Here is an 87,672-nt window from a genome sequence, read left to right as displayed (position 1 = left end):
ACAACCGATCCTACCGGCCATCATAGTCGCCGCTCAACCGGCCATCGTAGTTGTCGCCGCGCACAAGGCCGAACTGAAGGAACGAATCGCTCGATCGGGCCGAAATCCCAAGGCATTCGACACGGCATTTAGAACCGCCATGACGTTCCTCGCAAACCCTTATAAAATATGGGTTTCCGGCACCTTCGAGCAGAAGCGGAGGGTCTTGAAACTGGCCTTTGCGGACAGGCTGCAATATCTGCGAAATAGCGGGTTTAGAACCGCGCTAACCTCCTCACCTTTCACGCTTTTATCCAGCGCGGCGGGGGGAGGTGAGGGAATGGTGCGCCCGACAGGATTCGAACCTGTGGCCCCCAGATTAGGAATCTGATGCTCTATCCTGCTGAGCTACGGGCGCACTCGGATCGCGTCTTACGGGGCGGGGCGGCGGTTGGCAATCGGTTCGCCCTGCCCGCACCTGTTCAATTGGCCTTGTCGGGCGGTGTCACCGGGAACGGCAGCGGCGCGATGGGGATGCCTTCCTCGATCAGGTCGCGCGCTTCCTCGATCGTGGTCTGGCCGTGGATGCTTTCGGCATCGCACTCGCCATAATGCATCGCGCGCGCGTCCTCGGCGAAATTCTCGCCCACGTAGCGCGACTGTTTGAGCGCTTCGGCCTGCATCCGGGCGAGCTTGTGCATCATCGCCACCGCTTCGGGCGGCAGCGGGCTGTTGGCGACCGGGCTGCTCGCCGCCGGGACAGGCAGGTCAGGCCGCTTGCCGGGCGCGGCCGGGGCGGGCAACTGGTTGCCCTTGCGCGCGACGCGCGGGGCCATCACCGCCTTGCCGACATCGGGCGAGCCGCATTGCGGGCAGACCACCAGCCCGCGCTCCTGCTGGCGCGCGAAATCCTGCGAGGAGCCGAACCAGCCTTCGAAACGGTGGCCACCGCCGTGACATTCGAGATCGAATACAATCATGACATTGGCCTAGTTGGGAATTTCGCGGCGATTGGCAAGGCTGGGCAATTGCCCGCGAACTTCGGCGATGCGCGCAGGATCGATCTCGGCAAAGCCCAACCCCGGCCGCTCGCCTCCCATGTCGAGCAGCACTTCGCCCCAGGGATCGACCGCCAGGCTGTGGCCATAAGTCTCGCGCCCGTCCTCGTGCCGGCCGACTTGCGCGGCGGCCAGCACATAGGCGCTCGCTTCCACCGCCCGCGCGCGCTGGAGCAAGTGCCAGTGCGCCTGCCCGGTGGGCACGGTGAAGGCGGCGGGAATGGCGATCACATCGCAGCGCGCGGCGCCCAGCGCCTCGAACAGCGCGGGGAAGCGAATGTCATAGCAGATCGTCAGGCCCAGCCGGCCAAGCGGGGTCTCCACCGTCACCGCCTGGTCGCCGGCGGCATAGGCGCCGGATTCGCGCCAGCTCTCGCCCGTCGCCAGATCGACGTCGAACATGTGGATCTTGTCGTATCGCGCGGCGATTGCGCCCGCCGGGTCGATCACGAAGGCACGGTTGGCCCAGCGGCCATCCTCGCGTTCCACCGCGAGCGAACCCAGCGCGACCCATAGCCCGGCTTTCGCCGCCGCCTCGCGCACCGCCGCCAGCACGCGGTCCTGCCCCTCAGGCACGATGTTTTGCGCGGCGCGCGGGCGCTTGCGATCGAGCAGGCCGGACATTTCGGGCGTGAACAGCATCGCCGCCCCGCCCGCGCGCGCCTCGCCGACCGCCGCGACCAGCGCGGCGGCATTGGCCCGCGGGTCGATCCCGGCGGTCATCTGGAACAGCGCGGCGCGCGGCATCGCTCAGAGCCCCAGGATCGGATCGAGCCTGCCTTCATGGTCGAGCGCGCTGATATCGTCGAAGCCGCCCAGCGCCCGGTCATCCACCAGCACTTGCGGCACGGTGCGCGCGCCGGGCACGCGCCGCAGCATCTCCTCGCGCCTGGGCCCGCCCATGGTGATATCGTATTCGCTGAAGGCCACGCCCTTCTTTTCCAGCAGCGATTTTGCCGCCACGCAATAGGGACATCCCCACTTGGTATAGATCTCGACCCTGGGTGCGGTCATGTCCGACAGTCTCCGAAGCACTTGAAAGCGTGGGGCGCTACCATATCTAACCTGATGTGTCATGGCCCGCTCGGGGATGGCACATCGCGTGGAGCGCCGGATCGCCGGGCTTCAACCAAACGAAGATTGCTCATTGGAGGATTTTTGTCATGAACCGTTTCGATTTCTCCCCCTATCGCCGGTCGATGGTCGGTTTTGACCGTCTGTTCGATATCCTGGAAAACCAGGGTCGGGCCCAGTCCGGCGACAAGTATCCCCCCTTCAACATCGAGAAGCGCGGCAACGATGCTTATCGCATCACGCTGGCCGTCGCCGGCTTCAAGCCGTCGGACATCGACATCACCGCGCAGGCCAACCTGCTGGTGGTCAAGGGCAGCAAGGGCGAAGAGACGACCGATGGGCAGTTCCTGCACGTCGGCATCGCCCAGCGCGGCTTCGAGCGCCGTTTCGAACTCGCCGACTATGTGCGGGTCGACAGCGCTGAGCTTGAGGACGGGCTTCTCGTGATCGACCTCGTGCGTGAAGTGCCCGAGGCGATGAAGCCGAAGAAGATCGCGATCGGCGGCAACCGCCTGACCGTGGTCGAAGGTGGCGAGACCGAAGCGAGCGCCGCCGCGTAAGCTTTGTCCCGCCAGGGTTGATGGAACGTGGGGCGGTCCGGGCATACCGGGCCGCCCTTTTTGCCGGGCTTTCGACCCTTGGGGGTGAGCCGCGGACGGCCCACCCCCGCGACGCATAGGCGCCGCCTGCCTCCCATGCGATCGTCCGGGTCGCTTACGACGATCGCGTTCGGCGAGCTCTCTTGTCCTGTGTCGCGGTATGCCTGCCGAATGGTCGGCTTAGGGCGACGCTTTCCGAAGTGTCGATAATGATTCGCAACAACATCAGTAGCTAAGCGCAGTGTTGCTGCGAATACAAGTGAAGTTTGCGCCGCAAGCCAGTTCAATCCGGCGGGAAATCGCGTTTTTGCGCGCCCTGCCCGCCTTTGCGGGCCATCGCGCTCGGAACAGGCGCGCTCAGAACAGGCGCGCTTGCCGCACGGCCGCTTCGATAAACCCGGCGAACAGCGGATGCGGATCGAACGGCTTGCTCTTCAGCTCGGGATGGAACTGGACGCCGACGAACCAGGGATGATCGGGCCGCTCGACGATTTCGGGCAGCAGCCCGTCGGGCGACATGCCGGAAAAGATCAGCCCGTTGCCTTCCAGCGCCTCGCGGTACGAGGCGTTGACTTCATAGCGGTGACGGTGGCGCTCCGAAATGCGGGTGTCGCCATAGATCGCGGCGACATGGCTGTTGCTGGACAGCACCGCCGGATAGGCGCCCAGCCGCATGGTGCCGCCCAGATCGCCGCCTTCGGCGCGCTTCTGCAAGCCGTCCTTGCTCATCCATTCGGTGATGATGCCGACCACCGGCTCGCTGGTCTCGCCGAATTCGGTGGAGGATGCATTCTCGATGCCGGCGGCGCGCGCGCCTTCGATGCAGGCCATCTGCATCCCCAGGCAAATGCCGAAGAAGGGCACCGCGCGTTCGCGCGCGAAGCGCACGCTGGCGATCTTGCCCTCGGTCCCCCGCTCGCCGAAGCCGCCGGGGACGAGGATGCCGTGCATCGGTTCGAGCAGCGCGGCGATCTCGCCCGCCTCGCGCTCGAAGATCTCGGCGTCGATCCAGTTGATGTTGACCTTGACGCGGTTGGCCATGCCGCCGTGGACCAGCGCCTCGTTCAGCGACTTGTAGGCATCGGGCAGGCCGACATACTTGCCGACCACGCCGATCGTCACTTCACCTTCGGGGTTCTGGTAGCGATCGACAATGTCGTTCCAGCGCGAAAGCTCGGGCGCGGGCGAGGACAGGCGGAAGTGGTGCAGCACTTCGGCATCGAGCCCTTCGGCATGGTATTGCAGCGGCACCGCATAGATGTTGGGCGCATCAAGCGCGGGGATCACCGCCTCGCGCCGCACGTTGCAGAACAGCGCGATCTTGGCGCGCTCGCCCTCGGGCAGCGGCCGGTCGCAGCGGCACAGCAGGATGTCGGGCTGGATGCCCAGCCCGGTCAGCTCGCGCACCGAGTGCTGCGTCGGCTTGGTCTTCAGTTCGCCTGCGGCGGCGATATAGGGCACCAGCGTGACGTGGACGAAGCAGGACTGCTCGCGGCCCAGTTCGTTCCTGAGCTGGCGCATGGCCTCAACAAACGGCAGGCCCTCGATATCGCCGACGGTGCCGCCGATCTCGCACAGGACGAAATCGAGATCCTCGGTATCGGCCATGGCGAACTGCTTGATCGCGTCGGTCACGTGCGGGATCACCTGCACCGTGGCGCCCAGGTAATCGCCGCGTCGTTCGCGCGTGATGATGTCGCGATAGATCCGGCCCGAGGTGATGTTGTCGGACTGGCGGGCGGACACGCCGGTGAAGCGCTCGTAATGGCCCAGGTCCAGGTCGGTCTCGGCGCCGTCGTCGGTAACGTAGACCTCGCCGTGCTGGTAAGGGCTCATCGTCCCCGGATCGACGTTGAGATAGGGGTCGAACTTGCGGATGCGCACCTTGAACCCGCGCGCCTGCAACAGCGCCGCGAGACTGGCCGCCATGAGACCCTTGCCGAGCGAGGACACCACGCCGCCGGTTATGAAAATATGCCGCGCCATGGGAGTGGAGCCTTAGAATGAACGGAGCCCACAGGGCAAGCGCCCTGGCGGGGAATCCACAGGTCGAATGTGCGGTTTTTCGGGGCTGCCGTCAGGCGGCGGTCACGCCCCGGTCAAGCTATTGCCTGGCAGCACCCGCGAGCGGATCGTCGGCGGGCGCGGGCGCCGCCGGAGCACCAGGAGCGCCTTGCGCCGGAGCGGGCTGATTCGCCGCGCCGGCCAGCGGATCGGCCGGCGGCTGCGGCAGCGCCGCCGGAGCGTTGCGCTGGAGCGAGGTGTCGATCTCGCGCCCGGTCGTCACGTCGACCGCCAAGGCCGCCAGGATGATGCTGAGAACCACGAAGAGCGTTGCCAGAACCGCGGTCGACCGGGTGAGGAAATCCGCCGCGCCGCGTGCCGACATCAGCCCCGAAGGGCTGCCGCCGACGCCCAGGCCGCCGCCTTCGGACTTCTGCATGAGGATCACGCCGACCAGCATCGCTGCGACCAGCGCCTGGACCACGGTGAGGAAAATGAAGAGCGACATCCCGTTCTCGGTCTCTGCAAGGGCCTTGCGGCCCTGGTAATGTTCAAACCGCGCAGATAGGCGCTCGCGGCCCGGTGCGCAACCCGCCCGGTTCGTGCGCGAGCGCGCGTTCCGGCGGCCTCAGCCCGCTTCGAGCGCCGCCGCAGCGCCGACGATGGCCAGGAAGCTTTCCGCCGTCAGGCTGGCCCCGCCGACCAGCGCGCCGCCCACGTTCGCGACCGCGAGCAACTCGGCGGCGTTCTCGGCCTTGACCGAGCCGCCGTAGAGAATACGCACGCCCGCGCCATCCGCGCCATAGATCGCGATCAGCTGCTCGCGGATTGCCGCGTGCATCGCGGCGACATCCTCGATCGAAGGGACGCGCCCGGTGCCAATCGCCCAGACCGGCTCGTAAGCGACCGAGACTTTCTCGACCACGCCATCGCCGCGCGGCAGCGAGCCTTCGATCTGGCCGGAAACCACCGCCACGGCCTGGCCCGCGTCACGCTCCGCCTCGGTCTCGCCGACGCAGACGATCACCGCGAGGCCGGCGGCCAGCGCCGCCTGGGCCTTCGCCTGGACCACACCGTCGGTCTCGCCGTGCATCGCGCGCCGTTCCGAATGGCCGACGATGGTGAAATCGGCGCCCGCGTCCTTGAGCATCACCGCCGAGATGTCGCCGGTATAGGCGCCGCTTTCCTGGGTGTGGCAATCCTGCCCGCCGACGCCGATCAGCTCGGCCGCTTCGCGCGTGCGATAGATCAGCGTCGCGGGCGGAGCGACCGCCACCTGCACCTTGGGAAAACGCGCTGCCGCCCGATCGATCGCGCGCGCTTCGGGAAGCATCGCGCGCGTCCCGTTCATTTTCCAGTTGCCGACAATGTAAGGCAGACTTGCCATTTCCATCCCTGCTTAAAAACGGCCGAATCCCCGCCCGGCCTCTTCGCGGCGCAGCTAGGCCACCCTCGCCCCGCTTGTCAAAGCGCAGTGGCCGGCGTGCCATAACTTGGCGGCTTGCCATTGCAGGAAACGGCTTAGCCTCCTAAAGCCTCGCCGCGTCAACGCGGAAACCCGGTTTCCGACAGAAAACTCGCTGATTGGCCGGTCCATGCTTCAATTTTTCCGTTCCATGCTCAAATCCAAGATCGGCGCCGGCGTTGCCGTCGCGCTGCTCGTGCTGATCGCGCTGGCCTTCGCCAGTAGTGACGTCGCCAACAACGGGGGCTTCGGCGGGATCGGCGGCGGCACCAGCGTCGCCACCGTGGGCGGCGAGAAGATCGACAACGCGATGCTGAGCGAATCGGCGAGCGCGGCGCTGGAACGGTTCAAGCAGGACCAGCCGACCATGTCGATGAAGGCCTTCGTCAGCGCGGGCGGGCTGGAAAAGGTGCTGGAAGACCTGATCGACCGCACCGCGATGGCCGTGTTCGGCAAGGACAACGGCGTGGTCGCCGGCGATCGCCTGATCGACAGCGAGATCGCCGGGATGCAGGCGTTCCAGGGGCCTGACGGCAAGTTCAACGAAGTCACCTTCCGCCAGGCGATCCAGCAGCGCGGCGTTTCCGAGGCGCTGCTGCGCAACGATCTGCGCCAGGGCCTGATCGCGCGCCAGCTGCTGGTTCCGGCCAGCTTCGGCGCGATCATGCCGCGCGATCTGGCCACGCGCTATGCCGCCTTGCTGACGGAGCGGCGCGAAGGCTCGGTCGTGGTGCTGCCCTCGCTGTTGTTCGCGCCGCAGAAGGAGCCTTCCGATGCCGAGCTGCGGGCCTTCTACAAGGCGCACGCCAGCGAATTCATCCGCCCCGAACGCCGTGTGATCCGCTACGCCCAGTTCGGCGACGACGTGGTCAGGAACGTGCCCGCCCCCAGCGATGCCGAGATCGCCGCGCGCTACAAGGCCAGCAAGGCGCAGTATGCAGCGCAGGAAAAGCGCCGCATCACCCAGCTCATCGTGCCGACCGAGCCGGCCGCCAAGGCGGTGATCGCCGAAGTCGCGAAGGGCAAGACGCTGGAAGTGGTGGCGCGCGAAAAGGGCCTGAGCGCCGCGCCGCTCGATTTCTTCACGAAAGAGCAGCTTTCCAGCCAGTTCTCGCCCGCGATCGCCAATGCCGTGTTCGCCGCGCCCGCCGGCAAGCTGACGGCGCCGGCGCGCAGCCCGCTGGGCTGGCACATCATCCGCGTGGAGCAGATCGACGACCGTCCGGCCCGCACGCTGGACCAGGTGAAGCCCGAGATCGCCACCATCATCGCCGCCGAAAAGCGCCGGGCCGCGCTCACCTCCATGCTGGAAAACGTCGAAAGCGAATTCGATCAGGGCTCCAGCCTGGTGGACGTGGCCGGCAAGCTCGGCCTCAAGGTGGAAACCACCCCGCCGCTGCTGGCCGATGGCAATGTCTATCTCAAGCCGGGCGAGACGATGCCGCCGCAACTGCGCCCGGTGCTGGCGACCGCCTTCGCCATGGAGCAGGAAGACCCGCAAGTCGCCGAAGTGGAACGCGGCAAGACGTTCGTGATCTATGACGTTCCCGAGATCGCCGCTTCCGCGCCTGCGCCTTATGACCAGATCAAGCCGGACGTGAAGCTGTCCTACGCGATCACCAAGGGCTACGAGGCGGCCAGGGCGGCCGCGATCAAGGTGCAGCAGGCGCTGCGCAAGGGCGTGCCGCTGGAACAGGCGATGGCCGGGTCCGGCCGGCAATTGCCGCCGGTGCAGCAGATCGCCATGTCCCGGCCCGACCTGTCGCGCGCGCAGCAGGCCGGCAAGGAGATCCCGCCGCCGGTGAAGCTGATCTTCGGCATGGCCAAGGGCACGATCAAGGTGCAGGCCGCGCCGCAGAAGCGGGGCTGGTTCGTGGTTTCGCTGCGCGAGATCGTGCCGGGCAAGGTGGAAGGCAACAATCCGCTGATCCCTTCCGCCCAGCGCGAGCTGGGTCAGGTTGCCGGCAACGAATATGCCGCGGCGCTGCGCAAGGCGATCGTCAAGGAAGTGGGGAGCACGCGCCACGAAACCGGCATCCGCGCGGTTCGTGACCAGCTCACCGGCGCCGGCAGCGCCGGCAACTGAGCGGCGCGCATGACGGCGGGTGAAACAGCGGCGAATCGCGCCGAGGCACTGGGCCTGCTCGGCCAGGGCAAGCCGGCGCTGCTATGGCGCCGGCTGGTGGCCGATACCGAAACGCCGGTGGCCGCCGCGCTGAAGCTGTTCGAGCCGGGCCGGGGCGATTTCGTGCTCGAATCGGTGGAAGGCGGCGAAACCCGCGCGCGGTACAGCCTGCTCGGGCTCGATCCCGATCTGGTGTTCCGCGCGCGCGGCGATGCCTGCGAGATCAACCGCCACTGGTGCGCCGAGCGCGAGGCGTTCGCGCCGCTGCCCGGCGGCAGCCTGGCCGAGCTGCGCGCGCTGGTGGAAGCCTGCCGCATCGATGTGCCGCCCGAACTGCCGCGCGCGCTGGCCTGCCTGGTCGGCTATTTCGGCTATGAGACGATCGGCCTGGTTGAAAAGCTGCCGCGCGCGCCGGAAAGCCCGCTCGACCTGCCCGACATGCTGTTCGTGCGCCCTTCGCTGATCCTGGTGTTCGACCGGCTGGGCGACGAACTGTTCTGCGTCGCGCCGCTCTGGCCGTCCGAAGCCGCGCCCGAGCAGGCGGTCGAGGCCGCGCGTGAGCGGATCGACGAGGCGATGCGCCGCCTCGCGCAGCCGATCGCCCTGCCCGATCCCGTCACCGACCTGCCCGAGCCCGCGCTCACGCCGACGATGCCGGCCGCCGATTACACGTCCATGGTGCTGCGCGCCAAGGACTACATCGAGGCGGGCGACATCTTCCAGGTGGTGCTGGCGCAGCGCTTCACCTCGCCCTTCACGCTGCCGCCGATCGCGCTTTACCGCGCGTTGCGCCGCGTGAATCCCTCGCCGTTCCTCTATTTCCTCGATCTCCCCGGCTTCGCGCTGATCGGATCGAGCCCCGAGATCCTGGTGCGCGTGCGCGATGGCGAAGTGACGATCCGGCCGATCGCCGGCACCCGCCCGCGTGGCAGGACGCCAGCCGAGGACAAGGCCAACGAGGCAAGCCTGCTGGCCGATCCCAAGGAACGCGCCGAGCACCTCATGCTGCTCGACCTTGGCCGCAACGATGTCGGCCGGGTGGCGCGCGCGGGCACCGTCGAAGTGACCGACAGCTACACGATCGAACGCTACAGCCATGTCATGCACATCGTCTCGAACGTGGTCGGCCGGCTCGATACGGCAAAGCACGATGCCATCGACGCGGTTTTCGCCGGCTTTCCGGCCGGCACGGTCAGTGGCGCGCCCAAGGTGCGCGCTTGCCAGGTGATCGCCGAACTGGAGCCGGAAACGCGCGGCGCCTATGCGGGCGGGGTCGGCTATTTCGCGCCTGATGGATCGGTCGATTCCTGCATCGTCCTGCGCACCGCGGTGGTGAAGGACGGGGTGATGCACGTGCAGGCCGGCGCGGGCATCGTCGCCGATTCCGATCCGGCCTATGAACAGCGCGAGTGCGAGGCGAAGGCGGGCGCGCTTTTCGCCGCTGCGCGCGAAGCGGTGAGGATTGCGGGCGAGCCGGGCTTTGGCCAGTGAAATGGCCGCTCGCGGCGCTGGGCGCGCTGGCGCTCGCGGCCTGCGGAGACAGCGGCGATGCCGCCTCGCGGGAGACCGCCGCCGCTCCGGCCCCGCCCCCGCCGCCTTGCGAAAGCGCCAGCTTCGAAGGCGTGCCGCTGACCCATTGCATCGCCGATCCGGCGCGGCACCGGATCACCCTGGTGCTCGGGCCCAGGGGCGGCGCGCCTTATCGCAGCTTGTCCGAACTCGCGGTCGGCCGTCCGAGCGGGGCGCCGCCCGTTGCTTTCGCGATGAACGGCGGCATGTTCGACGAGGCGGGCCAGCCGATCGGCTATTACGTCGAGAACGGCAAGCGGCTGCACAAGCTCAACCGCAATGAAGGCGCGGGCAATTTCCATTTGCTGCCCAACGGCGTGTTCTATGGCACCGGCGGCCAATGGGCCGTGCGCACGGCCGGGGATTTCGCCGCGCATGTCTTCAGGCGGCCCGAATTCGGCACCCAGTCCGGCCCGATGCTGGTGATCGCCGGCAAGCTGCATCCGAAGATCGACCCGGACGGCGCCTCGCTCAAGCTGCGCAATGGCGTGGGCGTGGACCGGCAGGGCCGCGCCCACTTCGTCATCAGCGATGCGCCGGTCTCGTTCGGCAAGCTCGCCCGCTATTTCCGTGACGAGCTGAAAACACCCAACGCGCTGTTCCTCGATGGCAGCGTCTCCTCGCTGTGGAACCCCGAACTGGGCCGGATCGACGGCGGCCCCCCGCTCGGCCCCTTGATCGTCGTGGAGAAACGGGCGAAGGGCGCTGCAGCAAAGGACGCGCCATGATCCTCGTCATCGACAATTACGACAGCTTTACCTGGAACCTCGTCCACTATCTGATGGAACTGGGCGCCGAAGTGGAAGTGGTGCGCAACGATGCGCTTTCGGCCGGGCAGGCGATTTCGAGCGGGGCGCAGGGCTTCCTCATCTCGCCCGGTCCCTGCACGCCCAACGAAGCGGGGATCAGCCTTGATCTGGTGGGCGCCGCCGCCGATGCCGGCAAGCCGTTGCTGGGCGTGTGCCTGGGCCACCAGTCGATCGGCCAGTATTTCGGCGGCAAGGTGGTGCGCGGCGGGCTGATGCACGGCAAGACCTCGCCCGTCACGCATGACGGCACCGGCGTGTTCGCCGGCCTGCCCTCGCCTTTCATCGCCACGCGCTATCACTCGCTGGTGGTGGAGGACATTCCCGAGGTGCTGGCGGTCAACGCGACGTCGGACGACACCCATGTCATGGGCTTTCGCCATCGCCACCTGCCGATCCACGGCGTGCAGTTCCATCCCGAATCGATCGCCACCGAACACGGCCACGCGCTGCTGGCGAACTTCCTCGGGTTTTGCGGGATCGAGACCCGCCTGCCGGCATGAGCGTGCTGCCTCCTGTCGCCACGCCGCTGGACGAAGCCGAGGCCGAGGCCGCGTTCGGCGCGATCCTCGATGGCGCGGCGCCCGACGATGAGATCGCCCGCTTCCTCATCGCCCTGTCCGACCGGGGGGAGACGGCCAGCGAGATCGCCGGCGCCGCGCGCGCGATGCGCCAGCGGATGATCCGGGTGAAAGCGCCGGCCAATGCCATCGACGTGTGCGGCACGGGCGGCGACGGGCACCACACGCTCAACGTCTCGACCGCCGTCGCGCTGGTGGTCGCGGCCGCCGGGGTGCCGGTGGCCAAGCACGGCAACCGCGCCGCCTCGTCGAAGGCGGGCGCGGCCGACACGCTCGAAGCGCTGGGCCTCGATCTCGACCGCGCGATGGAAACGGCCGAGGATACGCTGGCCGACCTTGGCATCTGCTTCCTCTTCGCCGCGCGCCACCATCCGGCGATGGGCCGGATCATGCCGATCCGCAAGGCGATCGGCCGGCGCACGATCTTCAACCTGATGGGCCCGCTCGCCAACCCGGCCATGGTCACGCGCCAGCTCGTCGGCATTGCCCGCCCGGCCTATGTGCCGATCTATGCCGAAGCGCTGGCGCGCCTGGGCACGGCGGGCGCGATGGTGGTCTCGGGCGACGAGGGGCTGGACGAGCTGAGCCTGGCTGGCGGCAACGAACTGGCCCGCGTGGGCCCCGAAGGCGTGCGCATGGGCCGCGTCGGCCCGGCCGATGCCGGGTTGCCGGCAGCGCCGGTGAGCGCGCTCCACGGCGGTGATGCGCGCTACAACGCCGCCGCGCTCAAGCGCCTGCTCGAAGGCGAGCACGGGCCCTATCGCGACGCGGTGCTGTTCAACGCCGCCGCCGCGCTGATGCTCGCGGGTGCCGCTGGCGACTGGCGCGACGGCGTGGAGGAAGCCGCCGAAGTGATCGACAAGGGGCTGGCCAAAGGCTTGCTCGATTGCTGGATCGCGACGACTTCGGGTTAGGCGTTTCGCGCGGTAGCGCGCGGGCGCCGGCGCACAATCCATCTCGACTTTCCCCCATCCCTGCCGTTAAGGCCCGCGCCATGTCCGACAAGCTTGCCGAGATCTGCGCCACCAAGCGCGAGGAAGTCGCCGATCGCAAGACGCTGGCGACGCTGGACGATCTTGACGCGCTCGCCGCCGGGCAGAGCGCGCCGCGCGGCTTTCGCCGGGCGCTGGAGGCCAGGGTCGCCACCGGCTTCGCGCTGATCGCCGAGATCAAGAAAGCCTCGCCCTCCAAGGGCCTGATTCGTGCCGATTTCCGTCCGGCCGAACACGCCGTGGCTTACCAGCACGGCGGGGCCGCCTGCCTTTCGGTGCTGACCGACCAGCCCTATTTCCAGGGCCATGAGGATTTCCTGATCGAAGCGCGCGCGGCGTGCGCCTTGCCGGTGCTGCGCAAGGATTTCACGGTCGATCCCTGGCAAGTGGCCGAAGCGCGCGCGATCGGCGCCGATGCGATCCTGATCATCGTCGCCGCGCTGGACGACGGGCAGATGGCCGAGATCGAGGCGGCGGCGCGCGAACGCGGCATGGACGTGCTGGTCGAAGTGCATGACGCGGCCGAGATGGAACGCGCCGCGCGGCTGCATTCGCGGCTGATCGGCGTCAACAATCGCGATCTCAAGCGTTTCGTCACCGACATCGCGATCACCGAGCGGCTCGCCCCGCTCGCGCCCGAAGGCACCTTGCTGGTGAGCGAAAGCGGGATCGAGACCCATGCCGATCTCGTGCGCCTGTCCGCTTGCGGCGCGCGCGCCTTCCTGGTCGGCGAGAGCCTGATGCGCCAGCCCGATGTCGAGGCGGCGACGCGCGCGCTGCTGGGCTGAGCGGGTTTCGCGTGGCCGGAAACTCTGCCATGCGGTGGCCATGATCGTGTTCCGCCATCCCGCTTCGGGTCCCTCCGCATGAGCAAGAGCCTCACCCACATCGATGCCGAAGGCACCGCGCGCATGGTCGATGTCGGCGCCAAGGCGCAGACGCAGCGCCTGGCCGTCGCCTCGGGCCGCATCCGCATGAGCGCCGGGGCGCTGGCGGCGATCCGCGCGGGCAACGCACCCAAGGGTGACGTGCTTGGCACCGCGCGCATCGCCGGGATCATGGCTGCGAAGAAGACCGCCGATCTCATCCCGATGTGCCACCCGCTCGCGCTCGATGCGGTGAACGTTGATTTCGCCTTCGAGGAGGATGCCGTGCGCGCCACCGCGACGGCTTCGCTCACCGGCAGGACCGGGGTGGAAATGGAAGCGGTCACGGCGGTGTCGATCGCGCTGCTCACGGTCTATGACATGGCCAAGGCGCTCGACAAGGCGATGGTCATCGAGGACGTGCGGCTGATCGAGAAGCGCGGCGGCAAATCGGGCCACTGGCGCGCGCCGGACCTTTCGGCATGAGCAAGCCCGTGCCGATCCCGCTGGAAGACGCGCAGGCGCGCCTGCTCCAGCTTGCCGGGCCGCTGCCGGTCGAACGCGTCGATGTCGAAGGCGCGATCGGGCGCTACCTGGCCGAGCCGATTGCCGCGCGGCGCACCCAGCCCGCCGCCGATCTTTCGGCGATGGATGGCTATGCCGTGGCGGCGGACGATCTGGCCGGGCCGTGGCAAGTGGTCGGCGAAAGCGCGGCCGGGCATCCCTTTGGCGGCCGGCTGGCGGCGGGACAGGCGGTGCGGATCGCCACCGGGGCGATCGTGCCGGCCGATGCCCAGGCCATCATCCTTCAGGAAGACATCGCGCGCCAGGGTGACAGCCTGCGCCTCACGGGCGATCCGCCCGTGCCGCCGCACAAGCACATCCGCCCGATGGGCGTCGATTTCGCGGTCGGCGGCCAGGTGCTGGCGGCCGGCGTGAAGCTGGGTCCGGCGCAAGGCGCGCTGGCGATCTCGGCCGGCCACAAGCACGTGCCGGTGCGGGCCATGCCCAAAGTGGCGGTGATCGACAGCGGTGACGAACTGGCGGCCGAGCCCGACTGCTGCGCGCCGCACCAGATCCCCGCCAGCAATGGCGCGATGCTGGCGGCGATGGCCCGCACCCTGCCTTGCCGGGTGACGCGGATCGGCCCCGTCGCCGATACGATGGAGGCGCTCGCCGCCGCGCTGGACGCCGCACGCGATGCCGACGTGGTCGTCACCAGCGGCGGTGCCTCGGTCGGCGATCATGACCTGATCAAGCCGGCGCTGGCCGCATGGGGGGCCGAGATCGATTTCTGGCGCGTGGCGATCAAGCCGGGCAAGCCGATCCTGGTCGCGACGCGCGAGCAAGCGGGGCGGCGGCAGATCGTCCTGGGCCTGCCCGGCAATCCGGTTTCCAGCCACGTCACCGCCTATTTCTTCATGCTGCCGCTGCTGCGCACGCTGCTGGGTGCGGCGCGCCCGCTGCCGCTGCGCTTTCGCGTCCGGCTTGCCGCGCCGATCAAGGCGAACGGCGCGCGGCGTGAGTTTCCGCGCGGGACATGGGACGGCGAAGCGGTGCTGCCGCACAGCCTGCAGGACAGCGCCGCGCTGGCGGCGCTTTCGGCCAGCAATGTGCTGATCGATCGCCCGGCCCACGCCCCCCGCGCCGAGGCTGGCGAGGAGGTTCACGCCTTCCTGTTGGAAAATGGTGGTCTTGCTTGACGTTATGAAATTTGTTGCTTAATTGTTCCTCAATTGTTCACGAATGGAACGCCCCGCCGGGGCACCCGATACGTAGAGGACATGAGGCGGCGAAGATGTTGACGCGCAAACAGCACGAACTGCTCCGGTTCATCCAGGCCCGGCTTGAGCAAACCGGCATTTCGCCGAGCTTCGAGGAAATGAAGGAAGCGCTCGATCTCAAATCGAAGTCGGGCGTGCACCGCCTGATTTCGGCGCTGGAGGAACGCGGCTTCATCCGTCGCCTGCCCAACCGGGCCCGCGCGCTCGAAGTGCTGCGCCAGCCCGAGGACGCGACGCCGGCGCTCGCCGCGCGGCCCGCCGCGAACGCCAGCGACCTCGCGCTCCAGATGCCGAGTGCGGCGACCCGGCCGCCAATGGCCGCCCCGCCGGTGGCCGCCAACGACGTGATCGAGATCCCGCTGCATGGCCGGATCGCGGCCGGTGTGCCGATCGAGGCGCTGGAAGGGCAGAGCACCCTGCCCGTGCCCGCCGCCCTGCTGGGCGCGGGCGAGCACTATGCGCTGGAGGTCTCGGGCGATTCGATGATCGAGGCCGGCATTCTCGATGGCGATTTCGCGCTGGTGAAACGCACCGAGACCGCGCGCGATGGCGAAATCGTCGTGGCGCTGGTGCGTGGCGAGGAAGCGACGCTCAAGTACTTGCGGCGCGAGAACGGGCGCATCCGGCTCGATCCGGCGAACGCGGCTTACGAGCCGCAGATCTACGATCCGCGCGAAGTGGTGGTGCAGGGCAAGCTTGCCGGGCTGCTGCGCCGCTACAACTGAGGTTCACCGGCCCTCGCGCCACCAGCCATGCTGGCCCTGCGTCCGGGCGACGGTGGCGATCTCGCCATCGGCCAGGTCGATCGCCAGGCCGCCCGTGCGCGCCAGCAGGGCTCGATCGGCCTTGAGCCAGCGCGGCCGGCAACTGCGCGGCAAGCGCCGGTCGGCGATGACGATATCGGCCAGCGCGCAAGCCGCCGCAAGCGAGCGCTCGGGCACCGCGTCTTGGCCCAGCGCGATCAGCAAGTGCCACTCACGGCCGCCGCGCGGCAGGGAAACGCTGCAGAAATCGCGATTGCAGCGTGCGCCGGGCCAGGTCGAAAGCTGGCGGACGGTACCGTCCATGCCGGCCATCTCGGTCATGTTCTCGCGAACGAAATCGCTGCGGCTTTCGCGCAGGACCAGCAATTCGCCTTCCGCTACGCCGGTGATACCGACATGGCGCCCATCGCCCGAAACGAAGATGTCGGGTGGGCGCAGCGTGGCGAGGCTCAACGCGCCGATCGCGGCGGGGATCAGGCCGAGCAGCCGGACCCGTCCGCTCCACAGCGCCAGCCAGAGCCCGCCGGCGATGAACAGCGCGAAGCTGCCTCCGCTCATCCCCGGCATCACCGTGACCGCGCCGGGCCGGCTCGCCACCCAGTGCGCCAGGCCGAGCAGCACGGTCAGCGCCTTGCCGGCCAGCCACCAGGCCGGCGCCCCCGCGCCGCCCAGATCGAGCAGCAGCGCCAGCGCTTCCAGCGGCATCACCACCAGCGTGGTCAGCGGAATGGCGATGACATTGGCCAGCGCGCCATAAGCGCCAGCGCGGTGGAAATGGTATAGCCCGATCGGCATCAGCGCGATCTCGATCACCACGCCGGTCAGCAGCAGCATCGCCAGATGACGCGTGAGACGCGCCGCCCAGCCCTCCTCGCGCGGGGCCAGGAAGCGCCGCACGGGCGCCGCGCCGCTCAGCGCGATGATCGCCAGAACGGCGGTGAAGCTCAGCTGGAAGCTCGGGCCAACGATCGATTCTGGCCAGAACAGCAGGACGATGAACGCCGCCGCCGCGAGCATCCGCAGCGACAGGGCCTCGCGCCCCAATGCCAGCGCCAGCAGCACCAGCAGCGCGCCGACGCACGAGCGGACCGTCGGCACTTCGGCGCCGGTCAGCACGGTATAGCCGATTCCCGCCAGCGCGCCCGCCGCCGCCGCCAGGATCGGCAAGCGCACGCGCAGCGCCAGCCACGGGAACAGCGCCAGCAGGCGCAAGGCCAGCAGATAGGCCGCGCCGATCACCGCGCTGACATGCAGGCCGCTGATCGAAAGCAGATGGGCCAGCCCCGAATCGCGCATCGCCTGCGCGTCGCTTTCGGGAATGCCGCCGCGGTCTCCCGAAGCGAAGGCCGCGGCGATGCCGCCTTCGGCCCCGCCCAGTTGCGCGCGCACGTGATTGCCCAGCCACGCGCGGAAGGCAGCAAGCCGGCCGCCGCCGTCGCCCGCGTCCAGCACTTCGACCGGGCCGATCGCGCTGCCGGTGGCGGCAAGGCCGGAAAACCATGCGGTGCGCGCGAAGTCGTAAGCGCCCGGCAGCATCGGCTGCGCGGGCGGCATGAGTCGCGCTTTCAGGCGTATCCGCGCGCCGGGCGCGATCATCGGCGCGTCCGATGCTTGCGGCAGGTTGATCCGCGCCCGGATTGCCCGGCCCGTTGCCGGATCGCGCGTCGCCACGACGAGTCGGACGCGTTCGCGCGCCGGCTGCTCCTCGCGGACCAGCACGCGCGCGGCGATCATCGCGACTTGCGGCCGCGCGATTGGCGGCGCGCCGGTGAGGGCGGATTTGGCCCAGATCGTCACGCATCCCGCCCCGGCGATCAGCGGCACGACCACCAGCGCGCGCCGCAGGAACGGCCATGCTCCGTCAACCGGCAGCAGGGCCCATGCGGCCAGCGCGATCCCCAGGCACAGCGCCAGGAAAGCCGTCCAGTCCCATGCCGTAGGCAGCGCGAACCAGGCCGCGATCCCGCCGCCGAAAGCCACGGCAAGCCAGGGCGCGCGGGCGAAGCCGGCACTGCCAAGAAATTGCTCGATCGCGGCCAAAACCCTCGACAAGTTGCGCTTGCTGTTCCATGGCCGATGTTGCAGTGCAGCGCCCCCCGCTTCACCCGGTGGCGGCGCTTCAGTGTGCGTGGCTGGGCTGGCCATGCACGTTATTGGACAGGATGGGACAGGTAATGGCAAGTGGCAGCGCAATGGGCGGTTCGACGGACGGAAAGACCGTCGTCACGCGCTTTGCCCCCTCGCCCACGGGATTTCTCCACATCGGCGGCGCACGCACCGCGCTGTTCAACTGGCTGTTCGCGCGCCACCATGGCGGCCGCTACCTGCTGCGGATCGAGGATACCGATCGCGCGCGGTCGACCGAGGCGGCGATCGGCGCGATCTTCGATGGCCTGTCGTGGCTGGGGCTTGAGGGCGACGAGGAAGCGGTGTTCCAGTTCGCCCGGTCCGATCGTCATGCCGAAGTGGCGCGCACGCTGCTCGATGCCGGCCATGCCTATCGCTGCTACCTCACGCCCGAGGAACTGGCCGAGCGCCGCCAGAAAGCGCAGGATGAGCGTCGCCCGTTCCGCATCGAAAGCGAATGGCGCGATGCCGATCCCGCCACGGCGCCGGCCGGCCAGCCCTTCGTGGTGCGGATCAAGGCCCCGCGCGAAGGCGAGACGGTGATCGACGATCTGGTGCAGGGCCGCGTGACCGTGCGCAACGAGGAGATCGACGATTTCGTCCTCCTGCGGTCCGACGGTACGCCCACTTACATGCTCGCGGTTGTCGTGGACGATCATGACATGGGCGTGACGCACGTGATCCGGGGCGACGACCACCTCAACAACGCCTTCCGCCAGCTCGCGATTATCCAGGGCATGGGCTGGGACGAGCCGGCCTATGGCCATGTGCCGCTGATCCACGGGCCGGACGGCGCCAAGCTGTCCAAGCGGCACGGCGCGCTCGGCGTCGATGCCTATCGCGACGAGCTGGGCATCCTGCCCGAAGCGCTGTTCAACTATCTGCTGCGCCTGGGCTGGGGCCACGGCGACGAGGAGATCATCTCGCGCGAGCAGGCGGTCGCCTGGTTCGATATCGCGGGGGTCGGAAAATCGCCGTCGCGCTTCGATCTGGCCAAGCTGCACAGCCTCAACGGGCATTATCTGCGCGAGGCGGACGATGCCCGGCTCGCCAGCCTGGTGGCGCAGCGCATGGGCGGCGTCGCCAATCTCGATCTGCTGGCGCGGGCGATGCCGGTGCTGAAAGTGCGGGCCAAGGATCTTGACGAGCTGGCCGATGGCGCGGCGTTCCTTTTCGCCGTCCGCCCCCTCGAAATGAGCGATAAGGCGCAGGCCCTCTTGACGGAGGAAGCGCGCGATCGTCTCGCTGCGATACAACACCGCCTGGCCGATGAATCCGACTGGACTTTGGAAAATCTCGAAGCCAGTCTGAAAGCAATGGCCGAGGATCAGGGGGTGGGCCTTGGCAAGCTCGCGCAGCCCTTGCGGGCGGCCCTGACGGGTCAAACGACTTCGCCGGGAATTTTCGATGTATTGGTCTTGCTCGGACGGGACGAGAGCCTTGCGCGCATCGCGGCACAGGCCGGGGCTCCCGCCGGGTCACAAGCATAGGAGTGAATGCAGGTGGGTGACGTAGCGAAGCTGAGCGCCGCAGGCGCCGATTACGATTTCCCTGTCCTGAAGGGCAGCGTTGGACCGGACGTCGTCGATATCCGCAAGCTTTACGGCCAGACGGGCCTGTTCACGTTCGATCCGGGCTTCACGTCCACCGCCAGCTGCGAAAGCGCGCTGACCTATATCGATGGCGATGAAGGCGTGCTGCTCCATCGCGGCTATCCGATCGGCCAGCTTGCCGAACATTCCAGCTTCATGGAAGTGTGCTACCTGCTGCTCAACGGCGAGCTGCCGGGCGCGGACGAGCTGACCAAGTTCTCGACCACGATCAGCCGCCACACCATGCTGCACGAACAGCTCAATTCGTTCTACAGCGGCTTCCGGCGCGATGCCCATCCGATGGCGATCATGTGCGGCGTGGTCGGCGCGCTTTCGGCCTTCTACCACGATTCCACCGACATTTCCGATCCGAACCACCGCAAGATCTCGTCGCACCGGCTGATCGCCAAGATGCCGACGATCGCGGCGGCGGCGTACAAGTATTCGGTCGGCCAGCCCTTCATGTACCCGGACAACACCCTGTCCTACACCGGCAACTTCCTGCGCATGACCTTCGGTGTCCCGGCCGAGGAATACGAAGTGATCCCGGCGGTGGAAAAGGCGATGGACCGCATTTTCATCTTGCACGCCGATCACGAGCAGAACGCCTCGACCTCGACCGTGCGGCTTGCCGGTTCCTCGGGCGCCAATCCCTTCGCGTGCATCGCGGCCGGCATCGCCTGCCTGTGGGGCCCGGCGCATGGCGGCGCCAACGAAGCGGCGCTCAACATGCTCAAGGAAATCGGCACGCCCGACAAGATCCCGCACTATATCGAGCGCGCCAAGGACAAGAACGATCCGTTCCGCCTGATGGGCTTCGGCCATCGCGTCTACAAGAACTACGATCCGCGCGCGACCGTGATGCAGAAGACCGTGCGCGAAGTGTTCGACGCGCTGAAGGTTACGGACCCGCTGTTCGAAACCGCGCTGCGACTTGAGGAGATCGCGCTTTCGGACCCTTACTTCGTCGAGAAGAAGCTGTTCCCGAACGTCGATTTCTATTCGGGCATCATCCTTTCGGCCATCGGCTTCCCGACGACGATGTTCACCGTCCTCTTCGCGCTGGCCCGCACCGTGGGCTGGGTGGCGCAGTGGAACGAGATGATCTCCGATCCCGGCCAGAAGATCGGCCGCCCGCGCCAGCTCTACACCGGCCCGACGCAGCGCGACTACGTGCCGATCGAGCAGCGCTGAAGCCGCAGGCCATCGCAAAACCGGAAAAGGCCCTCGCGCAAGCGGGGGCTTTTTTCTTGGGCGGTCGCGGAAACCGCCAGGCGGGTTGGCAAAATCCGCCCGGCAGGATCATGGACTCGCCTTCCCCTCGCTCATCAATCGCGGCGCTTGAATGTGCCGGCCGGGACGATCACACTGCACTCTGCTGGCAGTGTGGAGGGATTGGCGCGGTGGTAATGAAGGTTGTCCGGGTTGTGCTGCTCATTATCGGGATTCTCGCGGTCCTGATGGGCCTGCTCTGGGTCGGGCAAGGGACCGGGCTGGTCATGTGGCCGGCCGAAAGCTTCATGCTCGCCGACCGGAAGTGGGCGGTCAACGGCGCGGTGCTGGCTGCGGTGGGCGCGGTCGTGATCTGGCTGGTCCGGTGCAGCAGGCAACGCTGACCTGACCGTTTGCGCTTCACGGCGGTTCAGTCCGCCCGATCGGCGGGCACATCCAGGATGAAGCGGGCGCCATGCCCCTTGGCGCTTTCCACGGTAAGATCGCCGCCCATGGCGCGCGCCAGACTGCGCGAGATGTAAAGGCCCAGGCCCGAGCCGCCGTCGCCGCTGCGGCCAAGCCGTTCGAACTTCTCGAATACCATCGCCTGTTCCGCTTCGCTCAGGCCAGGCCCCTGATCGGCGACGATCACGCGCGCGCGATCGCCCGCGCCTTCCAGCCGGACCCAGATGCGGGAACCTTCCGGCGCATAGCGGATGGCATTGCCCACAAGGTTGAGCAGGATTTGCAGGACGCGGCGGAATTCGGCGATAGCCGGCAAGGTTTCGTCCGGCTGCGGTGCTTCGATGCGGATCGCCTTTTCGCGCGCACGCACGCCCAGGATGCCCGCCGCCTGCCGCGCCACGTCGGCCAGGTCGATGCGATCGGGCGCGGTGTGGAAATGCGCGGATTCGACGACTTCGAGGTCGGAAAGGTCATCCAGCAGATCGAGCAGCAGCTTGCCGGCATTGGCGATCTCGCCGGCATATTCGGCGTATGCATCGTTGAGCGGCCCGGCAAGCCGGGTGCGGATGGTTTCGGCGTTGGCGATGATCCGCGCGATCGGCTGCCGCAGGATCGGCGCCAGATCCTGCCCGACAAGGCGCTGGTCCAGATCGGGATCGCGCGCGGGCGCCGGCTGCGCGGCGATGGCCGATGCCGGCGCGTCCGAAAGCAGCAGCAGTTCGAAACCGGCCGGATCGAACCCCGGATGGCCTTGCGGGATCAGCGCCACACGCCAGTCCCGCGCCGATCCTTCGATGGCGACGCGCGCGCCATCGAGCAGGCGCCAGTGCAGCGGCTGATGATGCGTCGTGTCGGCCAGCGGCAGGAAATCGGTCCAGACATGGCCCAGCCCCGCTTCCATTGCCGTGGCGAGTGAGGCCAGTTCGGCGGATTCGCACGTCACCGCCAGCAGGCGTTGGCCCGCGTCGAGCCGGGCGGAAAGTTCCGCGACATGGTGGTCTATCGCCGTGCGGCGGGCCTGCGCCTCGGCCTCGTCCTCCGCCGGCAACGGCGCGGCGCGCCAGTTGCGCAGCACGATCTCGCAGCCGGGCTCGCCATCGGGCCGGGGCTGCACTTCGATCCAGGCAGTGATCGCCTCGTCGCCATCATGAGCGGCGATCGCGCGGGCCAGCTTGAAGCCGTAACGGCGCGCCTTGCGTACCAGTTCGAGCAGTTCGGGCACCGCGATCGTGCCCGGCAGATCGCCGCCGCAGCGCCGTTGCAGGCCGGCGATCGGCTCGTCGGCGCACAGCAGGCGATCCTCGGCATCGCTCATGGCCTGGGCCATCGTGATCCCGCTGCCAGTCATCCCTGCGGCTCGCGAAAGGGGCCTGCGGCCAGGATCGTCGCCGCGCGTTCCGCGCTTAGGCTGGCGAATTCGTCGGGCAAGCTCGCTTGCGGATGCAGCGCCAGGATCTGCTCGGCGACGCCGGCTGGCTTGAGCCCGGCCGAACGCAGCGCCAGCGCCAGCCGCGCCCATTGCGCGTCATGCGTCGCCAGGATGGCCGCGTCGCGCCCCTGCCCCGATCCGATCGCCATGGCCGAAAGGAAGATCGCCACGCCCGCGTGCGTCACCGAAAGCGCCGCGATCATGCCGCCGCCCATGCCCAGCACCAGTTGTGAGATCAGCCCGAGGCGGCTGGCGCCTTCGTCATACCGCGCGCGCAGCCGACTTTCGGCAAGGGCCACGCGCTCATCCGCGTCGGCTGCGGGGCCGGCCTGCGCGCGCGCCGCAACCAGCGCGGCGTGCAGCAGATCGCCCGGCAATTCGCACAGCGGCAGCATCATGCGGCGCTGGTTCTGGCAGAAGCGCGATTGCGCCGCGAGCAGCCGCATCGCCATTTCCTGCGTGCCCGGTTCGGGCGAGGCGACCAGCGCCTGCAGCAGCGGCGGCACGACCGGATCGAGCGCGAGCCGAGCCTGCAATCGCTCGGTAAGCTGCCATTCGAGCGCGAGGGCATGGGTGTGCGAAAGCAGCGCGGGATTGTCGATCAGTGCGTCGAACAGCGCCTGCAGCGCTGCGGGATCGCGCGCCGGGCCTTCGCCGTCGCCGCTGGCCGCAAGCCGGGCATCGAGCAGTTCGGCGGCGATCGCGCCGATCATGCCGCGCACGCGGGCCAGAATTTCGTCGCTGAAGACCGAATTGTCCTTGTTGGCGATCAGGTGCCGCAGGATCGGCAGCACGGTTTCGGCCATCGCATCCCCGCGCGCGAGTTCCTCGCGCAGCACCGCCTCGACCGAATCCGGTTGCGCGGGAGGGACAGCTCGCTCGATCATGCCCCGTGCCTTACCACGCCTTGGTTAAGGCCGTATTAGCCGTGGCGGCGTGCCGGCAGCACGATTCCGGCCAGCGCCAGCCCCACGCACAGGATCTGGATCAGCGGCGCAAGGTATCCGATCGTCGCCCCCGCGCACAGCACCAGCGCCAGCAGCGCGCGATCGGCGACCAGCGCGGCCAGCCGTTCCTCGAACAGCCGGGCGACGAGATGGAGCAGCAGAAGCAGCATCACCGGCGCAAACGCGGTGCTGGCGGCAAGATCGCCCGGCCCGCGCTGCGTGCCCCAGATGGCCAGCAGCATGAAAGCCGCGTCCACCGCCCATCCCAGCGCGTCCGCGCGCGGAATGGCGGGCGGCGCAATCGCTTCGGCATGGCGTTCGGCTGCGCGCAGCATCCCCGCCGCCTGTGCCAGCAGCCAGGCGATCGCGCAGGCGAGGAAGCCCACCGCCACCAGATCGAACCAGGCCGCGCCGGCCGCGATCGCCAGCACGAGCAGTGCGCCGGCCGCCAGTGCCGTGCTGGCATTGCCGGCATGCAGCAGCGAGGGACCGAACGAAAGCACGCCGATGCGCGCCAGGCTCCTCCCCGGCGAACCGGGCCGCGACACGCCGATGCGCGCGCGCAGCCATTCATGCTCCACGCCCAGGGCCTCGGTCTCGGTGCGAATCATCTTCCAGCCCACGCCCAGCCGTGCGGCCGATGGCACTTCGCGCATGGGAATGCCCGATTGCAGCGCGATGCGGGTAAGCGCCGAGGGGACGTCCCAATCGCCCGGCAATTCGTGAAGCTGCTCGACCAGCCGGCCCGGCAGGCGCGCGGCGCCGGCGGCGGCATTGTTGATATCGATCCGTTCGAACCCTTCGGCCAGCGCCCCTTCCACCGGCTGCGTCAGCACCGCCGGCCCGCTTTCCAGCAGCGGCACGGCATGGGCCGGATCGGGCAGCAGTCCTTCGGACAGCACGATCAGGTCATCCGCCGCGGTGACGAGCGCGGCCAGTTGCGCGGGCGCGGTGACGATGTGGAACTGCTGGCCCGCGTCTTCCGCGCGGTGCTGCACGGCCAGCAGTTCGGGCGAAGTGCCGCGCGCGATGCAGATCACGCGCTGGCAATCGAGCGCGATCGTCAGGCCAAGCTGGTGCTGGGCAAGCGTGGACCCCGCCACGCGCAGGAACGCCCGTGGGATCGGCTGCCCCGCGCCGGCGGGCTCAACCATCGTGAGAATAGCGATGCGCAGCTTGCGCCTCCCAGCAGCCTGGGGGCCTCTTTAGGCGCTGGCCCCATGGGTGCCAAGCGGCGCGGACGATTCAGGCGGCGGAAAACTCGTCGAGCCAGGTCTTGAGCCGGCGGATCACGGTGGGCTCGCCCGGCGCGGCTTCCAGCACCTGCTCGGCGATGGCCAGCAGGTGATCGGCCTGGAAGCTGGCGGCAAGGCCCCTGAGGCGCATCGCCGCGACATGCCAGTTGCCGTCGCAGCGCGCGCGGGCCAGCAGATCGATCTGCCGGGTGACGCTTTCCAGAAAGGCCGCGCGCAATTCCGCGAACAGCTCCGGGTCTTCCCCCGCGGCAGCCGCGAGTGTCGCTTCCAGGGCACCTGCTTCGTAAGCCATCGGGCCTATCTAGGGGAAGGAAGGTTAAACCGGGGTTTATAGATCCCCGTGGCATGATAGGATCGGCCCATGAATGGGGGATCACGGATCATCGCGTTCGGCGCGAACGGAAACGAAGGCGAAAGCGACGCGATCGTCGCCGCGCCTGACGGCGGGCTCGAAAGGGACACCGCGATCGAAACGGCACTGCCCATCGAAACGGCACTGCCCGAAATGGCACTGCCCGAAATGGCGGAGCCGGCCGCGCCGCCGCGTTCGCTGCCGGCGGTGCTGGCGCCAGCGCTCGCCCTGCTCGCGGTGGCGGGCTGGACCGGCTTTTTCGCCTGGGCTCATCTGGCCGATCTGCGCGCCGGGCTGCCGCCGCGCATGTGGGCCACACTGATCGCGGACTGGGCCGGGCCGACCTTGCTGGTGGGCACCGCCTGGCTGCTGGCGATGCGCACCAGCAAGCGCGAGGCGGCGCGATTCGGCGATGCCGCGCGGCTGCTTTCCAGCGAATCGGCGCAGCTTGAAGCGCGGCTCACCACGGTCAATCGCGAGCTGAGCCTGGCGCGCGAATTCCTCGCCGCGCAATCGCGCGATCTGGAAGCGCTGAGCCGGATCGCGGCCGAACGGCTGACGCAGAACGCCGACCGGCTCGAACACCTGATCCGCGACAATGGCGTGCGGGTCGAAACGATCGGCACGGTCAGCCAGGCCGCGCTCGACAACATGGAGAAGCTGCGCGGGCAGCTGCCGGTGATCGCCAGTTCGGCCAAGGATGTCACCAACAACATCGGCACGGCCGGGCGCGCCGCGCATACCCAGCTTGAGGATCTGATCAACGGCTTCAACCGGCTCAACGAGTTCGGGCAGGCAAGCGAGCGGCAAGTCGAGATCCTGCGGCGCGCGGTGGACGCTGCGCTGATCGAGTTCGCCCGCCAGTGCGAGCAGCTCGATGTCCTGGCCGAACAGCGCTTTGCCGCGCTGGCCGCGCGCGGCGCCGAATTCCGCACCCAGCTTGACGCGCATGAGATCGAGGCGCTGGCCGCCATCCGCAGCCGCGCCGCCGCGCTGACCGGCGAGATCGAGGTCACGCGCGGGCGGCTTGACGATCACGAGGCGGAAAGCCTCACTTCGCTGCGCGCCCGGCTCAATGCCCTGCGCGACGAAGCCGACGTCGTCGCGCGATCGCTGCAGGAGGTGCAGGAACGCGCCATCGCCGACCTTTCGGGCAAGATCGAGACGATCGGCACGCGCATCGCCGCCCAGCGCGAGGAGCATCACCACGAGCAGGCCCAGCTGGCCGAGGATCTGCGCGCGCAATATGAATTGCTCGATGGCGAGATCGGCCGGCGCGTGCGCCGCCTTGCGGAAGAGTTCGAGGAACGGCGCGCGCGCTATATCGCCGAGGAGGAAGCCGCGATGGCGCGGCTATCCGGCATGATCCGCTCGGTCGATGCCGATGTCGTCGCCCGCCTCGCGGGCCAGCAGCAGCATACCGCCAACCTTTCCGAACAGGCCCGCAAGCTGACCGATCGGCTCGAAGTCTATGAACTGCGCATGGCCGGCATCGCCGAGCAAAGCGGCGAGACCGAAGCGCGGATCGGCGCCAGCCTGGCGCTGCTGACCGACAAGCTGACGGCCGCGCGGGCCTCGCTCGCGGCCACCGACAGCGAAGTCGACAAGCTGACCGAGATGAGCGTGCGGCTGCTTGAGCTGATCCAGGCCAGCGCCAGCCAGTGCGCCGGCAACCTGCCCGAAGCGCTGGCGATTTCCGAGGACCGGCTTGGCCGCATGGATGCCTCGATCCGGTCCATGGCCACCGCGATCGCCGATGCCGGCGCGGGCAGCGGCCAGCTGGCCGATCAGGTGCAGACCACGGGCGCCAGCCTGCGCGACCTGGGGGCCGAGCTGGATGCGATGCAGGCGACCACGGCCGCGCACGGTTCGCGCCATGCCGAGACTCTCGCCGGGCTGCGCGCCAGCCTGGGCGATATCGAGCAGCAGGCAGAACGCGTCGCGGGCCGCGCGCGCGAGGAACTGACCGGCGCGATCGAGCGCCTGTCCACCGCCGCGCGCGACGCCGTCGCCGCCATAGAGCACGAGGGCGCGGCCCGCGTGACCGCCATTGCCGACAAGCTGGGCGCGGAAAGCGGCCAGGCGCTGGACAAGGCCATGCGGATGCGCGCGGCCGAAGCTTCGGGGCAGATCGAGCTGGCCGCCGCGCACGCCTCTGGCGTGGGGCGCGAGGCGGCGATCCAGCTGCGCGACCAGCTCGCCAAGGTGAACGAGCTTGTCGCCAATCTCGAAAGCCGGGTCGCCCATGCCCGCCAGCGCGCCGAGGAGCAGGTCGACAACGATTTCTCGCGCCGCGTCGCGCTGATCACCGAATCGCTCAATTCCAACGCGATCGACATCGCCAAGGCGCTTTCGACCGAAGTGTCGGACACGGCCTGGGCGGCCTATCTGCGCGGCGACCGGGGCATCTTCACGCGCCGCGCGGTCAGCCTCATCGACAACAACGATGCCCGCGCGATCCAGCAGATTTATGAGAGCGACGACGAGTTCCGCGCCCACGTCAGCCGCTATATCCATGATTTCGAAGCGATCCTGCGGCAAGTGCTTTCGACCCGCGACGGCAATGCGCTGGGCGTGACGCTGCTGTCGTCGGACATGGGCAAGCTCTACGTCGCGCTGGCGCAGGGCATCGAGCGGCTGCGCAGCTAGGAGCACAAGTTTTGCATCCTGCCAGCGCCGCTATCGGCCCGGATCAGTAATCGTACTTCGAGGTGTCGGGCGGGCTGCCGAAGACGTTGAGATCATCGACGCTGATCCAGCCATAGACATAGTTCAGGTAGAACAGCCCGAACATCGCCACGGACAGCGCCGTGGCGCGCAGCGCGATGCGGCGCGGCCGGAAATTGACCGGGGCGCTATCGGCATGGCCGCGCTCCACCCGATGCCCCGGCACCTCATCGGGCGTGCGCAGGCCGAAAGGCATCACCAGGAACGCGCAAAGCACCCAGAACAGCGAATAGATCGCGATGATCGATGTCCATTGCATGGGGCAGCTCCGATCAATCCTCTAGCAGCAGAACCTGGACTTGCGGCTTCTTGCCCGACCAGCGCGCCGCCGCGCGGCGGGCGGCCAGCCGCGCCGCCTCGATGCGGTCGGCCCGCTCGCCCCGGCGCACGCGCTTCAGCGCATCCGCGACATCGCGGCGCGCCTCGGCCACGAAAGCCTCGTAATCCTCGTCGAGCGGCAGGCCGAGCGCGGAAACCTCGACATGGCCCTTGCGGTCCACCGCCACCGAAACCACCCCGGCAAAGGCGAGGCGCCGCCGCATGACCATCGCCTCGCCATCGGCCGGCGCGATGATGTCGCCATCAAGCACGAGCCGCCCTGCCCGCACTTCGTCGAACTTGCCCGGCGCGCCCGGCGCCAGCCGCACCAGATCGCCGTTCTTCTGGAACACCGCCTTGGGGATGCCGCTGGCCAGCCCCAATCGCGTCTGTTCGCGCATGTGGCGGATCTCGCCATGCACCGGCAGGAGGATCTCGGGCCTGATCCAGCCATAGAGCGCCTGCAGTTCGGGCCGGCCGGGGTGGCCGGAAACGTGGATCGGGCTCTGCCGGTCGGTGACCAGCACGATGCCGCGTTCGGCCAGCCGGTTCTGGATGCGGCCGATGGCGATCTCGTTGCCGGGGATCTGGCGGCTGGAGAACAGCACCACGTCGCCCGCATCGAGCTTGATCTGGTGGTTGTCCTCGGTGATGCGCGCCAGCGCGGCGCGCGGTTCCCCCTGCCCGCCCGTGGCGATGATCAGCAGTTCGCCATGCGGCAAGTCCATCGCGGTCTCGAAATCGACCGTTTCGGGCAAATCCCGCAGATAGCCGCTGGCCTGCCCTGTCTCGATGATCCGGTCGAGCGAGCGCCCGGCCACGCAGAGCCGCCGCCCGGTCGCGCGCGCGACCGCGCCCAGCGTCTGCAACCGCGCCACGTTCGAAGCGAACGTGGTGACGAGCACGCGCCGCCCCTTGTGCTTGCCCACTTCGGCCAGCAGCCCGCGATAGACCGCGCCTTCGGAACCGGAAGCTTCCGGGTTGAACACGTTGGTCGAATCGCAGACCAGCGCGAGCACGCCCTGATCGCCGATCGCGGTCAATTCCTCGGCAGTTGTCGGCACGCCGACCTGCGGCTCGTCATCCAGCTTCCAGTCGCCGGTATGGAAGATCCGGCCATAGGGCGTGTCGATCAGCAGGGCGTTGCCTTCCGCGATCGAATGGGCCAGCGGAACGTAGCGGATGCCGAAGGGCCCGAGCTGGAACCGCTCCAGATCATCGACGACGATCAGCTCGACCTCATCGAGAATCCCCGCTTCCTCCAGCTTGCTTGCCACCAGCCGCGCGGTGAACGGCGTTGCATAGAGCGGAACGCCCAGCTCGCGCGCGAAATAGGGCACCGCGCCGATATGATCCTCATGCGCATGGGTGAGCACGACGGCGATGAGATTCTTGCGCCGCTCCTCGATGAAATCGAGATCGGCGAAGACCAGCTCGACGCCCGGATATTCGGTGCCGGAGAAGGTCATGCCCAGATCGACCATCAGCCACTGGCCATCGCAGCCATAGAGGTTGACGTTCATCCCGATCTCGCCCGAGCCGCCGAGCGCGCAAAACAGCAATTCCTTCCCGGGCTTCATGATGCCGGGCTTCATGTTACCGGAATTCACGAGGCGGGAGCCCTTTCCGCCAGAATGGCCAGTCCTTCGAGGGTCAGATCGGGGTCGATCACGTCGAAGATGTCGGTGGCCTCGCCGAACAGCACGGCCAGGCCGCCCGTGGCGATGACTTTGGCCGGCCGGCCGATCTCGGCGCGCATCCGCGCGATCAACCCCTCCATCATCGCGACATAGCCCCAGAACACGCCGATCAGCATCTGATCCTCGGTGTTGCGGCCGATCACGCTGGGCGTGGCGGGCACTTCGACGGCGATGCGCGGCAGCTTGGCGGTGTTGCCCACCAGCGCATCGAGCGAAAGGTTGAGGCCCGGCGCGATGATCCCGCCCTTGTAGGCACCGTTGAAATCGATCGCGTCGAACGTCGTCGCGGTGCCGAAATCGATGATGATGACATCGCCCGGATACTTGGCGTGCGCGGCCACGGCGTTCACCGCCCGATCCGAGCCGAGCGAGCGCGGCTCGTCCACGTCGATATCGATCGCGTAATCGACCGGCGGATTGCCGGCGATCAGCGGCTCAACCCCGAAATAGTTGCGGGCCAGCACTTCCAGATTGTGCAAGGCGCGCGGGACCACGGTGGAAATGATGATCTGGCCGATCCGCTGCCGTTCGATCCCGCGGATCGTTAGGAGCTGCATCAGCCACACCGCATATTCGTCTCCCGTGCGGCGCGGATCGGTGGCAATGCGCCATCGCCCCTTGATGGTGCGTCCTTCGAACAGCGCGAAGACGACATTGGTGTTGCCGGCATCGATGGCGAGCAGCATGGCGTGGCAATCCTCTTTCTCTTATCGGCTTTCGGCGAGCAGCACATCGCCCGCGCTGATGGCGCGCAGGCCGCCGTCGGGAAGGCGCAGTCGCAAGTTACCTTCGGCATCGAGCCCGGCAAAGCCCCCCGAAAGCGCCGGCTCGCCCGGCGGCTGCACCGCCAGCGGCGTGCCCTCGGGGTGCGCGGCGGCCTGCCAGCGGCGCAGCAGCGGCGCGATGCCGGCGGCGCGCCAGCGTTCGAGCTCGGCCGCGAAAGCGCGGGCCAGATCGTGCGCGAAGGAATCCCGATCGGGCGCGGGCGCGAAATCGGCCAGCGCGGCGGCGGGCCGATCGGGCAGCGCCGGCGCCGAGACGAGGTTCACGCCGATGCCGATGATCACCGTGTCGCCCACGCGTTCGAGCAGGACGCCGGCCAGCTTGGCGGCGCCCAGCATCAGGTCATTGGGCCACTTCAGCCGCGCCATGTCCCGATCGGGCAAGTGCGGCGCGACAGCTTCGCGAACCGCAAGGCCCGTCATCAGCGCCAGTGTCGCTGCGGCCGGATCGCCATGGCCGAGCCGCACCACGGTCGACCCCATGAAATTGCCCGCGCCGTCATGCCATTCGCGGCCCCGGCGCCCCCGGCCGGCGCGCTGGCGATCGGCGACCAGCCAATCGCCTTCGGCAAGATAATCACCCGCCGCGATCCGCGCGGCAAGATCGGCATTGGTCGATCCGGTCTCCGCAACGAACCGGATCGGGCCGTCGCTATTATGCGGCAAGGAAAAGCGCGCTTGCGGCCACGTCGGCCAGACCGCCGAGCCACTTGGTCAGCAGGTAGCCCAGCGGCGAGATGAACACGGTGGCCAATACCAGCAGCGCCTGGTGGGCCCAGTCGCTGCGGCCCTTCACCACGTCGGCCGGCTCGTCGAAATACATGATCTTGACGACCTTGAGGTAGTAGAACGCGCCAATCACCGAAGCCGCGATACCGATCGCCGCCAGCGGAACCAGCCCGGCCTGCACCGCCGCCTGGAAGACGACGAACTTGCCCCAGAAACCGAACAGCGGCGGGATGCCGGCCAGGCTGAACATGACCATCGCCAGCGCGGCGGCAAGGCCGGGCCGCGTGCGTGACAGGCCGGCGATCTGCGCGATCGCCTCGACCGGCTCGCCCGCCTCGTCCTTGAGCATCAGGATCGCGATGAAACCGCCCAGAGACATGGCGACGTAAATCGTCAGGTAGACCAGCATGGCCGATGCGCCGGCCGGCGTCGCGGCGGCAAGGCCGATCAGCATGAAGCCGACGTTGTTGATCGAGGAATAGGCCATCAGCCGCTTGATATTGGCCTGGCCGATGGCGCCGAGCGCGCCGACCACGATCGAGGCGAGCGAGGCGAAGATCACGATCTGGCGCCATGCGTCCGACTGCGGCCCGAAGGCATCGAGCGCGACGCGCATGGTCAGCGCCAGCGCGGCGACCTTGGGCGCGGTGGCGAAGAAGGTCGTCACCGGCGTGGGCGCGCCTTCATAGACGTCGGGCGTCCACATGTGGAACGGCACCGCGCTGATCTTGAAGGCCAGGCCAGCCAGCATGAAGACGATGCCGAACAGCGCGCCGTGCGACAGCCCGCCTTCGAGCGCCACGCGGATGCCTTCGAACGAGGTCGTGCCGGTGAAGCCATAAGTCAGGCTGATGCCGAAAAGCAGGATGCCGCTCGCCAGCGAGCCCAGCACGAAATACTTGAGCCCCGCCTCGGCCGAGCGGTCGTCGGACCGCAGGAAGGCGGCCAGCACGTAGGAGGCAAGCGAATTGAGTTCGAGGCCGATGTAGAGCGTCAGCAGGTTGCTGGCCGAGACCATCATGCCCATGCCCAGCGCGGCGAACAGGATGAGCAGCGGATATTCCGCGCGCATCGCCCGCAGCCGGTCGAAGAAAGCGGGCGCGATCACCAGCGAGGCGGCGGCCGCGCCATAGATCAGCAGCTTGGCGAAGCTGGCGAAGGCATCGGCGCGATACTGGTCCCCGAACGCCTGCGCGTCAGGGCCCATCGCGCCGCCGCACAGCGCGGGCATGACGAGGAATGCGGCGCCCACCAGCGCGGCGACCGAGGCCACGCTGATCAGCCGCGCGGCCTTGTCCCCGCCCCAGGCGGCGACCAGCAGCAGCACGAGGCCGGCAATGCTCAGCGTTTCTTCCGGCGCGATCAGGCGCAGCGACTGCAACCAGTCCATCAGTGTGCCCCCTCATGCGCGGCTTCGGCTTCGTGCGCGGGCTTGCCCTTGCCCATGGCGAGCTTTGCATCGCCCTCCGGCCTGGCGCGTGCGACGCGGGCGTCGAGCGCGGCGATGTCCGCGCGCATCGGCGCCAGGAAACTTTCGGGATAAACGCCCATCCACAGCACCGCGAGGCCCAGCGGGATCATCATCAGATACTCGCGCAACGAAAGGTCGGGCATCGCGGCGGCATCGGCGTGCTTCTGCTCGCCAAAGGCGACGCGGCGATAGAGGTAGAGCATGTAGGCCGCGCCCAGGATGATGCCGGTGGTGCAGACCAGCGCGACCCAGCTCGACACCTGATAGATGCCGCCAAGGCTGAGGAACTCGCCGACGAAGCCGCTCGTACCCGGCAGGCCGATCGAGGCCATGGTGAAGAGCATGAAGAACAGCGCGTAATGCGGCATGTTGATCGACAGGCCGCCGTAGCGGTCGATCTCGCGGGTGTGCAGCCGGTCATAGATCACGCCGACCGCGAGGAACAGCGCGCCCGAGACCAGGCCGTGGCTGAGCATCACGATCATCGAGCCTTCGAGGCCCTGCGTGTTGAAGGCGAACAGGCCGATCGTCACGATCGCCATGTGCGCCACCGAGGAATAGGCGATCAGCTTCTTCATGTCGTGCTGCACCAGCGCGACGAGCGACGTGTAGACCACCGCGATCATCGACAGCGCGAAGACCAGCCAGGCGAACTGGGCCGAAGCTTCGGGGAACATCGGCAGCGAGAAACGGATGAAGCCGTAGCCGCCCATCTTCAGCAGCACGCCGGCCAAGATCACCGATCCGGCAGTGGGCGCCTGCACGTGCGCGTCGGGCAGCCAGGTGTGGACCGGCCACATCGGCATCTTCACCGCGAAGCTGGCGAAGAAGGCCAGCCACAGCCAGGTCTGCGCCTTCGCCGGGAAGTCATAGGCCATCAGCGTGGGGATATCGGTGGTGCCCGCCTCGTTCACCATCCACAACATCGCGATCAGCATCAGCACCGATCCGAGCAGCGTGTAGAGGAAGAACTTGTAGCTGGCGTAGATCCGGTCCTGCCCGCCCCAGATGCCGATGATCAGGTACATCGGGATCAGGCCGGCTTCGAAGAAAATGTAGAACAGGTAGAGATCCTGCGCCGCGAACACGCCGATCATCAGCGTTTCCATCAGCAGGAAGGCGGCCATGTATTCGCCGACGCGCTTTTCGATCGAGGTCCAGCTCGCGCCGATGCAGATCGGCATGAGGAAGACCGAGAGCATGATCAGCATCAGCGCGATGCCATCGATGCCCAGCGCATAGGAGAAGCCGGCGAACAACGCGGTGCGTTCGGTGAACTGCCACTGCGCGCCGCCGATATCGTAATTCGCCCAGAGCACCACGCCGAGCATGAAATCGACCAGCGTCGCGGCAAGCGCCAGCGCGCGCGCGGGCTTCGCCTCCAGGAACAGGCAGGCGATCGCCGCGACGAGCGGCACGAGCAGCATCAGGCTGAGGATCGGAAAACCACTCATCGTCTTATCCCGCGATCACCCAGCTGATGGCGCCGACAAGTCCGAGCAGCATCACCAGTGCGTAGCTATAGAGATATCCCGACTGCACCTTTTGCGCATAAGTCGAGCCCTTGGCGACGACCCACGCGGCGCCGTCCGGGCCGAGGCGGTCGATCAGGCCGATATCGCCCTGTTTCCAGAACACGCGGCCGAGCCAGAAGGCAGGCACGACGAAGGCGTAGTGGTAAAGCTCGTCGAAGTACCACTTGTTGTAGACGAAGCGGTAGATCGGGCCGAGCTGTTCCGCCACCATGGCCGGGAACTTCGTGTTGTGCATGTAGCCGTACCAGGCGATCGCGAAACCGATGGCCATGACGGTGAACGGCGCCCATTTCACCCAGGTCGGCACGCCGTGCATCGCGTGGATCAGGTGTTCGGAGAACGCCAGGCTGCCTTTCCAGAACTCGCCCGTGCCTTCGCTGATGAATGCATGGTTGAACACGATGCCGGCGAAGATCGCGCCGAGCGAAAGCACGATGAGCGGGATCAGCATGACCAGCGGGCTTTCGTGCGGGTGATAGCCCGCCGTGCCGTCACCATGATCGGCGTGGCCATGCCCGTGATCGTCATGCGCATGGGCATCGTGACCGTGGCCATCATGCCCGTGCGCATCGTGCACCGCGTGCTGGATGTGCTCCGAGCCGGCCCAGCGCGGCTTGCCGAAGAAGGTCAGGAAGACGAGGCGCCAGGAATAGAAGCTGGTCATCAGCGCGGCGGTGATGCCCATCCAGAAGGCGAAGCTGCCGATCTGGGTGTTGCTGCCGAACGCGGCTTCCAGGATCGCGTCCTTCGAATAGAAGCCGGCGAAACCCGCGACGCCCGCGATGCCGACGCCGGTGATGGCCAGCGTGCCCGCGGTCATCGCCCAGAAGGTGATCGGGATCTGCTTACGCAGCGCGCCGTAATGGCGCATGTCCTGCTCATGGTGCATCGCGTGGATCACCGAGCCCGCGCCCAGGAACAGCAGCGCCTTGAAGAAGGCGTGCGTGAACAGATGGAACATGGCCGCGCCATAAGCGCCCACGCCGGCGGCGAAGAACATGTAGCCGAGCTGCGAACAGGTGGAATAGGCGATGACGCGCTTGATGTCCCACTGCGTCGTGCCGATCGTGGCGGCGAAGAAGCAGGTGGCCGCGCCGATGAAGGTGACGAAGCTCAGCGCGGTCGGGCTCGCTTCGAACATTGGCGAGAGGCGGCAGACCATGAAGACGCCGGCCGTGACCATGGTGGCGGCGTGGATCAGCGCGGAAACCGGCGTCGGGCCTTCCATCGCGTCGGGAAGCCAGGTGTGCAGGCCAAGCTGCGCCGACTTGCCCATCGCGCCGATGAACAGGAGGATGCACAGCACCGTCATCGTATCGAAGCGATGGCCGAGGAAGCCGATGGTCGATCCGGCCATGCCGGGCGCGGCGGCGAGGATCTCCGGGATCGAGACCGTGCCGAACACCAGGAAGGTGCCGAAGATGCCAAGCATGAAGCCCAGATCGCCCACGCGGTTGACCACGAAAGCCTTGATCGCGGCGGCGCTGGCCGAAGGCTTGCGGAACCAGAAGCCGATGAGGAGGTAGGAGGCAAGGCCCACCCCTTCCCAGCCGAAGAACATCTGGACGAGATTGTCGGCCGTCACCAGCATCAGCATGGCGAAGGTGAACAGCGAGAGATAGGCGAAGAAGCGCGGCTGATCCGGCTCGTCCGACATGTACCCCCAGGAATAGAGGTGCACGAGCGCGGAAACGCTGGTCACGACGACGAGCATCACCGCGGTCAGCGTATCGACGCGCAAGGCCCAGTCGAACGTCAGCGTACCCGATTGCACCCACTTGAGCACGGGAACGACGGTGGCTTCGGCATTGCCGGCCAGGAAGCTGATGAAGATCGGCCACGACAGCGCGCAGGCGATGAACAGCGCGCCGGTGGTCAGCACCTTGGCGGGCAGCGCGCCAAGCGCCTTGTTGCCAAGGCCGGCGACGATCGCGGCCAGCAGCGGCAGGAAGACGATGAACAGGATCGATTGCAAGGCGCTTACCCCTTCATCCGGTTCACGTCGTCGACCGCGATGGTGCCGCGATCACGGAAATAGATCACCAGGATCGCCAGTCCGATCGCCGCCTCGCCGGCGGCGACGGTGAGCACGAACATGGCGAAGATCTGCCCCGTCAGGTCATGCAGGAACGCGCTGAATGCGACGAGATTGATGTTCACCGCCAGCAGGATCAGCTCGATCGCCATGAGGATGACGATCACGTTCTTGCGGTTGAGAAAGATGCCGAGCACGCCGAGCACGAACAGGATCGAGCTGACGACGACATAGTGTTCGATACCGATCACAGCGTAACCCCCTTGCCCACTTCCGGCCGCAGGTTGACCGTCGCCTCGTCCGGCCGGCGCGCGACCTGCCTGGCGATATTCTGGCCGCGCACATCGCCGCGCTGGCGATGGGTCAGCACGATCGCGCCGATCATCGCGACCAGCAGGATGATGCCGGCCGCTTCGAACAGGAACAGATAGCGCCCGTAGAGCAGCGCGCCGATCGCCTCGATATTCGAGGCTCCGGCCGCCGTCGTGGCGGTTCCGTCAGGCGTGCCGAGCTTGAGCGCGCCGGCGCGGTAGGCGCCGATCCCCAGCACCATTTCCGCCAGCAGCGCCAGCGCGAGCACCATGCCGAGCGGGAAGTTGCGGATGAAGCCCGCGCGCAGTTCCGCGAAATCGATGTCGAGCATCATGACCACGAACAGGAACAGCACCGCGACCGCGCCGACATAGACGATGACCAGCAGCATGGCGATGAACTCGGCACCGGCCAGCACCATCAGGCCCGCGGCGTTGAAGAACGCCAGGATGAGCCAGAGCACCGAGTGCACCGGGTTGCGCGCCAGGATGGTGATCGCGCCGGAGGCGATCGTCATCACCGCGAAAAGGTAGAAGGCGAAAATCTGAATCATGGAAGTGCCGATCCCCTGGGCGCGCCCCTACCGATACGGCGCGTCGGCTTCAAGGTTCACGGCGATGGCCCGCTCCCACTTGTCCCCGTTCGCCAAGAGTTTGGCCTTGTCGTAGAGCAGTTCCTCGCGCGTTTCGGTCGCGTATTCGAAGTTCGGCCCTTCGACGATGGCATCCACCGGGCAGGCTTCCTGGCAGAAGCCGCAGTAGATGCACTTGGTCATGTCGATGTCATAGCGCGTCGTGCGGCGCGATCCGTCGGCGCGCGGCTCGGCCTCGATGGTGATCGCCTGCGCCGGGCAGACCGCCTCGCACAGCTTGCAGGCGATGCAGCGCTCCTCGCCGTTGGGATAACGGCGCAGCGCGTGCTCGCCGCGGAAGCGCGGAGAGAGCGGGTTCTTCTCGAACGGGTAGTTGATCGTCGCCTTGGGCTTGAAGAAATACTGCAAGGTCAGCCAGTGCGCCTTGAGGAATTCCCACAGCGTGAAGCTTTTGACGAGTTGTGCGACAGTCATGCCCCGTACCTCGTGAACATCAGATAGCCCGAAACCACCACCACGAAGCCGAGCGAGACGGGCAGGAACACTTTCCAGCCCAGCCGCATGAGCTGGTCATAGCGATAGCGCGGGACGGTCGCCTTCACCCAGGAGAAGACGAAAAAGAAGAACAGGATCTTGAGCAGCAACCAGACGAAACCGGGCACGTAGTAGAGCACCGGAATGTCGAGCGGCGGCAGCCATCCGCCGAAGAACAGCGTGGCGTTGAGCGCGCACATCAGCAGCACGTTGGCGTATTCGCCCAGCCAGTACAGCGCGAAGGCCATCGAGGAATATTCGGTCTGGTAGCCGGCGACCAGCTCCGATTCGGCCTCGGTCAGATCGAACGGGGCGCGTTGCGTCTCGGCCATGCCGGAGATCAGGAACATCACCCACATCGGGAAGAGCAGCGGGTTGATGAAGAAGCCGTTGACGATCCAGACATGCGCCTGCTGCGCCTTGACGATGTCGTTCATGTTGAACGTGCCCGCCCACAGCACCACGCAGATCAGGATGAAGCCGATCGAGACTTCATAGGAGATCATCTGCGCCGAGGCGCGCATCGCCGAGAAGAACGGATATTTCGAGTTCGAGGCCCAGCCGGCCATGATCGTGCCGTAGACGCCCAGCGAACTGATCGCGAGCACATAGAGCAGGCCGACGTTGATATCGGCCAGGATGGCGCCCGAGTTGAACGGGATCACCGCCCAGGCCATCAGCGCGACGGTGAACGTCACGATCGGCGCGATCAGGAAGATGCCCTTGTTCGCCGCCGAGGGAATGATGGTTTCCTGCAGGAAGACCTTGAGGCCATCCGCGAACGACTGGAGCAGGCCGAACGGGCCGACCACGTTGGGCCCGCGCCGCAGCGCCATCGCCGCCCAGATCTTGCGGTCGGCATAAATGATCATCGCCACGCCCAGCATCAGCGGCAGCGCGATCAGCAAGATGCCGATGATCGTGGATAGGAACCACGCCCATTCATAGGGTAGCCATTGGCCGAAGAACGCGGTCATTCCGCCGCCTCCGCGAAATCCTCGCCATGCAGCAGTTCGGCCGAGCAGCGCTGCATGACCGCGCTGGCGCGGGCGATGGGGTTGGTCATGTAGAAATCCTTGACCGGATAGGCGATGCCGCCCGCGGCGGAACCGCCGCCCGCGGGCAGGTCGCTCCCGTAGTCCGCCAGACCCTCGATGCCAAGCGCCGGAACCTGCGAAATCATCGCGGCGCGCAATTCCTCGAAGCTGTCGAAGCCCACCGACACGCCGAAGGCATCGGCCATGGCGCGCAGGATCGACCAGTCCTCGCGCGCGTCGCCCGGGGCGAACACGGCCTTGTCGGCCATCTGCACGCGGCCTTCGGTGTTGACGTAAGTGCCGGCCTTCTCGGTATAGGCCGCTGCTGGCAGGACCACGTCCGCCGCGTGCGCGCCCTTGTCGCCGTGGTGGCCGACGTAGACGATCATCGAATCGGCGAATCGGGCATAGTCCACTTCATCGGCGCCCAGCGCGATCAGCACCTTGGGCTTGGCCGCGACCAGATCGGCGATGCCGCCCTTCTGCGCGAAGCCGAGCATCAGCCCGCCCATGCGCGCGGCGGCCATGTGCAGCACGTTGAAACCATTCCACTTGGTGCAGTCTTCCAGATCGCGCACCAGGTTGAAGCGCCCGGCCAGCGCCAGCGAGGCATCCAGCCCGCCCCGGCCCAGCCCCGCGCCGCCGACGATCACCGCCGGGCGCCTGGCATCGCCGAACGCCTGCGTGACGGCTTCGGGCAGGTTGCCCAGCACCGACAGGTCTTCGCCCAGGAACACGCCGCCGAACGTGGTTTCCCACTCCGGCCCGACCAGGAACACCTTCGCCCCGCGCTTGACCGCCTTGCGCAGCCGCACGTTCACCAGCGGCGCTTCCCAGCGGACCATCGAGCCGACGATCAGGATCGCATCGGCCGTCTCGATACCGGCGAACGTCGTGTTGAAATTCACCGCCGCCAGGCTCGACGTATCATAGTCCATGCCGGTCTGCCGGCCTTCGAGCAGGCTCGAACCCAGCGCGCCGAGCAGCGCCTTGGCCGCGAACATCGTCTCGCAATCGACCAGATCGCCCGCCACCGCCGCGATCCTGCTGCCCGGATTGAGCGAGGCGATCGCGCCGAACGCCTCGGTCCAGCTCACCGGCACCAGCTTGCCATCGCGGCGCAGATAGGGCTTGTCGAGCCGGCGCCTGGTCAGGCCGTCGACCATGTAGCGCGCCTTGTCGGAGATCCACTCCTCGTTGACGTCGTCGTTGACGCGCGGCAGCACGCGCAGCACTTCGCGGCCCCGGCTGTCGATGCGGATATTGGCACCGCAAGCGTCGGACACGTCGATGCCGAGCGTCTTCTTCAGCTCCCACGGCCGCGCCTCGAACGCGTAGGGGCGCGAGGTCAGCGCGCCGACCGGGCACAGGTCGATCACATTGGCGCTCATCTCGTGCCTGGCGGCATGTTCGAGGTAGGTCGAAATCTGCATGTTCTCGCCGCGATAGAGCGCGCCGATCTCGTCCACCCCGGCGATCTCCTCGGAGAAGCGCACGCAGCGGGTGCAGTGGATGCAGCGCGTCATCACCGTCTTGATGAGCGGGCCCATGTACTTCTCGGTCACGGCACGCTTGTTCTCGTGATAGCGCGAACCGCCCCGGCCATAAGCCATGGCCTGGTCCTGCAAGTCGCACTCGCCGCCCTGGTCGCAGATCGGGCAATCGAGCGGGTGATTGATGAGCAGGAACTCCATCACCCCTTCGCGCGCCTTCTTGACCATTTCGGAATCGGTGCGGATTTCCTGGCCCTCGGCGGCGGGAAGGGCGCAGCTTGCCTGCGGCTTGGGCGGCCCCGGCTTCACTTCGACCAGGCACATGCGGCAATTGCCGGCGATCGACAGGCGCTCGTGATAGCAGAAGCGCGGAATCTCCTTGCCGGCCAGTTCACAGGCCTGCAGCACGGTGGCCCCTGCCGGGACTTCGAGTTCCTGTCCGTCTACGGTGACTTTGGGCATATCTCAGCTCTTTCCGGTCGCGGTGTTGAGGCCCGCGAGGCGATAGGCGGCCAGCGCGATGATCGCGCGCAGGCCAGCCTTGTTGATGCGCAGGGTCTTGCCTTGGTGCACGCAAGTGGCGAGTTGCTGGGCAAGGCTTTTCAGCTTTTCATCCGCCGCGGCGGAACCGGGATCGCTGAACACCAGCGCCGATGTTCCCTGCGGATTGCCCAGGGCAAGGCACATTCCGGTATATTCGATTTCCGAACGCGCCTCCACGGCCGGCTCGGGCGGGTGCAGCGTCGTCGCCAGCGTCTGCTCGTTCCACTTGCGCTGCAGCAGGACTTCGGCCAGCGTTCCGGCGAACAGCACGCCGCCCATCTCGAAATGGCTCACCGAACTGCCGGCCAGGCACTGGCCATGCCCCTTGCCCAGACGCATCAAGGCATCGCGATATTCCGGGCTCTGGGTCTCGAGCGCCAGCGCCTTTTCCGCGCCGGCAGGCGACAGCGAGACGACGCAGCGCGCGTAGTTGTACATCGCCTCGAGTTCCCACTTTTCCGGCGACGGCTTCGGACCGGGTGCGTCCGCTGCTTGCGCGCTGCCGCACGCCAGCACGGCCAGCGTTCCCGCAAGGGCGGCGCGGCTCGCGCGGCTCACATGAGCGGCAAGGCGGCGAAGCGCGATCATGCTCAGCATCCCCGGGTTTGCGTCGAGGCGGACAGGCGCGGCATCACTCGGCCGCCTCCCGCACGTCGCCATGGCGTTCGGCGATGCGGCGTTCCAGCTCGGGGCGGAAGTGGCGGATCAGGCCCTGGATCGGCCAGGCCGCCGCATCGCCGAGCGCGCAGATGGTGTGGCCTTCGACCTGCTTGGTCACCTGCTGGAGCATGTCGATCTCGTCGACATGCGCGTCGCCGGTGCGCAGGCGTTCCATCACGCGCCACATCCAGCCCGTGCCTTCGCGGCAAGGCGTGCACTGGCCGCAACTCTCGTGCTTGTAGAACGCGCTGAGCCGCGAAATGGCGCGGACGATATCGGTCGACTTGTCCATGACGATCACGGCGGCGGTGCCGAGGCCGGAACCGACCTTCTTGCAGCCGTCGAAATCCATCGGCATGTCCATGACCTGCGATGCCGGGACCAGCGGCACGGACGATCCGCCGGGGATCACCGCCAGCAGGTTGTCCCACCCGCCGCGAATGCCGCCGCAGTGACGCTCGATCAGTTCCTTGAACGGGATCGACATCTCTTCCTCGACCACGCAGGGCTTTTCGACGTGGCCGCTGATCTGGAACAGCTTGGTGCCCTTGTTGTTCTCCGCGCCGAAGCTGGCGAACCACGAGGCGCCGCGCCGCATGATCGTGGGCGCGACCGCGATCGATTCGACGTTGTTGACCGTGGTGGGGCAGCCATAGAGCCCGGCGCCGGCCGGGAACGGCGGCTTCAGGCGCGGCTGGCCCTTCTTGCCTTCCAGGCTCTCGATCATCGCGGTTTCTTCGCCGCAGATGTAGGCCCCCGCGCCGCGATGGACGAAGACGTCGAAATCGTAGCCCGAACCCGCCGCGTTCCTGCCGAGCAGGCCCGCGTCGTAGGCTTCCTGCACGGCGGCGAACAGCGTTTCGGCCTCGCGGATATATTCACCGCGAATGTAGATGTAGGCTGCCCGCGCGCCCATCGCGAAGCCGGCGACCAGCGCGCCTTCGACCAGCTTGTGCGGATCGTGGCGGATGATCTCGCGATCCTTGCACGATCCGGGCTCGGATTCGTCGGCATTGATGACGAGGAAGCTGGGCTTGGGATTGCCTGCCTGGTCGAGCGGCGCCTGCTTGGGCATGAACGACCATTTCATGCCGGTGGGAAAGCCCGCCCCGCCACGGCCGCGCAGGCCCGAAGCCTTGATCTCCTCGATGATCGCATCGCGACCCCTGGCGAGAATATCCCTGGTGTTGTCCCAGTCCCCACGCGCCCGCGCGGCGGCAAGGTTCCACGGCTGGTAGCCGTAGACGTTGGTGAAGATGCGATCCTTGTCGGCGAGCGCCATCACCACTCTCCCCGATAGTCGTGGTTTTCGGCGACCATGTCCTTGAGCGTGGTCGGCCCGCCAAGCGGCTCGACCGTGTGCCGGCCGGGCTCCTGCGTGCCGGTCTTGGGCGTCTCGCCCCGGGCCAGCGCGTCGAGCACGGTATCGAGCCGTTCGGCGGTCAGGTCTTCGTAGTTGTCGTCATTGATCTGGACCATCGGCGCGGACGCGCAATTGCCCATGCATTCCACTTCGGTCAGCGTCCACAGGCCATCGTCGGTGGTGTGGCCCGGCGCCATGCCGCGCTGGCGGCAAGCGGCCAGGATATCGTCCGACCCGCGCAACATGCACGGCGTGGTCCCGCAGACCTGCACGTGGAAGCGGCCCACCGGCACGAGGTTGTACATGGTATAGAAGGTCGCGACCTCGACCACGCGGATGATCGGCATGTCAAGCTCGCGCGCGACGAATTCCATCACCGGGATCGGCAGCCAGCCTTGCGTCCGGGTTTCCTCGCCGACTTGCCGCTGGGCATAGTCGAGCAGCGCCATGACCGCCGAACGCTGGCGTCCCTCGGGATAGCGCGCGATCGCCGCCCGGGCCTTTTCGGCCCAGTGCGGGTTCCAGGCAAAATTGCCCCAACGTGCCCGGATCTCGGGCGTATCGGGTTCGAGGTAGCGGTCAGCCATGCCTTCCCTTCCGCTTCAGCCAGACGTCCTGGCCGAAAAGAAACAGTTCAAATCCGCCGATCGCCGTTACCAGCATCGGCAGCAGGTCCGAAGGGGCGGCCCGAAGATAGAGCGCGGCGAAATACCCGATCGCAAGCAGGAGCCCGGTGAGCATCGCCCAGACCCGGGTCATGTCGAACATCCGCGTATTCATCGCGCTTACTCCCGCTACGCCCCCCTTGTCATAGCCGTTCCGGCGGTGTCCCACCCGCGCGCACGGCCCGATGAAAATTTCTACGTAAGAATTCCTACCTGTCGCACTCCCCGAACACGACGTCGATCGCGCCCAGGATGGCGGTGGCATCGGGCAGCATATGGCCCTTGCACATGAAATCCATCGCCTGAAGGTGCGAGAACGCGGTGGGCCGGATCTTGCAGCGGTACGGCTTGTTCGAGCCGTCCGAGACGAGATAGACGCCGAATTCGCCCTTGGGGCTTTCGGTCGCCACATAGACTTCGCCGGCCGGCACGTGGAAGCCCTCGGTATAGAGCTTGAAGTGGTGGATCAGCGCTTCCATCGACTGCTTCATCTCGCCGCGCTTGGGCGGGACGACCTTGCGGTCGGTCGAGGCGACGGGACCGTCCGGCATTTCCGTCAGGCACTGCTTCATGATCCGGGCGGACTGGCGCACTTCCTCGACCCGCACCATGAACCGATCGTAGCAGTCCGAATTGGTGCCCACCGGAATCTCGAAATCCATCCGGTCGTAGACGTCGTAGGGCTGGCTCTTGCGGATATCCCAGGGGATGCCGGCGGCGCGGATCATCGGGCCGGAAAAGCCCCAGCGGATCGCATCCTCGCGCGAGACCAGCGCGATATCGACATTGCGCTGCTTGAAGATGCGATTGTCGATGACCAGGCTCATCGCGTCTTCGAACAGGCGCGGCAGGCGCGTGTCGAGCCAGTCGGCGATGTCGGCCAACAGCTTGAGCGGCACGTCCTGGTGGACGCCGCCGGGGCGGAACCAGGCCGAATGCATCCGCGCGCCCGAAGCGCGCTCGAAGAAGTTGAGGCAGTCCTCGCGGATTTCGAACAGCCACAGGTTCGGCGTCATCGCGCCGACGTCCATGACGTGGCTGCCCATGTTGAGCATGTGGTTGCAGATGCGCGTCAGCTCGGCGAAGAGCACGCGCAGGTACTGCCCGCGCAGCGGCACTTCGAGGTTGAGCAGCTTCTCGATCGCCAGCACGTAGCTGTATTCCATGCCCAGCGGCGAGCAATAGTCGAGCCGGTCGAAATAGGGCAGCGCCTGAAGATAGGTCTTGTGCTCGATCAGCTTTTCGGTGCCGCGATGGAGCAGGCCGACGTGCGGATCGATCCGCTCGATGATCTCGCCGTCCAGCTCCATGACCATGCGCAGCACGCCATGCGCCGCCGGGTGCTGCGGGCCAAAGTTGATCGTGTAGTTGGTGATGACCTCGTCGCCAGTGGTGGGCGACTGCTCAAGCTGCATGGTCATGGCTTGCCTCCCTCGGCCTTCTCGTCGCCCGGCAGCACGTAGTCGGCGCCTTCCCACGGGCTCATGAAGTCGAACGAGCGGAAATCCTGCGCCAGCTTGACCGGCTCATAGACGACGCGCTTGTCCTCCTCGGAATAGCGCAGCTCGACATAGCCGGAGAGCGGGAAATCCTTGCGGAACGGGTGCCCTTCGAAGCCATAGTCGGTGAGGATGCGGCGCAAGTCCGGGTTTCCGGCGAAGATCACGCCGTACATGTCGAACACTTCGCGTTCGAGCCAGCCGGCGACTGGCCAGAGCGTCGTCACCGTCGGCACCGGGGTATCCTCGGCCGAGTTCACCTTGACCAGGATGCGATGGTTCCGGGTGAGCGAAAGCAGCATGTAGACGACTTCGAAGCGCTCCGCGCGCGACGGATAGTCGACCCCGGCGATTTCCATCAGTTGCTGGTATTCGTGCGCGTCGCGCAGCAGGCGCAGCGCGTTCTCGATCTCGTCGCGCGCGACGGTCAGCACGATCTCGCCATGCTCTTCCCTGGCGGCGACGAGCATCGGGCCGAGTGCGGCCGACAGCGCATCGAGCACGCCTTCGTTCGACGCGGTTTTCGGAGCGGAGTGAACCACGGTCATGCCTGCCTCACCTCTCGACCGTGCCGACGCGGCGGATCTTGCGCTGCAATTGCATCACGCCATAGAGCAGCGCCTCGGCGGTCGGCGGGCAGCCGGGCACATAGATGTCCACCGGCACGATCCGGTCGCACCCGCGCACCACCGAATAGCTGTAGTGATAATAGCCGCCGCCATTGGCGCACGAGCCCATCGAGATGACGTACTTGGGCTCCGACATCTGGTCGTAGACCTTGCGCAGCGCCGGGGCCATCTTGTTGCACAGCGTGCCGGCGACGATCATCACGTCGGACTGGCGCGGGCTGGCGCGCGGGGCGACGCCGAATCGCTCCATGTCATAGCGCGGCATGTTCACGTGGATCATCTCGACCGCGCAGCAGGCAAGGCCGAAGGTCATCCACCACAGCGAGCCGGTGCGGGCCCACTGGAACAGTTCCTCGGTCGAGGTGACGAGGAAGCCCTTGTTCGAGACTTCCTGGTTGAGATCCTGGAAGAACGCCGGATCGGGCGGCGTGACCGCCTGCGTGGCGCCCAGCGGCTGTCCGGCGCTGTCAACGAGCGTAGAGGTCATGGGCGTGCTCATTCCCAGTCCAGAGCTCCCTTCTTCCAGGCATAGGCAAGGCCGATGGCGAGTTCGCCCAGGAACACCATCATCGTGATCCAGCCCGGCCAGCCCGTCACGTCGAGCGAGACGGCCCAAGGGAACAGGAACGCGGCTTCCAGGTCGAAGATGATGAACAGGATCGCCACCAGATAGAAGCGCACGTCGAACTGGCTGCGCGGGTCTTCGAAGGCGGGAAAGCCGCATTCGTATTCGCTGTTCTTTTCCGCGTTCGGGTTGTGCGCGCCGGTCAGGCGGGCAACCCCCATCGGCAGGAACACGAAGGCCGACGAAAGCGCGAGCGCGATCACCAGGTAGATCAGGATCGGCAGATATTGTGACAGGTCGACCAAGGCTTCAGACTCGTGCGTTAACCGGTTGCCTCGCGCCCTAGTCCCGCCCGTGACGCGGTGCAAGCCCGGCTTGCCCCATTTGCCGGGGCTTCCTACATGACACGGGGACAATCCCCTTGCGAAACCGCCGAAACTCTGACGAATCTCGGCATTCGCGGGATGGATTGCCATTGCCGCAGCGCAGCATTATGCGAAGTTCCAAACCCTGTCCAATGACATTGCGAAAGGCAGCCGAGCCATGGCCCAGATTTCCGCCAGCGATCCGATTGTGATCCTTTCCTACGCCCGCACCCCGATGGGCGGGCTGCAAGGCGTGTTCGCCGACGTTTCGGCGACCGACCTCGGCGCCACCGCCGTCAAGGCCGCGGTCGAGCGCGCGGGTGTGGCCGGCGAGGATATCGAGCGTATCTACATGGGCTGCGTGCTGCCCGCCGGGCTTGGCCAGGCCCCTGCCCGCCAGGCCGCGATCAAGGCCGGCCTGCCCAAGTCGGTGCAGGCCACCACGGTCAACAAGGTCTGCGGGTCCGGGATGCAGACGGTCATCATGGGGGCCGAGGCGCTTGCGGCCGGCTCGCTCGACCTGGTTGTCGCCGGTGGCATGGAAAGCATGACCGGTGCGCCATACCTCCTCAAGAAGCATCGCGCCGGCGCCCGTGCCGGCCACGACACGGCTTACGACCACATGTTCCTCGACGGGCTGGAGGATGCCTATGACGCGGGCCGCGCGATGGGTTCGTTCGCGCAGGAATCCGCGGATGAATACCAGCTCACTCGCGAGGCGCAGGATTCCTACGCGATCGAATCGCTGCGCCGCGCGCGCGCGGCGATCGACACCGGCGCTTTCGCCGACGAAGTCGTGCCGGTGACGGTCAAGACCCGCAAGGGCGAAGTCGTGGTGGCGGTCGACGAGCAGCCGGGCAAGGGCAATCCCGAGAAGATCCCGACGCTCAAGCCCGCTTTCGCCAAGGACGGCACGATCACCGCGGCCAGTTCCAGCTCGATCTCGGACGGCGCCGCCGCCGTCGTCCTCACGCGTGAGAGCGTCGCCAAGGCCAAGGGGTTGACGCCGGTCGCCCGCGTGATCGGCGTTGCGGCCCATGCGCAGGAGCCCGCCAAGTTCACCACCGCGCCGGTCGGTGCGATCACCAAGCTGATGGACAAGACCGGCTGGCAGCTTTCGGACGTCGACCTGTTCGAGATCAACGAGGCGTTCGCCTGCGTCGCGATGTTCGCGATGCATGACCTTGGCATCCCGCATGACAAGATCAACATCCACGGCGGCGCCACCGCGCTGGGCCACCCGATCGGCGCTTCGGGCACGCGCATCATCGTGACGCTGATCGCCGCGCTGAAGGAAAAGGGCCTCAAGCGCGGCGTCGCCAGCCTGTGCATCGGCGGTGGCGAGGCGACGGCGGTGGCGATCGAGCTCGCCTGACCCTTCCGGCTTTAACGCCGGCATTCAAAGGCCCTCGCCCTTGCGGGCGGGGGCCTTTCGCATGGCGGTCATGCGAGGGCTGGAAGCACGGGCCCCTCAGGGCTCGGCCGACCCCCACAGACGCTCTTGCGGCGCGAAGCCCTTGTGCCCATCGACGTTGAATTCGCACCAGCCGCTCTCGCATTCGCCCAGCTTGCCGATGACGCCCGGTTCCAGCCGCCAGAGCAGCGGCGAGCCGGTGCTGCCGCGCGCGTGCATTTCGGCCAGCCCCCCGCCAGTGACGATCGCCATGCGTTCGCGCGAAAGCAGCAGGTCGCGGATCCAGCCTTTCGTCCCGTCGGGATCGACGACGAATCGCCAGGGCCCTTCGCGCCGCACGACTTTCACCGGCAGGTTGCGGCGCTTGTAGACCCAGTCGATCCGGTAAGTGTTGCTCGGCCCCACGCGCATATAGGCGATATCGGCGCTGATCGAGGCCCAGTAGGGGACGTCGCCGTCCTCGGCATGGGCTGGCGCGGCCAGCACGATGAGCGCGACGATTCCCGGCAGCAGGCTCATGCATTTCATGATGCCTGCATAGCGCCCCGGCGTTGGCCCGTTCAAGGCTTCTTGACCTATGCGTGTCGCAGGGAATAGCGATTGCTTCACCGATGACCGTAGTCTCCGACGCTCCATCCGCCCCGCCGCTTGACGGCCCGCCGCATATCGTGGTGACACGGCGCCTGCTGCCCGCGACCGAGGCGCGGATGGCCGAGCTGTTCGTGGCGCGCTTCAACCTTGACGACACGGCGATGACGCGTGACCAGATCGCTGCCGCGATGCGCGAATGCGACGTGCTGGTGCCGACCGTGACCGACACGATTGATGCCGAACTCATCGCCCGGGCCGGTCCACGGCTGCGCCTGATCGCCAGCTTCGGCGCGGGAACCGAACATATCGATCTGGCGGCGGCGCGCGCGCGCAAGATCATCGTCACCAACACCCCCGGCGTCTTCACCGACGATACCGCCGACCTGACGCTGGCGCTGATCATCGCGGTATCGCGCCGCTTCGCCGCCGGGGTGCGCGAGATCCACGAAGGCCGCTGGAAAGGCTGGGCGCCATCGGCGCTGCTGGGCCACAGTCTTTCGGGCAAGCGGCTGGCGATCATCGGCATGGGCCGGATCGGCCAGGCCGTGGCCCACCGCGCCCGCGCGTTCGGCATGGATATCGCCTACCACAACCGGCACCGGCTGCCCGGCGCGGTGGAGAACATGTTTTCCGCGCGCTTCGAGCCCGATCTGGACCGCATGATCGCGCAGGCCGACGTGCTCTCCTTCCACTGCCCGGCCAGCCCGGAGACGCACAACCTGCTCGATGCGCGCCGGATCGCCACGATGAAGCCCGATGCCTATGTGGTGAACACCGCGCGCGGCCAGCTGATCGACGAGGATGCGCTGATCGCGGCGCTGGCCGAAGGGCGGCTCGGCGGGGCCGGGCTCGATGTCTATAGTCATGAACCGGCGATCGACCCGCGCCTGTTCACCTTGCCCAACGCCGTCGTCATGCCGCACCTGGGCAGTGCCACGTTCGAGGGGCGCGAGGCGGCGGGGGAGCGGATCATCGCCAATATCCGCTTCTGGGCCGATGGCCACCGTCCGCCGGATCAGGTTCTGCCCGGCTGGTAGGCTCGGCAACCGGATCGCAAGCAATCTGGGCTAAAGCGCGCATTCTCCTGGATTTGGGAAGGGATTGCGGCTTGTCATTCATCAACACCGTCGCTCCGCGCGCACTGCCGGGCCTGATGGCCGGCGCCATGCTGCTGGCCGTTCCGGCCACCGCCTTCGCGCAGGACGGACGCATCGACGTGGTCGACACGGGCGACACCGCATGGCTGCTGGCCGCGTCCGCGCTCGTGCTGATCGCCGCGATTCCCGGCATCGCGCTGTTCAACGCCGGCCGGATCGACGCACGCAATGTCCTGTCGGTGCTGTTCCAGCCGCTGGCGATCGTCGCGGCGGTTTCGCTGGCGTGGATTGCGGCCGGTTATACCGTCGCGTTCGGGGACGTCACGCGTGGCTGGCTGGGCAGCGGCAATGCCTGGATGCTGATCAGTCTCGGCAATGTGCGTGAAGGAGTCAACGTGCCCGAAAGCGCTTTCGCGTTCTATCAGGTGCTGGTCGCCGGGCTTGCCGCCTCGCTGCTGTGCGGCGCCTGGGCGGGCCGCGCGCGGTTCGGCTGGGCGGTGGCTTTCGCCAGCTTGTGGAGCATCGTCGCCTATGCGCCGGTCGCGCACTGGCTGCGCGGCGGTGGCTGGCTTTCGGCCAGCGTCGGCACGCTCGATTTCGCCGGCGGGCTGACCATGGCCACGTGCGCGGGCGTTTCGGCCATCGTCGCGGCGATGCTGGTCGGCCGGCGCCGCGCGGAGACCGCCGAGCCGGGCTTCAGCGCTTCGGTCAGCCTGCTTGGCGCGGGGCTGGCCTGGATCGGCTGGCTGGGGCTGGCCGGCGGCGCGGCGCTGGCCGCGAACGACGATGCCGCTTCGGTCCTGATCAACACCCACGCGGCCGCTTGCGCCGGCGGCCTCGGCTGGCTGGCGCTCGACCGCTTCCGGCGCGGCGGCAAGCCGGGCGCGGCCGACTTCGCTTCGGGCCTTCTCGCCGGCCTGGCCGCGATCCTGGCGGGTGCGCTCTACGTCTCGCCGGGGGCGGCGATGGTCATCGGGCTGGCCGGAACCCTGGCCGCGCGCGCCGCGCGTGCGCTGCTACGGCGCTTTACCGCGATCGACGATACGCTGGACGTCTTCGCCCTGTTCGGCGCCAGCGGCGCGGCCGGCTCGATCATGCTGGGCCTGTTCCTGTCCCCCGGCCTTGGCGGCGTCGGCTACGATACGGGGATGACCATGATCGCGCAGCTTCTCGCGCAAGTGATCGGCGTGGGCATCGTTGCCGTCTGGTCGATCTTCGTGACCGCGATTCTGGCGATCATGGTTTCCATGCTGGTACCCATGCGCGTGGGCGAGGACGCCGAGGCCGAAGGCCTCGACGTCGCCAGCCATGGAGATCATGCCTAGGGTCAGGACCCTCGATCAATCCCCGGTCAGGATGCGATCGACCAGTTCCTTTACCGTGGGGGTGAAGCCGTTCGAATAGAACGGGTCCTGCTTGAACTTGAACGCGGCGTGGCCGGCGAACATCAGGTTCTTCTCGACCGGGCCGCCATGCGCGATGTCCTGCAGCGTCTTCTGGATGCAGAAGCTGCGCGGATCGGCCAGGCGCCCGGTGGTGTAATCGTCATGGTCCTTCCATGACGAGAAACCGCAGTGCGACAGGCAGCCCATGCAATCGGCCTGGTCCTGCCGGATCGAATCGCGTTCCTCGGGCGAGACGAAGACGATCGTGTCGTCGGGCGTGCGCAGCCCTTCGGTGAAGCCTTCGGCCGCCCAGGCACGGGCGCGGGCAAGATCCTTGGGCGTGACCCAGAAGTTCTTGCCGCGCACGCCCACGTCCAGCCGCACGGTATGCTCGCCCGCCTCAACCTTCGAATAGGGGATCTGCCGTTCGGTGCGCGCTTCCAGGTTGCGCAGGAAGGGATTGCGCACCGCCGAGGAATAGAAGCCCGTGGGCGAGAAGCGGTGCAGCAGGACATCGCCCGGCTCCAGATCGCGCAACGCGTCCTTCCAGCCTTGCGGAATCGGGCTTTCGTGCGTCAGCAGCGGGCGCGTGCCGAACTGGAAGGCGATCTGGCCCAGTTCGGGATTGTCGATCCAGTCCGACCAGTCGCGCAAGTACCACACGCCGCCGGCCATGATGATCGGCACGCTGTCCGAAATGCCCTCGCCGCGCATCGTGTCGCGCAGCGCCTTGACGCGGGGATAGGGATCTTCGGGCTTGAGCGGGTCTTCGGCGTTCGACAGGCCGTTGTGCCCGCCCGCCAGCCACGGGTCTTCATAGACCACCGCCGCCATCAGCTCGGAAACCTTGTGGTAGGCCCGCTTCCACAGCGCGCGGAAAGCACGCGCCGAACTGACGATCGGCAGGTAGTTGACGTTGAACCGCGCGGCGATTTCCGACAGGCGGTAAGGCATCCCCGCGCCGCAGGTCACGCCCGTGACCATGCCGCGCGTCTTTTCCAGCACGCCTTCGAGCACGGCTTGCGCCCCGCCCATTTCCCACAGCACGTTGATATTGATCGCGCCCTTGCCGCTGGCGATGTCATAGGCGCGACGCACCTGTTCCACCGCGCCGTCGATGGCATAGCGGACAAGCTGCTCGTGCCGTTCCAGCCGGGTGAGCTGCTCATAGATCTGGGGAATGATCCGGCCTTCGGCATCGTAGCTGTCGGCATTGACCGCGCTGACCGTGCCGATGCCGCCGGCGGCGGCCCAGGCGCCGGAACTGGCGTGATTGGTCGCGGCGACGCCCTTGCCGCCTTCGATGATCGGCCAGACTTCGCGGCCGCCGTAGACAATCGGTTTGAGACCCTTGAAACTCATCTTTTCCAATCTTTCCACCGGCGCGCGTTCAGCTTGCCGCCGTTTGCGCTGCTCCGGCCTGATGGCAGGGCTTGATCGCGGATGGGGCGGGACGCGCCGTCACCGCCTCGAACTGTGCATAATAGCCTTGCAATTCCGGCTTACGTTCAAATGCCGTCAAACGAAAGCCCACCGAGGCGAATTCGCAGAACAACAGGTTCGGCGGAATGCCATGGCTGTCGGTCGAACGGTCGCTGTCCACCACGATCACGCGCCCGTCGCGGCGCAGCGCCGGGCGCAGGTTCCACAGGAACGCGTAAGGTTCGGCCACTTCATGGTACATGTGCACCAGGAAGATGCGATCGAAGCTGTCCGGCAGCAGTTCCGGGTCATCGGGCTTGCCGGGCTTGATCCAGACATTGTCGAACCGCTCGCGCTCGACTCGCGCGCCCAGGCGGTTGAGCGCGCGCTGGTCGATATCCTGCGCGACCACGCGGCCGGTCCGGCCGACGCGCTGGGCCAGCCGCACGGTGTAATAGCCATCGCCCGCGCCGACATCGGCGATGCTCATGCCCGGCTGGATGCCGGCCAGGTCCATCACCACTTTCGCCTCGTTGAAGCGGTCGCGCTCGTTCTCCGAGGAGAACTGGCTGGCGCTGACGCCGGAAACCGGCCGGTCCGCCCGGGGAAACGCGCGGACGCGTTCGGCGCGGTCCTCATCGGCCCTGCCGCCGGACTGGCAGCCCGCGAACAGCAGCAGCAGCACGCCCACGATGATGGCCGGGGGCCGGATCAATCGATGTCCTCGACCTCGACCTGCTCGCCCGAGACCCGCGCCGAAAGCGCGGCCGCCATGAAGGCGTCGAGATCGCCATCGAGCACGTCGCCGGGCGACATGTTGGTAACGCCGGTGCGCAAGTCCTTCACCTGCTGGTAGGGTTGTAGCACGTAGGAGCGGATCTGGTGCCCCCAGCCGATGTCGGACTTGGAGGCGTGCTCGGCGCTCGCGGCTTCCTCGCGCTTGCGCATCTCTTCCTCGAACAGCCGCGCCTTCAGCATGTTCATCGCGATTTCGCGGTTCTTGTGCTGCGAGCGGTCGATCTGGCTGGCCACCACGATGCCCGAAGGCTGGTGGGTGATGCGCACGGCGGAATCGGTGGTGTTGACGTGCTGGCCGCCCGCGCCCGATGCGCGGTAGGTGTCGATCTTCAGGTCGGCCGGGTTGATGTCGATCTGGAAATTGTCGTCGATCACCGGATAGACCCAGACGCTCGAAAAGCTGGTGTGGCGCCGCGCCGAGCTGTCATAGGGGCTGATCCGCACCAGCCGGTGCACGCCGCTTTCGGTCTTGGCATAGCCATAGGCGTTCTCGCCCTTGATCAGCAGCGTGGCGCTCTTGATCCCGGCGGCTTCGCCCGCGTGGTAATCCACCAGCTCGACCTTGTAGCCCTTGCGCTCGGCCCAGCGGGTGTACATGCGCTGGAGCATCTCGGCCCAGTCCTGGCTTTCGGTGCCGCCCGCGCCCGCGTGGATTTCCAGGTAGGTGTCGTTGGCGTCGGCTTCGCCCGCCAGCAGCGCCTGCACCTTGTCGGCATCGGCGCGCTCCGCCAGCTTGGCCAGCGTGGCGAGACCTTCGTTGACGGTCTCCTCGTCCCCTTCCGCCTCGCCCAGTTCGACGAACTCGACCGCGTCGGCCATCTCGCGCGAGATTTCCTTCACCGCGCCGATCGAGGCTTCCAGCCGGCGCCGTTCGCGCATCACCGCCTCGGCATCCTTGGGATTGTCCCACAGCGTCGGATCCTCGACGCGCGCGTTCAGCTCGTCCAGCCGGCGCAAGGCGCGATCCCAGTCAAGGAACTTGCGCACGAGCGAGAGTGCCGCCTCGATCCGCTCAATATGGGCCTGCCCTTCGGCACGCATGGTATCGGACTCCAGTTCAGGGGCGCACCGCTTAGCGGAGCGTCAGGGTTTGTAAAGCACCGCGCGCGGGGGATCGCGCGCGAAAGCGGTGCGCATACAGACAGGATATGGGGTGAGACAAGGGGCGATGCAGCCCCACCGGCCCGGCGCGACAGCCCGGCGCGGCCCCGCGCCGCGTTCAGCGCCCGGGCTTGAGCGCCTTGACCGCTTCCAGCGTGAGCTTCACGTGATCGCGATAATCAAGCTCGGAATGGACCATGGTGATCCGGCCGTCGCGCGCGATCACATAGCTGGTGCGGTCGGTCCTTCCGGCCGGCATCCCCTCGCGCTTGAGCGCGACGTCATAGGCCTTGATGATCGCGGGCGTGGCCACGGCGACGGCGAACTTGTCCCGGCAGGCCTCGGTCGAGAACTTGCGCAAGGTCGGCAAGTCGTCGGCCGACATGCCCAGCACCGTGGCGCCGTACCGGGCGAACTCGTCGGTCGCCTCGGCGAAGGCGTGGGCTTCCAGCGTGCAGCCCTGGGTGAAGGCCTTGGGGTAGAAGTAGAGCACCACCGGCCCCTTGCGCAGCGCCGCGCGCAAGTTGAAGGCGATGTCCTTGCCCCCCTTGGCGCCTTGCGTGCTGAACGCGGGCGCTTTCGCGCCCACCGGCAGGCTGGCCAGCGCGGCGCCGGGAAGAGCAAGCAGCGCCAGCGCGGCGATCGGGGCAAGGATCTGTTTCATGGCGCCAGTCTGGCCGGATCGGCAGGGCCTGTCCAGCCGCTTGTCGGCTTATTCGATATAGCCCAGCACCGTGCCGACTTCGTAAGTCTCACCCGTCTGGGTGATGATCTTGAGCGTGCCCGATGCCGGCGCCTCGACCTCGTTGGTGGACTTGTCGGCCTCCAGCGAGAACAGCGGCTGGCCTTCGGTCACCTGATCGCCATCCTTGGCGAGCCATTCGGCCACTTGGCCTTCTTGCATCGAGAAGCCGATCTTGGGGAGCAGGATTTCAACAGCCATGGGTCTTTCCGGTCCTTCTTCGTCAACGTGCGGGCGAGCGGAGCTGGCGCCCTGCCCGACCCGCCGGGATTGCCCAAGCTGCCTAGCGCACCGGACGATGCTGGCAAGCCCCCTTTCGGGGGCGGGCATCGCCGGCAAGCCCGCTTTTGAACGCGGCGGCGGGCACCGGGGCGGATTCTTCGCGGTGGCGATGGCCGGCGGGAACCTCAGTCCTCGCCGCAGCCGTCCTCGTGCGCCATCCAGTGGACGAAGCGGTGGAGCGGATACATCGCATCGTGCGGGTTGCCGATCGTGCTCGGCCCCGCCTCGCCCAGATGGACGATGCGCTGCGCGCCGCCGGCGGCCAGCCGATCGCGATAATCGGCCATGCGGTCGAACGGGAAGAAGCCCACGGTCTGCGTCGCCACGTTGATCCACTTCACCGCGTCGTCCAGCGAATCCACCCGCACGACATTGGCGGTCTTGTTGATCGGGTGGAAATCGACCGGCTCCTCGGAGCGGATGACGAGGCCCTTGCCGTCGGTCCGGCCCCAGACTCCGTATTCGTCATCCATCATCGCCATCATCTCGACCGCTTCGCGCATGTCCATTTCGAGAGGACGCGCATCGCCCGACGCGGCCGCCCGCGCGGCGATGTGATGGTGCAGCCGCGCACAGAACCGATCGACATCCTCCTGCGGCCCTTCCACGAACTGGTAGCGGCTGGAAACGCAGGCCTCCTGGTTGAGGATCATGACATCGTCGGCCGCCAGCCTGGCGGCGCGATCGAGCGTCGCCTCATCCGCCAGCGCCTCGCGCCCGACCATCGAGATCGAGGTCTTGGGATCGAACGAGACGAGCTGGAAGCCGGGGCCGAGATACCTGACGACGTTGTTGATCGCATCGCCGCCGCCCCAGGCAACGATCTTGTCGAAATACTGCGGGCGATAGAGCACGCGCTCGATCGTCTCGTCACCGCCACGCCAGTAGACCGCCGACATCGACCGGACGATCGCGTGGTTCGGATCGATATCCGCCATGGTGCGCAGGATCGCGACCATGGTGAAGGGGTCGGCCGAGGGCATCTTGAACAGGTTCACCGCCTTCACCAGCGCACCCTGCGCCACCGATTTCACCGCCACGCCCGGGGAATTGCCCGGCATCACGTGGATCAGGCGCGGCGCGAAAGCACGCACGAAGCTTTTGCGGCCCGTGAAATCGGACTTGGGCACCCAGGTATCGAGCGCGCGCGGATCGGGGAAGTTCTGTTCCAGCTCCGCTTCCAGCACGCGCTTGTCGAGATAGCCGGCGGCATGGCGGGTCGAATGCTCGACCACCGCGCGCGGCAGGATATGCGTGGTGCACATCCGCTCGATGCATTCCTGCATATGGTCGTTGTCGGGGGCCAGCAGGCGCTGCCCGGTCTCGACCAGGAAGTCGATGATCTCGGCCGTGGGCACGTTGAGCAGCGGCGGCACCTCGGTGCGCGGCGGCACGACCTTGTCGAGCGGAATCCGCGGCGTCGCGAAAGTGACGCCCAGATCGCGCGATTTCTGGATCACATCGGCGCCGAACAGCACTTCCCCGCGCAGGAAGAACGGCGCGGAAACCACCTGTTCGGCATCGCTGGCCGGGTTCAGTCCATTCATCGTGTTCATGCCACACCTCTCACATAGGCATCGACCGTGCCCGAGCAGCTGATCTTGTCGTCACCCGCGAGATCCTTGATGCGGGTGACGTTGTCGCGGATCGACGGCGAATGCGCGCCGCAGGCGCACGGGCTGAAATCGATCTCGATGTGATCGCCCGAGATCACGCCGCCCCAGCGCCCGTCGAGCGAGAGATCGAAGAAGGCGGCGCGCCCTTCGACCGGGCCCTGCCCCATCGGCAGCAGCGTTTCGCCATCGCGATCGAGCGGCAGGCAGACCAGCCATGGCGGCACATGATAACGCCCGCCCTCGCGGCAGCGCGGCATGGCCGTGCCGATCTCCTGCATCCCGTACATCTGGAAATTGCGCTCGGGCTTGAGGTTGAAGGTATCGAAGATGAATTCGCGGTAATCGCCCGGAAGCTGCGCGCCCTTGAGCCCGCCGCCGATGTAGCAGGTGTTTTCCGGGTGGAAATCGGCGCCGCTGTAGCCGCGCTTGCGCACTTCCCCGGCCACGGCATGAAGCGCGGCCCACATGCCCGAGACATAGAGCTTCTCGCCGCGCGCCGCGATCAGCGCTTCGGCGGCAATGCCCGAAGCCGCGTCCATCGCCGCCTGGCGCTCGGCCGAGACGCGCTCGAACTCGGCCAGGTCGTCGGGCATCGCGGTGCCGTCGGCCATGGCCTTGCGCAGCGTCACCATGCGGGTGATCGAACCGATCGTGATCGGCGGCACCGGATAAGTGAAGCGCTCGCTGCCCTCGATCCCGAAGGCGGCGAACAGCGCCTGGCCGATGAAGTGGTTGCGCGGCACGGCCGCCACCGGCGCCAGCCCGAAGACCAGCCGGTCGCGTGCCGGGGCGATGCCCGATCCCCACGCGCAGGCGGCGACCGCATCCCGGCTCGACCATTCCATGTCGGTCAGCGAGCCGACCAGCATCGCCGACTTGCCGGTCGTGCCGCTGGAGCATGAGACATAGTGCCCGGCCTGGGCCAGCCGCTCGATCCATTCGTCGATGTCGTCGATGCCTTCCAGGTCGACATCGTCGACCGGATAGGGCGAGACCGTGCCGAGCCACTTGGTCAGCCGGTCCCACCGCTTCTGGCTGAGGAAGCTTTCGGGATAGGACTTGTAGGCGGTGTGCGGCAGCAGCAGCGGCACCACGTCCTCCAGCCGCTCGATCTTGGTGACGCCCGCTTCGCGCGCGCGGAAGCCGACCAGCTTGACCGCGTCGATCCGTTCCTGCAGCCGCTCGTTCATCGCGGCGACCTGCGCCTCGCGGACGTCCTGCCAGGCCAGGTCATAGCCGGAGCCATCGCCCATGTGGCGCATCAAACCGGCGGCATGTTCTCCCATGGTTCGCTTTCCTTCTTGCTGTTCAGGCGACGCCGCGCACATAGGCGTCGACCGTGCCGGCGCAGCCGATCTTGTCGTCGCCTTCGAGATCGGCGTAGCGCGTGATGGTGTCGCGGATGGATGGGCCCGCGTTGCCGCAGGCGCAGGGGCCGTAATCGAGCGAGATCCGGTCGCCCGTGATCACGCCGCCCCAGCGCCCGTCCAGCGAGAGGTCGAAGAAGGCGGCGCGCCCTTCGCACTCGCCGTGGCTGTGGCCGAGCGCGCTGTCGCCCGGCTTGTCGAGCAGGATCGGCACGATCCACGGCGGCACATGATAGCGCCCGCCCTCGCGGCACTTGGGCATTCCCGAATTGAGTTCCTGCATCGAATAGTTCTGGAAATGCCGGTCCGCGGGGATGTTGAACGTCTCGAACACGAATTCCTGGTAATCGGCCGGCAATTGCGCGCGCTTGAGCCCGCCGCCGACGTAGATCGAATTGTCGGGATCGAAATCGTCGCGGCCATAGCCCCTCTCGCGCACGGCCCTGGCCACCTGCCACAGCCCGCTCCACAGCCCGGCAAGCTGCAGCTTGCGGTGCCGGTTGGCGATGATGAAATCGGCGGTCGCCGGCACGGCCGCGTCGATCGCCTGCTGGCGCGCCTGCGAGGTTTCCTCGAAAGCGGCGACCTCGTCGGGCCGGGCGGTGCCATCGGCGATCTTCTTGCGCATCACCACCATGGCGGTGAGCGAGCCGACCGTGATCGGCGGCACCGGATAGTGCCAGCGCGGCCACTCGGGATTGGCGAAGGCATCGTATTGCGCCTGCGCGATCGTCCTGTTCTTCGGCACCGTCGCCACCGGCGCGCAGCCGATGATGAGCCTGTCGCGCGCCGGCTTCACGCCCGACCCCCACGAGAACACGTTCACCGTGTCGATCCTCGACCAGTCCATGTCCTTTTGCGAGGCGATCAGCATCGCCGACTTGCCGGTGGTGCCGCTGGAACAGGAAATGAAATGGCCCAGCGCGGAAAGCCGCTCGATCCAGTCGTCGATCCCCTCGACCCCGTCCAGCTCCAGCCCCTCGATCGGATAGGGCGAGATCGTGCCCAGCCACCTGGTCAGGCGGTCCCAGCGCTCTTCCATAAGGAAGCTTTCGGGATAGGACTTATAGGCGGTGTGCGGGAACAGCAGCGGCACGATATCGGTGATGGCGCCGATCCGATCGATCCCCGCATCGCGGGCCCGCAGGCCCAGCAGCCTGATCCGGCCCTTGCGATCCTGGAACCGCTCGTCCAGCGCGGCGACCTGGGTTTCGCGCAGCTCCTCGGCGGAAAAGGCGAAACGCCCGGGATCGGCGACCAGCGCGGTCAGCTTGTCTGCGGCGGCACCCATGGTCCATCCTTTCCCGTTATTCCCCGGCCTGCCGTCGCGAGCCGGTTTATCCGCACCAGTCATTGCCTTCGGCGAGCGACTCGCTTAATGGCACCGTATGCGTTTCGTTACTCAGGATTCGCTTGTTGACGCAAGCCATTTCCGGTCCACAGGGGCGATGAACCGGATTGCCCCCGTGAACCCCGTGCGCGCCGGCCGCCCGACCCGCGAGCAGGCCGAGGCGCGCCAGGCTCAGCTGCTCGAACGCGCGTTCGATCACTTTCTGGAAAAAGGCTTCGACCACGCGACGATCGAGGCGATCGCCGCCGACGTGAACATGACCAAGCGCACCGTCTATGCACGCTATCCCGACAAGGCGGCGCTGTTCCGCGCGGCGGTGCGGCGCGGGATCGAGCGCTATGCCATCTCGCGCGAGCGCATCACGGCGACGCGCGGCGGCGATCTGGAACAGACGCTGATCGCCATCGCCATGCTGCGCATCGAGCTGACCGCCACGGCCGAGGGCCTGCGCCTGCAGCGGATCATCAACACCGAATCCTATCGCTTCCCCGATACCTTCAACACCTTCTACACGATTGCGGCGCGGCCGACGGTGGAGTTCCTGGCCGACCTGCTGGCCGAGGAAACGGCCGCCGGGCGCCTGGCGATCGACGCGCCGCTGATGGCGGCGAACGTCTTCATGGCCATGGTGGTGGGCGGCCCGGTGAGGTTCATCACCTCGGGCAATCCGCTGGCGCCCGAGGACGTCGACAAGCGCGTTGCCTTCGCCGTCAGGCTGTTCCTACAAGGAGCCAGACCGCGCGGATAACAGGCGCGGCGCAACGGGAGAGGCGAGCGTGACCTATTTCGGAGAGTTCCGCGCCCATTGGCCCAACCTGCTCGGCGCCATGCTGGGCATCGCGCTGGGGGCTGCGCTCAATCATTACATGACCAATCTGTTCGGCCCTTCGCTGATCGCGGAATTCGGCTGGAAAAGATCGCAATTCGCGCTGATCGGCACGCTCGGCCTGGCGACGATGCTGGTGCTGCCGTTCGCCGGACGCTTCACCGATCGCGTCGGCCCGCGCGTCGCCGCCAGCGTGGGCTTCTGCGCCGTGCCGCTCACCTTCCTGGCGTTCAGCATGATGCGCGGGAGCATCTACGAATTCTTCGGCATCACCATCCTGCAAAGCGTGTTCGGCATTCTCACCACCACGCTCGTGTTCAGCCGGGTGATCGTCGAACGGTTCGACATCGCGCGCGGCATGGCGCTTTCCGTGGTGATGAGCGGCGCGCCGCTGGTGGGCGCGGCCCTGGTGCCGGTGGTTGGCGAAGTGATCGAAGCCGAAGGCTGGCGCGCGGGCTATCGCCTGCTCGCGGTCATCTCGGCGATCGGCGGCTTTGTCGCCATCGTCCTGGTGGGTGGCCGCAAGCCGCGCGGGGCCGCCAGGCACGAGGCTCGCGCGACGGGTCGCATCACGCGCGCGCAGCTTGTGGCGATGGCGCGCCACCCGGCCTTCCTGCTGATGGTTTCGGGCATGTTCTTCTGCAATTTCCCGCAGATCGTCGTCTCCTCGCAGCTCAAGCTGGTGCTGCTGGAAAGCGGCGCGCCCTCGCAACTCGCCACCTGGATCGTCTCGCTCTATGCGATCGGCGTCGTCTGCGGCCGCTTCGCCAGCGGCATCGCGCTTGACCGGGTGACGCCGCAACTGGTGGCGATCACCGCGCTGGGGCTGCCAGCGGCGGGCTTCCTGATCCTCGCCTCGCCAGCCACCTCGGTCTGGCTGCTGGCAGGCGCGGTGCTGCTGATCGGGCTGGCGCAAGGCGCCGAAGGCGATATCGGCGCCTATCTGACGTCGCGCACATTCGACATGCGCCACTACAGCCTGATCTACAGCTTCCTGATCGCCTCGATGGGCCTTGCCTCGGCGGCGGGCTCGATCGCGCTCAGCCTGACGCTCGGCGCGACCGAGCGGTTCGATCTGTTCCTGCTGCTCGCCGCCGCGCTCACCATCGTGGGGGCGCTGTGCTTCTATTTCACCGGGCGCACCGGCAGGGTGGAGATCCCCCTTCCGGCCGACAAGCCCATCGCCACCATGACCTGAGGAGAGACCATGACCAGTTCCGCCCCCGCCAGCCCGGCATCCCCGCGCGTCGTCGTCATCACCGGCGCCAGCGCCGGCATCGGCAAGGCCGCCGCCGAAGCCTTTGCCCGCATGGGCTGGCGCGTGATCGCCACGGGCCGCACGCCCGAACGCTGCGACGCGGCCGAAGCCGATATCCGCAAGGTGGCAGCGCCCGGCGCCACCATCGATTTCCTGCGCGGCGATTTCTGCGAGATGGCCGACGTGACGCGCATCGCCGGTGAGATCGCCGGGCTGACCGATCGGGTCCACGTCCTGGTCAACAATGCCGGCGGCGTGCGCGATCAGCTCTACATGACCGGCGAAGGGCTGGAGGCGACCTTCGCCGCGAACCATCTCGCACCGTTCCTGCTGACGCGCGAGCTGATGCCGCTGCTGGAACGCGCCGCCGAAACCAGCCCGCCGGGCACGGTGCGCGTGATCGCGGTCTCCTCCAGCGGGCATGAGGCCTGCCCCGGTATGCGCTGGGACGACCTGATGATGCTGGACGATTTCTCCACCGGCGCCGCCTATTGCCAGGCCAAGCTCGCCAATATCCTGTTCACCCGCGAGCTGGACCGCAAGCTTGCCGGCAAGGGCATCGTCGCGCAAGCGATGCATCCGGGCGTGGTCCATTCGAACTTCGCCAGCCACGGCGACGGCTTCATGCAGGACTATCTCGCCACGCTGCAAGGCCACACGCCCGAGCATGCCGCGCGCACCATCGTCTGGATGGCGACGGCGGCCGAACTGGGCCGGGATGGCGGCCGATACTTCCACGATCTGGCCGAAGTGCCCGCCGCGCCGCAAGCGCTGGACGACGATGCCGCCGCGCGGCTCTGGCATGAAAGCGAAAAGATGCTGGAAGGGCTTGGGCTGGAAGCCGCGGCAGGCTAGCAAGCGCGGCCATGGATATCAGCGAACGCCCGCGCCGCAGCGCGCTCTACCTGCCCGCATCGAACGCCAAGGCCATCGCCAAGGCGCGCACCCTGCCTTGCGACATGGTGGTCCTTGACCTGGAGGATGCCGTCGCGCCCGAAATGAAGGCGCAAGCCCGCGCGGCGGCGGTCGCCGCCGTGGCCGAGGGCGGCTTCGGCCATCGCGAAGTGGCGATCCGCGCCAACGGGGTCGACACCGAATGGGGCCTGGCCGATCTGGCCGCCATCGCCGGCTCGCAAGCCGACGCGGTGGTGGTGCCCAAGGTCGATTCGGCGGATGACATCGCGCGCTATCAGGTGGCGCTGGCCGATGCGCCCGCCGCCATGCGCCTGTGGGCCATGATCGAGACTTGCGCCGCGATCCCCAATCTCAACGCCATCGCCGCCATGGCCGCATCGACGCGGCTGTCGCTGTGGATCATGGGCACCAACGATCTGGCCAAGGACATGCGCGCCCAGCTCACGCCGGAGCGCACGCCGTTCCTGCCCTTCCTGTCGCTGGCGGTGGCCGCCGCGCGGGCACACGGCCTCGCCATCCTCGACGGGGTGTGCAACGAATTCCGCGATCTGGCCGTGTTCGAAGCCGAAGCCCGGCAAGGCCTGCTGTTCGGCTTTGACGGCAAGAGCCTGATCCACCCGGCCCAGATCGAGCCGTGCAACGCGGTGTTCTCCCCCGGCGAGGCCGACCTTGCCTGGGCGCGGGCGGTGATCGCGGCTTTCGCCTCGCCTGAGAACCAGGGCAAGGGCGCGATCCGGGTGGACGGCAGGATGGCCGAACTGCTCCATCTCGAACAGGCCCGGCGCCTTGTCGCGGTGGCCGAACGGATCGCCGCCGTGGCCTGATGGGGGCGAAATGCGCCGAGAGGCGCACTGTCAAAGAGCTTCTACCCCCCGACCTGCATCAGCGCGCCGCCCTGCGCGGCCGAGGCGCGAATCGCGTCGATCACTTCCATCGAGGCGAGCCCGTCGCGGAAGGTCGGCACCGCGACCGCCGCGCGCGCATCGCGCCCTTCGATCCGGTCGCGCAGCGCTTCGCACAGGCGGGTGAACGGGCCCAGTTCCAGATGCGAGAGGCGATCGGCCGAATTGGGGTCAGCCGCGGGCGGCGGCGGGGGCAGGCGCAAGTCATCGGGCAGCGGCAATTCGCGCGTTCCGGCCTTGTCGGCGACGAAGACCTTGCCCTGATCGGCCCAGACGGTGCCGTGCGTGCCGGCGCAGCGCCACAGCGTCGTCATCGGCCCCCAGGCGCCCGCGCTCTGCTGCATCGATCCTTCGACGCCATTGGCCAGGCGAAAGCGCAGCGAATAGGAATCGTCGGCCACGTCGCCGCGGTCGGACACGACCATCAGGTTGGCCGAAAGCGAGGCGAAATCGCCCAGCCAGGCCCGGATCTGGTCGATCAGGTGCGATCCGCCCGCGCCCAGCCAGCCGCCGCCCGCCTCCTTGTCGAACCACCAGCGCGGCAGGCGCGTCTCGGGATCGGCGCAGAACGGGATGAACTGGTCGAGCACCAGGAAGCGCGGATCGCCGATCAGCCCTTCGGCGATGGCACGGCCGAACAGCGCGCGGTCCGGCATCCAGCGGAATTCGTGCGCGATCAGATTGGCGACGCCCGCGGCCTCGGCCGCCGCCACCATCGCCCGGCCTTCGGCGGCATCGGCCGCGAAGGGCTTCTCGCACAGCACATGGCAGCCGCGCGCGATCGCCGCGAGGGCCAGCTTGCCATGGGTGGCGGGCGTGGTGGCGATTGTCACCAGGCCGGCGCCGGTGGCCGTGATCGCCGCGTCAAGATCGACGAACCACGCGGGCACGCCGCTTGCCTCGGCCTTGCGCGCCAGCTTGTCCGGCCGCGTGCCGACCAGCCCGACCACCTCGAATCCGGCGGCGCGCAGCGCGGGCACATGGATGCGGCAGCCGAAACCCGTTCCCACCACCAGCGCCTTGTTCGGCGACTGCTTCGTCATGGCCGTTCTCTCCCGTTGACCGCGATTATGATAGTGCGCACTATCCCGCGATGACCAGAGTTAGGCAAGCATGAACAGGCTCGGCATGAACAGGATCGGAATCGAACGCCTGTGCGTTTTCGGGATGCCGCCGGTGGACTTCATCCGCCTTGCCGCCGCGCTCGGCGGCGCGGGCGTGGGCATCGGTTTCACGCCGATCAACGCCTACAACCCGCACGGCTATCCCGACTGGTCGTTGCGCGATGATCCCGCGCTGCGGCGCGAGACGCGCGCGGCCCTGGCCGACAGCGGCGTGGCGATCACCCTGCTGGAAGGGTTCGCGGTCGTCCCCGACAAGGACGTGCGCGATCAGGAGCGCGATCTGGACCTGGCGGCCGAACTGGGCGCGGAGCGGATCAACCTAGTCAGCATGGATCGTGACCGGGAACGCACCGGCGCCGGCTTTGCCGTGCTCACCGAAATGGCCGCCGCGCGCGGCATCAAGGTCAGCACCGAGATCGGCACGGGCCCGCTGCGCACGCTGGATCGGGTGCTGGCGGTGCTGGACGCGGTGGCGCACCCCAATCTCACGCTGCTGATCGATACGATGCACTTCTTCCGTTTCGGCAGTTCGCTCGAAACGCTGGCGGGACTGCCGGCCGAAACGATCGGCTATGTGCAGCTTTGCGACGTGCCGCTGGTCTCGCCGTTCGAAAGCTATCTGGACGAGGCGTTCCACGATCGGCTCGTGCCCGGCGAGGGTGAGCTGCCGCTGGCCGAGCTGCTGGCGCTGGTGCCACCGGACGTCGTCATCAGCGTGGAAGTGCCGCGCCGCGCCGCCGCACAGGCCGGCGCGGGGCCCGCCGCGCGCATCGCGCCCTGCGTGGACGCGGCGCGCGCGATGCTGGCGTCACTCGCCGGGCGTTGAGGCGGGCACCGGGACGATCTCGCCCGGCTCGTTGGCGACGATCCCGAGCACGGCGGCCCAGGCATCGACATTCTGCTGGAGCGCGGCCGGATCGACCTTGTCGAGCGTGTCGTCAGGCGTGTGGTGCAGATCGAAATAGTGCGTGCCGTCCTGCCCCAGGTCGATCACCGCCAGGTTCTGCCGCGCGATGATCGGGCCCACGTCGGCGCCGCCATCGGCCATGCCCGGATGCGGCACCACGCCCATCGGCCAGAGCGCGGCCTTGATCCTGTCGCCCAGCGGCTTGTTCGCTTCGGCCAGGCGCAGCGTCACTTGCCAGACCCGGTCGGCACCGAAGTCGCTTTCCATCGCCAGCGCGTGCTTTTCCGCGCCGTGCACGCGAGCATAATTGTCCGCGCCGCCGTCGCCGCTGCCCATTTCCTCGTTGCCCGCCCACAGCACGCGGACCGTGCGCAGCAATTGCCCGCCCCTGCTCGCCTGCAAGGCGGCGGCGGTGACGATCGCGCATCCCGCGGCATCGTCGATCGCGCCGGTGCCCAGATCCCAGCTATCGAGGTGGCAGGCGACGACGATCTTGGGCAGCGAGGGATCGCGGCCGGGCAACTCGCCGATGACATTGCCCGAAGGCGCTTGCGGATTGGGCTTGCCCAGCAAGGTCAGGGCGATCCTCATCGGCTTGCCGCGCGCGGCGATGCGCGCGATCAGGTCCGCGTCGGGATTGGCCACCGCGCCCGAAGGGATCGGCACGATGCCCTCGGGAAACCGGGTGGCGCCGGTGTGCGGATTGCGATGGCTGTCGGTGCCGGCCGAGCGGATGACGATACCGGCCGCGCCCTTTTGCGAGGCGATGCCCGGCCCTTCGCGCCGCACGTCGCCATAAGGGCCATAGCCCGATCCGTCCTGCGCGCGCCGCATCGCGTGATCGACGAACGCGATCCTGCCCTTGAGCGAGCCTTCCGGCGCGGCGCGCAGCGCGTCGAGCGTCGGGAAATAGACCAGTTCGCCCTCAAGCCCCTGGGCCGGCGTCGGCACCGAATTGCCGAGCGCGGTGATCGCCAGCGGCTGCGCGTAAGGCGCGGTCAGCCGCGCGTGCTCCTCGCCGCGCTGCCAGGCCGATGTCTTGAACTCGTCGATCGCCACGCCTTTGAAGCCCAGCGCTTCCAGCTTGGCCTTGCCCCATGCGCGCGCGCGCGCTTCGGCGGGCGAGCCGGCGGGGCGTGGCCCGATCTCGGTGGTGATCCCCTCGACGATGTCCCAGGCCACGCCCGAACCCTGGGTCGGCGTGGCATGGAGCGGGGCGATGGCGGTGGTGGCCGCGAGCAGCGCGGCAAGGCTGGTCCTGTAGAGCATCCCGGCGGGTTAGCGCGCGCCCACGCGCTTGCCAATGGCCGATTCCAAGGCGGCGGCCGCGCCTACTTCGCGCGCCGGACGATCATGACCACGACCGTGCCGATCGCCAGGCCGGCGACCGTGGCCACCATGTCGGCGATCCAGTCCATCACGTCGGCATCGCGGCCCAGCCCCATCGCCAGTTGCAGCAGCTCGATCCCCGCCCCCAGCACAGCCATGGCCGCCAGCAGCGTCCAGACCGAAAGCCCCCGCCAGATCACCCTGCCCCCCAGCGACAGCGCCAGGAAGGCCAGCATGTGGTTGATCTTGTCCGACGCCTCGACCGGCGCGGGCGGGTTGGGCGCCAGCGCCAGATAGAGGATCACCGCCAGCCCGGCGAAGTAGACCAGCTTGAGAATCGTGTCGATCACCATGGCCGCCCTTGTGGCAGGCCCGATCGCGGCAGGCCAGAGCGGCCGCGCCGATGGCTCCGCGATGGAGCAGGTGCGCCGGCCCGATGGCGGTGGGGGACGCGCATCGCGGCAAGCTTGAAATTGTCCCCGCCCCGCTTACCTGGGAGCAAGACTTGCCACGCTTGCGGCGCGGCCTTCGCGCCTGTAGAGCACGCGCGCATTTCCCCAACGCCTATATCCCCAGAGGAACCCGATGGCCGCCCAATACGCCTTCGTCATGAAGGGCATGACCAAGACTTTTGCCGGTGCGCAAAAGCCCGTCCTGTCGAACATCAACCTGCAGTTCTACCAAGGCGCCAAGATCGGCATCGTCGGCCCGAACGGCGCCGGCAAATCCACCCTGATGAAGATCATGGCGGGGATCGACACCGATTTCACCGGCGAAGCCTGGCCGGGCGAGAACATCACCGTCGGCTATCTGGCGCAGGAGCCCGAGCTGGATACCAGCAAGACCGTGCTGGAAAACGTCAAGGACGGCGCGCGCGAGACCGCCGATCTGGTCGACCGCTTCAACGAGATCTCGATGCTGATGGCCGATCCGCCCGAAGACGCCGATTTCGACGCGCTGATGGAGGAAATGGGCACGCTTCAGGAAAAGATCGACGCGGTCGATGGCTGGACGCTCGACAACCAGCTCGAAATCGCGATGGAAGCGCTGCGCTGCCCGCCGGGCGACTGGCCGGTGGACAACCTTTCGGGCGGTGAGAAGCGCCGCATCGCGCTCACCCGCCTGCTGATCCAGAAGCCCTCGATCCTGCTGCTGGACGAACCGACCAACCACCTCGATGCCGAAAGCGTCGAATGGCTGGAAAACCACCTCAAGGAATATGCCGGCGCGGTGCTGATGATCACCCACGACCGCTATTTCCTCGACAACGTGGTGAGCTGGATCCTCGAACTCGATCGCGGGAAATACTTCCCGTACGAAGGCAATTACTCGACCTACCTGGAAAAGAAGGCCAAGCGCCTGTCGCAGGAAGAGCGCGAGGAATCGGGCCGCCAGAAAGCGCTCAAGGAAGAGCTGGACTGGATCAGGCAGACCCCCGCCGCGCGCCAGACCAAGTCCAAGGCGCGTATCCGCAAGTTCGAGCAGCTTCAGGAAGCGCAGAACGATCGCCGCCCCGGCAAGGCCCAGATCGTCATCCAGGTGCCCGAGCGTCTGGGCGGCAAGGTGATCGAGGCCAAGAACATCTCCAAGGCCTATGGCGACAAGCTGCTGTTCGAGGATCTCTCGTTCCTGCTGCCGCCGGGCGGCATCGTCGGCGTGATCGGGCCGAACGGCGCGGGCAAGTCCACGCTGTTCAAGATCATCACCGGGCAGGAAAAGCCGGATTCGGGCGAGATCTCGATCGGCGAGACCGTGCACCTGGGCTATGTCGACCAGAGCCGCGACCACCTCGACGGATCGAAGAACGTCTGGGAGGAAATCTCCGACGGGCTCGATTACATGAAGGTCAACGGCCACGACATGTCGACGCGCGCCTACGTCGGCGCGTTCAATTTCAAGGGGCAGGACCAGCAGAAGAACGTCGGCAAGCTTTCGGGCGGCGAACGCAACCGCGTGCACCTGGCCAAGATGCTGAAGGAAGGCGGCAACGTGCTGCTGCTGGACGAGCCGACCAACGACCTTGACGTCGAGACGCTGGCCGCGCTGGAAGACGCGATCGAAAATTTCGCCGGCTGCGCCGTGGTCATCAGCCACGACCGCTTCTTCCTCGATCGTCTCGCCACGCACATCCTCGCTTTCGAAGGCAACAGCCACGTCGAATGGTTCGAAGGCAACTTCGAGGCCTATGAGGAAGACAAGCGCCGCCGCCTGGGCGACGCGGCCGACCGGCCGACTCGCCTGGCCTACAAGAAACTGACGCGCTGATCCGGGCGGCGCGGCGGCGGAGGCCGGGCATGAGCGAGGGCTACGTCCACGATACCTACGGCCGCTACCTGAGCGGATCGGGCCGTTCGGCCCGGATCGTCGCCGCCACGCTTGCCCCCCTGCTCGCGCCCGCATCGGTGCTCGATGTCGGCTGCGGCGCGGGGGTGTGGCTCGAAGCGTTCCGCGCGCAGGGCGCATCGGCGGTGCACGGGATCGACGGTCCCTGGGCGCCGGCCGACCGCACGCTGGCCCCGGGCGAATTCACCGCCTGGAATTTCGAGGAGCGCGGCGCCGAGGGGCTGATCCTGCCGCGCGATCGCTATGACCTGGTCATCTCGCTCGAATTCGTCGAGCATCTTTCCGCCGGCCGGGCCGATGCCATCGCCGCCTTCCTTGCCGCGAAAGGCGATGCGCTGCTGATTTCCGCCGCGATCCCGCTGCAGGGCGGCCAGCACCACGTCAACGAGCGCTGGCCCGAATACTGGACGCGCAAGCTGGCCGGCCACGGCTTCCGCCCGTTCGACGCCTTGCGGCTGGCGCTATGGGACGAGCCCGAGGTGCAAAGCTGGTACCGCCAGAACATGCTGCTCTATTTCCGCGAAGGCACGATGCCCGAAGCGGTGCGCGCCTGGGGCGAAGCACTGGCGCTGCAAGCGCTCAACGCGCCGCGCGCGCTGGTCCATCCCGAATTCTATGCCCGGCGCTTTGGCCGGCTGCACCACGCGCTGACCAATCCGCTGGGCTTCGCGCGCATGTTGCTGGCCGAACGCCGCGGCGGCGTGCGCGGCATCCCCCCGATCCCCCATCTCGCCCGCGAATGAGCCGGGCGGCGCGCCGGCGAAGCTGAACGCGAGGCGTACCGGCCGGTTCACCTTTCCGACAGCGCGGCGTGCCTAGAAGGGCGCATGGATGAGTCGTTTTCGCCGAGCGGCAAGTCCGGTTTTGTGGAGCCGGAAAGCATGGCAAAAGGTAATCAACTGAACACTCGCAGGCCGCTTGGCGCCGGCGCGCTGGCCGCGATGACCGCCGCCGTGGCGCTCATGGCGATGCCCGTGGCCGCCTCGGCGCAAGCTTCGGCGCAAGGCTGGCAGCAGCAGCAGCGCTCGAACGGAGCCCGGCAAGGCGGGGGCGACAACAACGCATTCCGCAATCGCGGGGAAAGCCGCGCGTCGAACCCGCAGCCGAGCGTCCCCAATCGCGCCACGCAGCCGGTCCAGCCCAGACCCTCGGTGCGCGCGCCCGATGCGCCGCGCACGGGCGGCAACGGCAACTGGCGAGGCAGTGGCGGGAACCGCGCCAATGCCCAGCAACAGACCGCCCAGCAGCAGACGACGCAGCAGCAGGTCGGGCGCGGCAACTGGAACAGCCAGGGCAGCCAGCAGAACACCTGGCGCAACAACGGACGCAATGACGGGCGCGACGGCCGCGATCAGCAGAACGGCAGACGTGACGGCCGCGACAACGACAGCCGGCACGATGGCCGCGACAACAACAACAACAACAATCGCAACGACTGGCGCGGCGACCGGCGTGATTCGAACAATCGGTACACGAACAACCGCTATTCGAACAATCACAACACCCAGCGGTGGAACCGCAGCTGGCGCAGCAACAACCGCTATGACTGGCAGAGCTATCGCACCCGCAATCGCAACGTCTATCACATCGGCCGCTATCATGCGCCTTACCGCAGCTATTCCTATCGCCGGCTGGGCATCGGCTTCACGCTGAACGCGTTGTTCTTCGGCCAGAACTACTGGATCTCCGATCCCTGGTACTATCGCCTGCCGGCCGTCTATGGCCCCTATCGCTGGGTCCGCTATTATGACGATGTCCTCCTGGTTGACACCTACACCGGCGAAGTGGTTGATGTGATCTACGACTTCTTCTGGTAAGCCGGTTTCGGCCGCAAGGCTGGTGAGAGCCCCCGCGTCGCCCCTGCGCGGGGGTTCTTCGCATCCGGGGCCGCCGGCAGGGCATCGGGCCTGCCCGGCGGGCTTTTCCCTTGCCCTGCCGCGCGCAGGCTTTAGGCATGGCCGCCTGTTCCTTTGCCGCCATCGCTTTTTCGGACCATGCCCGCACCCAATCCCGACAGGAAGGCCCTTGCCACGCTGGGCGCCGCCGTGCGCGAACGCCTTGCCGGCGATCCCTCGGTTTACAAGGTGCCGGTCGCTACCGCCGAGATCCACGCTGTCGCCAGCTTTCTCAGCGAGAGCGAATGCCGGCACCTGATCGGCCTGATCGACGAAGTCGCCCGGCCTTCCGAACTGTTCGACGAAGCCTATCGCGAGGCCTATCGCACCAGCTATTCTGGCGACGTCGACCAGTCCGACGGCATCGTGCGCAGCATCGAACGGCGCCTGTCCGACCTTATCGGCATTGACCTTGCCTGGAGCGAGACCGTGCAGGGCCAGCGCTATCTGCCCGGCCAGGAATTCCGCGCCCATTGCGACTGGTTCGATACGGAGGCCGCCTACTGGCCATCGGAAGTGGCGCGCGGCGGCCAGCGGAGCTGGACGGCGATGGCCTATCTCAACGATGTTGAGGATGGCGGCGTGACCGAGTTCCCGCGCATCGGCGTGAGCATCCCGCCGCAGGCCGGATCGCTGATCCTGTGGAACAACGCCACGCCCGACGGCGCGCCCAACCTGGAAACGCTGCACGCCGCCCTGCCGGTGAAGGCCGGGGTGAAATACGTCATCACGAAGTGGTTCAGGACGCGCCGGTGGAGTTGATCCGGCGCGCGCGCCGCCTGGCCGGCGCGGCGATCGGAGCCATGGCGCTGCTCATCGCCTGGCCCGGCGCGGCCGACGCGGGACGGATGGCGCCGCTGCCGCCGGCTGCGGCCGAAGCCACGGACGCCACCGTGCGGCTGACCCGCCTGTTCGCCGAGGACGCCGCGCGCGAGGACGAGCTGGACCCGCTCGGGATGCTCTATCGCGGCGAGGCGCCCGATCCGGCGATCTTCACCCGGCTCTATACCGACACGCTCGACCGGGAGCGGCTGGCCTCGGCCCGCCGGGCCCTCGCCGCGATCGAGGCAATCGACCGCGCCGGACTGGACGAGGAGGAGCGCCGCTCGCGCGAGGTCTTCGCCTATGACAAGCGCGAGGAGATCGCCGCGCTCCAGCCCGAGGTCCGCGCGCTGACCGGGGTGCGCCCGTTCAACCACTTCGCTGGCCTGCCGATCGAGTTTCCCGGCCTGATCGCGCGCGACGGCCCGCTGGCCTATGCTGGCGAGGACGATTATCGCGCCGCGCTGACGCTCCTCGTGGCCTTTCCGCAAGTGCTCGACAACGCCACGCTGCGCTTTCGCGAAGGCATGGCCAGCGGCGTCGTCGAGCCGCGCCTGACGGTCGCGGCGATGATCGACCAGCTCGACACGCTGCTGGCCCAGCCCGTCACCGCATCGCCTTTCGCCACGCCGCTGGCGCATTTTCCCGCCGCGATGCCGCCCGAGACCCGGCGGGAATTGCGCTCGGCTTGGTTTTCCGCCCTGCGCGAGACGGTCTTTCCCGCCTATGCCCGGCTGCGCGCCTTCCTGCACGACGAATACCTGCCCGCCGCGCGCGAGGAAGTGGGCCTGTCGGCGATGCAGGGCGGAGCCGGGCTCTATCGCGAGCTGATCGCGCAGGAGACCACGCTCAAGCTGGAGCCGGAGGCGATCCACCAGCTCGGCCTTGTCGAAGTCGCCCGCATCCGGGGCGAGATGGATGGCGTGCGGCGCGAGATGGGCTTTGCCGGAACCCTGCCCCGGTTCTTCGACCATTTGCGCGACGATCCCCGGTTCCATCCCACCAGCCGCGCCCAGCTGGCCGATGGCTTCGCCCGGATCGCCCGGCAGGTCGATACCCGGATTCCGCGCTATTTCGCCAAAGTGCCCCGGACGCCGCTGCGCATCGCGCCCAATCCCGGCTATCAGGAACGCTATGAGCCGGGCGGCAGCTACAGCCAGGGTTCGATCGAAACCGGGCGCCCCGGCCTGTTCCACTTCAACACTTATGACCTGCCGAGCCGTTTCCTCACCGGCATGACCACGCTGTATCTGCACGAAGGCGCGCCGGGGCATCATTTCCAGATCAGCCTGGCGCAGGAGAACACCGCGCTACCCCCGTTCCAGCGCGATGGCGGCAACAACGCCTTCGTCGAAGGCTGGGCGCTCTATGCCGAAACGCTGGGCTATCCGATGGGGCTTTACCGCGATCCGATGCAGCACTGGGGCACGCTGGACGACGAGATGCTGCGGGCGATGCGGCTGGTGGTCGATACCGGCATCCACGCCATGGGCTGGTCGCGCGAGCAGGCGGTGGATTACATGCTGGCCAATTCGGGCATGGGCCGTACCGACGCGGCCGGCGAGGTGGATCGCTATATCGCCATGCCGGCGCAGGCGCTGTCATACAAGATCGGCGCGCTCACCATCCAGCGGCTGCGACGCGAGGCCGAGGAGAAGCTGGGCGCGAAGTTCGATATCCGCGCGTTCCACGATCAGGTGCTGGGATCGGGCGCCCTGCCGCTGCCGATCCTGGAAGAGAAGATCGATGCGTGGATCGCGCGCCAGGTCAGCCCCTAGTCGTCATCGCGCTCCAGCACCACGTCGAGCTTTTCCAGCAAGCGGTCGAGCCGGCGGTGCACGCGGATGATTTCCAGCTGGGTGCGCAAGTTCACCTCGTAGTCGTGGCGGGCGGTGATGCGATCCTTGTCGGCCTGCCGGTTCTGGCTCATCATGATGACCGGCGCCTGGATCGCCGCCAGCATCGAGAGGATCAGGTTGAGGAAGATGAAGGGATAGCCATCGAAGGGATGCAGCCCCAGGTCTTCCAGGATGCGGCCATTGACCAGGATCCAGACCAGCAGGACCAGCCCGAAGCCGATGATGAAGGCCCAGCTGCCGCCCACGGCGGCGACCTTGTCGGCCAGACGATCGGCGAACGTGGCATGGAGCGCGGCCTCTTCCTGCGCATCGGGGCCCATGATCACGCCCGAGGAAATGCGCTGGAGGACGCGCTGCTCTTCCTCGTCGAGTTCCTCGAACAGGCGGCCGAGCAGATCCTCGGCGAGCTGTTCAGGCGTCCGTGGCGTCTTCAGCATGAGCGTGCGCCTCCAGGGCCTGGGCAATCAGCTTGCGCGTCTCCGCGATGCCGTAAAGCGCGATGAAGCTGCCCATACGCGGGCCTTGCGATGAGCCCAGCAGCGTCTCGTAGAGCGCCTTGAACCAGTCGCGCAGGTTCTCGAAGCCGAATTCCTCGCGCTTGCCGATCTCATAGACCACGGTCTGCAAATCCTCGGCCGAAGTGCCCGGCGCGACCCGCGCCAGTTCCGCATCGAGCGCGGCCAGCGCGGCCGCCTCGTTCGGCGTCGGCGTGCGCTTCTGCAGCGTGGGTGCGATGAAATCGCGGTTGTAGGCGAGCGCGGCCGCGACCAGCTTGTCCAGTTCGGGATGCGCCACGGGCGAGGCATCGGCGACGTAGTTGCCAAGGTAGGACCACACCTGCCCGGCGGTCGCATCCGCGCCCAGCACGCCGACGAGGTTGAGCAGCAGGCCGAACGTCACCGGCAGGGTATCGCCCGCGCCCGAACCGTCGCCATTGGCGCGCAGCAGGTGCCAGACCGGATTGCCAAGCTGCTTGTCGAGCGGCTGTTCGGCCAGATTGCCGCGGAACTGCCAGTATTCGTCCACCGCGCGCGGGATCACGCCGATGTGCAGTTGCTTGGCGCTCTTGGGCTCACGAAACAGGTAGAAGCCCAGGCTCTCCTCGGTGCCGTAGGTCAGCCATTCCTCGATCGTCAGGCCATTGCCGCGCGACTTGGAGATCTTCTCACCCTTCTCGTCAAGGAACAGCTCGTAGATCAGCCCTTCGGGGCGGCGGCCACCGAGGATCTGCGCGATCTTGCCCGATTGCGTGACACTGTCGGTCAAGTCCTTGCCGCACATCTCATAATCCACGCCGAGCGCGACCCAGCGCATCGCCCAGTCGACCTTCCATTGCAGCTTGGCATGGCCGCCGAACACGCAATGCTCGATGGTCTCGCCCAGATCCTCGAAACGGATGATGCCGGCGGCGGCATCGACCACTTCCACCGGAACTTGCAGCACCTGGTTGGTGGTGGGCGAGATCGGCAGCACGGGCGAATAGGTCTTGCGCCGCTCCTCGCGCAGCGTCGGCAGCATCACCTCCATAATCGCGTCGTAATGCGCCAGGACATTGGCCAGCGCCGGGTCGAACGCGCCCGAATTGTAGCGATCGGCCGCCGAGACGAATTCGTAGTCGAAGCCGAAGCGATCGAGGAAGGCGCGCAGCATCGCGTTGTTATGATGGGCGAAGCTTTCGAACCGGCCGAACGGATCGGGAATGCGGCTGAGCGGATGGCCGATATAGGCGGCCAGCAGCCCATGGTTGGGCACGTTGTCCGGCACCTTGCGCAAGCCATCCATGTCGTCGCTGAAGGCAACGAGCCGCGTCGGCGCGCCGCCCGTCAGCACTTCATAGGCGCGGCGCACCAGCGTGGTGCGCAGCACTTCCTGGAACGTGCCGATATGCGGCAGGCCCGAGGGGCCATAGCCCGTCTCGAACAGCATGGGCGCGCCATCCGGCTTGCCGTGCGGATAGCGCTTCAGCAGCTTGTGCGCCTCCTGGAACGGCCAGGCCTTGGATACGCGAGCGGCTTCGATCAGGGCGGTGTCGGTCATGACCGGCGCTCTTCGCTGGAAACCGCGCCGGCCGCAAGGGCGAAGCTGCGGGGAACTTCATCGGGCCTGCCCGATTTTACGCCATGCAACAAGCGATCGCCATGAAGGACAGGCAGCCGGTGAACTACATCCAGACCCTGCGCGACCAGATCGACGCGATGATCCGGGGCTTCGTCCAGTCGCTGCCCTCGCTGGCGATCGCGCTGGCCATCCTGCTGGTGACGTGGGTCGTCGCGGGGATCGCGGTGCGGATCGTCGGCCGGCTGACGCAAGGCACACATATCCGCGAAGACCTGCGCCAGCTTTTCGCCACGCTGATCCGGCTTGCGGTGTGGATCATCGGCCTGCTCATCGCGCTGACGGTGGCGATCCCCAGCTTCACGCCGGGCGGCGCCTTCGCGGGCCTGGGCATCGGCGCGGTGGCGATCGGCTTCGCCTTCCAGGACATCTTCCAGAACTTCCTCGCGGGCGTGCTCATCATGCTGCGCGAGAAGATGCGCATCGGCGATACGATCGAATGCCAGGGCATCACCGGCAGGATCGAAAGGATCACGCTGCGCGAGACCCATATCCGCCAGGCGTCTGGCGAACTGACCGTGGTGCCCAATGCGATGCTCTTCAAGAACCCGGTCAAGATCCTGACCGACGGCCCGGTCCGCCGCGACGAGATCATCGTCGCAGTGACCGGCGACAACGATCTCACCGCCACGCCGGCGGCGATCCGCGACGCGCTGCAGCGCCTCGATCACATCGACAAGGCCAGGCCCATCGTCGTGGTGGCGCAGCAGATCACCGCGACGGGGATCGATTTCCTGGTCCAGTGGTGGAGCGAGGCGGCCAGGGACGCGCGCGAGACGAAAAGCGAAGTCGTCATCGCCGTCAAGCGCGCGCTCGACGAGACGAAGATCGCCGCCGCCCCGGCCAGCGAGCCGCCCGCCCCGGCACCGCCGCGGTGCGTCGAAGCGCGTTAGTCCCCGGGGCTCTCACGGCGGCGGCGATGGCCTGTTACCGCCAGGACCAGTCGTAAGCCAGGGGCGCCTCGCGGAAGGCGAAGCGGTCGATGTGGGCGGCCACCACGTCCTTCAGGCGATCGACCTCCTCCCGGTCCTCGCCGGTGATGCTGAGGTCGATCGCATCGGACCCGGCCGCCATCGTGGCGACGGCGCCGGGAAACCGCACGGTCCCGATATCGCCGTCGCACGCCACGTCCAGCTTGTGCGACCAGTGCTGGCAAAGCTGGCGGACGTATCTGCCCCCGTTCGCGGTGGGCACGCTGGCCGCGATCGTGGTCATGGCTCGATCCGTTCGATCTTGCGCGCGGCCTCGTCGATGATCTCGGCGATCCGGTGGACCAGTTCGCGATCCGCGCCCTCCTGGCCGAGCCGGTCCTTCACCGCCATCCACAGGCCGGCGACCGCGCGGCGCAGCGGCGCCGGATCGGACTTGCCTTGCGCTTCGGCCAGCGAGGCGAGCCGCTGGCGCAGCGCCGCGACGGTTTCCGCCTGCGTTTCAAGCTGTTCACGACCCTGCTCCGTCACCTGATAGGACTTGCGCGCGGTATCGTCGGGCGCCAGCGCGATCAGGCCCTGGTCTTCCATGTACGTCAGCGCGGGATAGACCACGCCGGGGCTGGGCGCATAGCTGCCGCCCGAAAGGCTTTCGATCTCGCGGATCAGGTCATAGCCGTGGCGCGGTGCCTCGGCGATCAGCGCGAGCAGCAGCGTCTGCAGTTCGGCCTGATCGAACAGGCGCCGGCGCCGGCCACCGCCGCGATGGCCGCCCACCTCGAACCCGTCCGGGCCAAAGCCGCGCATACCGAAGCCGCCGAAGCCAGCGCGGAAGCCGCCCTTGCCGAACGCCGGGCCGCGCCCGAAGCCGCCGTGATCATGGCCGTGGCGGCCATGGCAATCGCCATCGTGGGGAAACATGAAGCGTCTCATTGTCATTCCTTGTGTTTTCATGATGGATCTAAGATATATCTTGATCGAGTTTCGACAAGTGGAAAATTGTAACAGGCCGGAATCTTTCCGCAGCGCCGTGCCGCCACGATGTTTTCCCTCCGTTCCGCTTTCGCTAGGCTCCCCCGATGGCCGCCCTGCCCCTCCCCGCGCTTCATGCCAGCCATGGCGGCTGCTGGCTGCGCGATGGCGGGGGCGGAACGCGCACCGTGGCCAAGGGCGAAGCGGTGATGGCCGCAGCCGATACGCCGCTGCTCATGCTCAACGCGCCGCTGATCGCCACCCGGCTGGGCTACCCCGACCTGTCCGGGCTGGACCTGCTCGAACTCTTCGCGTTCGTGCACCCGGCGCGCTTCGTCGTGCCCACGCCCAAGGGCATGGCCCATGCGCTCGCGCTCGACGAGCCCAGGGGCGATTCGGATGTGCCGGCCCTGCTCCAGCAGGCGGCGGGCGCGCTGCTGGCGACATGCGAAAGCGCGGACTGGACCGAGCGCGAAGGCGCCTGGACCACTCTGGAAACGCTCACCCGCCTGCGCTGGCCCTGGGCGGCGGCGCTGGCCGGCCGCATCGCCCGGCCCCGGCAGGCCGAGCGCTGGCTGTTCTCGCGCCTGCCCGAATGGGAGGACGCGCCCGAACTGCCCCAGCCCCGGCAAGTCACGCTGGACCAGGCCGATATCCTCGCTCGCCTGCAACGGCTGACCGGCAGCGGGGCCGAACCGCGCCCCGGCCAGCGCGCCTATGCCACCGAAGCGGGCTATGCCTTCGAACCGCGCGAGCGGTCCGACCAGCCGCGCGTCCTGCTGGCGCAGGCGGGCACCGGCATCGGCAAGACGCTGGGCTATCTCGCGCCCGCCTCGCTCTGGGCCGAGCAGGCCGGCGGCACCGTCTGGGTCTCCACCTACACCAAAGCCCTCCAACGCCAGCTTCGCCAGGAAAGCCGCCGCGCCTGGCCAGAACGGCGGGCCGACGGCAGCCAGCCGGTGGTGGTGCGCAAGGGGCGCGAGAACTACTTGTGCCTGCTCAATCTGGAGGACGCGCTGCAAGGCGGCTTTGCCGGCCGCGCCGCGATCCTGGCGCAGCTTGTCGCGCGCTGGGCCGCCTATAGCCGCGATGGCGACATGATCGGCGGCGATCTGCCCGGCTGGCTCGCCACGCTGTTCCGCCAGCGCGGGATCGCCGCGCTGACCGACCGGCGCGGCGAATGCGTCTATGCCGGCTGCCCGCATTACCGCAAATGCTTCATTGAACGGGCCACGCGCGCCAGTGCCCAGGCGGATCTGGTGATCGGCAACCATGCGCTTGTGATGGTCAATGCCGCGCGCGCCCGCGATCCCGCCTCGCGCCCGACGCGGATCGTGTTCGACGAAGGCCATCATGTGTTCGATGCCGCCGATTCGACGTTCGCCGCCGCGCTGACCGGCGCGGAAACCATCGAACTGCGGCGCTGGGTGATCGGCCCGGAAAAGGCATCGCGCGGGCGGCGGCGCGGGCTGTCGGCCCGGCTGGCCGATATCGCGAGCTACGATGAAGCCGGCGCCAGGGCGATCGCCGCCGCGCGCGCGGCAGCCGAAGCGCTGCCTGGCGACGGCTGGCTGCAACGGCTGGTGGAAAACGCGCCTTCCGGCCCGATCGAGGAACTGCTCGCGGCGGTGCGCGGCGTGGTCTACGCCCGCGACGAAAGCGGCGGGCAGGAAGCGGGCTATGGGCTGGAGACCGAGGCGGCGCAGCTTGACGGGCCGTTCATCGAGCGCACCCAGGCCGCGCGCGCCGCGATCGCCGATCTGCGCCAGCCGCTGATCCGCCTGGGCGTGCGGCTCGAAGCCCTGCTGGAAGACCCGCCCGACTGGCTCGATGGGCCGGGCCGCGCGCGGATCGAGGGCGCGCGCCATTCGCTGGCCTGGCGGATCGACCTGCTGGCCGCCTGGGAAGCCCTGCTCGAACGGCTCGGCGGGCCGGCCGATGGCGATTTCGTCGATTGGCTGGCGGTCGATCGTTCGGACGCGCGCGAATTCGATATCGGCATCCACCGCCACTGGCTCGATCCGATGAAGCCCTTCGCGCGCGTCGTGCTCGAACCGGCGCACGGGGTGATCATGACTTCCGCCACCTTGCGCGACGGCGCGGATTGGAACACCGCGATCGCCCGCAGCGGCGCGCGCCACATCGGCGTCGAGCCCCGGCTGTGCGCCCATGAAAGCCCGTTCGACTATGCCAGCCAGGCCGAAGTGCTGATCGTCACCGATGTGCCGCGCGGCGATATCCCGGCGCTCGCGGCCGCCTATGCGCGGCTGATCGAGGCATCGGGCGGCGGCGCGCTGGGCCTGTTCACCGCGATCCGGCGGCTGCGCGCGGTCCACGGCCGCATCGCCGATCGGCTGGCCCGCGCCGGGTTGCCGCTCTATGCCCAGCATGTCGATCCGATCGATATCGGCACGCTGGTCGATATCTTCCGCGACGATCCCACCGCCTCGCTGCTGGGCACCGATGCCCTGCGCGACGGGGTGGACGTGCCGGGCCATTCGCTGCGGCTGGCCATCATGGAACAAGTGCCCTGGCCGCGCCCGTCGATCCTGCACCGGGCCCGTCGGCTGGCCGGCGGCGGCTCCGCCTATGACGATTCGATCATCCGCGCCCGGCTGGCGCAGGCATTCGGCCGGCTGATCCGCTCACGCGCGGACCATGGCCACTTCGTCGTCCTGTCCGCCGCCTTCCCTTCGCGCCTGCTCACGGCCTTTCCCGCCGGCACGCCGGTGCGCCGCGTCCTGCTGGAGGAAGCCTTGCAACGCATCGCCGGGCATGTTTCAGGGGAAGGCGCACCTCAAGGGAATCACGTCTCGCCTTCCGCATGAAGATCCTTGGCCTCTTTCGCCACGCCAAATCGGACTGGAACGACGCGCGCCTGCGCGATTTCGACCGTCCGCTCAACGCCCGCGGCCGCAAGGGCGCGGACGTGATGGGCCGGCATATCCGCGAACACGGCATCGCCTTCCAGCGCGTGCTGGCATCGCCCGCCGTGCGCGTGACGCAGACGATCGAGATTTCCGCGCAATCGGCCGGCGGATCGCCGCCGGTGATCTGGGACCGGCGCATCTACCTCGCCAATTCGGCCACTTTGATGGAAGTGCTGCGCGAACAGGAAGGCGATCCGGCCGCGATCATCATGGTCGGCCACAATCCGGGGCTGGAAGACCTGATCTTCGATCTGGTGCCGGACGATGGCTCCAGCCCCTTGCGCGACGTGGTGGAAGAGAAGTTCCCGACGGCGGCCTATGCCGTGCTGGAGCTGGCGATCGAGCGCTGGTCGGACATCGCCGACAATTGCGCCAGGCTGGTCCACCTGATCCGGCCGCGCGATCTCGATCCCGATCTCGGCCCGCAGCCGGCGGATTGAAGCGGCTCAGGCAGCGGCGAGCGCCGCGGCCAGATCGTCGCGAATCCGGCGCAGGCGCGCGCGCATGGCATCCTCGGGCGACAGCGTCGCCTCGGGCTGCCCCGCAGCCGCCGCGCCTTCCAGCGCCAGCCGCGCGCCGCGCAAGGTATAGCCCTCGCGATGCACCAGCCGGTCGATCGCGGCGACCAGCATCACGTCCTCGGGCCGGTAATAGCGGCGCCCGCCGCTGCGCTTGATCGGCTTGAGCATCGGGAACTGTTCTTCCCAATAGCGCAGAACATGCTGGCGAATCCCCAGCGCCCGCGTCACCTCGCCGATCGTCCGCAGGGCGTCGGGCGCCTTGCCGTCGTCGAATCCGGGAAACAGCGCCTGCCCGCTCATAGCCGCGCGATGCGGTCCTTGAGCATCTGGCTGGCGCGGAAAGTCAGCACCCGGCGCGGCGTGATCGGCACCTCGATCCCGGTCTTGGGATTGCGCCCGACCCGTTCGCCCTTGTCTCTGAGCAGGAACGTGCCGAAGCCGGAGATCTTCACGTTCTCCCCCTCGGCCAGCGCCGCGCACATGTGCTGCAGGATGGATTCGACCATCGCAAGCGACTCCGCTCTCGAAAGTCCGAGCTTGCGATGAATAGCCTCGGCGATCGCCGCCCGCGTAAGCGTCTCCGTAGAGCGCATCTGGTCCCCAATGCTGTCTGCGCCGCCCCAGATATCGATCATATGAAAAAAAGGGGGAAAAGCAATGCTCTGCGCAACCGCTGACGGAAACCTTTGAAACAAAATCGTCACATGCGAATCAGGCTGGCTCCCCAGGTGAAACCGCCGCCCATCGCTTCGAGCATGACGAGATCGCCTTCGCGGATGCGGCCATCGCGCACGGCGGTATCCAGCGCCAGCGGCACCGACGCGGCCGAGGTATTGGCGTGCTGACCCACCGTCATCACCACCTTTTCCGGCGGCAACGACAGCTTGCGGGCAGTCGCGTCAAGGATGCGGGCATTGGCCTGATGCGGCACCAGCCAGTCGATATCGGAGGTCGAAAGTCCTTCCTCTTCAATTACTTCCTTCAAGACCTCCGCCAGATTGACGACTGCGTGGCGGAACACCTCGCGTCCCTTCATGCGCACCTTGCCGACCGTGCCGGTGGTGGAGGGGCCGCCATCGACGAAGAGCAGCTCGTTATGCGCGCCGTCGGCGTGGAGCCGGGTGGTCAGGACGCCGCGCGGCTTGTCCCCGCTCTGCTCGCGCGCTTCCAGCACGACCGCGCCGGCACCGTCCCCGAACAGGACACAGGTGGTGCGATCTTCCCAGTCGAGGATGCGGCTGAAGGTTTCCGCGCCGATCACCAGCGCGCGATTCGCCATGCCGGAGCGGAGCATCGAATCGGCCACGCCCAGCGCATAGAGGAAGCCCGAGCACACCGCCGCGACATCGAAGGCGATGCCGCCATTGCAGCCCAGGTTGTGCTGGACCCTGGTGGCGCTGGCGGGAAACGTCTGGTCGGGCGTCGCCGTGGCGAGCACGATCAGGTCGATCGAGCGGGCCTCGATCCCGGCCGCCGCGATCGCCCGGCGGGCCGCGTCGGTGGCCAGGCTGGACGTGGTCTCGTCATCGCTGGCGATATAGCGGTTGGAAATCCCCGTCCGCTCGACGATCCATTCGTCGCTGGTATCGACGATCCCGGTCAGCTCGGCATTGCTGACGGCGCGGCGCGGCAGCGCGGAGCCGGTACCGATCACCACGGAACGGCGCATCAGGCGCGCTCTTCCTGGGATCGCGCCGGGCGCAGGCTGTCCTGGTCCACGCGGGCAAGGTCCGCGGTAATCCGCTCTGTCACATTTTCCTCCAGGAGCCGGGCAGTCACCGCCACGGCATTGGCAACACCGGCCGCGCTCGCGCTGCCGTGGCTTTTCACGACGATGCCGTTCAGTCCCAGGAAGACGGCGCCGTTGTGGTTGTTGGGATCGAGATGCGTCTTGAGCAGTTCGGTGGCGGGCCGCGAGATCAGGAAGCCGATCTTGGAACGCAGCGAACTGGAGAAGCTGCGGCGCAGCAGGTCGGCGACGAACCGGGCCGTGCCTTCCACCGCCTTGAGCGCGATATTGCCGGAAAACCCGTCGGTCACGACGACGTCGACATGGCCCTGGCACAGCTTGTCGGCCTCGGTGAAGCCGTCGAACGAGATCGAGAGGTCATCCGCCGCGGCCTTGAGCACGGTGGCGGCATCGCGCAGCAGTTCGGTGCCCTTGATCTCCTCGGTGCCGATGTTGAGCAGGCGCACGCGCGGCGCCTCGCGCCCGGTGGCGACGCGCGCATAGGCCGCGCCCATCACCGCGAACTGCACCAGGTTGCGCGTATCGCATTCGGTGTTGGCGCCCAGATCGAGCATGATGACGTCGTTTTCGCCCAGCGTGGGCAGCAGCGCGGCCAGCGCGGGCCGGTCTATCCCCGGCATCGTGCGCAAGGTGAGCTTGGCGATCGCCATCAGCGCGCCGGTGTTGCCGGCGCTGACGGCGGCGCCCGCGTGACCCTGCTTGACCGCGTCGATGGCCATGCCCATCGACGTGCCCTTGGCCCGGCGCAGTGCCTGGCTGGGCTTGTCCTCGCCGCTGATGACCGAGTCGGTGTGGAGGATGTCCGACGATGCGCGCAAGTTCGGGTGCGCGGCCAGCGCGGCCTTGATCCGCGGCTCGTCCCCCACCAGCAGGAACTTGAACTGATCGTGGCGGCGGCGCGCGAGGGCAGCGCCCTCTATCATGACGCGCACGCCTTCGTCACCGCCCATCGCGTCAACGGCGATACGCGGCAAACTCATCGGAATTCTCCGGTTGTTCGGGTCTTAGATTTCGACCGCGACGATCTCGCGACCGTTGTAGTGGCCGCAAGCATTGCAAAGATTGTGCGGACGCTTGAGTTCCCCACAGTTGGAGCACTCATGATAAGCTTCCACCTTCAGCGCATCGTGGCTGCGGCGCATTCCCCGGCGTGACGGAGAGGTTTTTCTCTTAGGGACAGCCATTTCGGCACCTGTTCCTGAATCTGCGTTATTGTCAAAAAGGCCGCCGGTGACCGAAACGGGCCGGCGGCTTCGCGAAGGCGCGCCTATACCCGATTTCTCGCCAGTTGCAAGCCGATACCCGCTATCGCATGGTGCCCCGGCCGACAGATCCGGCACCACAAGGGGGACTTCATGATTCTGCAAACCACGCTAAGCCTCGCCGCGGCCGCGGCGATGATCAACCTGTGGCTTGCGATCCGCATCGGCCGCCTGCGCGCCGCCGAAAAGATCCTGCATGGCGATGGCGGCAACCCGGCGCTGATGCGGCGGATGCGCGCGCAGGCCAACTTCATCGAATATACCCCGATCGTGCTGATCCTGATCGCGGCGATCGAGATGACCGGCAAGGGCGGCACCTGGCTGGCCATCGTCGGCTCGCTCTATATGCTGGGCCGCGTCCTGCACGGGTTCGGCATGGACAATCCGGGGCCCAATCCGTGGCGGATGATCGGCGTAATGGCCACCATGCTGGTCATGCTGGGCCTGGCGGTGGTGGCGGTGCTGATCGCGCTCGGGCGAATCTAGGCGGCCTAGGCCAGCGCCTCGTCACCGACATAGGGATTCGTCCGGCGCTCGTCGCCGAACGTGCTGACCGGGCCGTGTCCGGGCACGAACGTCACATCGTCACCCAGCGGCCAGAGCTTGCCGGTGATCGCGGCGATCAGCTGGTGCAGGTCGCCGCGCGGAAAGTCGGTGCGGCCGATCGAGCCGCGGAACAGCACGTCGCCCACGATCGCGAAGCGCGAGGGCGCGTGGTAGAACACGACATGACCCGGCGTATGGCCGGGGCAGTGGTAGACCTCCAGCTCCAGATCGCCGACCGTGACGCGATCACCGTCCGCCAGCCAGCGATCGGGCTCGAAGCTGTGCGCTTCCATGTTCCAGCGCGGACCGTCCTCGTCGAGCTGGGCGATCCAGAAGCGGTCTTCCTCCTGCGGCCCCTCGATCGGCACGCCCATCTCCCGGGCCAGTTCGCCGGCCATGCCGCAATGGTCGAGATGGCCGTGCGTGACGAGGATCTTCTCCAGCGTCACCCCGGCCCTGGCCAGCGCGAGCTTGAGCCGGTCGAGATCGCCGCCGGGATCGACCAGCGCGCCGCGCATCGTGCGGGTGCACCAGATCAGCGAGCAGTTCTGCTGGAGCGGCGTGACGGGAATGATGGCCACGCGCATCGGGGGCTGGGTTTCGGTCATGCTGGCGAGATGGCCGGGACGCGGGCCGATTGCAATCCCGCGAGCGGCGATTCCGCCAGCGAGCGCGCCTTCAGATTCGCCCGCCTTTCCACACGACCCGGCCGATTATCTCCACTTCCGAGACATCGCATTCGATCGGGCGATAGGCGGGATTATCGCTGAGCAGCGCGATTCGTCCGAAACGGGCCGTTTCCAGCCGCTTCACCAGCAGCGCATCGCCCAGCCGCACGACATGGATGCCGTCGCGCAGGGGGCGGCGCCGGCTGTCGACCAGGATCTCGTCGCCATCGCGCAAGGTCGGCTCCATCGAATCCCCCTGCACCGCGATCGCCGAAAGCGCGCTCGGCTCCAGGCCCTGTTCGCGCAGCCAGCGCGCGGAGAAGCGCAGCGTTCCCACGACCAGTTCCTCGTCGGCGGCGGCACCCGGACCTGCGGAAGCATCGAGCGCGAGGCGTGGCACGTCGATCCAGTCCGGCTCCAGGCGCGGCGCCGTCCAATTGTAGGATTTATCCTTCGGCGCACCCAATGTCGCCTCGGCCACGCCGAAGAACCGGGCCAGGGTCGCCCGGTCGGTCTCCTCCAGCTTTCTTGGGCTACCTTTCCTAACGAATTGCTGGAGATAGCTGGAATTTTTTCCAATCATTCGAGAAAGCTGGGCCAGGCTGGAACCTTGCCGTCCGGCAAGTTCGAGAAGGTTTCTGCGGGGTTCATCCATCTCCATAACCGATCAATATGTGAAGGACATTTCCTAGACAAGTAGGATTTCAATTGGAACATATCAGGAACTAATTCGCAAATCACCCAGGAGATTGGCTTTGCTGCTTCGCCAGATCGAGCGCTTCTTGCGCGAGACGGACATGCCGTGGACCAAGTTCGGCCGGCTCGCGGCGCGCGATCCGCGCTTCGTCGAAGACTTGCGCAACGGACGCGTGCCGCGGCCCGCCACGACCGCGAGGATCGAACTGTTCATGAACCGCTATCGGGAGCACCACCATGCAAATTGATTCCGGCCACGTCCGCGCGATGATCGCCGCCTTGCGCGAAAGGGGCCACAAGGGCGTGTGGCTCAGCCTGCTGGGCGAAGTGCTCGGGCTCGCGGGCGGACGCGCCGAGTTCCTGCGACACGAGGAACGCACCTGGTCGAGCGCGACCTTCTCCGGCGCGCGCCACACCATCCTGCTGGCTTTTTCCGGGCTGGAGGCGATCGCCGCTGGCGAGACCTTCATCGCCGCCCTGCCCGACCATGAATTCACCCTGCCGCGCCACCTCGTCGCGGATGCGGGCGTGATCGCGGTGGAGCATGTCGCCGGGCCCCGCCCCTGCATGACGGTGGAGGCCGAACTGCTGCTGCTCGACGACGCGTGAAGCCGGCGCGGCTCGCGGCGGGCACCTGCCCCGCCGCGAGCCTTGCGTCACAGCGCTTTCGACAGGGCCTTGATATCCTTGTTCAGGATCTGGTCGTTCTCGCTGTAATCGACCGGGCAATCGACCAGGTGCACCCCCGGCGTATCGCGGCAATGGGCCAGCACTTGCGCCAGATGCGCGGCGCTTTCCACCCGGTGGCCCTGCGCGCCATAGCTTTGCGCGTAGAGGACGAAATCGGGGTTGTCGTATGTCAGCCCCCAATCCTCGAAGCCCATGTTGGCCTGCTTCCAGCGGATCATGCCATAGGAACTGTCGTTCAGGACCACGACCGTGAGATTGAGGCCCAGGCGCACCGCCGTTTCCATCTCCTGGCTGTTCATCATGAACCCGCCGTCGCCGCAGATCGCCATGACCTTGCGGTCGGGATAGAGCATCGCGCTCATCATCGCGGAAGGCAGGCCCGCGCCCATCGTCGCCAGCGCGTTGTCCAGCAGCACGGTGTTGGGGTGATAGGCGGTATAGCCGCGCGCGAACCAGATCTTGTAGATGCCGTTGTCCAGGCAGATGATGCTGTCATCGGGCAGGCAATCGCGCACTTGCCGCACCAGATGCGGCGGGAAGATCGGGAAGCGGGCATCGGCCGCCAGCGTGGCGGTATGCGCGACTTCGGCCTGGCGATAGGCCAGCATGTGATCCAGCGCCCAGTCGGACGAAGGCGTGATCGCTTC

The 87,672-nt window shown here is 67.4% G+C and carries 87 protein-coding genes, 1 tRNA gene and 1 pseudogene (1 of these 89 cut by a window edge); 33 read left to right on the top strand and 56 right to left on the bottom strand.

Annotation, left to right across the window (positions count from 1 at the left end):
• Nucleotides 1-320: 320 nt before the first annotated feature.
• From PYV00_RS21200 to grxC, 4 genes are all read right to left on the bottom strand, one after another.
• Nucleotides 321-397, bottom strand: a tRNA-Arg gene (locus PYV00_RS21200).
• A gap of 64 nt (nt 398-461) precedes the next feature.
• The gene (locus tag PYV00_RS21195) at nt 462-959 is read right to left on the bottom strand and encodes a DUF1178 family protein (RefSeq protein ID WP_275230314.1); all 498 of its coding nucleotides are present in this window, start codon (nt 957-959) and stop codon (nt 462-464) included.
• 9 nt (nt 960-968) lie between these two features.
• Nucleotides 969-1,784 carry a carbon-nitrogen hydrolase family protein gene (locus PYV00_RS21190; RefSeq protein ID WP_275230313.1) on the bottom strand — a complete coding sequence of 272 codons (816 nt, stop codon included), beginning with the start codon at nt 1,782-1,784 and terminating at the stop codon, nt 969-971.
• A 3-nt stretch (nt 1,785-1,787) separates the two neighbouring features.
• Nucleotides 1,788-2,051 carry a glutaredoxin 3 gene (gene grxC, locus PYV00_RS21185; RefSeq protein ID WP_275230312.1) on the bottom strand — a complete coding sequence of 88 codons (264 nt, stop codon included), beginning with the start codon at nt 2,049-2,051 and terminating at the stop codon, nt 1,788-1,790.
• Nucleotides 2,052-2,200: 149 nt separating this feature from the next.
• On the opposite strand from grxC, the gene PYV00_RS21180 reads away from it, so the two are divergent.
• A complete protein-coding gene (locus PYV00_RS21180) occupies nt 2,201-2,671 on the top strand; it encodes an Hsp20 family protein (RefSeq protein WP_275230311.1) in 471 nt (156 codons plus the stop codon).
• A 396-nt stretch (nt 2,672-3,067) separates the two neighbouring features.
• On the opposite strand, the gene PYV00_RS21175 is transcribed toward PYV00_RS21180, so the two are convergent.
• The 3 genes from PYV00_RS21175 to tpiA form a co-directional block, all read right to left on the bottom strand.
• Nucleotides 3,068-4,696: a CTP synthase gene (locus tag PYV00_RS21175; RefSeq protein WP_275230310.1), complete on the bottom strand. Its 1,629-nt coding sequence runs from the start codon at nt 4,694-4,696 to the stop codon at nt 3,068-3,070.
• Nucleotides 4,697-4,814: 118 nt separating this feature from the next.
• A complete protein-coding gene (gene secG, locus PYV00_RS21170; RefSeq protein WP_275230309.1) occupies nt 4,815-5,222 on the bottom strand; it encodes a preprotein translocase subunit SecG in 408 nt (135 codons plus the stop codon).
• 120 nt (nt 5,223-5,342) lie between these two features.
• Nucleotides 5,343-6,101, bottom strand: a complete 759-nt coding sequence (tpiA, locus tag PYV00_RS21165) for a triose-phosphate isomerase (protein ID WP_275230308.1) — start codon at nt 6,099-6,101, stop codon at nt 5,343-5,345.
• A 208-nt stretch (nt 6,102-6,309) separates the two neighbouring features.
• On the opposite strand from tpiA, the gene PYV00_RS21160 reads away from it, so the two are divergent.
• The 9 genes from PYV00_RS21160 (at nt 6,310) to lexA (ending at nt 15,627) form a co-directional block, all read left to right on the top strand.
• Nucleotides 6,310-8,265 carry a peptidylprolyl isomerase gene (locus tag PYV00_RS21160; RefSeq protein ID WP_275230307.1) on the top strand — a complete coding sequence of 652 codons (1,956 nt, stop codon included), beginning with the start codon at nt 6,310-6,312 and terminating at the stop codon, nt 8,263-8,265.
• Between the two features lie 9 nt (nt 8,266-8,274).
• Nucleotides 8,275-9,795, top strand: a complete 1,521-nt coding sequence (trpE, locus tag PYV00_RS21155; protein WP_275230306.1) for an anthranilate synthase component I — start codon at nt 8,275-8,277, stop codon at nt 9,793-9,795.
• Nucleotides 9,792-10,601, top strand: coding sequence for a phosphodiester glycosidase family protein (locus tag PYV00_RS21150; protein ID WP_275230305.1), 810 nt, complete (start codon nt 9,792-9,794; stop codon nt 10,599-10,601). Before trpE ends, PYV00_RS21150 begins: the two co-directional genes overlap by 4 nt.
• A complete protein-coding gene (locus tag PYV00_RS21145) occupies nt 10,598-11,182 on the top strand; it encodes an anthranilate synthase component II (RefSeq protein WP_275230304.1) in 585 nt (194 codons plus the stop codon). Before PYV00_RS21150 ends, PYV00_RS21145 begins: the two co-directional genes overlap by 4 nt.
• Nucleotides 11,179-12,174, top strand: coding sequence for an anthranilate phosphoribosyltransferase (gene trpD, locus PYV00_RS21140; RefSeq protein ID WP_275230303.1), 996 nt, complete (start codon nt 11,179-11,181; stop codon nt 12,172-12,174). Before PYV00_RS21145 ends, trpD begins: the two co-directional genes overlap by 4 nt.
• An 80-nt stretch (nt 12,175-12,254) precedes the next feature.
• Nucleotides 12,255-13,040 (top strand): indole-3-glycerol phosphate synthase TrpC, encoded by a 786-nt coding sequence (gene trpC, locus PYV00_RS21135; RefSeq protein WP_275230302.1) that lies wholly within the window; start codon nt 12,255-12,257, stop codon nt 13,038-13,040.
• Nucleotides 13,041-13,118: 78 nt separating this feature from the next.
• Nucleotides 13,119-13,604, top strand: a complete 486-nt coding sequence (gene moaC, locus PYV00_RS21130) for a cyclic pyranopterin monophosphate synthase MoaC (RefSeq protein ID WP_275230301.1) — start codon at nt 13,119-13,121, stop codon at nt 13,602-13,604.
• Complete coding sequence (locus PYV00_RS21125; protein ID WP_275230300.1) at nt 13,601-14,821, top strand: molybdopterin molybdotransferase MoeA; 1,221 nt, start codon at nt 13,601-13,603, stop codon at nt 14,819-14,821. Before moaC ends, PYV00_RS21125 begins: the two co-directional genes overlap by 4 nt.
• 95 nt (nt 14,822-14,916) lie before the next feature.
• Complete coding sequence (gene lexA, locus PYV00_RS21120) at nt 14,917-15,627, top strand: transcriptional repressor LexA (protein WP_275230299.1); 711 nt, start codon at nt 14,917-14,919, stop codon at nt 15,625-15,627.
• 3 nt (nt 15,628-15,630) lie between these two features.
• On the opposite strand, the gene PYV00_RS21115 is transcribed toward lexA, so the two are convergent.
• Nucleotides 15,631-17,718, bottom strand: coding sequence for a ComEC/Rec2 family competence protein (locus PYV00_RS21115; protein ID WP_275230298.1), 2,088 nt, complete (start codon nt 17,716-17,718; stop codon nt 15,631-15,633).
• A 122-nt stretch (nt 17,719-17,840) separates the two neighbouring features.
• Here PYV00_RS21115 and gltX point away from each other — a divergent pair, with 122 nt between their 5' ends.
• From gltX to PYV00_RS21100, 3 genes are all read left to right on the top strand, one after another.
• Nucleotides 17,841-19,283 (top strand): glutamate--tRNA ligase, encoded by a 1,443-nt coding sequence (gene gltX, locus PYV00_RS21110; protein ID WP_428981668.1) that lies wholly within the window; start codon nt 17,841-17,843, stop codon nt 19,281-19,283.
• Nucleotides 19,284-19,295: 12 nt separating this feature from the next.
• The gene (locus tag PYV00_RS21105; RefSeq protein WP_275230296.1) at nt 19,296-20,579 is read left to right on the top strand and encodes a citrate synthase; all 1,284 of its coding nucleotides are present in this window, start codon (nt 19,296-19,298) and stop codon (nt 20,577-20,579) included.
• Nucleotides 20,580-20,794: 215 nt separating this feature from the next.
• Nucleotides 20,795-21,001: a hypothetical protein gene (locus tag PYV00_RS21100; protein ID WP_275230324.1), complete on the top strand. Its 207-nt coding sequence runs from the start codon at nt 20,795-20,797 to the stop codon at nt 20,999-21,001.
• Between the two features lie 26 nt (nt 21,002-21,027).
• Here the strand turns inward: PYV00_RS21100 and PYV00_RS21095 are convergent, their stop codons facing one another.
• The 4 genes from PYV00_RS21095 to PYV00_RS21080 all read right to left on the bottom strand — a co-directional run bounded on the left by PYV00_RS21095 (nt 21,028) and on the right by PYV00_RS21080 (nt 24,986).
• Nucleotides 21,028-22,389, bottom strand: coding sequence for a sensor histidine kinase (locus tag PYV00_RS21095; protein ID WP_275230295.1), 1,362 nt, complete (start codon nt 22,387-22,389; stop codon nt 21,028-21,030).
• Between the two features lie 17 nt (nt 22,390-22,406).
• Complete coding sequence (locus PYV00_RS21090) at nt 22,407-23,378, bottom strand: hypothetical protein (RefSeq protein WP_275230294.1); 972 nt, start codon at nt 23,376-23,378, stop codon at nt 22,407-22,409.
• Between the two features lie 35 nt (nt 23,379-23,413).
• On the bottom strand, nt 23,414-24,592 hold the full coding sequence (locus PYV00_RS21085) for a hypothetical protein (RefSeq protein ID WP_275230293.1): 1,179 nt from the start codon (nt 24,590-24,592) through the stop codon (nt 23,414-23,416).
• Between the two features lie 91 nt (nt 24,593-24,683).
• On the bottom strand, nt 24,684-24,986 hold the full coding sequence (locus PYV00_RS21080; protein ID WP_275230292.1) for an Hpt domain-containing protein: 303 nt from the start codon (nt 24,984-24,986) through the stop codon (nt 24,684-24,686).
• Nucleotides 24,987-25,055: 69 nt separating this feature from the next.
• Between PYV00_RS21080 and PYV00_RS21075 the strand changes: the two genes are divergently transcribed.
• Entirely contained in the window at nt 25,056-27,695 is a 2,640-nt protein-coding gene (locus tag PYV00_RS21075) for an ATPase (protein ID WP_275230291.1), read from the top strand.
• 43 nt (nt 27,696-27,738) lie between these two features.
• Here PYV00_RS21075 and PYV00_RS21070 read toward each other — a convergent pair whose 3' ends face one another.
• From PYV00_RS21070 to PYV00_RS20975, 20 genes and pseudogenes are all read right to left on the bottom strand, one after another.
• The gene (locus tag PYV00_RS21070) at nt 27,739-28,032 is read right to left on the bottom strand and encodes a DUF1467 family protein (protein WP_275230290.1); all 294 of its coding nucleotides are present in this window, start codon (nt 28,030-28,032) and stop codon (nt 27,739-27,741) included.
• Nucleotides 28,033-28,045: 13 nt separating this feature from the next.
• On the bottom strand, nt 28,046-29,671 hold the full coding sequence (locus PYV00_RS21065; protein WP_275230323.1) for a ribonuclease J: 1,626 nt from the start codon (nt 29,669-29,671) through the stop codon (nt 28,046-28,048).
• A 26-nt stretch (nt 29,672-29,697) separates the two neighbouring features.
• Entirely contained in the window at nt 29,698-30,477 is a 780-nt protein-coding gene (locus PYV00_RS21060) for a type III pantothenate kinase (RefSeq protein WP_275230289.1), read from the bottom strand.
• A gap of 21 nt (nt 30,478-30,498) precedes the next feature.
• Nucleotides 30,499-31,239: a biotin--[acetyl-CoA-carboxylase] ligase gene (locus PYV00_RS21055; RefSeq protein WP_275230288.1), complete on the bottom strand. Its 741-nt coding sequence runs from the start codon at nt 31,237-31,239 to the stop codon at nt 30,499-30,501.
• A complete protein-coding gene (gene nuoN / locus PYV00_RS21050) occupies nt 31,229-32,692 on the bottom strand; it encodes an NADH-quinone oxidoreductase subunit NuoN (RefSeq protein WP_275230287.1) in 1,464 nt (487 codons plus the stop codon). The genes PYV00_RS21055 and nuoN overlap by 11 nt, the downstream gene beginning before the upstream one ends.
• Nucleotides 32,692-34,227: an NADH-quinone oxidoreductase subunit M gene (locus PYV00_RS21045; protein WP_275230286.1), complete on the bottom strand. Its 1,536-nt coding sequence runs from the start codon at nt 34,225-34,227 to the stop codon at nt 32,692-32,694. The genes nuoN and PYV00_RS21045 overlap by 1 nt, the downstream gene beginning before the upstream one ends.
• A 4-nt stretch (nt 34,228-34,231) precedes the next feature.
• Complete coding sequence (nuoL, locus tag PYV00_RS21040; protein ID WP_275230285.1) at nt 34,232-36,283, bottom strand: NADH-quinone oxidoreductase subunit L; 2,052 nt, start codon at nt 36,281-36,283, stop codon at nt 34,232-34,234.
• Between the two features lie 5 nt (nt 36,284-36,288).
• The gene (gene nuoK / locus PYV00_RS21035; RefSeq protein WP_275230284.1) at nt 36,289-36,594 is read right to left on the bottom strand and encodes an NADH-quinone oxidoreductase subunit NuoK; all 306 of its coding nucleotides are present in this window, start codon (nt 36,592-36,594) and stop codon (nt 36,289-36,291) included.
• Entirely contained in the window at nt 36,591-37,208 is a 618-nt protein-coding gene (locus PYV00_RS21030) for an NADH-quinone oxidoreductase subunit J (protein ID WP_275230283.1), read from the bottom strand. Before PYV00_RS21030 ends, nuoK begins: the two co-directional genes overlap by 4 nt.
• A gap of 27 nt (nt 37,209-37,235) precedes the next feature.
• Nucleotides 37,236-37,721, bottom strand: coding sequence for an NADH-quinone oxidoreductase subunit NuoI (gene nuoI, locus PYV00_RS21025; protein WP_275230282.1), 486 nt, complete (start codon nt 37,719-37,721; stop codon nt 37,236-37,238).
• Nucleotides 37,718-38,758, bottom strand: a complete 1,041-nt coding sequence (nuoH, locus tag PYV00_RS21020; RefSeq protein WP_275230281.1) for an NADH-quinone oxidoreductase subunit NuoH — start codon at nt 38,756-38,758, stop codon at nt 37,718-37,720. The genes nuoI and nuoH overlap by 4 nt, the downstream gene beginning before the upstream one ends.
• The gene (gene nuoG, locus PYV00_RS21015) at nt 38,755-40,773 is read right to left on the bottom strand and encodes an NADH-quinone oxidoreductase subunit NuoG (RefSeq protein WP_275230280.1); all 2,019 of its coding nucleotides are present in this window, start codon (nt 40,771-40,773) and stop codon (nt 38,755-38,757) included. The genes nuoH and nuoG overlap by 4 nt, the downstream gene beginning before the upstream one ends.
• Before the next feature lie 3 nt (nt 40,774-40,776).
• Complete coding sequence (locus tag PYV00_RS21010; protein WP_275230279.1) at nt 40,777-41,442, bottom strand: hypothetical protein; 666 nt, start codon at nt 41,440-41,442, stop codon at nt 40,777-40,779.
• A gap of 43 nt (nt 41,443-41,485) precedes the next feature.
• Complete coding sequence (gene nuoF, locus PYV00_RS21005; RefSeq protein ID WP_275230278.1) at nt 41,486-42,796, bottom strand: NADH-quinone oxidoreductase subunit NuoF; 1,311 nt, start codon at nt 42,794-42,796, stop codon at nt 41,486-41,488.
• Entirely contained in the window at nt 42,796-43,464 is a 669-nt protein-coding gene (locus tag PYV00_RS21000) for a complex I 24 kDa subunit family protein (protein ID WP_275230277.1), read from the bottom strand. The genes nuoF and PYV00_RS21000 overlap by 1 nt, the downstream gene beginning before the upstream one ends.
• On the bottom strand, nt 43,457-43,645 hold the full coding sequence (locus tag PYV00_RS20995; RefSeq protein WP_275230276.1) for a hypothetical protein: 189 nt from the start codon (nt 43,643-43,645) through the stop codon (nt 43,457-43,459). Before PYV00_RS20995 ends, PYV00_RS21000 begins: the two co-directional genes overlap by 8 nt.
• 106 nt (nt 43,646-43,751) lie before the next feature.
• Nucleotides 43,752-44,963: an NADH-quinone oxidoreductase subunit D gene (locus PYV00_RS20990; protein ID WP_275230275.1), complete on the bottom strand. Its 1,212-nt coding sequence runs from the start codon at nt 44,961-44,963 to the stop codon at nt 43,752-43,754.
• A 14-nt stretch (nt 44,964-44,977) separates the two neighbouring features.
• Nucleotides 44,978-45,589: pseudogene (locus tag PYV00_RS20985) on the bottom strand (NADH-quinone oxidoreductase subunit C); the annotation flags it as partial.
• Nucleotides 45,590-45,596: 7 nt separating this feature from the next.
• A complete protein-coding gene (locus PYV00_RS20980) occupies nt 45,597-46,157 on the bottom strand; it encodes a NuoB/complex I 20 kDa subunit family protein (protein ID WP_275230273.1) in 561 nt (186 codons plus the stop codon).
• 8 nt (nt 46,158-46,165) lie between these two features.
• The gene (locus PYV00_RS20975) at nt 46,166-46,540 is read right to left on the bottom strand and encodes an NADH-quinone oxidoreductase subunit A (RefSeq protein ID WP_275230272.1); all 375 of its coding nucleotides are present in this window, start codon (nt 46,538-46,540) and stop codon (nt 46,166-46,168) included.
• 238 nt (nt 46,541-46,778) lie between these two features.
• On the opposite strand from PYV00_RS20975, the gene PYV00_RS20970 reads away from it, so the two are divergent.
• Nucleotides 46,779-47,975, top strand: a complete 1,197-nt coding sequence (locus tag PYV00_RS20970) for an acetyl-CoA C-acyltransferase (RefSeq protein WP_275230271.1) — start codon at nt 46,779-46,781, stop codon at nt 47,973-47,975.
• A 96-nt stretch (nt 47,976-48,071) separates the two neighbouring features.
• Here PYV00_RS20970 and PYV00_RS20965 read toward each other — a convergent pair whose 3' ends face one another.
• Nucleotides 48,072-48,542 carry an SH3 domain-containing protein gene (locus PYV00_RS20965; protein WP_428981667.1) on the bottom strand — a complete coding sequence of 157 codons (471 nt, stop codon included), beginning with the start codon at nt 48,540-48,542 and terminating at the stop codon, nt 48,072-48,074.
• Between the two features lie 83 nt (nt 48,543-48,625).
• On the opposite strand from PYV00_RS20965, the gene PYV00_RS20960 reads away from it, so the two are divergent.
• A complete protein-coding gene (locus PYV00_RS20960; RefSeq protein WP_275230270.1) occupies nt 48,626-49,642 on the top strand; it encodes a 2-hydroxyacid dehydrogenase in 1,017 nt (338 codons plus the stop codon).
• A 71-nt stretch (nt 49,643-49,713) separates the two neighbouring features.
• A complete protein-coding gene (locus PYV00_RS20955; RefSeq protein WP_275230267.1) occupies nt 49,714-51,027 on the top strand; it encodes an ammonium transporter in 1,314 nt (437 codons plus the stop codon).
• 15 nt (nt 51,028-51,042) lie between these two features.
• Here the strand turns inward: PYV00_RS20955 and PYV00_RS20950 are convergent, their stop codons facing one another.
• The 8 genes from PYV00_RS20950 to PYV00_RS20915 all read right to left on the bottom strand — a co-directional run bounded on the left by PYV00_RS20950 (nt 51,043) and on the right by PYV00_RS20915 (nt 59,706).
• The gene (locus PYV00_RS20950; RefSeq protein ID WP_275230266.1) at nt 51,043-52,449 is read right to left on the bottom strand and encodes an NAD(P)H-dependent flavin oxidoreductase; all 1,407 of its coding nucleotides are present in this window, start codon (nt 52,447-52,449) and stop codon (nt 51,043-51,045) included.
• A gap of 28 nt (nt 52,450-52,477) precedes the next feature.
• Nucleotides 52,478-53,224, bottom strand: a complete 747-nt coding sequence (locus PYV00_RS20945) for a class I SAM-dependent methyltransferase (RefSeq protein WP_428981666.1) — start codon at nt 53,222-53,224, stop codon at nt 52,478-52,480.
• Nucleotides 53,221-54,348: a peptide chain release factor 2 gene (gene prfB / locus PYV00_RS20940; protein ID WP_275230265.1), complete on the bottom strand. Its 1,128-nt coding sequence runs from the start codon at nt 54,346-54,348 to the stop codon at nt 53,221-53,223. Before prfB ends, PYV00_RS20945 begins: the two co-directional genes overlap by 4 nt.
• Before the next feature lie 178 nt (nt 54,349-54,526).
• Nucleotides 54,527-55,072, bottom strand: a complete 546-nt coding sequence (locus PYV00_RS20935; RefSeq protein ID WP_275230264.1) for a peroxiredoxin — start codon at nt 55,070-55,072, stop codon at nt 54,527-54,529.
• Nucleotides 55,073-55,120: 48 nt separating this feature from the next.
• The gene (locus PYV00_RS20930; RefSeq protein WP_275230263.1) at nt 55,121-55,351 is read right to left on the bottom strand and encodes a biotin/lipoyl-containing protein; all 231 of its coding nucleotides are present in this window, start codon (nt 55,349-55,351) and stop codon (nt 55,121-55,123) included.
• Nucleotides 55,352-55,557: 206 nt separating this feature from the next.
• Nucleotides 55,558-56,988 (bottom strand): acyl-CoA reductase, encoded by a 1,431-nt coding sequence (locus PYV00_RS20925; RefSeq protein ID WP_275230262.1) that lies wholly within the window; start codon nt 56,986-56,988, stop codon nt 55,558-55,560.
• The gene (locus PYV00_RS20920) at nt 56,985-58,334 is read right to left on the bottom strand and encodes a hypothetical protein (protein WP_275230261.1); all 1,350 of its coding nucleotides are present in this window, start codon (nt 58,332-58,334) and stop codon (nt 56,985-56,987) included. The genes PYV00_RS20925 and PYV00_RS20920 overlap by 4 nt, the downstream gene beginning before the upstream one ends.
• A gap of 22 nt (nt 58,335-58,356) precedes the next feature.
• Complete coding sequence (locus PYV00_RS20915; protein ID WP_275230260.1) at nt 58,357-59,706, bottom strand: hypothetical protein; 1,350 nt, start codon at nt 59,704-59,706, stop codon at nt 58,357-58,359.
• Between the two features lie 157 nt (nt 59,707-59,863).
• Here PYV00_RS20915 and PYV00_RS20910 point away from each other — a divergent pair, with 157 nt between their 5' ends.
• From PYV00_RS20910 to PYV00_RS20895, 4 genes are read left to right on the top strand one after another with little or no spacing between them, the layout of a single operon-like run.
• Nucleotides 59,864-60,514, top strand: a complete 651-nt coding sequence (locus PYV00_RS20910; protein ID WP_275230259.1) for a TetR/AcrR family transcriptional regulator — start codon at nt 59,864-59,866, stop codon at nt 60,512-60,514.
• Nucleotides 60,515-60,542: 28 nt separating this feature from the next.
• Nucleotides 60,543-61,790, top strand: a complete 1,248-nt coding sequence (locus PYV00_RS20905) for an MFS transporter (RefSeq protein ID WP_275230258.1) — start codon at nt 60,543-60,545, stop codon at nt 61,788-61,790.
• 9 nt (nt 61,791-61,799) lie between these two features.
• Nucleotides 61,800-62,705, top strand: a complete 906-nt coding sequence (locus PYV00_RS20900; RefSeq protein WP_275230257.1) for an SDR family NAD(P)-dependent oxidoreductase — start codon at nt 61,800-61,802, stop codon at nt 62,703-62,705.
• Nucleotides 62,706-62,716: 11 nt separating this feature from the next.
• Nucleotides 62,717-63,589 carry an HpcH/HpaI aldolase/citrate lyase family protein gene (locus PYV00_RS20895; RefSeq protein ID WP_275230256.1) on the top strand — a complete coding sequence of 291 codons (873 nt, stop codon included), beginning with the start codon at nt 62,717-62,719 and terminating at the stop codon, nt 63,587-63,589.
• Nucleotides 63,590-63,630: 41 nt separating this feature from the next.
• On the opposite strand, the gene PYV00_RS20890 is transcribed toward PYV00_RS20895, so the two are convergent.
• On the bottom strand, nt 63,631-64,710 hold the full coding sequence (locus PYV00_RS20890; RefSeq protein WP_275230255.1) for a Gfo/Idh/MocA family protein: 1,080 nt from the start codon (nt 64,708-64,710) through the stop codon (nt 63,631-63,633).
• Between the two features lie 85 nt (nt 64,711-64,795).
• Here PYV00_RS20890 and PYV00_RS20885 point away from each other — a divergent pair, with 85 nt between their 5' ends.
• Complete coding sequence (locus PYV00_RS20885) at nt 64,796-65,617, top strand: sugar phosphate isomerase/epimerase family protein (protein ID WP_275230254.1); 822 nt, start codon at nt 64,796-64,798, stop codon at nt 65,615-65,617.
• Here the strand turns inward: PYV00_RS20885 and PYV00_RS20880 are convergent.
• Nucleotides 65,600-66,967 (bottom strand): M28 family peptidase, encoded by a 1,368-nt coding sequence (locus tag PYV00_RS20880; protein WP_275230253.1) that lies wholly within the window; start codon nt 66,965-66,967, stop codon nt 65,600-65,602. The genes PYV00_RS20885 and PYV00_RS20880 overlap by 18 nt on opposite strands.
• 62 nt (nt 66,968-67,029) lie before the next feature.
• Entirely contained in the window at nt 67,030-67,380 is a 351-nt protein-coding gene (locus tag PYV00_RS20875) for a teicoplanin resistance protein VanZ (protein ID WP_275230252.1), read from the bottom strand.
• A 232-nt stretch (nt 67,381-67,612) separates the two neighbouring features.
• Between PYV00_RS20875 and ettA the strand changes: the two genes are divergently transcribed.
• The 5 genes from ettA (at nt 67,613) to PYV00_RS20850 (ending at nt 73,865) form a co-directional block, all read left to right on the top strand.
• Nucleotides 67,613-69,292, top strand: coding sequence for an energy-dependent translational throttle protein EttA (gene ettA / locus PYV00_RS20870; protein ID WP_275230251.1), 1,680 nt, complete (start codon nt 67,613-67,615; stop codon nt 69,290-69,292).
• 29 nt (nt 69,293-69,321) lie between these two features.
• The gene (locus PYV00_RS20865) at nt 69,322-70,113 is read left to right on the top strand and encodes a class I SAM-dependent methyltransferase (protein ID WP_275230250.1); all 792 of its coding nucleotides are present in this window, start codon (nt 69,322-69,324) and stop codon (nt 70,111-70,113) included.
• A 138-nt stretch (nt 70,114-70,251) separates the two neighbouring features.
• Nucleotides 70,252-71,187, top strand: coding sequence for an RcnB family protein (locus PYV00_RS20860; RefSeq protein ID WP_275230249.1), 936 nt, complete (start codon nt 70,252-70,254; stop codon nt 71,185-71,187).
• 177 nt (nt 71,188-71,364) lie between these two features.
• Nucleotides 71,365-72,027, top strand: coding sequence for a prolyl hydroxylase family protein (locus tag PYV00_RS20855; RefSeq protein WP_275230248.1), 663 nt, complete (start codon nt 71,365-71,367; stop codon nt 72,025-72,027).
• Complete coding sequence (locus tag PYV00_RS20850; RefSeq protein WP_275230247.1) at nt 72,018-73,865, top strand: DUF885 domain-containing protein; 1,848 nt, start codon at nt 72,018-72,020, stop codon at nt 73,863-73,865. Before PYV00_RS20855 ends, PYV00_RS20850 begins: the two co-directional genes overlap by 10 nt.
• Here PYV00_RS20850 and PYV00_RS20845 read toward each other — a convergent pair.
• Both PYV00_RS20845 and PYV00_RS20840 read right to left on the bottom strand, forming a co-directional pair.
• Nucleotides 73,862-74,383, bottom strand: coding sequence for a DUF1003 domain-containing protein (locus tag PYV00_RS20845; protein ID WP_275230246.1), 522 nt, complete (start codon nt 74,381-74,383; stop codon nt 73,862-73,864). The genes PYV00_RS20850 and PYV00_RS20845 overlap by 4 nt on opposite strands.
• Nucleotides 74,358-75,983, bottom strand: a complete 1,626-nt coding sequence (locus PYV00_RS20840; RefSeq protein WP_275230245.1) for a lysine--tRNA ligase — start codon at nt 75,981-75,983, stop codon at nt 74,358-74,360. The genes PYV00_RS20845 and PYV00_RS20840 overlap by 26 nt, the downstream gene beginning before the upstream one ends.
• A 101-nt stretch (nt 75,984-76,084) precedes the next feature.
• On the opposite strand from PYV00_RS20840, the gene PYV00_RS20835 reads away from it, so the two are divergent.
• Nucleotides 76,085-76,954, top strand: coding sequence for a mechanosensitive ion channel family protein (locus tag PYV00_RS20835; RefSeq protein WP_275230244.1), 870 nt, complete (start codon nt 76,085-76,087; stop codon nt 76,952-76,954).
• 34 nt (nt 76,955-76,988) lie between these two features.
• Here the strand turns inward: PYV00_RS20835 and PYV00_RS20830 are convergent, their stop codons facing one another.
• Both PYV00_RS20830 and PYV00_RS20825 read right to left on the bottom strand, forming a co-directional pair.
• Entirely contained in the window at nt 76,989-77,276 is a 288-nt protein-coding gene (locus PYV00_RS20830; protein WP_275230243.1) for a DUF2218 domain-containing protein, read from the bottom strand.
• Entirely contained in the window at nt 77,273-77,923 is a 651-nt protein-coding gene (locus tag PYV00_RS20825; RefSeq protein ID WP_275230242.1) for a PadR family transcriptional regulator, read from the bottom strand. The genes PYV00_RS20830 and PYV00_RS20825 overlap by 4 nt, the downstream gene beginning before the upstream one ends.
• Nucleotides 77,924-78,069: 146 nt before the next feature.
• Here PYV00_RS20825 and PYV00_RS20820 point away from each other — a divergent pair, with 146 nt between their 5' ends.
• Complete coding sequence (locus tag PYV00_RS20820) at nt 78,070-80,790, top strand: ATP-dependent DNA helicase (protein ID WP_275230241.1); 2,721 nt, start codon at nt 78,070-78,072, stop codon at nt 80,788-80,790.
• A complete protein-coding gene (locus PYV00_RS20815) occupies nt 80,787-81,332 on the top strand; it encodes a SixA phosphatase family protein (protein ID WP_275230240.1) in 546 nt (181 codons plus the stop codon). The genes PYV00_RS20820 and PYV00_RS20815 overlap by 4 nt, the downstream gene beginning before the upstream one ends.
• A gap of 6 nt (nt 81,333-81,338) precedes the next feature.
• Here PYV00_RS20815 and PYV00_RS20810 read toward each other — a convergent pair whose 3' ends face one another.
• From PYV00_RS20810 to rpmF, 5 genes are all read right to left on the bottom strand, one after another.
• Nucleotides 81,339-81,713, bottom strand: coding sequence for a MerR family transcriptional regulator (locus PYV00_RS20810; RefSeq protein WP_275230239.1), 375 nt, complete (start codon nt 81,711-81,713; stop codon nt 81,339-81,341).
• Nucleotides 81,710-82,006, bottom strand: coding sequence for an integration host factor subunit alpha (locus PYV00_RS20805; RefSeq protein WP_275230320.1), 297 nt, complete (start codon nt 82,004-82,006; stop codon nt 81,710-81,712). Before PYV00_RS20805 ends, PYV00_RS20810 begins: the two co-directional genes overlap by 4 nt.
• A 107-nt stretch (nt 82,007-82,113) precedes the next feature.
• Complete coding sequence (locus tag PYV00_RS20800; RefSeq protein WP_275230238.1) at nt 82,114-83,082, bottom strand: beta-ketoacyl-ACP synthase III; 969 nt, start codon at nt 83,080-83,082, stop codon at nt 82,114-82,116.
• Entirely contained in the window at nt 83,082-84,143 is a 1,062-nt protein-coding gene (plsX, locus tag PYV00_RS20795; RefSeq protein WP_275230237.1) for a phosphate acyltransferase PlsX, read from the bottom strand. Before plsX ends, PYV00_RS20800 begins: the two co-directional genes overlap by 1 nt.
• Before the next feature lie 24 nt (nt 84,144-84,167).
• Nucleotides 84,168-84,347 carry a 50S ribosomal protein L32 gene (rpmF, locus tag PYV00_RS20790; RefSeq protein WP_275230236.1) on the bottom strand — a complete coding sequence of 60 codons (180 nt, stop codon included), beginning with the start codon at nt 84,345-84,347 and terminating at the stop codon, nt 84,168-84,170.
• A gap of 171 nt (nt 84,348-84,518) precedes the next feature.
• Between rpmF and PYV00_RS20785 the strand changes: the two genes are divergently transcribed.
• Nucleotides 84,519-84,911, top strand: coding sequence for an MAPEG family protein (locus PYV00_RS20785; protein ID WP_275230235.1), 393 nt, complete (start codon nt 84,519-84,521; stop codon nt 84,909-84,911).
• A gap of 5 nt (nt 84,912-84,916) precedes the next feature.
• On the opposite strand, the gene PYV00_RS20780 is transcribed toward PYV00_RS20785, so the two are convergent.
• Both PYV00_RS20780 and PYV00_RS20775 read right to left on the bottom strand, forming a co-directional pair.
• On the bottom strand, nt 84,917-85,579 hold the full coding sequence (locus PYV00_RS20780) for an MBL fold metallo-hydrolase (RefSeq protein ID WP_275230234.1): 663 nt from the start codon (nt 85,577-85,579) through the stop codon (nt 84,917-84,919).
• 70 nt (nt 85,580-85,649) lie between these two features.
• Entirely contained in the window at nt 85,650-86,300 is a 651-nt protein-coding gene (locus PYV00_RS20775; RefSeq protein WP_275230233.1) for a S24 family peptidase, read from the bottom strand.
• A gap of 94 nt (nt 86,301-86,394) precedes the next feature.
• On the opposite strand from PYV00_RS20775, the gene PYV00_RS20770 reads away from it, so the two are divergent.
• On the top strand, nt 86,395-86,583 hold the full coding sequence (locus tag PYV00_RS20770) for a hypothetical protein (protein WP_275230232.1): 189 nt from the start codon (nt 86,395-86,397) through the stop codon (nt 86,581-86,583).
• Entirely contained in the window at nt 86,573-86,944 is a 372-nt protein-coding gene (locus tag PYV00_RS20765) for a hypothetical protein (RefSeq protein WP_275230231.1), read from the top strand. The genes PYV00_RS20770 and PYV00_RS20765 overlap by 11 nt, the downstream gene beginning before the upstream one ends.
• 47 nt (nt 86,945-86,991) lie before the next feature.
• On the opposite strand, the gene PYV00_RS20760 is transcribed toward PYV00_RS20765, so the two are convergent.
• Nucleotides 86,992-87,672 carry the end of an acetolactate synthase large subunit gene (locus PYV00_RS20760; protein WP_275230230.1) on the bottom strand. The gene runs 981 nt beyond the window's last position, so 681 of the gene's 1,662 nt are visible here — the last part of the coding sequence; its start codon lies off the right edge, out of view; its stop codon occupies nt 86,992-86,994.

It is taken from the genome of Novosphingobium album (ex Liu et al. 2023), from assembly GCF_029076845.1.
Classification (GTDB): Bacteria; Pseudomonadota; Alphaproteobacteria; order Sphingomonadales; family Sphingomonadaceae; genus Novosphingobium.
This window is presented reverse-complemented; position numbering and strand designations above follow the sequence as displayed.

Bases quoted from the DNA above. Each gene is read 5' to 3' on its own strand.
- PYV00_RS21195 (WP_275230314.1), bottom strand. From the start codon at position 959: ATGATTGTATTCGATCTCGAATGTCACGGCGGTGGCCACCGTTTCGAA.
- PYV00_RS21190 (WP_275230313.1), bottom strand. From the start codon at position 1,784: ATGCCGCGCGCCGCGCTGTTCCAGATGACCGCCGGGATCGACCCGCGG.
- grxC (WP_275230312.1), bottom strand. From the start codon at position 2,051: ATGACCGCACCCAGGGTCGAGATCTATACCAAGTGGGGATGTCCCTAT.
- PYV00_RS21180 (WP_275230311.1), top strand. From the start codon at position 2,201: ATGAACCGTTTCGATTTCTCCCCCTATCGCCGGTCGATGGTCGGTTTT.
- PYV00_RS21175 (WP_275230310.1), bottom strand. From the start codon at position 4,696: ATGGCGCGGCATATTTTCATAACCGGCGGCGTGGTGTCCTCGCTCGGC.
- secG (WP_275230309.1), bottom strand. From the start codon at position 5,222: ATGTCGCTCTTCATTTTCCTCACCGTGGTCCAGGCGCTGGTCGCAGCG.
- tpiA (WP_275230308.1), bottom strand. From the start codon at position 6,101: ATGGCAAGTCTGCCTTACATTGTCGGCAACTGGAAAATGAACGGGACG.
- PYV00_RS21160 (WP_275230307.1), top strand. From the start codon at position 6,310: ATGCTTCAATTTTTCCGTTCCATGCTCAAATCCAAGATCGGCGCCGGC.
- trpE (WP_275230306.1), top strand. From the start codon at position 8,275: ATGACGGCGGGTGAAACAGCGGCGAATCGCGCCGAGGCACTGGGCCTG.
- PYV00_RS21145 (WP_275230304.1), top strand. From the start codon at position 10,598: ATGATCCTCGTCATCGACAATTACGACAGCTTTACCTGGAACCTCGTC.
- trpD (WP_275230303.1), top strand. From the start codon at position 11,179: ATGAGCGTGCTGCCTCCTGTCGCCACGCCGCTGGACGAAGCCGAGGCC.
- trpC (WP_275230302.1), top strand. From the start codon at position 12,255: ATGTCCGACAAGCTTGCCGAGATCTGCGCCACCAAGCGCGAGGAAGTC.
- moaC (WP_275230301.1), top strand. From the start codon at position 13,119: ATGAGCAAGAGCCTCACCCACATCGATGCCGAAGGCACCGCGCGCATG.
- PYV00_RS21125 (WP_275230300.1), top strand. From the start codon at position 13,601: ATGAGCAAGCCCGTGCCGATCCCGCTGGAAGACGCGCAGGCGCGCCTG.
- lexA (WP_275230299.1), top strand. From the start codon at position 14,917: ATGTTGACGCGCAAACAGCACGAACTGCTCCGGTTCATCCAGGCCCGG.
- gltX (WP_428981668.1), top strand. From the start codon at position 17,841: ATGGCAAGTGGCAGCGCAATGGGCGGTTCGACGGACGGAAAGACCGTC.
- PYV00_RS21100 (WP_275230324.1), top strand. From the start codon at position 20,795: ATGAAGGTTGTCCGGGTTGTGCTGCTCATTATCGGGATTCTCGCGGTC.
- PYV00_RS21095 (WP_275230295.1), bottom strand. From the start codon at position 22,389: ATGGCCCAGGCCATGAGCGATGCCGAGGATCGCCTGCTGTGCGCCGAC.
- PYV00_RS21090 (WP_275230294.1), bottom strand. From the start codon at position 23,378: ATGATCGAGCGAGCTGTCCCTCCCGCGCAACCGGATTCGGTCGAGGCG.
- PYV00_RS21085 (WP_275230293.1), bottom strand. From the start codon at position 24,592: ATGGTTGAGCCCGCCGGCGCGGGGCAGCCGATCCCACGGGCGTTCCTG.
- PYV00_RS21080 (WP_275230292.1), bottom strand. From the start codon at position 24,986: ATGGCTTACGAAGCAGGTGCCCTGGAAGCGACACTCGCGGCTGCCGCG.
- PYV00_RS21075 (WP_275230291.1), top strand. From the start codon at position 25,056: ATGAATGGGGGATCACGGATCATCGCGTTCGGCGCGAACGGAAACGAA.
- PYV00_RS21070 (WP_275230290.1), bottom strand. From the start codon at position 28,032: ATGCAATGGACATCGATCATCGCGATCTATTCGCTGTTCTGGGTGCTT.
- PYV00_RS21065 (WP_275230323.1), bottom strand. From the start codon at position 29,671: ATGAAGCCCGGGAAGGAATTGCTGTTTTGCGCGCTCGGCGGCTCGGGC.
- PYV00_RS21060 (WP_275230289.1), bottom strand. From the start codon at position 30,477: ATGCTGCTCGCCATCGATGCCGGCAACACCAATGTCGTCTTCGCGCTG.
- nuoN (WP_275230287.1), bottom strand. From the start codon at position 32,692: ATGGACTGGTTGCAGTCGCTGCGCCTGATCGCGCCGGAAGAAACGCTG.
- PYV00_RS21045 (WP_275230286.1), bottom strand. From the start codon at position 34,227: ATGAGTGGTTTTCCGATCCTCAGCCTGATGCTGCTCGTGCCGCTCGTC.
- PYV00_RS21030 (WP_275230283.1), bottom strand. From the start codon at position 37,208: ATGATTCAGATTTTCGCCTTCTACCTTTTCGCGGTGATGACGATCGCC.
- nuoI (WP_275230282.1), bottom strand. From the start codon at position 37,721: ATGACTGTCGCACAACTCGTCAAAAGCTTCACGCTGTGGGAATTCCTC.
- nuoH (WP_275230281.1), bottom strand. From the start codon at position 38,758: ATGACCGCGTTCTTCGGCCAATGGCTACCCTATGAATGGGCGTGGTTC.
- nuoG (WP_275230280.1), bottom strand. From the start codon at position 40,773: ATGCCCAAAGTCACCGTAGACGGACAGGAACTCGAAGTCCCGGCAGGG.
- PYV00_RS21010 (WP_275230279.1), bottom strand. From the start codon at position 41,442: ATGATCGCGCTTCGCCGCCTTGCCGCTCATGTGAGCCGCGCGAGCCGC.
- nuoF (WP_275230278.1), bottom strand. From the start codon at position 42,796: ATGGCGCTCGCCGACAAGGATCGCATCTTCACCAACGTCTACGGCTAC.
- PYV00_RS21000 (WP_275230277.1), bottom strand. From the start codon at position 43,464: ATGGCTGACCGCTACCTCGAACCCGATACGCCCGAGATCCGGGCACGT.
- PYV00_RS20995 (WP_275230276.1), bottom strand. From the start codon at position 43,645: ATGTTCGACATGACCCGGGTCTGGGCGATGCTCACCGGGCTCCTGCTT.
- PYV00_RS20990 (WP_275230275.1), bottom strand. From the start codon at position 44,963: ATGACCATGCAGCTTGAGCAGTCGCCCACCACTGGCGACGAGGTCATC.
- PYV00_RS20980 (WP_275230273.1), bottom strand. From the start codon at position 46,157: ATGACCTCTACGCTCGTTGACAGCGCCGGACAGCCGCTGGGCGCCACG.
- PYV00_RS20970 (WP_275230271.1), top strand. From the start codon at position 46,779: ATGGCCCAGATTTCCGCCAGCGATCCGATTGTGATCCTTTCCTACGCC.
- PYV00_RS20965 (WP_428981667.1), bottom strand. From the start codon at position 48,542: ATGAAATGCATGAGCCTGCTGCCGGGAATCGTCGCGCTCATCGTGCTG.
- PYV00_RS20960 (WP_275230270.1), top strand. From the start codon at position 48,626: ATGACCGTAGTCTCCGACGCTCCATCCGCCCCGCCGCTTGACGGCCCG.
- PYV00_RS20950 (WP_275230266.1), bottom strand. From the start codon at position 52,449: ATGAGTTTCAAGGGTCTCAAACCGATTGTCTACGGCGGCCGCGAAGTC.
- prfB (WP_275230265.1), bottom strand. From the start codon at position 54,348: ATGCGTGCCGAAGGGCAGGCCCATATTGAGCGGATCGAGGCGGCACTC.
- PYV00_RS20935 (WP_275230264.1), bottom strand. From the start codon at position 55,072: ATGAAACAGATCCTTGCCCCGATCGCCGCGCTGGCGCTGCTTGCTCTT.
- PYV00_RS20930 (WP_275230263.1), bottom strand. From the start codon at position 55,351: ATGGCTGTTGAAATCCTGCTCCCCAAGATCGGCTTCTCGATGCAAGAA.
- PYV00_RS20925 (WP_275230262.1), bottom strand. From the start codon at position 56,988: ATGAACACGATGAATGGACTGAACCCGGCCAGCGATGCCGAACAGGTG.
- PYV00_RS20920 (WP_275230261.1), bottom strand. From the start codon at position 58,334: ATGGGAGAACATGCCGCCGGTTTGATGCGCCACATGGGCGATGGCTCC.
- PYV00_RS20915 (WP_275230260.1), bottom strand. From the start codon at position 59,706: ATGGGTGCCGCCGCAGACAAGCTGACCGCGCTGGTCGCCGATCCCGGG.
- PYV00_RS20910 (WP_275230259.1), top strand. From the start codon at position 59,864: ATGAACCGGATTGCCCCCGTGAACCCCGTGCGCGCCGGCCGCCCGACC.
- PYV00_RS20900 (WP_275230257.1), top strand. From the start codon at position 61,800: ATGACCAGTTCCGCCCCCGCCAGCCCGGCATCCCCGCGCGTCGTCGTC.
- PYV00_RS20895 (WP_275230256.1), top strand. From the start codon at position 62,717: ATGGATATCAGCGAACGCCCGCGCCGCAGCGCGCTCTACCTGCCCGCA.
- PYV00_RS20890 (WP_275230255.1), bottom strand. From the start codon at position 64,710: ATGACGAAGCAGTCGCCGAACAAGGCGCTGGTGGTGGGAACGGGTTTC.
- PYV00_RS20885 (WP_275230254.1), top strand. From the start codon at position 64,796: ATGAACAGGATCGGAATCGAACGCCTGTGCGTTTTCGGGATGCCGCCG.
- PYV00_RS20880 (WP_275230253.1), bottom strand. From the start codon at position 66,967: ATGCTCTACAGGACCAGCCTTGCCGCGCTGCTCGCGGCCACCACCGCC.
- PYV00_RS20875 (WP_275230252.1), bottom strand. From the start codon at position 67,380: ATGGTGATCGACACGATTCTCAAGCTGGTCTACTTCGCCGGGCTGGCG.
- ettA (WP_275230251.1), top strand. From the start codon at position 67,613: ATGGCCGCCCAATACGCCTTCGTCATGAAGGGCATGACCAAGACTTTT.
- PYV00_RS20865 (WP_275230250.1), top strand. From the start codon at position 69,322: ATGAGCGAGGGCTACGTCCACGATACCTACGGCCGCTACCTGAGCGGA.
- PYV00_RS20860 (WP_275230249.1), top strand. From the start codon at position 70,252: ATGGCAAAAGGTAATCAACTGAACACTCGCAGGCCGCTTGGCGCCGGC.
- PYV00_RS20855 (WP_275230248.1), top strand. From the start codon at position 71,365: ATGCCCGCACCCAATCCCGACAGGAAGGCCCTTGCCACGCTGGGCGCC.
- PYV00_RS20845 (WP_275230246.1), bottom strand. From the start codon at position 74,383: ATGCTGAAGACGCCACGGACGCCTGAACAGCTCGCCGAGGATCTGCTC.
- PYV00_RS20840 (WP_275230245.1), bottom strand. From the start codon at position 75,983: ATGACCGACACCGCCCTGATCGAAGCCGCTCGCGTATCCAAGGCCTGG.
- PYV00_RS20835 (WP_275230244.1), top strand. From the start codon at position 76,085: ATGAAGGACAGGCAGCCGGTGAACTACATCCAGACCCTGCGCGACCAG.
- PYV00_RS20830 (WP_275230243.1), bottom strand. From the start codon at position 77,276: ATGACCACGATCGCGGCCAGCGTGCCCACCGCGAACGGGGGCAGATAC.
- PYV00_RS20825 (WP_275230242.1), bottom strand. From the start codon at position 77,923: ATGAGACGCTTCATGTTTCCCCACGATGGCGATTGCCATGGCCGCCAC.
- PYV00_RS20820 (WP_275230241.1), top strand. From the start codon at position 78,070: ATGGCCGCCCTGCCCCTCCCCGCGCTTCATGCCAGCCATGGCGGCTGC.
- PYV00_RS20815 (WP_275230240.1), top strand. From the start codon at position 80,787: ATGAAGATCCTTGGCCTCTTTCGCCACGCCAAATCGGACTGGAACGAC.
- PYV00_RS20810 (WP_275230239.1), bottom strand. From the start codon at position 81,713: ATGAGCGGGCAGGCGCTGTTTCCCGGATTCGACGACGGCAAGGCGCCC.
- PYV00_RS20805 (WP_275230320.1), bottom strand. From the start codon at position 82,006: ATGCGCTCTACGGAGACGCTTACGCGGGCGGCGATCGCCGAGGCTATT.
- PYV00_RS20800 (WP_275230238.1), bottom strand. From the start codon at position 83,082: ATGCGCCGTTCCGTGGTGATCGGTACCGGCTCCGCGCTGCCGCGCCGC.
- plsX (WP_275230237.1), bottom strand. From the start codon at position 84,143: ATGAGTTTGCCGCGTATCGCCGTTGACGCGATGGGCGGTGACGAAGGC.
- rpmF (WP_275230236.1), bottom strand. From the start codon at position 84,347: ATGGCTGTCCCTAAGAGAAAAACCTCTCCGTCACGCCGGGGAATGCGC.
- PYV00_RS20785 (WP_275230235.1), top strand. From the start codon at position 84,519: ATGATTCTGCAAACCACGCTAAGCCTCGCCGCGGCCGCGGCGATGATC.
- PYV00_RS20780 (WP_275230234.1), bottom strand. From the start codon at position 85,579: ATGACCGAAACCCAGCCCCCGATGCGCGTGGCCATCATTCCCGTCACG.
- PYV00_RS20775 (WP_275230233.1), bottom strand. From the start codon at position 86,300: ATGGAGATGGATGAACCCCGCAGAAACCTTCTCGAACTTGCCGGACGG.
- PYV00_RS20765 (WP_275230231.1), top strand. From the start codon at position 86,573: ATGCAAATTGATTCCGGCCACGTCCGCGCGATGATCGCCGCCTTGCGC.